The 115,343-nt window shown below is 39.1% G+C and carries 108 protein-coding genes and 1 other RNA gene (1 of these 109 running past the window's edge); 59 read left to right on the top strand and 50 right to left on the bottom strand.

Annotated elements, in window-relative coordinates:
• The 3 genes in view from ACNKXS_RS08810 to ACNKXS_RS08800 are tightly spaced (at most 1 nt apart) and all read left to right on the top strand, a layout consistent with a single transcriptional unit that may run on beyond the window.
• Positions 1–2,019: the 3' portion of a M1 family metallopeptidase gene (locus ACNKXS_RS08810; protein ID WP_417920555.1), read on the top strand. Its footprint begins 60 nt before the window's first position; only the last 2,019 of its 2,079 coding nucleotides appear in the window; its start codon lies beyond the left edge, outside the window; it ends in the stop codon at positions 2,017–2,019.
• 1 nt (position 2,020) lies between these two features.
• Positions 2,021–2,923, top strand: a complete 903-nt coding sequence (locus ACNKXS_RS08805) for a patatin-like phospholipase family protein (protein WP_298524789.1) — start codon at positions 2,021–2,023, stop codon at positions 2,921–2,923.
• The gene (locus ACNKXS_RS08800) at positions 2,923–3,846 is read left to right on the top strand and encodes a patatin-like phospholipase family protein (RefSeq protein WP_417920554.1); all 924 of its coding nucleotides are present in this window, start codon (positions 2,923–2,925) and stop codon (positions 3,844–3,846) included. The genes ACNKXS_RS08805 and ACNKXS_RS08800 overlap by 1 nt, the downstream gene beginning before the upstream one ends.
• Here ACNKXS_RS08800 and ACNKXS_RS08795 read toward each other — a convergent pair.
• The 4 genes from ACNKXS_RS08795 to ACNKXS_RS08780 are packed head-to-tail and all read right to left on the bottom strand — an operon-like array spanning position 3,830 to position 7,773.
• On the bottom strand, positions 3,830–4,351 hold the full coding sequence (locus tag ACNKXS_RS08795) for a DUF7935 family protein (RefSeq protein ID WP_417920553.1): 522 nt from the start codon (positions 4,349–4,351) through the stop codon (positions 3,830–3,832). The two genes, ACNKXS_RS08800 and ACNKXS_RS08795, sit on opposite strands and share 17 nt — an antisense overlap.
• Positions 4,352–4,356: 5 nt before the next feature.
• A complete protein-coding gene (locus tag ACNKXS_RS08790; RefSeq protein ID WP_417920552.1) occupies positions 4,357–5,952 on the bottom strand; it encodes an FMN-binding glutamate synthase family protein in 1,596 nt (531 codons plus the stop codon).
• Positions 5,952–7,226 (bottom strand): amidohydrolase, encoded by a 1,275-nt coding sequence (locus ACNKXS_RS08785; RefSeq protein ID WP_417920551.1) that lies wholly within the window; start codon positions 7,224–7,226, stop codon positions 5,952–5,954. The genes ACNKXS_RS08790 and ACNKXS_RS08785 overlap by 1 nt, the downstream gene beginning before the upstream one ends.
• 10 nt (positions 7,227–7,236) lie before the next feature.
• Positions 7,237–7,773: a DsrE family protein gene (locus ACNKXS_RS08780; RefSeq protein ID WP_417920550.1), complete on the bottom strand. Its 537-nt coding sequence runs from the start codon at positions 7,771–7,773 to the stop codon at positions 7,237–7,239.
• A gap of 153 nt (positions 7,774–7,926) precedes the next feature.
• Here ACNKXS_RS08780 and ACNKXS_RS08775 point away from each other — a divergent pair, with 153 nt between their 5' ends.
• The 4 genes from ACNKXS_RS08775 to ACNKXS_RS08760 all read left to right on the top strand — a co-directional run bounded on the left by ACNKXS_RS08775 (position 7,927) and on the right by ACNKXS_RS08760 (position 12,309).
• Complete coding sequence (locus ACNKXS_RS08775) at positions 7,927–10,248, top strand: ATP-dependent helicase (protein ID WP_417920549.1); 2,322 nt, start codon at positions 7,927–7,929, stop codon at positions 10,246–10,248.
• 233 nt (positions 10,249–10,481) lie between these two features.
• Positions 10,482–10,694 carry a hypervirulence associated TUDOR domain-containing protein gene (locus ACNKXS_RS08770; RefSeq protein WP_141877135.1) on the top strand — a complete coding sequence of 71 codons (213 nt, stop codon included), beginning with the start codon at positions 10,482–10,484 and terminating at the stop codon, positions 10,692–10,694.
• 55 nt (positions 10,695–10,749) lie between these two features.
• Positions 10,750–11,370 carry an L-threonylcarbamoyladenylate synthase gene (locus tag ACNKXS_RS08765; RefSeq protein ID WP_295179459.1) on the top strand — a complete coding sequence of 207 codons (621 nt, stop codon included), beginning with the start codon at positions 10,750–10,752 and terminating at the stop codon, positions 11,368–11,370.
• 102 nt (positions 11,371–11,472) lie between these two features.
• Positions 11,473–12,309, top strand: coding sequence for an alpha/beta fold hydrolase (locus tag ACNKXS_RS08760; protein ID WP_417920548.1), 837 nt, complete (start codon positions 11,473–11,475; stop codon positions 12,307–12,309).
• A gap of 48 nt (positions 12,310–12,357) precedes the next feature.
• On the opposite strand, the gene ACNKXS_RS08755 is transcribed toward ACNKXS_RS08760, so the two are convergent.
• The 4 genes from ACNKXS_RS08755 to ACNKXS_RS08740 form a co-directional block, all read right to left on the bottom strand.
• Positions 12,358–13,410 carry a hypothetical protein gene (locus ACNKXS_RS08755; protein ID WP_417920547.1) on the bottom strand — a complete coding sequence of 351 codons (1,053 nt, stop codon included), beginning with the start codon at positions 13,408–13,410 and terminating at the stop codon, positions 12,358–12,360.
• Between the two features lie 127 nt (positions 13,411–13,537).
• A complete protein-coding gene (locus ACNKXS_RS08750) occupies positions 13,538–14,383 on the bottom strand; it encodes an OmpA/MotB family protein (protein ID WP_141877139.1) in 846 nt (281 codons plus the stop codon).
• Positions 14,384–14,473: 90 nt separating this feature from the next.
• Positions 14,474–15,472: a glycosyltransferase family 2 protein gene (locus ACNKXS_RS08745; protein ID WP_417920546.1), complete on the bottom strand. Its 999-nt coding sequence runs from the start codon at positions 15,470–15,472 to the stop codon at positions 14,474–14,476.
• Positions 15,469–15,918: a type I restriction enzyme HsdR N-terminal domain-containing protein gene (locus ACNKXS_RS08740; protein ID WP_417920545.1), complete on the bottom strand. Its 450-nt coding sequence runs from the start codon at positions 15,916–15,918 to the stop codon at positions 15,469–15,471. Before ACNKXS_RS08740 ends, ACNKXS_RS08745 begins: the two co-directional genes overlap by 4 nt.
• Positions 15,919–16,001: 83 nt before the next feature.
• On the opposite strand from ACNKXS_RS08740, the gene holA reads away from it, so the two are divergent.
• The 8 genes from holA to ACNKXS_RS08700 all read left to right on the top strand — a co-directional run bounded on the left by holA (position 16,002) and on the right by ACNKXS_RS08700 (position 23,678).
• The gene (gene holA / locus ACNKXS_RS08735) at positions 16,002–17,006 is read left to right on the top strand and encodes a DNA polymerase III subunit delta (RefSeq protein ID WP_417920544.1); all 1,005 of its coding nucleotides are present in this window, start codon (positions 16,002–16,004) and stop codon (positions 17,004–17,006) included.
• Positions 17,007–17,909 carry a 1,4-dihydroxy-2-naphthoate octaprenyltransferase gene (gene menA / locus ACNKXS_RS08730; protein WP_417920543.1) on the top strand — a complete coding sequence of 301 codons (903 nt, stop codon included), beginning with the start codon at positions 17,007–17,009 and terminating at the stop codon, positions 17,907–17,909.
• An 87-nt stretch (positions 17,910–17,996) separates the two neighbouring features.
• Positions 17,997–18,677, top strand: coding sequence for a metal-dependent hydrolase (locus ACNKXS_RS08725; RefSeq protein WP_417920542.1), 681 nt, complete (start codon positions 17,997–17,999; stop codon positions 18,675–18,677).
• A gap of 2 nt (positions 18,678–18,679) precedes the next feature.
• Entirely contained in the window at positions 18,680–19,714 is a 1,035-nt protein-coding gene (locus ACNKXS_RS08720) for an o-succinylbenzoate synthase (protein ID WP_417920541.1), read from the top strand.
• A 7-nt stretch (positions 19,715–19,721) separates the two neighbouring features.
• Positions 19,722–20,636 carry a CPBP family intramembrane glutamic endopeptidase gene (locus ACNKXS_RS08715; protein ID WP_417920540.1) on the top strand — a complete coding sequence of 305 codons (915 nt, stop codon included), beginning with the start codon at positions 19,722–19,724 and terminating at the stop codon, positions 20,634–20,636.
• A 69-nt stretch (positions 20,637–20,705) separates the two neighbouring features.
• A complete protein-coding gene (locus ACNKXS_RS08710) occupies positions 20,706–21,800 on the top strand; it encodes an AMP-binding protein (protein ID WP_417920539.1) in 1,095 nt (364 codons plus the stop codon).
• 3 nt (positions 21,801–21,803) lie between these two features.
• The gene (locus ACNKXS_RS08705) at positions 21,804–22,334 is read left to right on the top strand and encodes a CIA30 family protein (protein ID WP_417920538.1); all 531 of its coding nucleotides are present in this window, start codon (positions 21,804–21,806) and stop codon (positions 22,332–22,334) included.
• Between the two features lie 24 nt (positions 22,335–22,358).
• Positions 22,359–23,678: a M24 family metallopeptidase gene (locus tag ACNKXS_RS08700; RefSeq protein WP_417920537.1), complete on the top strand. Its 1,320-nt coding sequence runs from the start codon at positions 22,359–22,361 to the stop codon at positions 23,676–23,678.
• Between the two features lie 28 nt (positions 23,679–23,706).
• On the opposite strand, the gene ACNKXS_RS08695 is transcribed toward ACNKXS_RS08700, so the two are convergent.
• Genes ACNKXS_RS08695 through ACNKXS_RS08685 form a run of 3 tightly spaced genes read right to left on the bottom strand, consistent with a single transcriptional unit; the run spans position 23,707 to position 27,849 of the window.
• Complete coding sequence (locus ACNKXS_RS08695; RefSeq protein WP_417920536.1) at positions 23,707–25,353, bottom strand: M1 family metallopeptidase; 1,647 nt, start codon at positions 25,351–25,353, stop codon at positions 23,707–23,709.
• A complete protein-coding gene (locus ACNKXS_RS08690; protein WP_417920535.1) occupies positions 25,343–26,215 on the bottom strand; it encodes a hypothetical protein in 873 nt (290 codons plus the stop codon). Before ACNKXS_RS08690 ends, ACNKXS_RS08695 begins: the two co-directional genes overlap by 11 nt.
• A 5-nt stretch (positions 26,216–26,220) precedes the next feature.
• Positions 26,221–27,849, bottom strand: coding sequence for an acyl-CoA carboxylase subunit beta (locus ACNKXS_RS08685; RefSeq protein ID WP_417920534.1), 1,629 nt, complete (start codon positions 27,847–27,849; stop codon positions 26,221–26,223).
• A gap of 180 nt (positions 27,850–28,029) precedes the next feature.
• On the opposite strand from ACNKXS_RS08685, the gene ACNKXS_RS08680 reads away from it, so the two are divergent.
• The 3 genes from ACNKXS_RS08680 (at position 28,030) to ettA (ending at position 30,441) form a co-directional block, all read left to right on the top strand.
• Positions 28,030–28,209, top strand: a complete 180-nt coding sequence (locus tag ACNKXS_RS08680) for a CAL67264 family membrane protein (RefSeq protein WP_141877153.1) — start codon at positions 28,030–28,032, stop codon at positions 28,207–28,209.
• 1 nt (position 28,210) lies between these two features.
• On the top strand, positions 28,211–28,687 hold the full coding sequence (locus tag ACNKXS_RS08675; protein ID WP_417920533.1) for a DinB family protein: 477 nt from the start codon (positions 28,211–28,213) through the stop codon (positions 28,685–28,687).
• Positions 28,688–28,749: 62 nt separating this feature from the next.
• Positions 28,750–30,441, top strand: a complete 1,692-nt coding sequence (ettA, locus tag ACNKXS_RS08670) for an energy-dependent translational throttle protein EttA (RefSeq protein WP_417920532.1) — start codon at positions 28,750–28,752, stop codon at positions 30,439–30,441.
• Between the two features lie 94 nt (positions 30,442–30,535).
• On the opposite strand, the gene ACNKXS_RS08665 is transcribed toward ettA, so the two are convergent.
• Positions 30,536–30,772: a DUF1456 family protein gene (locus tag ACNKXS_RS08665; RefSeq protein ID WP_295181959.1), complete on the bottom strand. Its 237-nt coding sequence runs from the start codon at positions 30,770–30,772 to the stop codon at positions 30,536–30,538.
• A gap of 2 nt (positions 30,773–30,774) precedes the next feature.
• Entirely contained in the window at positions 30,775–32,067 is a 1,293-nt protein-coding gene (locus ACNKXS_RS08660) for a DUF2254 domain-containing protein (protein ID WP_417920531.1), read from the bottom strand.
• A gap of 195 nt (positions 32,068–32,262) precedes the next feature.
• Here ACNKXS_RS08660 and ACNKXS_RS08655 point away from each other — a divergent pair, with 195 nt between their 5' ends.
• Entirely contained in the window at positions 32,263–32,706 is a 444-nt protein-coding gene (locus ACNKXS_RS08655) for an Hsp20/alpha crystallin family protein (protein ID WP_295181963.1), read from the top strand.
• A gap of 53 nt (positions 32,707–32,759) precedes the next feature.
• Here the strand turns inward: ACNKXS_RS08655 and ACNKXS_RS08650 are convergent, their stop codons facing one another.
• From ACNKXS_RS08650 to ACNKXS_RS08625, 6 genes are all read right to left on the bottom strand, one after another.
• Positions 32,760–33,980 carry a hypothetical protein gene (locus ACNKXS_RS08650; RefSeq protein WP_417920530.1) on the bottom strand — a complete coding sequence of 407 codons (1,221 nt, stop codon included), beginning with the start codon at positions 33,978–33,980 and terminating at the stop codon, positions 32,760–32,762.
• Between the two features lie 91 nt (positions 33,981–34,071).
• Positions 34,072–36,075, bottom strand: a complete 2,004-nt coding sequence (gene uvrB, locus ACNKXS_RS08645) for an excinuclease ABC subunit UvrB (protein WP_417920529.1) — start codon at positions 36,073–36,075, stop codon at positions 34,072–34,074.
• Between the two features lie 70 nt (positions 36,076–36,145).
• Positions 36,146–37,750 (bottom strand): T9SS type B sorting domain-containing protein, encoded by a 1,605-nt coding sequence (locus ACNKXS_RS08640; protein ID WP_417920528.1) that lies wholly within the window; start codon positions 37,748–37,750, stop codon positions 36,146–36,148.
• A 1-nt stretch (position 37,751) separates the two neighbouring features.
• Positions 37,752–40,508 (bottom strand): T9SS type B sorting domain-containing protein, encoded by a 2,757-nt coding sequence (locus tag ACNKXS_RS08635; protein ID WP_417920527.1) that lies wholly within the window; start codon positions 40,506–40,508, stop codon positions 37,752–37,754.
• A 25-nt stretch (positions 40,509–40,533) separates the two neighbouring features.
• Positions 40,534–41,370: an ABC transporter permease gene (locus ACNKXS_RS08630; RefSeq protein WP_417920526.1), complete on the bottom strand. Its 837-nt coding sequence runs from the start codon at positions 41,368–41,370 to the stop codon at positions 40,534–40,536.
• Positions 41,370–42,275: an ABC transporter ATP-binding protein gene (locus ACNKXS_RS08625; RefSeq protein WP_417920525.1), complete on the bottom strand. Its 906-nt coding sequence runs from the start codon at positions 42,273–42,275 to the stop codon at positions 41,370–41,372. The genes ACNKXS_RS08630 and ACNKXS_RS08625 overlap by 1 nt, the downstream gene beginning before the upstream one ends.
• 94 nt (positions 42,276–42,369) lie before the next feature.
• Here ACNKXS_RS08625 and ACNKXS_RS08620 point away from each other — a divergent pair, with 94 nt between their 5' ends.
• A complete protein-coding gene (locus tag ACNKXS_RS08620; RefSeq protein ID WP_295179662.1) occupies positions 42,370–43,434 on the top strand; it encodes a hypothetical protein in 1,065 nt (354 codons plus the stop codon).
• 47 nt (positions 43,435–43,481) lie between these two features.
• Here ACNKXS_RS08620 and ACNKXS_RS08615 read toward each other — a convergent pair whose 3' ends face one another.
• The 6 genes from ACNKXS_RS08615 to ACNKXS_RS08590 are packed head-to-tail and all read right to left on the bottom strand — an operon-like array spanning position 43,482 to position 49,287.
• The gene (locus tag ACNKXS_RS08615; RefSeq protein WP_417920524.1) at positions 43,482–44,540 is read right to left on the bottom strand and encodes a nucleoid-associated protein; all 1,059 of its coding nucleotides are present in this window, start codon (positions 44,538–44,540) and stop codon (positions 43,482–43,484) included.
• A gap of 51 nt (positions 44,541–44,591) precedes the next feature.
• Positions 44,592–45,110, bottom strand: coding sequence for an IS1096 element passenger TnpR family protein (locus ACNKXS_RS08610; protein WP_298246451.1), 519 nt, complete (start codon positions 45,108–45,110; stop codon positions 44,592–44,594).
• A 24-nt stretch (positions 45,111–45,134) separates the two neighbouring features.
• Positions 45,135–46,160, bottom strand: coding sequence for a COX15/CtaA family protein (locus ACNKXS_RS08605; RefSeq protein ID WP_417920523.1), 1,026 nt, complete (start codon positions 46,158–46,160; stop codon positions 45,135–45,137).
• Between the two features lie 19 nt (positions 46,161–46,179).
• Complete coding sequence (locus ACNKXS_RS08600) at positions 46,180–47,616, bottom strand: CCA tRNA nucleotidyltransferase (protein WP_417920522.1); 1,437 nt, start codon at positions 47,614–47,616, stop codon at positions 46,180–46,182.
• Between the two features lie 2 nt (positions 47,617–47,618).
• Positions 47,619–48,188, bottom strand: a complete 570-nt coding sequence (locus tag ACNKXS_RS08595; RefSeq protein ID WP_141877170.1) for an L-threonylcarbamoyladenylate synthase — start codon at positions 48,186–48,188, stop codon at positions 47,619–47,621.
• Positions 48,163–49,287: a glycosyltransferase family 4 protein gene (locus tag ACNKXS_RS08590; protein WP_417920521.1), complete on the bottom strand. Its 1,125-nt coding sequence runs from the start codon at positions 49,285–49,287 to the stop codon at positions 48,163–48,165. The genes ACNKXS_RS08595 and ACNKXS_RS08590 overlap by 26 nt, the downstream gene beginning before the upstream one ends.
• Positions 49,288–49,377: 90 nt before the next feature.
• Here ACNKXS_RS08590 and ACNKXS_RS08585 point away from each other — a divergent pair, with 90 nt between their 5' ends.
• From ACNKXS_RS08585 to ACNKXS_RS08575, 3 genes are read left to right on the top strand one after another with little or no spacing between them, the layout of a single operon-like run.
• Positions 49,378–50,499, top strand: coding sequence for a glycosyltransferase family 4 protein (locus tag ACNKXS_RS08585; protein ID WP_417920520.1), 1,122 nt, complete (start codon positions 49,378–49,380; stop codon positions 50,497–50,499).
• On the top strand, positions 50,496–51,293 hold the full coding sequence (locus ACNKXS_RS08580; protein ID WP_417920519.1) for a glycosyltransferase family 2 protein: 798 nt from the start codon (positions 50,496–50,498) through the stop codon (positions 51,291–51,293). The genes ACNKXS_RS08585 and ACNKXS_RS08580 overlap by 4 nt, the downstream gene beginning before the upstream one ends.
• Positions 51,290–52,045 (top strand): lipopolysaccharide kinase InaA family protein, encoded by a 756-nt coding sequence (locus ACNKXS_RS08575; protein WP_417920518.1) that lies wholly within the window; start codon positions 51,290–51,292, stop codon positions 52,043–52,045. The genes ACNKXS_RS08580 and ACNKXS_RS08575 overlap by 4 nt, the downstream gene beginning before the upstream one ends.
• On the opposite strand, the gene ACNKXS_RS08570 is transcribed toward ACNKXS_RS08575, so the two are convergent.
• From ACNKXS_RS08570 to ACNKXS_RS08560, 3 genes are read right to left on the bottom strand one after another with little or no spacing between them, the layout of a single operon-like run.
• Positions 52,042–53,112 (bottom strand): CDP-glycerol glycerophosphotransferase, encoded by a 1,071-nt coding sequence (locus tag ACNKXS_RS08570; protein ID WP_417920517.1) that lies wholly within the window; start codon positions 53,110–53,112, stop codon positions 52,042–52,044. The genes ACNKXS_RS08575 and ACNKXS_RS08570 overlap by 4 nt on opposite strands.
• Positions 53,113–53,114: 2 nt before the next feature.
• Positions 53,115–54,143 carry a glycosyltransferase family 9 protein gene (locus tag ACNKXS_RS08565; RefSeq protein ID WP_417920516.1) on the bottom strand — a complete coding sequence of 343 codons (1,029 nt, stop codon included), beginning with the start codon at positions 54,141–54,143 and terminating at the stop codon, positions 53,115–53,117.
• A gap of 35 nt (positions 54,144–54,178) precedes the next feature.
• The gene (locus tag ACNKXS_RS08560; RefSeq protein ID WP_417920515.1) at positions 54,179–54,994 is read right to left on the bottom strand and encodes a 2,3,4,5-tetrahydropyridine-2,6-dicarboxylate N-succinyltransferase; all 816 of its coding nucleotides are present in this window, start codon (positions 54,992–54,994) and stop codon (positions 54,179–54,181) included.
• An 86-nt stretch (positions 54,995–55,080) separates the two neighbouring features.
• Between ACNKXS_RS08560 and ruvX the strand changes: the two genes are divergently transcribed.
• From ruvX to ACNKXS_RS08545, 3 genes are read left to right on the top strand one after another with little or no spacing between them, the layout of a single operon-like run.
• Complete coding sequence (ruvX, locus tag ACNKXS_RS08555; protein WP_417920514.1) at positions 55,081–55,488, top strand: Holliday junction resolvase RuvX; 408 nt, start codon at positions 55,081–55,083, stop codon at positions 55,486–55,488.
• Between the two features lie 44 nt (positions 55,489–55,532).
• Entirely contained in the window at positions 55,533–56,123 is a 591-nt protein-coding gene (def, locus tag ACNKXS_RS08550) for a peptide deformylase (RefSeq protein ID WP_417920513.1), read from the top strand.
• Between the two features lie 57 nt (positions 56,124–56,180).
• A complete protein-coding gene (locus tag ACNKXS_RS08545; protein WP_295179640.1) occupies positions 56,181–56,606 on the top strand; it encodes a DUF5606 family protein in 426 nt (141 codons plus the stop codon).
• A gap of 99 nt (positions 56,607–56,705) precedes the next feature.
• Here ACNKXS_RS08545 and ACNKXS_RS08540 read toward each other — a convergent pair whose 3' ends face one another.
• Positions 56,706–59,171 (bottom strand): DUF5686 and carboxypeptidase regulatory-like domain-containing protein, encoded by a 2,466-nt coding sequence (locus ACNKXS_RS08540; protein ID WP_417920512.1) that lies wholly within the window; start codon positions 59,169–59,171, stop codon positions 56,706–56,708.
• 45 nt (positions 59,172–59,216) lie between these two features.
• Positions 59,217–59,672, bottom strand: a complete 456-nt coding sequence (gene smpB, locus ACNKXS_RS08535) for an SsrA-binding protein SmpB (protein WP_417920511.1) — start codon at positions 59,670–59,672, stop codon at positions 59,217–59,219.
• 109 nt (positions 59,673–59,781) lie between these two features.
• Between smpB and ACNKXS_RS08530 the strand changes: the two genes are divergently transcribed.
• Complete coding sequence (locus ACNKXS_RS08530; RefSeq protein ID WP_417920510.1) at positions 59,782–60,534, top strand: DUF6503 family protein; 753 nt, start codon at positions 59,782–59,784, stop codon at positions 60,532–60,534.
• On the opposite strand, the gene ACNKXS_RS08525 is transcribed toward ACNKXS_RS08530, so the two are convergent.
• Together ACNKXS_RS08525 and ACNKXS_RS08520 are read right to left on the bottom strand one after the other, a co-directional pair.
• Positions 60,527–61,051, bottom strand: coding sequence for a SixA phosphatase family protein (locus ACNKXS_RS08525; RefSeq protein ID WP_417920509.1), 525 nt, complete (start codon positions 61,049–61,051; stop codon positions 60,527–60,529). The two genes, ACNKXS_RS08530 and ACNKXS_RS08525, sit on opposite strands and share 8 nt — an antisense overlap.
• Before the next feature lie 24 nt (positions 61,052–61,075).
• Positions 61,076–62,173, bottom strand: coding sequence for an esterase-like activity of phytase family protein (locus ACNKXS_RS08520; protein WP_417920508.1), 1,098 nt, complete (start codon positions 62,171–62,173; stop codon positions 61,076–61,078).
• A 114-nt stretch (positions 62,174–62,287) separates the two neighbouring features.
• Here ACNKXS_RS08520 and ACNKXS_RS08515 point away from each other — a divergent pair, with 114 nt between their 5' ends.
• Complete coding sequence (locus ACNKXS_RS08515) at positions 62,288–62,473, top strand: CsbD family protein (RefSeq protein WP_295179629.1); 186 nt, start codon at positions 62,288–62,290, stop codon at positions 62,471–62,473.
• Positions 62,474–62,524: 51 nt separating this feature from the next.
• Here ACNKXS_RS08515 and clpB read toward each other — a convergent pair whose 3' ends face one another.
• A complete protein-coding gene (gene clpB, locus ACNKXS_RS08510) occupies positions 62,525–65,128 on the bottom strand; it encodes an ATP-dependent chaperone ClpB (RefSeq protein ID WP_417920507.1) in 2,604 nt (867 codons plus the stop codon).
• 169 nt (positions 65,129–65,297) lie between these two features.
• Here clpB and ytxJ point away from each other — a divergent pair, with 169 nt between their 5' ends.
• Positions 65,298–65,696: a bacillithiol system redox-active protein YtxJ gene (gene ytxJ, locus ACNKXS_RS08505; protein WP_298524661.1), complete on the top strand. Its 399-nt coding sequence runs from the start codon at positions 65,298–65,300 to the stop codon at positions 65,694–65,696.
• A 73-nt stretch (positions 65,697–65,769) separates the two neighbouring features.
• Here ytxJ and fahA read toward each other — a convergent pair whose 3' ends face one another.
• Positions 65,770–67,059: a fumarylacetoacetase gene (gene fahA, locus ACNKXS_RS08500; protein ID WP_405198167.1), complete on the bottom strand. Its 1,290-nt coding sequence runs from the start codon at positions 67,057–67,059 to the stop codon at positions 65,770–65,772.
• A 110-nt stretch (positions 67,060–67,169) separates the two neighbouring features.
• Here fahA and ACNKXS_RS08495 point away from each other — a divergent pair, with 110 nt between their 5' ends.
• Complete coding sequence (locus ACNKXS_RS08495) at positions 67,170–68,444, top strand: serine hydroxymethyltransferase (protein ID WP_295178816.1); 1,275 nt, start codon at positions 67,170–67,172, stop codon at positions 68,442–68,444.
• 51 nt (positions 68,445–68,495) lie between these two features.
• On the opposite strand, the gene ACNKXS_RS08490 is transcribed toward ACNKXS_RS08495, so the two are convergent.
• The 3 genes from ACNKXS_RS08490 to ACNKXS_RS08480 all read right to left on the bottom strand — a co-directional run bounded on the left by ACNKXS_RS08490 (position 68,496) and on the right by ACNKXS_RS08480 (position 70,434).
• Positions 68,496–68,876, bottom strand: a complete 381-nt coding sequence (locus ACNKXS_RS08490; RefSeq protein WP_417920506.1) for a DoxX family protein — start codon at positions 68,874–68,876, stop codon at positions 68,496–68,498.
• 92 nt (positions 68,877–68,968) lie between these two features.
• Entirely contained in the window at positions 68,969–69,370 is a 402-nt protein-coding gene (locus tag ACNKXS_RS08485; protein ID WP_417920505.1) for an acyl-CoA thioesterase, read from the bottom strand.
• A complete protein-coding gene (locus ACNKXS_RS08480) occupies positions 69,370–70,434 on the bottom strand; it encodes a glutaminyl-peptide cyclotransferase (protein ID WP_417920504.1) in 1,065 nt (354 codons plus the stop codon). Before ACNKXS_RS08480 ends, ACNKXS_RS08485 begins: the two co-directional genes overlap by 1 nt.
• Before the next feature lie 87 nt (positions 70,435–70,521).
• Between ACNKXS_RS08480 and ffs the strand changes: the two genes are divergently transcribed.
• The 3 genes from ffs (at position 70,522) to fsa (ending at position 72,192) form a co-directional block, all read left to right on the top strand.
• Positions 70,522–70,620: signal recognition particle sRNA small type (ffs, locus tag ACNKXS_RS08475), an RNA gene on the top strand.
• Positions 70,621–70,664: 44 nt separating this feature from the next.
• On the top strand, positions 70,665–71,486 hold the full coding sequence (locus ACNKXS_RS08470; protein WP_417920503.1) for an SDR family oxidoreductase: 822 nt from the start codon (positions 70,665–70,667) through the stop codon (positions 71,484–71,486).
• Positions 71,487–71,535: 49 nt separating this feature from the next.
• Positions 71,536–72,192 carry a fructose-6-phosphate aldolase gene (gene fsa, locus ACNKXS_RS08465; protein WP_295178807.1) on the top strand — a complete coding sequence of 219 codons (657 nt, stop codon included), beginning with the start codon at positions 71,536–71,538 and terminating at the stop codon, positions 72,190–72,192.
• 45 nt (positions 72,193–72,237) lie between these two features.
• On the opposite strand, the gene ACNKXS_RS08460 is transcribed toward fsa, so the two are convergent.
• Positions 72,238–73,650 carry a hypothetical protein gene (locus ACNKXS_RS08460; protein WP_417920502.1) on the bottom strand — a complete coding sequence of 471 codons (1,413 nt, stop codon included), beginning with the start codon at positions 73,648–73,650 and terminating at the stop codon, positions 72,238–72,240.
• Between the two features lie 167 nt (positions 73,651–73,817).
• On the opposite strand from ACNKXS_RS08460, the gene ACNKXS_RS08455 reads away from it, so the two are divergent.
• Positions 73,818–75,443: an ABC-F family ATP-binding cassette domain-containing protein gene (locus ACNKXS_RS08455; protein ID WP_417920501.1), complete on the top strand. Its 1,626-nt coding sequence runs from the start codon at positions 73,818–73,820 to the stop codon at positions 75,441–75,443.
• Positions 75,444–75,511: 68 nt separating this feature from the next.
• On the opposite strand, the gene ACNKXS_RS08450 is transcribed toward ACNKXS_RS08455, so the two are convergent.
• Positions 75,512–77,869, bottom strand: a complete 2,358-nt coding sequence (locus ACNKXS_RS08450) for a TonB-dependent receptor (RefSeq protein WP_417920500.1) — start codon at positions 77,867–77,869, stop codon at positions 75,512–75,514.
• Positions 77,870–78,162: 293 nt separating this feature from the next.
• Between ACNKXS_RS08450 and ACNKXS_RS08445 the strand changes: the two genes are divergently transcribed.
• Positions 78,163–78,525, top strand: a complete 363-nt coding sequence (locus tag ACNKXS_RS08445) for a CoA-binding protein (protein WP_417920499.1) — start codon at positions 78,163–78,165, stop codon at positions 78,523–78,525.
• Here the strand turns inward: ACNKXS_RS08445 and ACNKXS_RS08440 are convergent.
• Complete coding sequence (locus ACNKXS_RS08440; RefSeq protein WP_417920498.1) at positions 78,502–79,941, bottom strand: sodium:solute symporter; 1,440 nt, start codon at positions 79,939–79,941, stop codon at positions 78,502–78,504. The two genes, ACNKXS_RS08445 and ACNKXS_RS08440, sit on opposite strands and share 24 nt — an antisense overlap.
• Positions 79,942–80,018: 77 nt before the next feature.
• Here ACNKXS_RS08440 and recR point away from each other — a divergent pair, with 77 nt between their 5' ends.
• Positions 80,019–80,636 carry a recombination mediator RecR gene (recR, locus tag ACNKXS_RS08435; RefSeq protein WP_417920497.1) on the top strand — a complete coding sequence of 206 codons (618 nt, stop codon included), beginning with the start codon at positions 80,019–80,021 and terminating at the stop codon, positions 80,634–80,636.
• A gap of 216 nt (positions 80,637–80,852) precedes the next feature.
• Positions 80,853–82,181, top strand: coding sequence for a dihydrolipoamide acetyltransferase family protein (locus ACNKXS_RS08430; RefSeq protein WP_417920496.1), 1,329 nt, complete (start codon positions 80,853–80,855; stop codon positions 82,179–82,181).
• A 58-nt stretch (positions 82,182–82,239) separates the two neighbouring features.
• Here the strand turns inward: ACNKXS_RS08430 and ACNKXS_RS08425 are convergent, their stop codons facing one another.
• Positions 82,240–82,659 (bottom strand): BLUF domain-containing protein, encoded by a 420-nt coding sequence (locus ACNKXS_RS08425; RefSeq protein ID WP_417920844.1) that lies wholly within the window; start codon positions 82,657–82,659, stop codon positions 82,240–82,242.
• Between the two features lie 175 nt (positions 82,660–82,834).
• On the opposite strand from ACNKXS_RS08425, the gene ACNKXS_RS08420 reads away from it, so the two are divergent.
• The 15 genes from ACNKXS_RS08420 to ACNKXS_RS08350 all read left to right on the top strand — a co-directional run bounded on the left by ACNKXS_RS08420 (position 82,835) and on the right by ACNKXS_RS08350 (position 93,903).
• Positions 82,835–83,611: a 3'-5' exonuclease gene (locus ACNKXS_RS08420; RefSeq protein ID WP_295178789.1), complete on the top strand. Its 777-nt coding sequence runs from the start codon at positions 82,835–82,837 to the stop codon at positions 83,609–83,611.
• The gene (locus ACNKXS_RS08415) at positions 83,612–84,562 is read left to right on the top strand and encodes a carboxypeptidase-like regulatory domain-containing protein (protein ID WP_417920495.1); all 951 of its coding nucleotides are present in this window, start codon (positions 83,612–83,614) and stop codon (positions 84,560–84,562) included.
• A gap of 1 nt (position 84,563) precedes the next feature.
• Complete coding sequence (locus ACNKXS_RS08410; RefSeq protein WP_417920494.1) at positions 84,564–85,445, top strand: carboxypeptidase-like regulatory domain-containing protein; 882 nt, start codon at positions 84,564–84,566, stop codon at positions 85,443–85,445.
• A gap of 1 nt (position 85,446) precedes the next feature.
• Positions 85,447–86,061: a fumarylacetoacetate hydrolase family protein gene (locus ACNKXS_RS08405; protein WP_417920493.1), complete on the top strand. Its 615-nt coding sequence runs from the start codon at positions 85,447–85,449 to the stop codon at positions 86,059–86,061.
• A gap of 6 nt (positions 86,062–86,067) precedes the next feature.
• Complete coding sequence (locus tag ACNKXS_RS08400; protein WP_417920492.1) at positions 86,068–86,409, top strand: Hpt domain-containing protein; 342 nt, start codon at positions 86,068–86,070, stop codon at positions 86,407–86,409.
• Positions 86,406–87,665 (top strand): competence/damage-inducible protein A, encoded by a 1,260-nt coding sequence (locus tag ACNKXS_RS08395; RefSeq protein ID WP_417920491.1) that lies wholly within the window; start codon positions 86,406–86,408, stop codon positions 87,663–87,665. Before ACNKXS_RS08400 ends, ACNKXS_RS08395 begins: the two co-directional genes overlap by 4 nt.
• Before the next feature lie 227 nt (positions 87,666–87,892).
• A complete protein-coding gene (gene rpmB, locus ACNKXS_RS08390; RefSeq protein WP_026915534.1) occupies positions 87,893–88,132 on the top strand; it encodes a 50S ribosomal protein L28 in 240 nt (79 codons plus the stop codon).
• Positions 88,133–88,161: 29 nt separating this feature from the next.
• A complete protein-coding gene (gene rpmG / locus ACNKXS_RS08385; RefSeq protein WP_057480125.1) occupies positions 88,162–88,344 on the top strand; it encodes a 50S ribosomal protein L33 in 183 nt (60 codons plus the stop codon).
• Positions 88,345–88,351: 7 nt separating this feature from the next.
• Entirely contained in the window at positions 88,352–88,501 is a 150-nt protein-coding gene (locus tag ACNKXS_RS08380; RefSeq protein WP_084509775.1) for a DUF4295 domain-containing protein, read from the top strand.
• A gap of 140 nt (positions 88,502–88,641) precedes the next feature.
• Entirely contained in the window at positions 88,642–89,595 is a 954-nt protein-coding gene (gene ftsY / locus ACNKXS_RS08375; protein WP_141877210.1) for a signal recognition particle-docking protein FtsY, read from the top strand.
• Positions 89,595–91,229 carry an amidase family protein gene (locus tag ACNKXS_RS08370; protein ID WP_417920490.1) on the top strand — a complete coding sequence of 545 codons (1,635 nt, stop codon included), beginning with the start codon at positions 89,595–89,597 and terminating at the stop codon, positions 91,227–91,229. Before ftsY ends, ACNKXS_RS08370 begins: the two co-directional genes overlap by 1 nt.
• Positions 91,222–91,506, top strand: a complete 285-nt coding sequence (locus ACNKXS_RS08365) for a hypothetical protein (RefSeq protein WP_417920489.1) — start codon at positions 91,222–91,224, stop codon at positions 91,504–91,506. Before ACNKXS_RS08370 ends, ACNKXS_RS08365 begins: the two co-directional genes overlap by 8 nt.
• A 196-nt stretch (positions 91,507–91,702) precedes the next feature.
• Positions 91,703–93,055, top strand: a complete 1,353-nt coding sequence (gene rimO / locus ACNKXS_RS08360; RefSeq protein WP_417920488.1) for a 30S ribosomal protein S12 methylthiotransferase RimO — start codon at positions 91,703–91,705, stop codon at positions 93,053–93,055.
• A gap of 15 nt (positions 93,056–93,070) precedes the next feature.
• Positions 93,071–93,484, top strand: a complete 414-nt coding sequence (locus tag ACNKXS_RS08355) for a hypothetical protein (RefSeq protein WP_417920487.1) — start codon at positions 93,071–93,073, stop codon at positions 93,482–93,484.
• Positions 93,484–93,903, top strand: a complete 420-nt coding sequence (locus ACNKXS_RS08350; protein WP_417920486.1) for a hypothetical protein — start codon at positions 93,484–93,486, stop codon at positions 93,901–93,903. Before ACNKXS_RS08355 ends, ACNKXS_RS08350 begins: the two co-directional genes overlap by 1 nt.
• Before the next feature lie 252 nt (positions 93,904–94,155).
• Here the strand turns inward: ACNKXS_RS08350 and ACNKXS_RS08345 are convergent, their stop codons facing one another.
• Genes ACNKXS_RS08345 through ACNKXS_RS08335 form a run of 3 tightly spaced genes read right to left on the bottom strand, consistent with a single transcriptional unit; the run spans position 94,156 to position 100,301 of the window.
• The gene (locus ACNKXS_RS08345; RefSeq protein ID WP_417920485.1) at positions 94,156–96,969 is read right to left on the bottom strand and encodes a M16 family metallopeptidase; all 2,814 of its coding nucleotides are present in this window, start codon (positions 96,967–96,969) and stop codon (positions 94,156–94,158) included.
• Between the two features lie 7 nt (positions 96,970–96,976).
• On the bottom strand, positions 96,977–99,463 hold the full coding sequence (locus ACNKXS_RS08340; protein ID WP_417920843.1) for a M14 family metallopeptidase: 2,487 nt from the start codon (positions 99,461–99,463) through the stop codon (positions 96,977–96,979).
• Positions 99,464–99,515: 52 nt separating this feature from the next.
• Positions 99,516–100,301: a carboxylesterase family protein gene (locus ACNKXS_RS08335; RefSeq protein ID WP_417920484.1), complete on the bottom strand. Its 786-nt coding sequence runs from the start codon at positions 100,299–100,301 to the stop codon at positions 99,516–99,518.
• 141 nt (positions 100,302–100,442) lie between these two features.
• Here ACNKXS_RS08335 and bshC point away from each other — a divergent pair, with 141 nt between their 5' ends.
• Positions 100,443–102,059, top strand: coding sequence for a bacillithiol biosynthesis cysteine-adding enzyme BshC (gene bshC / locus ACNKXS_RS08330; RefSeq protein ID WP_417920483.1), 1,617 nt, complete (start codon positions 100,443–100,445; stop codon positions 102,057–102,059).
• A 1-nt stretch (position 102,060) separates the two neighbouring features.
• A complete protein-coding gene (locus tag ACNKXS_RS08325) occupies positions 102,061–103,425 on the top strand; it encodes a pyridoxal phosphate-dependent decarboxylase family protein (protein WP_417920842.1) in 1,365 nt (454 codons plus the stop codon).
• A 3-nt stretch (positions 103,426–103,428) separates the two neighbouring features.
• Here ACNKXS_RS08325 and ACNKXS_RS08320 read toward each other — a convergent pair whose 3' ends face one another.
• Positions 103,429–104,154: an SIMPL domain-containing protein gene (locus ACNKXS_RS08320; RefSeq protein ID WP_417920482.1), complete on the bottom strand. Its 726-nt coding sequence runs from the start codon at positions 104,152–104,154 to the stop codon at positions 103,429–103,431.
• 86 nt (positions 104,155–104,240) lie between these two features.
• On the opposite strand from ACNKXS_RS08320, the gene guaA reads away from it, so the two are divergent.
• From guaA to ACNKXS_RS08300, 4 genes are read left to right on the top strand one after another with little or no spacing between them, the layout of a single operon-like run.
• Positions 104,241–105,770: a glutamine-hydrolyzing GMP synthase gene (gene guaA, locus ACNKXS_RS08315; protein ID WP_417920481.1), complete on the top strand. Its 1,530-nt coding sequence runs from the start codon at positions 104,241–104,243 to the stop codon at positions 105,768–105,770.
• A 21-nt stretch (positions 105,771–105,791) separates the two neighbouring features.
• A complete protein-coding gene (locus ACNKXS_RS08310) occupies positions 105,792–107,816 on the top strand; it encodes a PBP1 and LysM peptidoglycan-binding domain-containing protein (RefSeq protein ID WP_417920480.1) in 2,025 nt (674 codons plus the stop codon).
• Positions 107,806–108,207, top strand: coding sequence for an OsmC family protein (locus ACNKXS_RS08305; RefSeq protein WP_417920479.1), 402 nt, complete (start codon positions 107,806–107,808; stop codon positions 108,205–108,207). The genes ACNKXS_RS08310 and ACNKXS_RS08305 overlap by 11 nt, the downstream gene beginning before the upstream one ends.
• Positions 108,204–108,746, top strand: coding sequence for a DUF922 domain-containing protein (locus tag ACNKXS_RS08300; RefSeq protein WP_417920478.1), 543 nt, complete (start codon positions 108,204–108,206; stop codon positions 108,744–108,746). The genes ACNKXS_RS08305 and ACNKXS_RS08300 overlap by 4 nt, the downstream gene beginning before the upstream one ends.
• On the opposite strand, the gene ACNKXS_RS08295 is transcribed toward ACNKXS_RS08300, so the two are convergent.
• The 4 genes from ACNKXS_RS08295 to ACNKXS_RS08280 all read right to left on the bottom strand — a co-directional run bounded on the left by ACNKXS_RS08295 (position 108,743) and on the right by ACNKXS_RS08280 (position 112,993).
• Positions 108,743–109,693, bottom strand: coding sequence for an NAD(P)H-dependent flavin oxidoreductase (locus tag ACNKXS_RS08295; RefSeq protein ID WP_417920477.1), 951 nt, complete (start codon positions 109,691–109,693; stop codon positions 108,743–108,745). The genes ACNKXS_RS08300 and ACNKXS_RS08295 overlap by 4 nt on opposite strands.
• Positions 109,693–111,273 (bottom strand): S8 family serine peptidase, encoded by a 1,581-nt coding sequence (locus ACNKXS_RS08290; protein ID WP_417920476.1) that lies wholly within the window; start codon positions 111,271–111,273, stop codon positions 109,693–109,695. The genes ACNKXS_RS08295 and ACNKXS_RS08290 overlap by 1 nt, the downstream gene beginning before the upstream one ends.
• A gap of 25 nt (positions 111,274–111,298) precedes the next feature.
• Positions 111,299–112,513: a tRNA 2-thiouridine(34) synthase MnmA gene (gene mnmA, locus ACNKXS_RS08285; protein ID WP_417920475.1), complete on the bottom strand. Its 1,215-nt coding sequence runs from the start codon at positions 112,511–112,513 to the stop codon at positions 111,299–111,301.
• Between the two features lie 84 nt (positions 112,514–112,597).
• Positions 112,598–112,993 carry a lipocalin family protein gene (locus ACNKXS_RS08280; protein ID WP_417920474.1) on the bottom strand — a complete coding sequence of 132 codons (396 nt, stop codon included), beginning with the start codon at positions 112,991–112,993 and terminating at the stop codon, positions 112,598–112,600.
• Positions 112,994–113,179: 186 nt separating this feature from the next.
• Here ACNKXS_RS08280 and ACNKXS_RS08275 point away from each other — a divergent pair, with 186 nt between their 5' ends.
• Positions 113,180–114,190 carry a fasciclin domain-containing protein gene (locus tag ACNKXS_RS08275; protein ID WP_417920473.1) on the top strand — a complete coding sequence of 337 codons (1,011 nt, stop codon included), beginning with the start codon at positions 113,180–113,182 and terminating at the stop codon, positions 114,188–114,190.
• Between the two features lie 72 nt (positions 114,191–114,262).
• Here ACNKXS_RS08275 and yidC read toward each other — a convergent pair.
• A partial coding sequence (yidC, locus tag ACNKXS_RS08270; RefSeq protein ID WP_417920472.1) for a membrane protein insertase YidC occupies positions 114,263–115,343 on the bottom strand: 1,081 nt, incomplete at its 5' end.

Here is a 115,343-nt window from a genome sequence, read left to right as displayed (position 1 = left end):
AAAGTGGATGCTCACCTTAAAATTGATCCATCTCGAAAAAAGATCGAAGGAAACGTACTTTATAAGATAGAGGTACTTTATCCTGATGACAGCCTGTTCATAAACGGCAATAATATGCATTTTGAAAATGTACAGCTGGATGGTAAAAGCATTGATTTTTTAGTAGATACAGAAGGAATCTATATTCTTCATGATTTCAAGGCGAATGATAGGATTTCCTTGTCCCTTAACTATGAGGTAACTCCAAAAAAAGCTGTCTATTTCATTAATTGGAATGATCCTGATATTGCTGAAGAAGAAAGGCAGGTTTGGACGCAGGGCCAGGGGAAATACACTTCCAGCTGGTTGCCAAGTATCGATGATATGAATGAGAAAGCAGAATTTGACCTTAGTTTTGAATTTCCCGTTTCTTACGAACTCATCGCTAATGGCGAAAATATTAGCAGTGAAATTATAAACGATTCCGTTAGACTGTGGAAATTTAATATGGAAGAACCCATGAGTTCTTACCTGGTTGGTTTCGCAGCAGGTAAATACAATTCCAAAACCAAAACTTCAACTTCAGGAATTGAGATCCAGAATTATTATCTCCCGCAGGATTCTTTGCTTCTGGAGCCAACTTACAGGCATTCTTCAGAAATCATGGATTTCTTTGAACAGGAAATTGGTATAGCGTATCCATGGGCTAATTATAATCAGATTCCCGTAAGAGATTTTCTGTATGCTGGTATGGAGAATACAGGAACTACTATTTTTTCTGAATCTCTTATGGTGGATTCCATTGGTTACCATGATCAAAATTATGTGAATGTAAATGCACATGAGCTAGCTCATCAATGGTTTGGAAATCTTGTTACCGAGAAAAGCGGAAAACATCACTGGTTGCATGAAGGATTTGCCACTTACTACGCATTATTAGCTGAAAAAGAGATCTTTGGAGAGGATTATTTTTACTGGAAGTTATACCAGTCGGCAGAGGTTTTAAAGGAATTAAGCGATTCAGGTAAAGGACAGAAATTATTGTCTTCAACCGGAAGTTCCAGTACTTATTATCAAAAAGGAGCCTGGGCTCTACATATTCTAAGAGAGAAAGTTGGTGAGGAAGCTTTTAGAAAGGGTATAAAGAGTTATCTCGAAACTTATGCTTTCAAGAATGTGGAAACCGATAATTTTCTTGCTGAAATGGAAGTTGCTTCGGGAATGGACCTTACTCAGTATAAAACGGATTGGCTAGAACAGTCAGCTTTTAAAGCCAACCAATCGCTGAATGCTTTAAGAGAATCAGAATTTATCAAATCTTACCTTGAGCTTGCTGCACTGCGGGAAACTCCGCTAGAATCAAAACATGAATATTTGGACAAAATCCTGGACTTCCCTGTAAATGATTATTTAGGGCAGGAAGTAGTCTATCAGCTGGCCGGCGAAAATTCAGATTTAAGCAGGAGTTTATATAAAAAGGCATTTGAATCCAACAATCTATATGTGAGACAGGCGATCGCTACCAGTATGCAAACAATTCCGCAGCAATTCCAATCCAGTTATGAAAGTTTATTAGATGATGAATCTTATCTCACCATCGAAAAGGCATTGTTCAAATTATGGGAAAGATTTCCGCAAAAAAAAGTAGATTATCTGAAGAAAACCAGGAATATCGACGGATTCTACAATAAGAACGTGCGTATGCTCTGGCTAACCTTAAGCCTGGTAACTGCCGAATTCGAGCCGGAAAAAACTTCTGAATATTTTGAGGAATTATCAAATTACACAAATCCATCAAATCCATTTGAAATCAGGGAAAATGCTTTTGGATATTTATACCAGCTAGGAGCTTTTAATGAAGCTAGTTTGGAGAGCCTGTTGATGGCAACAGATCATCATGCTTACAGGTTCCGGGATTTTGCAAGAAAGTTGCTTGATGAATTGATCGCAAATGAGGAATATCGGGAGAAATTGATAAATGTTTCTGCAGACTTAGAGGAGAAACATAGCAGGTATTTAAACTCTAAAATTTCAAGTTAGGATGAGAGCACTCGTAATTTCAGGAGGAGGAAGCAAGGGAGCTTTTGCCGGCGGAGTTGCGCAGTATCTTACTGAAGATCTCGGGCGCGATTATGATCTTTTTATAGGAACCTCTACAGGAAGTTTGCTTCTTTCCCATATGGCTCTGCATAAGGCAGAGAAAGTTAAAAAAGCTTTTACGAGCGTTAATCAATCCAGTATCTTTAGTAGCAGACCATTCCTTATTAAAAAGAAGCACGGGCAGGAAACAATCAGCATTAACCACTTTAATGTTATTCTGAATTTTCTAAAAGGAAGTAAAACCTTCGGCGATAGTTTAAATCTCAAAACCCTGCTTCAGAAGACCTTTACGAAAGAAGAGTTTAAACAACTGAAGGATAGCCATAAGGAAGTTGTGGTTACTGTTTCCAATCTCTCTCTGAACGAAGTGGAATATAAGAGTATCAAGGACTACGATTACGATGCATTTATAGACTGGATCTGGATTTCCTGCAATTACACGCCATTCATGAGCCTGGTCACCAAAAACGGATGTGAATATGCTGATGGTGGTTTGGGAAGTATGGTGCCTATTGAGGAAGCGATTAAGCGGGGTGCCACAGAGGTTGATGCGATCATCCTACAAACTGAAGTGACTTATTTCAACAGGATGCCTTCAAAGAATGTATTTTCGCTCATTACCAATCTTTTTGCATTTATGCTAGACAGGATCGAAACTCAGAACATCAGGATCGGAAAATTTTCAGCAGCGAATAAAGATTGTATTATCAATTTTTACTATACTCCAAGCGTTCTAACAACGAATTCTCTTATTTTTGATAAGGATAAAATGCGGGAATGGTGGGAGAGTGGTTATGAGTTTGCCAAATACAGAAATGAAGAAATTAACGAAATTGAACCTTAATGCGAGCACTGGTTATATCTGGAGGAGGAAGTAAAGGCGCCTTTGCCGGCGGCGTGGCCCAACATCTAATTAAGGAACAAAAAAGAAGGTATGATCTTTTTTTAGGTACCAGTACCGGCAGTTTGCTTATTCCCCACCTCGCTGCAGGAAACATCCAGAAGGTTTACGATGTCTATACCAACGTCACCCAAAGAACGATCTTTAGCGTCAACCCTTTTGTAGTGAAGAAAAAAGATGGCCGCGAGTATGTGACCATTAATTACCTCAATACGATCTGGCAATTTATAAGACAGCGCCGCACCTTTGGGGAAAGCAAAGCTTTACGTAGAAGCATTCGAAAGAATTTCTCTCAGCAGGATTTTAACGAGCTCAAATCCAATATTAAAGATGTGGTCGTCACTGTATCCAATCTATCCAAAAACAGGGTGGAATATAAATCTATCCACGATTTCGAGTATGACGACTTTTGTGACTGGATCTGGATTAGTTGTAATTATATTCCTTTTATGAGTCTCGCGACCAAAGATGGTTTTGAATATGCAGACGGTGGTCTGGGATGTGTGGTTCCTATCAGGGAGGCCATTAAACGCGGTGCTACAGAAGTGGATGCGATCATTCTGGAAGCCGAAAATATGGAATACAATAAAGTTCTAGGTAAGAATCCTTTTTCATTAATGGTTAACCTCTTCGGTTTCTTGTTGGACCAGGTCGAGTACCATGATATTGTGGAGGGGAAACTTGCAGCCATGAATAAAAAGGTCAAGCTGAATATCTACTATACCCCGACTAAGCTTACGGAAAATTCTCTTGTTTTCAACAAAAAAGATATGACCGACTGGTGGCAACAGGGTTTTGAGTATGCCGAAAAGAAAGAAATGGAGCGTAAAGCTGCTAAATCTTCCTGGTTTAAGCTAGGTTTCTAACTTCCTGTTTGATGAACCCTAATGCAGCTTCGGTTGGTAATTGTTTTTCCATCATTGCTTCAAAAATAACTTTTCTTAAATCATCTGGATTCGATACATTTTCTTTACCTGAAGCATTTCTGATCATGCTGATCATAGCATTTTTCGATGTTCTTATATAGTCCCAGCATTCGTTGCTAACATAAATTTGTTGCGCTAGATTATGCTCGAATTCCTGTTCAATATTAGCTATTAACAAACTTGTATAAGCTGAAACATCTTCAGCAACAGGCTCAACCCGAAATAGTAGCTTACCGGGAGATATTCTTTCCAGGAATAAGGTCAGTCGTTCGTATGCCTGTAGTCTAATAGGTAATGAAGTTTTTTGTTTCTCTCTGAGCAGTAAAAACCTTCTACGATTTTCCTCATTACTGGAATAGGTGTGAAAAAAGTAAAAACTTACCAAACCAACAATTACTGCCGGAAGTATTCCATAGATCAATTGAAAAACATCAAATTCGTTCATAAGTATTAATGTATAGCGTCTTCAGTTATTTGTAGCGATTTTAAATCAAGGTTACCACCTAAGTGAGGACATGTCACCAATTCTGTTACAGACTGGAAATTTACTTTATCCTTAGTATATCCAAAAGTAGATTCTAATGTATTTGAAAGATTTTTATCACTTAAGTTGATCTCGATATCATTGGTGGTGAACTGTGCGGGATGTTCATGACCACAGGCATGCGTAATTTGAAGCAGCTCTTTCCTGAATTTCACAAAGTAGAAATTAGTACGCATCGATTTATCTGCAATATCAATACCTCTTTGCAACCATTTATTCTGAGTTGCAATTCCAGTAGGGCAGGTATTGGTATGACAGCTTTGAGCCTGTATACAACCAATACTCATCATCGCTTCCCGACCAACGTTGATACAATCTGCACCCAAAGCAAATGCCATCGCAGCTTTTGCGGGGAATCCAAGTTTACCAGCCGCTACAAATACGAGCCTTTCAGTAAGCTCATATTCCTGAAAGATCTTGTAAACATCACTAAAACCGTAGATCCAAGGTACGGAAACATGATCTGCGAAACTTGGAGGCGCAGCACCGGTACCGCCTTCACCCCCGTCTATAGTGATAAAATCAGGTCCGTGATTTTTAGACTTCATGATCCCTGCAAGTGTATGCCAGTCATCAAGATTTCCAATGGCAGCTTTAATTCCTACCGGAAGACCTGTAGCCGCTGCAATTTCCTCAATAAATGTAATCATATCTTCAAGACTGCCAAATGCCGAATGGTAAGCCGGTGAAAGAACATCTTTACCCATAGGAACTCCTCGAATTTCTGAAATCTCTTTGGAAATCTTTTTCGCTGGAAGAACACCTCCTTTTCCAGGTTTCGCTCCCTGGGATAATTTAAGTTCGATCGCTCTCACTTGTGGATTTTTCTGTACCAGTCTTACTAATTTGGACATGTCGAAATTACCCTGTTCATCTCTAGTTCCAAAGTATCCGGTTCCTATCTGGAAAACAACATCTGCACCTTTTTTGTGGTAAGGAGATAATCCGCCTTCACCAGTATTATGATAAGCTCCGGAAAGTTTACAACCTTCGTTCAAAGATTCTATAGCCTTTGCTGAAAGTGAACCATAACTCATTGCCGACACGTTGATTATTGAAGCCGGTCTAAATGGTCGCTTCCGATTATTGTAGGTTCCCATTGCTTTTGCGCAAGGGATCAATCCCGAGTTTTTCTGGTTTGGATGCCCAGCAGGTAATTTAAAAGGAAGGATGGAGTTTTTGACAAAGATATAGTGCGAAGAATACATGTCCTGATCTGTACCGAAGCCCTCATAATTATTTTCATTTTTTGCTGAAGCATATATCCAGCTTCTTTCTCGCCTGTTGAAAGGCAATTCTTCTCTGTTATTGGCTACCAGATATTGCCTTATTTCCGGTCCTATACTCTCCAGGAAATAGCGTAGATGTCCAACCACCGGAAAATTGTGTTTTATAGTATGTTTCCGATTAAAAAGAACATCATTAATTGCGATGATCACTAATATGAGTAGTATCCATCCCCACCATGGGATAGATGATAAAAAGCTTAAAATTTGATCCATTAGGAATTGCTTAAAAAATCAAGAGTTAATTGTGTCATTGTTTTAACACCAAGTAAAAGTCCGCTTTCATCAATATAAAAGTCGGGAGTATGGTGTCTTGTAGGTTCAGCATCTTCAGGCATTCCACCTAAAAAGAAATAAAATCCTGGGATTTTTTCCTGAAAAAAGGAAAAATCTTCTCCACCGGTGGTCGCCTTCATTAAATTTACGTTCTCTTTTCCAGCAACATTTTCAAGAGTGGGAAGCATTTGTTGAGTCAGGGCTACATCATTAAAAGTGATCGCGGTATTATTCTGAATATCGATGGTGGCAGAACCACCGTATGCCTGGGCAATTGCCGGTACAAGTTCACGCATTCTGGATAAGATCACTTTTTTGTTTTCCGGATCTAACGTTCTAACGGTACCAATAAGTTCGGCAGTTTCAGGAATGATATTAAATCGCACACCACTGGTGATCTTTCCAACGGTTATCACTGAAGCCGACTCCGTTAAATCAGCATTTCTACTGATGATAGTTTGCAAACCATCGATGATCTTGGCAGAAATAAGTATTGGATCCACACCACTCCATGGCGCTGAACCATGCGCTTGTTTACCCTGGACATTTATTACAAATCTTTCCACTGCAGCCATGGTGCCTTCAGGTTTGTACTTGATAGTTCCCACTGGAGTAGCAGCGTTAATATGCAATCCAAAGATGGCATCTACATCAGGATTTTCAAGAACACCTTCTTTGATCATTAGGGCAGCTCCACCTTCCTCACCCGGTGGCGGTCCCTCTTCAGCAGGTTGAAAAATAAATTTCACGGTTCCATTGATTTTGTCCTTATGCTTTGAAAGAATTTCAGCAACACCCATAAGAATTGCGGTGTGAGTATCATGTCCGCAAGCATGCATCACTCCGGTTTGAGAACCTAAGAATTCAGTGGTTTTGGTTGACTTAAATTCCAGATCATTTTTTTCTGTCACCGGTAGCGCATCGATATCTGCTCTAAGAGCCAGGGTCTTGCCAGGCTTGTCACCTTTTAAAATTCCCACAACCCCGGTCTTTGCAATTTCAGTAGTAGTTTCGATACCAAGTGACTTCAGGTGTGCTGCTATCTTTTTAGCGGTTTCGAATTCACGATTGGATAATTCCGGATTTTCGTGAAGATCTCTTCGCCAATCGATCACCTTATCTTCTATATTCTGAAAATCATCTTCTGGAACATTCTGCTGCGCCTGAAGTCCAAGTGTTGCCAGAAAAATGCTCAAAGTAATTATATGTTTCATATTAGAAAGTTTAGAATTTTATCAAATGATAACCATCTGCCTGAAGTTGCACAAGTGCTGTCATTGCTGAAAGAGCATACTTTATATCTTTATGAACATTTTCAGGATCTACATTATGATGTGCTGCGCTCTGCCCGCAAACGATAAGTTCTGTTCCGGCATTTGCCAGTGCTGTAAACAGCGGTGTATTCGGATTTTCTTCAGTATCAGGATACGCCTTAGAATACGAAGCATCATCGAGAACATCTTTGGTGGCTGAACCATGAAAGACCAAAGCGAGATGCATATTTTCGGGATCTACTCCAGCTTTTTGATGCATATTTAAAAAACGGGCAGCTGTTTCTACCAGTTTATTGACTTCAGCAGGATCAAAATTCCTGTCGATATCAAATACCACTTTGTATACCAGATTGGTATCTACTTCAATTTCGGCATGAGGAACAATGATGGTTTTGCCATATTCAGGAATAACATTTCCAGGTTCAAATTTTTGAGCAAAAGATAGATTTACCCAAAGAATAGTAAATAGCAAGATCAATTTCTTCATGAAAGTAAGATGGAATAATGTTGAATTTTTAAAGATATTAAAATATCGTGCAATGCTTCAGAAGACTTCCTTAATGTTTAAAAATCGGTTGGATACGGGTTTAGTTTTTTGAGCATTTTAGTTACCTTTCAGCATTAATAAAATGGAGAAGATTTGGAAGCTTACTTAGCTGAATTAAATGATGCACAAAGGGCCCCGGTGCTGCAGAAAGACGGACCAATGATCGTTATTGCCGGTGCGGGATCTGGCAAAACAAGGGTGTTAACCTACAGGATTGCTTACCTGATGAATCAGGGAGTGGATGCGTTCAATATTCTTTCGTTAACCTTTACCAATAAGGCAGCACGAGAGATGAAACAGCGTATCGCCAAGATCGTTGGAAGTAGCGAAGCGAAGAATCTCTGGATGGGAACTTTTCACTCCGTTTTTGCTAAAATGCTCAGGTTCGAAGCCGATAAACTTGGATACCCTTCAAATTTCACTATTTACGATACTCAGGATTCTCATTCGGTGATTAGAGCGATCATAAAAGATATGCGTCTGGACAAGGATGTGTACAAATACAAACAGGTCTACAACCGGATTTCTTCTTATAAGAATAGTCTTATCACGGTAAAGGCCTATTTCCAGAATCAGGAATTACAGGAGGCCGATGCTATGTCCAAAAAGCCAAGATTGGGAGAGATCTACCAGCAATATGTAGATCGCTGTTTCAAGGCCGGCGCGATGGACTTTGATGATCTGCTTCTAAAAACGAATGAATTACTGAACAGGTTTCCGGATGTACTTCACAAGTACCAGAGTAGATTTAAATATATCCTGGTGGATGAGTATCAGGATACCAATCATTCTCAGTATTTGATCGTAAGAGCGCTTTCAGATAAATTTCAGAATATATGTGTGGTAGGTGATGATGCGCAGAGTATCTATGCATTTCGTGGTGCCAATATTAATAATATTCTGAATTTCCAGAAGGATTATGATAATGTACAGATGTACAGGCTTGAGCAGAATTACAGGTCTACCCGAAACATTGTACACGCAGCCAACTCAATTATTGATAAGAATAAGACCAAGCTGGATAAGATCGTATGGACCGCGAATGATGACGGGCCAAAGATCGTTGTGAACAGGTTACTTACAGATGGGGAAGAGGGGCGTTATGTTGCCAGTTCTATCTTTGAGAACAAGATGCAACAACAGCTTAATAATGGTGATTTCGCCATCCTTTATAGAACGAATGCGCAGAGTAGGGCGATGGAAGATGCGCTGCGGAAGAGGGATATTCCTTATAGAATTTATGGCGGACTTTCATTCTACCAGCGAAAAGAGATCAAGGATGTTCTTTCTTATTTAAGACTTATACTGAATAATAAGGATGAAGAAGCTCTGAAAAGAGTGATCAACTATCCAGCGCGAGGAATTGGACAGACCACGATGGACAGGCTTTCTGTAACCGCCAATCAGCATAACCGGTCTATTTTTGAAGTTATCGAGAATCTGGACAAACTTGATCTTAAGATCAATCGTGGAACGCAGACCAAACTGGAGAATTTTGTGAATATGATCCGGAGTTTTGCCATTTCCAATGAAACTATGGACGCCTTCCAGATCGCTGAAATGGTGACCAAGAAGACCGGGCTGGTTCAGGAACTTAAAAAAGATGGTACACCTGAAGGAATTGCCAGAATTGAAAACATAGAAGAATTGCTAAATGGTATCAGGGATTTTGTGGAGGGCCAGCGGGAGATCGCAGACGCCACTGGATCTCTATCAGAATTTCTTGAAGATGTGGCACTTGCTACAGATCTGGATAATGATACCGGGGATGATGATCGAGTTGCACTAATGACCATTCACCTGGCCAAAGGTCTTGAATTTCCTTATGTATATATTGTAGGGATGGAAGAAGATCTTTTTCCATCGGGGATGAGTATGAATACCAGAAGCGAACTTGAAGAAGAACGCCGATTGTTCTATGTAGCTATAACCAGGGCCGAAAAGCAGGCATATCTAACCTATACACTTTCCAGGTATCGCTGGGGTAAGCTTGTAGATGCCGAGCCTAGTAGATTTATTGAAGAGATCGACGAGCAATACCTTGAAACTCTGGTGCCACAGGACGATTATAAGTACAAGCCATTAATCGATACAGATATCTTTGGGGACGATGTGGATAAGAGTAAATTAAGGCAATCCAAACCCAGAACAGGAACACCACCTCCAGCACATAAACCTTCAGAAGAACAGCTGCGTAAACTTCGAAAACTAAGGCCAGCTGCAAAAGAGCCGGAGAAAGCCATGAACACTTTGAATCTTTCCGCGGGGGATGAAGTGGAGCATATGCGTTTTGGAAAAGGTAAAGTTCTTAAACTTGAGGGTGTTGGCCAGGATCGAAAAGCTGAAATCGAATTTGAACAGGGCGGTATAAAGAATCTACTCTTACGTTTTGCGAAGCTGAAAATTCTTTCCTAAGTATTTCTAGGATTACTGTAGAAAATACATATATTAGCTCAGAGTCGTTTAAATCCCTACATTTTTACAACTCCAGAAACCAAATAAAAAACAACGTTTTTATAGAGACCTGCTTTAGGTCTCTTTTTTTATGCCTCTTCGGGAATAAGTTAATCTTCTTATAAAACACTGTTAGCAATTTATTTAAATTCCTTCGGAAATTTGATCTATGAATTATCTTGAAAAAAAAAGTTATGATTAAAGAAGGAAGTAAAGTAAAATGGGAGTGGGGAAATGGAACTGCGGAAGGAAAAGTGCAAAGTACATTTACCAAGAAAGTGACCCGTACGATCGATGGAAATGAAGTGACCCGCGATGGAGAAGAAGGCAACAAAGCATTGTATATCGAACAGGAAGACGGTAGCAATGTTTTAAAACTTGAAAGCGAAGTTAAAAAGGCAGACTAAGACCTTAGATTTGCGCGGAATATCTTAATTTTAAGAAGATCAAAAACATACTAATATGGCTGAACTTCTAAGAATTTACGATGAAAACCCTGCACCAAAACATATAAATAAGGTAGTAGAAGTCCTGAAAAAAGGAGGCCTTATCATATATCCAACAGATACCATTTATGGGTTGGGATGCGATATTACCAATAATAGTGCATTAGAAAAGATTGCCAGGATCAAGAACGTAAAACTGGAAAAAGCTAATTTTTCCTTTGTTTGCGAAGATCTTAGCAATCTTTCTGATTATGTAAAACAAATCGATACTACTACCTTCAAGATTCTTAAAAGATGTTTGCCTGGACCTTACACATTTATCTTGCCGGGCGGAAATAATCTTCCAAGTGTTTTCAAAAAGAAAAAAACAGTAGGGATCAGGGTTCCGGATAATTCGATTTGTCAGGCGATAGTCAAGGCACTTGGGAACCCAATTATTTCAACCTCGATTAGGGATGAAGACGAGGTACTGGAATACAGTACAGATCCTGAATTGATTCGTGAGAAATGGGATAACCTGGTGGATCTGGTAATCGATGGTGGTTATGGTGATAATGTTGCTTCAACTGTAATCGATCTTACAACGCCAGAGCCCGAAGTAATTCGGGAAGGAAAAGGTTCCCTTGAAATCATGTAAAATTTTAAGATTTCCCACTCTTTCTAGTTAATTCGCTATTAAAGCCTTATCAAGTTTTTTTAAACTCATTATAGGATAGTAACTTAAAAGAAAAAATAAGTTATGAGTATATTAGAAACTACAACTAAAGTTAAGGGGCAACCTATTAATTTATATTATGAAGACTACGGTGAAGGTAAACCGGTAATTTTAATTCACGGCTGGCCCTTAAGTCATAGAATGTGGGAATACCAGATAGAATCTATTGTTGAGGCAGGATTCAGATGTATTGCCTACGATCGTAGAGGTTTTGGAGCAAGTGATAAGCCCTGGACTGGATATGATTATGAATCGCTGGCAAAGGATTTGAATGATCTTATCAATAAATTAGACCTTAAGGATGCTACGATCGTTGGTTTTTCTATGGGTGGAGGAGAAGTAGCCCGCTATATCGCAAACTACGGAACTTCTAAATTAAGCAAAGCGGCATTGATATCTGCAGTGCCACCATTTATGCTGAAGACTGGCGATAATCCTGATGGATTGGAAGAAGAGACATTTGAAGGTTTCAAAAAGAATCTAAGAAAGGATCGTCCCGGATTTTTATCAGAATTTGGAGACCAATTTCTCAACTTCGAAGACAATGCAGATAGAATAAGTGAAGATATGGCGCACTACTACTGGTCTATAGGATGCCAGGCATCACCAAATGCCACTTTGGAATGTGTAGACTCGTTCGGAAAAACAGATTTTAGAGAAGATCTAAAGAAATTCGATATTCCTACGCTGGTTGTTCATGGTACCGCAGATCAAGTCGTACCTATTAAAATGTCTGGAAAAAAGAGTGCTGAAATGATTGCAAATAGTGAATACCACGAGGTGATGGATGCTCCACACGGTCTTGTTCTAACTCACACTGCAGAGTTTAACAGGTTACTCGTGGATTTTCTTAAGAAGTAATCTATAATTAACTAAATGAATGAAGCCCTCTAGCGAGGGCTTTTTTTATTACATGGATTGCAAAAAAGCTGTATGTATTTCTAATGGCTTTCCTGGTTTTCCTTTCTTTTTCTCAGAGTACGCCAATGCGAAACCGCTTTGGGCAGCTTTTAGTCTTTGAGCAGGTGTTCCATGGTGACCTGGACTTTCAGTAAAACAATCTCCGGAATTATAGGTCATGTCGAAAAATGATTCGATGCGCTTCCAGTTATAAGTTGCACCTCTTTTATGCCCCAGAAAATAAGCTGCTGCAAAATCTGCCTCTAATTCTCGCAAAAGCTCAGGATTTTCTGTGTAGTCATTCTCCCATTGCAGATTGTACTCGAATTGAGCCTGATGCCACCATTCGTGTGCAAGGAGTCCGCTAAAGGCTATTTCTCCGGGAATCCCTGACTCTTCCAGTAACTGCAAAATACCATCACTTATGACCAGAAGACCATTTGATCTGGTAAATGCATCGAGGGCAAAGAAAGTGTTTTCCGGGATCTGCCTGCTTTTCTCATAAGCTTCAATGATCTGCAATGCTTTAATTCTGGCTTCTGTAGCATTGCGAATGCTACGATCAAAACTTTCGATCATATCAGCTAATTGCTTTGGATCTTCCAGGGTTGCGGTATGCTGTCCATTTAAATAGATCTGCCGGTCAAGCTGCCAGAATTTCTGAAGTTCTCGTAATCGCTTAGCTTCTAGATGATTATATTGTCCATCGCTACCGTAATAATTTGGACCTATATAATGAGTAACATATTTTCTATGCAGGTCTCTTAAATAAAAGGCTATATCAATATCAAAATATGGATCTTGAATTAAAATCTCAAAATTCTTCTGAAGTAGATTTTGAAACGAAGTGATTTCGCAGGTGCTATTCTTAACCGGAAGATATTCGATCTCAGCAAGAATTTCGTAAGAGTTGAGATCAATTCCTCTAATTTCAAACTCAGCTGAGGTAGTAATGTTACCTTTTGATTCGGTCTTAGTTTTAATAGTTTCCGAGGAGCAGGATACCTGGAACAGGGAGAGACCTAGAAAAAGTATTCCGCTACTAATTTTGAGTGCTTTCATAATTAGTGATTTAGAGAGTAGGGAATACTACTAAAATAAGATAAATTGCTGAAGATCAGATGTTAAAACTGATAAATAAAAAAGCCCCTGCAATGCAGAGGCTTTGATATATAGAAAAGGATTCTAATTAGTTGGACTGAGAACTAGCTTTCTCCATTCCATCTTCGATCATACTGTAGAATTGATCAAGTTTAGGAAGAACAACAATTCTTGTTCTACGGTTTTTAGCACGACCTTCAGCAGTTTCGTTGCTTGCAAGTGGCACATAGTAAGATCTACCTGCAGCAGTCATACGGGCTGGCTCAACACCAAACTCATCCTGAAGAACACGTACTACAGAAGTTGCACGTTTCACACTTAGATCCCAGTTATCTTCGAACATAGAAGTACTAATAGCTTTGTCATCTGTATGACCTTCAACCATGAATTCGATATTTGGCTTGTTGTTTACAACAGTAGCTACCTTACCAAGAACTTCTTTCGCACGGGATGTTACGTTGTAACGACCGCTATCGAAAAGTAATTTGTCTGAAATAGATACATAAACAACACCTTTCTCAACATTGATCTCGATATCCTCATCATTCAGGTTACCAAGAGCTCCCTTAAGACTGGTTACAAGAGCAAGAGTTACAGAATCTTTCTTGTTCATAGCATCTTGCATAGAACGAATTGCAAGGTCTTTTTCTTTAATACTTTCCAAAGAACGTTCCATGTTCTCAGCTTCTTTCTTAGAAAGCGTTGCCAAGTTCCCAACGTTGTTCAATAACGCAGCATTTGTATTATTTAAATTTGCAACCTGGCTATTTAGACGCTCTTTTTCATCCAGACAGGAGTTTAATTTTACTGTAGCAGTATTTAATTGATCCTGAGTTTCACGTTGTTTTGTTTCAAGTTCATTGTATTTTTTCTGTGAAACACATGAAGATAGCAAAAGGGCCGCGGTAGCCGACATTAGCATGATTTTTTTCATAACTAGTTTCTTAAATTTTAAATTGTTTAGAGGCCAAAAATATCAAAAAAATAGCAAGGTGGAAAGCTATTTTAACATTTCCTTTTTATATTATTTTTCCAGTTCATTATAGCGGGCCTTTTTAAGTATAAAATGTTGATACACAATAGAACGCAATTCATAATATCGCTCAATTTTAAAATGATCTGGACGCTTTTTTCTTATCTTGTTAAATGATGAATAGAAGCTGCCATGAGCTTTTAAAATTGCCGTAAAATGATCCACTTTTCCTTCGCTCAAAAACTTAATGGCAGCAACTCCGTCGAGGATCATTCTTCCAAATAATATTGGGAGTAAATCTCTTGATCGAAGGTTTTTCAGCAGTAAAAAAAGACCATTTCTAAAATTATAATAGGTTTTTTTGGGATCCATACTTGATAAGGTCGCTCCACCTACGTGGTAAACGATAGAATCTGCTGCATATTTTATGTGATATCCCATATTCTGAATTCTCCAGCAGAGATCTATTTCTTCCTGGTGAGCGAAAAAGTCTTCGTCGAGTCCGCCAGCTTCCTGGTAAACTGAATTTCTAATGGCAAAGCAGGCACCTGAAGCCCAAAAGATTTCATGGTTATTATCATACTGTCCTATATCTTCCTCCATTTTCTGAAAGATCCTTCCCCGGCAATAGGGATATCCAAATTGGTCGAGATAACCACCGGCTGCTCCGGCATATTCAAAATGATCCTTTTTCTTGTAATCCAGGATCTTTGGCTGAATTGCCGCTACATCTGCTTCTTTTTGAAAGATTTCCATTATTGGAACCAGCCAGTTCCTGGTCACCTCTACATCACTATTCAGTAGTATGATAATATCTTCAGAAACCGACTTTAGAGCCTGGTTATATCCACCGGCATAACCATTATTCGATTTATTCTGAATAATTTGTACCTGTGGGAAGCTGCTTTTTAATAATTCTACAGATTGATCTGTAGAATTATTATCAGCTACATATACTTGCGCCTCTTTAGAATTTGTAATAACCGAAGGCAGGAATTTTTTCAACAGATCTTTCCCGTTCCAGTTCAGGATAACTACAGCTATATTCATGCTCGTTGATATTCCGGTAATTCGGTTAGAAATATATAGGTTTCCTTTTCATAATCCATCTGGCAAAAGTAATGTTCAATCCCGTTAGTTACCATCAAAAAATTCGCTTTTAAGCTCAGGTTATACCTTGCGATCTGGTCAAACGTGTCCTGGGTGATCTTAATTTTCGGTGCTTTACATTCCACGATAATATGGATATTCCCTTCTGGCTCGAACACAACCACATCATACCTTTTAGTGAGACCGGCGATCTTTAATTGCTTTTCAACATTGATAAGACTTACCGGGTAATTTTTTTCTTTTTCCAGAAACTTAACGGTATGTTGACGTACCCATTCTTCAGGCGTAAGGATGATAAACTTTTTCCGTAAATCGTCAAAAACAGCTACTTTATTTTGATTATTTTTGAACCGAAATGAGTAGGATGGAAAATTCAGCTTCTGCATTTTTCAAAAGTAATGAAGATTATTAAGTGATAAAATATCGCCTTCAGTTTTCCATCAATTCATAAATCGCCGTAAACTCCTCTATGGACGAAGCCAGAAAAATTGTAAACGAGATTAAACAAGGTGATATTAAACCTATCTACTTCCTGATGGGTGAGGAAACCTTTTATATCGACGGAATTTCGAATTATATCGCAGACAATCTTCTTTCCGAAGAAGAAAAGGGTTTTAATCAAATGACCCTCTACGGAAGAGATACGAACATCGAGGAGATCGTGAGCAATGCCAAGCGGTATCCCATGATGGCCGAAAGGCAGGTAATTATCGTAAAAGAAGCTCAGGATCTTTCCAGGACTATCGAAAAACTGGCAGATTACGCTGAAAATCCTCAGCCAACCACAGTACTGGTGATGTGCTATAAATATAAGAAAATCGATAAGCGCCGGAAGCTGCATAAAACTATTGCGAAAACAGGTCTTATTTTCGAAAGCAAACGACTATATGAGAACCAGGTGGGAGATTGGATCATGAAGACAATGAAAAGTCGGGGATATTCAATTTCTCCAAAAGCTTCTCAAATGCTGGTTGAATTCCTGGGAACAGATCTAGGGAAGATTGATAATGAACTTCAAAAGCTTCAGCTTATTTGCAAGAAGGAAACGCTTATTAGTCCGGAGATCATCGAAGAAAATATCGGGATTAGCAAAGATTTCAACAATTTCGAATTGCGTAAGGCGATTGGAGAAAGAGATACTTTGAAGGCTCATAGAATAATTAATTATTTTGCTCAGAATCCTAAAGACAATCCACTGGTAGTGACCATTAGTCTGTTGTTTTCCTATTTCTCCCAGATCCTGCAGTACCATGGCCTTAATGACAAATCCAAAGGAGCTGTTTCCAAGCAACTAAGGATTAGTCCTTATTTTGTGGGTGATTATATCACTGCAGCGAGAAATTTTCCAATGAAAAAAGTAAGTAAGGTGATTAGTGATCTGCACGAAACTGATGTGAAAAGTAAAGGGGTAGGCGCTGCAAATGTTTCACAGGGAGATCTTCTAAAAGAACTTCTTGTAAAAATCATGAATTAAATGAGCAAATTTTCAACCTGGGTTGGTGCGGCAAGGCTGAGAACACTTCCATTATCCATTTCAGGGATAATTGTAGGTAGTAGTATCGCTGCGCAACAAGGACAATTCAACCTCGCAATTTTTAGTCTCGCTCTGGGAACCACACTTGGATTACAAATTTTATCAAACTTTGCAAATGACTACGGTGACGGGGTCAAAGGAACCGACAATGAGGACCGTATAGGGCCTATACGGGCCTTGCAAAGTGGTATCATCACCCAGAAGGAGATGCTTCGTGCGATGGTCATCACCGCGATTGCAACTTTTATACTTGCCGTATTACTTATCTATGCTTCTTTTGAAGACGAAAACTGGCTCGCTGCGCTGGTGTTTTTAATATTGGGAATAGGTGCTATCGTCGCTGCGATCAAATACACGGTCGGGAATTCTGCTTATGGATATCGCGGTAGAGGGGATATTTTCGTTTTTATATTTTTTGGACTCGTTGCCGTCTATGGTAGTTACTTTTTATATACTCATAATCACAACTTTGTAAGCTTCTTTCCGGCAGTAGCTATTGGTTTTTTAAGTGTCGCGGTTCTCAACCTTAATAATCTTCGGGATAGAATTTCAGATGCTAAAGCTGGTAAAAATACGCTGGTGGTGAAATTGGGAGAGCGAAAGGCGAAGAATTACCATTACCTGTTAATTATTGGAGCTTTGTTCTTTATGATGATCTATTCAGCAATGGTGTCCAGGGAACTGGATGATTATATGTATCTGGTAGGTTTTATTCCTCTCATTTTTCATTTAATACGCGTAGGTAAAAATGAGAACCCTAAAGATCTGGATCCAGAGCTAAAGATTGTAGCGCTTTCCACCTTTGGGATCTCCATTCTATTTGCGATAGGACTTGTGCTCTAAGGTTTAAGTTTAACAAAACTATATAGTCAGCTAATTATAGGAATTTAGCTGAATCCTTATTTTTATAAAAACCGAAAAACTTTTTTTATGAAAATTACATTTTACGGGCAGAATACCCTCGCTTTGGAAATTGGAGATAAGAACATTCTGGTAGATCCTTTTATTACCGGGAACGATCTATCCAAGGATAAAGTAGACATTAAAGAATTAAAAGCTGATTATATTTTGCTTACCCATGCACATGAAGATCATGTGCTGGATGCTGAAGCAATCGCTAAAAATACGGGCGCCAAGATCGTTAGTAATTACGAGATCGCCAATCATTATGGAGATAAAGGCTTTGAGGTACATCCAATGAATCACGGAGGTAGCTGGGATTTTGACTTTGGAAAAGTGAAATACGTGAATGCTCTGCATACCAGTTCATTTCCAGATGGCAAATATGGAGGACAACCCGGCGGTTTTGTGATCGAAACTGATAGCGGGAATATTTATATCGCCGGTGACACAGCTTTGACGCTCGATATGAAATTGATACCCATGAGAACTAAAATTGATCTCGCGGTTCTACCAATTGGCGATAATTTTACAATGGGTGTGGAAGATGCGATCATCGCCAGTGATTTCATCGAATGTGATCGCATCCTTGGATGTCACTATGATACCTTTGGTTTTATAGAAATCGACCATGATGATGCTAAAAAGAAATTTGCAGCCAAGGGTAAAGATCTTTTACTGCTAGATATTGGTGAATCTGTTGAAGTATAATTATGAAAGCTTCTTACAAACGATACCTTTTAGAATTCAAACGCCCCAGTGGAACTTCCCGGGGCGTTCTTACTGAAAAAGAAACGTGGTTCCTGAAGATAGAGGATAATAATCGCTACGGGTTAGGTGAATGCGGAATTTTAAGATCATTAAGTTATGATGATCGACCAAATTACGAAGATAAGCTACATTGGGTGTGTGAGAATATCAACCTGGGAAAGGAAATGCTGTGGGAAGAATTACGTGAATTTCCCAGTATCCAGTTCGGAGTTGAAATGGCCTTTCAAAGCCTTGAATCAAACACTCCTTTTGAATTATTTCCTTCGGAATTTACTCAGGGAAAGGATCATATTGCAATAAACGGACTCATTTGGATGGGGGACAGGGAGTTCATGAAAAAACAAATTTCAGAAAAGATCGAGCAGGGTTTTCGTTGTATTAAACTGAAAATTGGAGCAATAGATTTTGAAACTGAACTTGAATTGCTGAAATCTATTCGGGAAAATTTTTCCGCAGAATCCATGGAGTTAAGAGTAGATGCAAATGGAGCTTTTCATCCAACAGAAGCATTGCAAAAACTAGAACGGCTTTCAAAATTCGAAATTCATAGCATTGAACAGCCAATTAAGCAAGGGCAAATAACAGAGATGAGTCAGTTATGCTCAAAGACGCCAATTCCGATTGCACTCGATGAAGAATTGATAGGAATTACAGATGTAACAGAAAAGGCCAAACTGATACAAACTATACAACCACAATATGCCATATACAAACCAAGTTTGATCGGTGGGATGAAAGGTACCCAGGAATGGATCGATATCTGTGAATCTAACCAGGTGAAATGGTGGATCACCAGCGCACTGGAAAGCAATGTAGGGCTAAATGCAATTGCGCAGTGGACTTACACGCTGGATACAGATCTTCCCCAAGGTTTGGGAACTGGTGGTTTGTATACAAATAACTTTACCAGTCCGTTGCTGGTGCAGGTTGGTAAAATTCAATATGATCCTCAGGTAAACTGGGATTTTAAATTTTAATAAAATTATGTTTATAGCGCAGGCGTTCAAATACGAACATTCTTTCTGGAGATATCTTGTGATTCCAATTCTGTTTTTTGGCCTAATGTCTCTCAATTATGTAGCGGTCGAAATGCTGGATCTGGATGTGAATGAAATGATGCGACAACAAATTGAAAGTAAAGGTTCCAATAGGGTGCTTTTCGAGAATTTGCTGTCATTTCTTGTATTTCTTGCCGGGCTCTTGCTTTGGGTCAAATATGTGCATAAGCAACCAATTAAAACTCTAACCACCAGTCGGGAAAAAGTAGATTGGAGTAGATTCTGGTTTGCGTTTACCCTGGTGGCGGTGTTCAATATTGGGATTACTGTTCTGGACTATTATTCGAATCCGCAGGATTATGTCTTTAATTTTCAATGGGAACCCTTTCTATACTTGCTGTTGATCTCAGTTTTTCTGATTCCCATTCAAACGAGTTTTGAGGAATATTTCTTCAGAGGTTATTTGATGCAGGGGATAGGTGTGCTTGCTAAAAACAGGTGGATCCCTTTGGTGCTTACTTCTGTGATTTTTGGGGGTTTACATTATTTTAATCCTGAAGTTACCAAACTGGGTAACATCATCATGATCTATTATATTGGAACTGGTTTTATGCTTGGGATCATGACCCTGATGGATGAGGGAATGGAGCTTGCTTTAGGATTTCATGCTGCTAATAATCTAATTACAGCCTTACTTGTTACTGCAGACTGGACTGCCTTCCAGACCAATTCTATCTTAAAGGATGTCTCAGAACCTTCTGCAGGATGGGATGTATTAATTCCCGTTTTAATCATTTACCCTATCTTCCTTTTCATCTTTGCAAGGAAATATAAATGGAATAACTGGTCTGAAAAGCTCTTCGGAAGAGTGAAAAGACCTGAAAATGTAACAATTACTTAGGATATTCAGGAATTTAATTGCAAATTCTTAACTTTAAGTATTCGGTGAATGTCCAATTTAGCTTGAAGTATGAATAATAATTACAAGATTCCTGAAACTCACCCTGACTTTAGGTTGAACAAACGGCACTTCACAAATGCCGAGTTGAAGCATATCGCTTATAGTTATATCAAGGAAGGTGAGCCATTTGAACAGCAAATTGGTAATTTCCTGCTGGACTGGTTAAAACCAACAGATTTTATTGAAGTACATACTTCGGGATCTACCGGGAAGCCCAAAAAGATCAGGCTTACCAAGGAGCACATGATCAACTCTGCGCTGGCGACTTCAAAATTCTTTAAACTTCCTAACCATACCAAAGCATTATTATGCCTTCCTGTAGATTATATAGCAGGAAAAATGATGCTGGTAAGAGCCATGTTTTTAGGTTGGGATCTCGATTCGGTTCCACCGTCTTCAAGTCCATTCGATCAATTGTTCAAGGTTTATGATTTTTCAGCAATGACCCCGTTCCAGCTGGACAACTCGATAGGCAGGCTGCACCTGGTCAAAAAGCTGATCATTGGTGGTGGAGCAGTTTCACCGAGATTGCGAAAAATGCTGGTAGACGTGGATACGAGAATTTACGAAACCTATGGGATGACCGAAACCTGTAGTCATATCGCTGCAAAACGTTTAAATCCTACGAAGAAGAAAGTATCAAAAGCCTTCAAATTATTACCAAATGTAAGTATTACTAAGGACGACCGCGATTGTCTTGTGATCAAAGCTCCAAAAGTGCTGGATGATGAAATCGTTACCAACGATGTTGTAGAGATCATAACCTATAAAAAATTCATCTGGAAAGGGAGATATGATAATGTGATCAATTCCGGAGGAATAAAGATATTTCCTGAAGAAATAGAACGTAAGATCAATAAGAAACTCGATCATCGATTCTTCATCACTTCTATGCCAGATGATGCTCTGGGTGAAAAAGTAGTCATGTTTGTGGAAGATGATTTTTCCGAAGAAAGACTAACGGAGCTTAGGGAAATGGTTGGGAATATGAAATCGCTTGGGAAATATGAGAAACCAAGAAAGATCTATTTAATTGCTAAATTCGAAGAAACTCCAAACGGCAAGATTCACCGTGAAAATACTGCGAAAAGCAAAGTGTCCTAAATCATGATTAGAACTGCTCTTATCATTATAATCCTGTTAAATGTGAATGAAAAATTAATTTTCGATTTTAATTCCGATACCAAAATTAGTGAGTGGGTGGTAGTGGAAGATCGCGTTATGGGTGGTAGATCCAGTGCAGAGATCAGTCTTACAGAAGCAGGACATGCCAGATTTAGCGGTAATGTTTCTCTTGAAAACAATGGAGGTTTTGCTTCAGTTCGATATCGATTAAATGTAGAAGGCGTAAAGAAGTTCAGCAAAGCAGTGATAAGGCTTAAAGGGGATGGTAAGAATTATCAATTCCGATTCAAGAATAAATTGAACGATCGTCACTCCTACATACAGGAATTCTCTACTAATGGAGAATGGCAGGAAATTGAGTTGGATCTGGCAAAAATGTACCCTGGATTTCGAGGCAGAAAATTAGATATTCCCAACTGGGACCACGATATCATACAGGAAATCACCTTTCTTATTGGCAATAAAAAAAATGAAGAATTCAGTTTATTAATAGACTATATTCGGCTGAAATAAATCCATTCCCATCATCTTATACTTATGCGTTATTTACTAGGTTTTATACTTTGTATGCTCACTCTTAGTGCTCATACCCAAATACTTTCAGAAAAAGATCGTGCCTCTGTTCGCGATGAAATACTTGCAGAGCGATTTAATAAACTTCTACCAGTCTTGATGGATCGAGCTGAAATTGATATGTGGGTGATCATTTCAAGAGAATATAATGAAGACCCTGTGATGAAAACCATGCTGCCTTCCACCTGGCTAAATGCGAGAAGGCGAACCATGCTGGTGTTTTTCAGAAAAGGAGATTCTATAGAAAAGCTTGCGGTTGCCCGTTATGATATTGGCGATGCTATCAAGTCTACCTGGGACAAGGAGAAGCAGCCTAATCAATGGAAGGCTCTCGCAGATATCATTAGCTCTCGCAATCCAGAAAAAATCGGGATCAATATTTCTGAGAATTATGGTCTTGCAGACGGATTGGTTAAAACCGATTATGAGGAACTTCTAAAAAGTTTGCCGCAAGAATATCATTCAAGGTTGATCTCTGCGGAAGATCTTGCCGTAGGATGGATAGAAACCCGAACCCTCAAAGAGATGCTGCTATTTAGTTCATTGGTGGAACTAACACATGAGGTCATTCAAGAAGCCTTTAGCACTCAAGTGATAGAGCCGGGAGTAACTACTACAGATGATGTGGTCTGGTGGTTACGACAAAAAGTGACCGATCTGGGACTGGAAACCTGGTTTCATCCTACCGTGGATATTCAGAGGAGTAACGAGCAACTTGTAGATCATATCACTGCATTCTCTAATGAAAATGGAAGCGATATTATTCTGAAAGGAGATCTGCTTCATTGTGACTTCGGAATTTCATATTTAGGTTTAAATACAGATTGCCAGCAAATGGCTTATATTCTTCAGAATACCGAAACCGAAGCTCCACAATTCTTACAGAAAGCCCTGGCAAAAGGAAACAGGTTGCAGGATATTCTTACTGAAAATTTTAAAACTGGCAGAACAGGAAATGAAATTCTGGCTGCGAGTCTGGAAAAGGCAAAAGCTGAAGGTTTAAAACCTTCGATCTATACCCATCCACTTGGGCTTTACGGGCATTCTGCAGGACCAACCATTGGAATGTGGGATCAACAGGGCGGAGTTCCCGGGACTGGGGACTACCCACTTTATGAGGACACGGCCTATGCAATTGAATTAAATACTGAAGTGAACATTCCGGAATGGGATAAGGATATAAGAATTATGCTGGAAGAGGCAGGGTTCTGGGGAAAAGAAGGCTTTCGATACGTAAATAAGAGACAGACATCTTTAATACTTATCGATCCTTCTGCGGAATAAAAAAAAGCAGCTGAAAAGCTGCTTTTTTTTATTTAATTTTATATACCCGAACATAGAATTCCAAATCATTTAGTATGACTTCATCCAGTTCTTCACCGGTTTCCATACGTTGCCAATCTGAAGTGGCATCGAGTCTTATCTCCTCTTCATCTATAAAAACATCTACAGGCATGCTAAAATTAATGACATCTGCTTTCCATCGATACTGGAAGTGATCATCGCCTTGCTTTAGTTGTAATATCGGTAATGCTGAATGTCGTAAATATTGATCGAAGACCGGTTTTAAATCCACATTGGTAGCTTTATCGAAAAAGGCCTCTGTATCTTCTGTAGTAATGGTTTTATGTCTGTAAGTGCTCGTATAGTCTCTCAGAGTATTCCACCATAGTTCGTCATCATTATAAATACCTCTGATGGTATTCAGAAGATTTGCTCCTTTAAAATACATGTCTCCGGAACCTTCAGAATTAACGCCGTAATCTCCAATGATTGTGTTGTTATTACTAATACCTCTTCTTGTCCCTTTCAAGTATTCCTGAGCTTTTTCTTTACCCCAACGGCATTCTACATAAATAGATTCAGTATAACTGGTAAATCCTTCCTGTATCCACATATCTGCAATATCCTTAGCGGTGATGCTATTCCCATACCACTCGTGACCAGATTCGTGGATGATGATGTAATCCCAAAGCAATCCAATTCCGGTTCCGGAAAGATCATTTCCAAGGTAACCTTTCATATACTTATTCCCATAGGCCACAGCCGATTGGTGCTCCATTCCTAAATAAGGTGTTTCTACGAGTTTAAATCCATCTTCCTCAAAAGGATAGGGACCCATTTTTTCATAAAAACAAGCCATCATATCCTGAACTTCTTCGAACTGTTCTTTTGCTTTTTCAAGGTTGTATGGTAATACGTAATAATCCAAGTCAAGATCTTTAAATTTATCAGAGAAATGAGTATAATTCCCAATATTGATCATGATATTGTAGTTGTTAATGGGGCTCTTTACTGCCCATTTCCACTTCGTGTATCCATCTTTCAATTCTTCTTTACCTGTAAATCTACCATTGGAAACATTGATGAGTCCGTTTGGGACCGCAATATCAATTTGAGCAGCATCCGGTTCATCGCTTTGATGATCCTTGTTAGGATACCAGAGACTTGCGCCGGTTCCCTGTACTGCAACTCCTACCCATGGGTTTCCGTCTTCATCGGTATCCCAGACAAAACCTCCATCCCAGGGCGCGTTCTTAGCTACAACAGGATTTCCGTGGTAATAGAATTTAATAGAGTCTGAAGTTTTCTCTTTTAAAGCTTCTTCAAAATTTACAAATACCGCATTGTACTTACGGGTGTACTCCAGATTTGCGTTTTGATATACAATAGAGTCTATTTGCATATTTTCGAATAGATCCAATTGCATCACTGGCAGAGAGCCAAGAACTTTAAAATGTATGGTATTACTACCGGCAATTGACCGTGCTTCCGGGTTCACTTTAAGATCAAGGTGATATTTTGTAACATCATAATTGGATCTTTCAGGGCGTAACGAACCCCTTAAAGTATCAGCTTCAGTATAAGTAGTATGATTTGAGCCAACTACCTGAGCTTCCAGGTTCACTGATAGGAACAATGAGACCAGCAAGCCGACAAATAATAATTTATTCTGCATGGATAACAAATAATTGAGCATTAGGATCCTCCTTCAGTTTCTCCTGCATGCTATTGGTTAATTGGGTAAAACTTTTTAAAGACTGACCTTTACAAACACCATATGAGTAATGATACTTCAATAGTTCCAGATCTTCATCAGATAATCTTCTATAAGAATTACAGGCAGATAAGATACTTTCACAATGAAGATCCTTACTGGAAGCGAAATATCCCAGGGACTTGAAAAAATGGTATTTCAATAGATTTTCTCTCAGTAAATTATTGGTAACCACCGCGGTATTCACTTTCAATGAAGCTTTATAGATCTGGCTTTTGCCATTCCAGCTTACATAATAACCACTTTTATTGCCAATTCGAGGTTCATGTTCTGTCTTGTGATCTTCGTTCAAATAATAGACAATATAATTACTCTTCTCCCTAATAAAATTCCGACTAATTTTGAGAGAGTCAACTTCGCTGGATAGTTTTTCCGCAAAATTCATGAGAAATCTTGCATCGTCTTCAGGAACACTTTTATCAAAGTAAATACGAAGCTCATCTTTCCAGTAACGCATGAATCTAGAAGAATCAACCTTGTTTTCCGTATCGTATACCACCGCTTTGTAGGTGTTGAGAAAAGTCGAATCTTTAGGTTCGTAGCGTACCTTTTTCTTACCGCGAAAAGGATCATAATCCATTGGCACCTGGACCATAGAATCGCCGTTTATGTAACGAACATCCACAGTATCAGGAATAGATTTGAACTGTGCGAGATAAGCCGTTTTTGGAATGTATTTCCTTGAACGTCTTAGACCAATCGTATCCTGAGCATATCCCTGGCAGGCCATCATTATGATTAAAAGAATTATCAGTTTCTTCATAGAAATCAGGTCTGGATAACACCCATATTGAAATCCTTTTCAATCGGGGCGTGGTCTGCAGCTTCAATACCCATTGAGATCCATTTCCTAGTATCTTTAGGTTCTATCACTGCATCTGTCCAAAGTCTGGCTGCAGCATAATATGCTGAGGTTTGTTCGTCATACTTCGCTTTAAGTTTCTCGAAAACTTCTTTTTCCTTTGCTTCATCTACCTTTTCACCTTTCTTCGCCATGGAAGCAGTTTCGATTTGTGCCAGTACCTTTGCAGCCTGAGTTCCTCCCATCACAGCAAGCTCTGCACTTGGCCAGGCAGCGATCAATCTTGGGTCATAAGCTTTTCCACACATCGCGTAATTTCCAGCGCCATAGGAATTCCCCAGAATGATAGTGAATTTTGGTACTACCGAATTACTTACGGCACTTACCATTTTTGCTCCATCTTTTATGATCCCGCCATGTTCACTCTTACTTCCTACCATAAAACCTGTCACATCCTGTAGAAAGACCAGTGGAATTTTCTTTTGGTTACAATTGGCGATAAAGCGTGTCGCCTTGTCTGCTGAATCTGAATAGATCACTCCGCCAAACTGCATTTCTCCTTTTTTTGTCTTTACGATCTTACGCTGATTCGCTACGATACCAACAGCCCATCCGTCAATACGCGCGTAACCGGTAATGATCGTCTGGCCATAGCCTTCTTTATATTCTTCAAATTCAGAATTATCAACCAGTCTTTCTATGATCTTACGCATATCGTATTGATCACTTCTTTTCTTCGGAAGAATTCCGTAGATATCATCTGGATCTTCTTTAGGTTTTACAGACTTTTTGCGGCTAAACCCGGCTCTGTCAAAATCTCCGATCTTATCCATGATATTCTGAATCTTGGTAAGAGCATCTTTATCATCTTTCGCCTTGTAATCTGTTACTCCGCTTATTTCTGAATGAGTTGTAGCTCCTCCAAGAGTTTCATTATCGATACTTTCACCAATGGCAGCTTTTACGAGATAACTTCCGGCAAGAAAGATACTTCCTGTTTTTTCAACGATAATCGCCTCATCACTCATAATTGGAAGATAAGCTCCGCCAGCTACACAGCTACCCATGACGGCAGCGATCTGGGTAATTCCCATACTGCTCATTACCGCATTGTTTCTGAAGATCCTTCCGAAGTGTTCTTTATCAGGGAATATTTCATCCTGCATTGGTAGAAAAACTCCTGCACTATCCACCAGGTAGATAATTGGAAGTCGGTTTTCAATAGCGATTTCCTGTGCTCTAAGATTCTTTTTTCCGGTAATAGGAAACCATGCACCGGCTTTTACAGTAGCATCGTTTGCTACCACGATACATTGCTTTCCTGAAACATGACCAATCTTCACCACGACACCACCTCCAGGGCAACCACCGTGTTCTTCGTACATTCCTTCTCCGGCAAAAGCACCGATTTCTATAGCTTTTTCAGCATCATCAAGTAGGAAATTAATGCGCTCTCTCGCAGTCATTTTGCCCTTTGCATGATGTTTTTCTATTCTTTTCTCTCCACCACCTAATTTTACCTTGGCAAGTTTCTGTCTTAATGTGGAAACCAGTAACTTGTTATGATCTTCATTCTTATTGAAGTTGATATCCATTATTTTGAATTTATTACAGGAATTTGATTATTTTAATGTGATTAATTCGAAATTAATCTATTTTCTGAATAATTTTTAAGAATTTTCACTCAGAAATGGCTTTTGCTAAAATACAAAAAGACAGCAATTCTTTAGATTAATTGCGCTAATTATAATTACAAGGACACTTAAATCGCATCTATGGCAATGAACAAAAACACCATTTTCGCATGGGCCTCTTTTCTCACCTTTTTAGTTGGTGCAGCATTAGTATTATTAGGAGTATTAAAATATAAGGAATATGCCATCGGGTTTTCGGTTACCGGGATAGGATTTTTCTTTATTTCCTGGGTGTTCAATGCATTAAAAGGCCGTATATAATATGAATGTAGATGTTATAAAGAAGCAAATCGCGATACATCTGGATGGCGGAAAAGCATTTATGCCAATTCAGAATTTGATCGCCGAAATCTCTTTTGATAAAATAGGAATGCGACCTCACAATCTGCCTTACTCTATATATGAGTTGTTCTATCATATAGTATATGCACAAAAGGACATTCTGGAATATTCTATTAGTGAAGAGTATTCAGCAGCGAACTGGCCTAAGGATTACTGGCCAGAAAAGCAAAAACCAGATAATGAAGAGGAATGGAAAGATCTAAAAGCTCAATTCTTTCAGGATAGAGAGAGCTTAAAAACCTTTTTTACTTCCGAAGAAAATGCGCTGGATGATGTAGTCCTGAATTCAACAGAACATACAATTATAAGACAGGTTATGCTGGTAATTGAACATAATGCTTACCATACAGGTCAAATACTTCTTTTATGCAGATTATTGGAAATCCATCATAATTGATTTCTCTGAAAATTTCAGGATATTTGCACTCGCAAACAATTGAAAATTAATTATACAAAAATATGTCAGACGATAAAAAAGTGATCTTTTCGATGTCTGGTGTGACCAAAACCTTTCCGAAGGCAAACACACCGGTATTGAAAAATATCTATTTAAGTTTCTTTTATGGCGCTAAGATCGGGATCCTTGGTCTTAACGGTTCAGGTAAATCTACTTTGATGAATATTATTGCCGGGAAGGACACAAACTTCCAGGGTGATGTGGTGTTCTCTCCTAACTATACGGTTGGAATGCTGGAACAGGAACCGGAACTTGATGATGAAAAAACGGTCCTGGAAGTGGTAAAAGAAGGAGCTGCTGAAACCGTAGCGATCCTTGATGAGTACAACAAGATCAATGATATGTTCGGGTTGCCGGAAGTTTATGAGGATGCAGATAAAATGCAGAAACTCATGGACAAGCAGGCGGAACTTCAGGATAAGATTGACGCCAGCAACGCCTGGGAACTTGATACGAAACTGGAAATCGCAATGGACGCTTTAAGAACTCCAGAGCCAGATAAAAAGATCGGAGTACTTTCTGGAGGGGAAAGAAGAAGAGTTGCTTTATGTAGATTGTTACTTCAGGAACCAGATGTTCTTTTACTTGATGAGCCTACCAACCACCTTGATGCAGAATCGGTACACTGGCTGGAGCATCACCTGCAACAATATAAGGGTACTGTGATCGCGGTAACTCACGATAGATATTTCCTTGATAATGTAGCGGGATGGATTCTGGAACTGGACAGGGGAGAAGGTATTCCTTGGAAAGGAAATTACTCTTCCTGGTTAGATCAAAAATCAAAGCGTCTTGCTCAGGAGCAGAAACAAGCAAGTAAAAGACAGAAAACCCTTGAGCGAGAGCTTGAATGGTCAAGAATGAGCCCGAAAGGAAGACAGTCCAAGCAGAAGGCAAGATTAAAGAATTACGATAAACTTCTTAGTCAGGATCAAAAGCAAATGGATGAAAAACTGGAAATCTACATCCCAAACGGACCACGATTGGGAACAAATGTGATCGAGGCTGAGGGTGTAAGTAAGGCTTTTGGAGATAAACTTCTTTATGAAGACCTGAACTTCCAGTTACCACAAGCAGGAATCGTTGGGATTATAGGGCCAAACGGTGCAGGAAAGACCACTATCTTTAAAATGATAATGGGAGAGGAAGCTCCAGATAAAGGATCTTTTAAGGTAGGTGAAACTGCCCAGATCGCTTATGTGGATCAAAGCCATTCCAATATAGACCCAGAAAAAACTATCTGGCAAAATTTTAGCGATGAACAGGAATTGATCATGATGGGTGGTCGCCAGGTGAATTCGCGAGCTTATTTAAGCAGGTTTAACTTTAGCGGTAGCGAACAGAATAAGAAAGTGAACATGCTTTCGGGTGGAGAAAGAAACAGATTGCACCTTGCTATGACTCTAAAAGAAGAAGGAAACGTTTTGCTTCTGGATGAGCCTACCAACGACCTTGATGTAAACACGCTTCGAGCTCTGGAAGAAGGTCTGGATAATTTTGCAGGATGTGCTGTAGTGATCTCTCACGACCGTTGGTTCCTGGACAGAATCTGTACCCATATTTTAGCATTCGAAGGAGATTCACAGGTGTATTTCTTTGAAGGTAGCTTCTCAGATTATGAAGAGAACAAGAAAAAACGATTGGGCGGAGATTTGATGCCTAAACGAATCAAATACAAAAAACTGACTCGCTAAAAATTAGTTTTTTCAGAAATAAAAAGAGGAGTTGAAACTATTTTCAACTCCTCTTTTTTATTTTTGTCTAAAGTCTAAAGTCTAAAGCCTAAAGCTACTTCTTCTTCGGCATTGGTCCGCGTAAGTGAATGATCAGGCCATCTAGAAAATTCCGAAGGAATTGATCTCCACATTCAACGTATTTATCATGATCTTCTCTTCTGAAGATCGCGCCCAGTTCACTTTTACTCACCTTGAAATCCACGAGTTCGCAAATCTTAACGATATCATCATTAGTTAGTTTATGAGCAACTCTTAGTTTCTTAAAAATATCATTGTTAGTTAGCGCCATGCTTATGTTGTTTGTAGATTAAAACGTTTAACTAGATTAGTAATAGTGTTAATATCCACTTCATTTTCAATAGAACCTCTGGCGTCTATCAAAAGATTTTCAGCCTCTTTTCTTAGGCATTGCGAATATTCATCATTATGTTTTACCTGCTTTTCAAGATAATAAAACATAAGAAGTAACTTTTGCACCAAAGTTATATCATGTTTACAATATGTGCGAATAGAGGCCATAATATTATACAAGAGATCTTCAAAATCAATGGTATTCAGTTTAATATAAGCTTCCTCATCCCTGAAAATATAGCTGGTATCTCTTTTTTGCATTCTCAACGCCAGTAATTCCGTTAAATAATCGATGCCATTAATAGCCGTTCCAGGATCATTGATCCCGGGAGACATTGCTTTCACAATAATTTCTGTTATTTGTTTAAAGGCAAGGGTGTAGTTGTCTGCCACCAGTTCTTCCCTGGAAAAGTTGAAGTTGGACAGGATCATTTTGGCAACATCTTCATTTACTTCTTTACTTACTTTAAATAATGGAATCCCACTGAGTACAAAAATTCCTTTAATAGGGAGTATATGAATCTTGACATCATGTTCCTTACAAATATCAACTAAGTTGGTGAAAGAGATATTTTGAAGATATCCACTCTGTTCACTATGATAATCTGTCCAGTCTTCTGTCTTCGGAAATTCAACCTCCTTGAACTTTTGTTTGTCTACAAGCTTCTGCAGCCGGTCTTTAGCTTCCTGAAAAATGTTCTGAAGAATATTGCTAATCTGAATACTTTGTGAAATGTTATGAATAAAATAGATGAACGCATAGATACTAATGACCGTCTGGATAATTCCCAGTAAAACCGCCAGAGCTGGAATTTGGTATTTTTCCCCATCTGGCTGAATGGAAAACAGTATGAAGATGCAGTATAGAATTGTACATAGATAGATCCCCAAAATAACCTGGTGTCTCCTGTCACTTATAAGTCCCGGAAGCAGCCTCGGTGAAAAGTTGCTACTGGCCTGGCTCAATAGCAGCATTACCATGGAAAAGCTAAAAACAACCACAGAGATCAAACCTGAAATGAGTGAACTAAGGATAGTCATCGCCGTATCCCCGTTATCAATTACGAGCTGTGGAACATGTTCAATCAAATACTTGGAAATACCTTTGTTTTCAAGATATAACATGAAAAAGGCAAAATTGAAACCAAAAAATGCCAGTAGTGTAGGGTAAAAGGCAATCTTACTCTCAATAATATTAAAAAAAGAGAGACCGCGATTGTAAAGTTGTTTCATATGATAGTAGTTGCTCCTAAAATTACGTAAACAGCCCCGATTTGAAAGTTTTTAATATTTATTTAGTCATTTAAGACAAAATGACATCCAATTTATCAAGAAACACGTCAAAAAGACATGTTTTTTTTGATGGTATCGGAATTGCTATTCCTTCTACAAAATCAATAATGATTATTAATTTAAAAACATAAAACTATGAGTCTTATTAAGCGAAATGAAACAGGTTGGTTACCATCAGTGATTGATGATATGTTCAAAAATGACTGGCTTGGTGGAACTACAAACGTGAATAGTATTGGAACCAGTATTCCAGCAGTAAATATTAGAGAAACTGAGGACAGTTTTTCTGTTGAAGTTGCTGCTCCCGGAAAGGGAAAAGAAGATTTTAATATTGAACTCGATAATGATGTTCTAACTATTTCTTCGGAAGCTAAAAAAGAGGTTGAGAAAACTGAAGAGCAGGGTAGATTCACCAGAAGAGAATTTAGCTACAGTAATTTTAGAAGAGCTTTTAGCTTGCCAGATTCTGTAGATAGCGGTAAAATATCTGCAACCTATAAGAATGGTGTTCTGGAGATAGCCCTTCCAAAAAAGGAAGAAGCAAAAGTACAGGCCAAAAGGTTGATCGATATTTCGTAAACAAAGGTAGTTTGATTAGTTAAGGTTGAAGAGCGCTCTACGGAGCGCTTTTTTTATTGACTTAAAAGTATCCACCTGTTCCCGGCACTCTGAATTGTAAAGATCTGTCCAGACTTGATGCTAAGAACTTTGGTGTTTGTCCTTGGATCGAACAGATCATCGCCACCTGCAAATTGGAAAAACTTCTCAGAATTTCCAGGCCAGTTGATAAGGCGTAATATTCGTCCTTTATTAGAAGCAGACGCAGGCATGATCAAACCAGTTACCTGGTTGTTAATTCTTAGGGTTCCAACTTCATCTCCTATTGTATAGTCTGCCACGACGCTGGTTGTAGAACTGTAATTTTCAAAGCCAGCATTGGTCCAGCTTACCTGTCCGCTCGCATTGAGAGACATTACCTGACCTTCGGTGCCACGATTTAAAGGGAGTACATATTCCGTTTCCGGGCTGGTTCCTATTCCTATTCTTCCATTAAAGTAGCCGGCATAAACATTGCTGTTAGCATCTCCGGTAGCAATACTGTAAATCCCGAAAATATTTCCAACTCCCTGAATGGATCCAATTTCAGAATAGATTCCGTAGTTATTACTTCTCGCTCCAAAAGTTCTACCTACACGATTGTATATTCCGTAGATATCATTCGTGCCGGTATTCTGGTAGGTTTCGTTGAATATCCCGTAATGAATCCCAAGACCAACCCCACCAACATTATTTTTGATTCCGTATTTGTTACCGTTGGTAGCGCTTCTATTATCGCTGATAATTCCGTAAGTGGTAAGATTATCTGTAGCGGAGTTGGCATTATCTACCTCAAGGCCTTTCTTGAGCCCGGTATCTTTCCCCGAAGCGATGGCAACCTGTAATCTTGAAGAGATCTGATCTGTACCAAGACCCATACTGGCTTCGCGAAAAATAGGATCTGTAATATTATTCGGAGAGACCGTTGTTCCGGTTTTATAGAAGTTTGCAGTATTGGCTTCTGCAGCGATCGCTTTCCATTTCTTTTCCGAGCCATTCCAGAAATAGAACCCTTCCGGAAAACCGCTAACGCTCTTACTTAAAAAAACCAGCATTCCATGTTGATCTTCCGAAGGTGCAACAACTGGAAATTTCGTAATTCTAGGTATGAGAATACCGTCAATGCTCGCAGGATCTGCAGTGTTAGTCGCTACAATATCTAACTGTGCTTTAGGTTCTGAGGTTCCAATCCCTACCTGTGCCTCTAGTTGAGACATTATCATACCCATCAAAAACAGGCACATAATTTTTTTCATGAACAAACATTTTAGCTTGCCATAGAAGTCGATCTAGGACGAATTGGGTGATCCAAATATAGACGAATAATTAACATGGCAACTATTTATTTTAGTCGCTATCGTTAATTTTTCCCTGAAGTATTTTGATCTCATCTCTCAACTTCGCGGCCTGCATAAAATCAAGTTCTTTGGCGGCTGTCTCCATAGCTTTCCGCTTCTCGCGAACTTTCTTTTCCATCTGTGGCTTGGTGAGATATTCGGCTTCAGCTTCCGCAGCTTTTAAGTCGGTACGCTCCTCGTCATCATAAATATCCAGCTTTTCTTTTACCAGGGCGCTATCAAATTTCTTATTAAGCTTAGTAGGAGTGATGTTGTGTTTCGTATTATAATCCATCTGTTTCTGGCGACGATACTCAGTCTGGTCGATCGTTTTCTGCATACTATCTGTGATTTTATCTGCATACAGAATAGCTCGTCCATCCACATGTCGGGCAGCTCTACCGATGGTCTGAGTCAGAGATCGGTTGCTTCTTAAAAAACCTTCTTTATCGGCATCGATGATCGCAACCAGAGAAACTTCTGGCAAATCCAGTCCTTCACGCAGCAAGTTTACACCAATAAGAACATCAAATATTCCGCGTCGAAGATCCTGCATGATCTCCACGCGTTCTAAAGTGTCTACATCTGAATGTATATAACGACAGCGCACATCGATACGCGTCAGATATTTCGCCAGCTCTTCTGCCATTCTTTTGGTAAGCGTAGTAACCAGCGTTCTTTCATCTCTTTCTACCCGAACATGAATTTCTTCAATTAGATCATCGATCTGGTTCAAACTTGGACGAACTTCCACAATTGGATCCAGCAGGCCTGTAGGTCTAATAACCTGCTCCACATAAACTCCTTCACTTTTCTGAAGTTCATAATCGGCTGGAGTTGCGCTTACATAAATCACCTGGTTTTGCAAGGCTTCAAATTCCTCAAATTTCAATGGCCGGTTGTCCATCGCAGCCGGGAGTCGGAAGCCGTAATCAACCAAGGTCTCTTTTCTAGAGCGGTCACCACCATACATGGCATGAACCTGCGGAATGGTCACGTGACTTTCGTCTACGATCATCAAGTAATCATCTGGAAAATAATCCAGCAAACAGAAAGGTCTTGTCCCGGGAAGACGGCCATCCAGGTAACGGGAGTAGTTCTCAATACCCGAGCAGTATCCCAGTTCCCGTATCATTTCAAGATCGAAATTCGTTCTTTCATCAAGCCTTTTTGCTTCAAGAGTTTTACCAATATCAGAAAAGTAATCAACCTGTTTTACCAGGTCATCCTGAATTTGATGGATCGCACCTTTTAAAACATCAGGTGAGGTCACGAACATATTCGCAGGATAAATATTCAGTCTTTGATATTTCTCGATAACATCATTAGTTCCAGGATCAAAGGCTTCGATCTCTTCAATTTCATCTCCAAAAAAATGAATTCTGAAAGCATTATCGGCATAACTTGGAAACACGTCTACCGTATCACCTTTTATTCTGAAATTTCCATGGGAAAACTCAGCTTCTGTCCTGGAATACAGGGACTGTACCAAGCTATGCAAAAATTTGGTTCTGCTAATTTCCATATCACGTTCAATGGAAACCACGTTCTTTTTAAATTCTACAGGATTACCAATCCCGTAAAGACACGAAACTGAAGCAACCACGATCACATCCCGTCTTCCGCTTAGAAGAGAAGAAGTGGTGCTTAAACGCAACTTTTCGATCTCCTCATTGATCGAAAGATCCTTTTCAATATAAGTTCCGGAAGTTGGTATAAATGCTTCTGGCTGGTAATAATCATAATAACTTACAAAATACTCCACAGCATTCTCAGGGAAGAACTGCTTGAATTCTGAATATAACTGGGCGGCAAGAGTTTTATTATGTGCCAGCACCAGCGTTGGCCTTTGCACCTCTTCAATAACATTGGCGACCGTAAAGGTTTTACCAGAACCGGTTACTCCCAGTAACGTCTGGAATTGTTCGTTTTTATTGATCCCGCTAACGAGTTGTTTGATGGCATTGGGCTGATCTCCCGTAGGTTTATAATCAGATTTTATATCGAATTTCATGAGGCAGTCTTCCTTTTTCCTAGCCCGACGAAATTAAACAATTACAGAGCTTTATTCAAGTTTTTGGCATTTACCTAACAAGTGAGAAATGACCTTTAAATTCCTGTCCAGTTTGTAGCAAGACTCGAAACCAGTAGTCATCTGCCGGCATTGGCTGACCATCAAATGTGCCGTCCCATCCTTTGTCTGCCGCAGTTAGTTTTGATATTAATTTTCCGTAGCGGTCAAATATGCTAATCTTATTGGAGGCAGCCGTTTCGCTGCCAATACCATTTAATTGCCAGAAATCATTGATTCCGTCCTGATTGGGAGTAAAAAAGTTATCATACCCAATGATGGCAATTTGTGTTTTGATAATAGCACATTGCTTTAGATCACGGATGTAAAGATCCTGAAAACCGGAAGTAACATTCTCAAAAGTAGTACTCGTTTGAAAAGGACCATCTTCGTTTCCTATAGAATATTCATATGCTTCTGTGTTCGGAAAACTTATTTCAATAGTATTACTATTTGAATTAATAGCAGGCTGAACGAGAGAAATAGCTTCAACATTGGGAGGTTCATTCAGAATAAGTTCGATTCTCGTGATATTGAAGCAATCTGGATTCCCTGCTTCGGAAGTTCTTGCAAACAGGCTTTCTGCTCCTGCTGAAGTATACAAACTTGAAACAGGATTCGAATTTTCCCGGGCGGCATTTTCCGAAGTGAAAAAAGCGATATCGTGAGCTCCATTGATCCCATTCAGAATTTCATTATAGAGATCGCTTAATTCGTAGTCAGCGAGATTATTTTTGTCCAGATCGCATTGCTCAAATTCTAAATTTTGAGCCACCACAGGTCCATCATTGATGGTAAGGGTAAAATCTGTGATCTTTGAACAACCGGTAAGATCATTTTCAATTCGGGCAAAAATTGGTTTACTTGGGACGTCACTGGTATAAATATCGCTCAAGGCGTTGATACCGTCAGTAGCATCGGCAATAGTTTCATGGTAAGTAAGAGTAGTGCTATTCTGGATATTGATAATAGGTGTATTCTGGCTAAGATCGAAAATCGCGCTCCCGTTCGCATTGCAGGTTTCCAGGTCCATGCCTTCATTGTATTGTGGTCCATCTGGGAAAGGAAAGCCGCCGGTAGTAGCTGTTCCTGTCCACTCTAGTTCAAACGGACTGTTTCCCACAGGTCTGTCTATCACGATAAAATAGGTTTCCCCAGGCTTTACATCGAGATTTGCGACAAAGCTATCACCATCTGGCCCAGGTCCTTCACTCGTTTCTGTCGATCTGGCATTTAAACCGGTGAAATTGGATGCTAAACCGGCGGCATTAGGATTCGTCGTAGAACAACGAATAGCGTTTCCCAGGTTGTTACAGCTGGCATTTGGACCAAAAATAAAGAAATCATAATCTACGTTGATATCATTACTGGTAGGTTTTAAATTAAACCCTAGTGATCCCGCTTTGGTAATTTCGATCTCCAGCCAAAGGGAGTTAGTCTCCTGGCTTGCACAATTGTTGGTGCCATTGAGTTCCTGGGTACCTATGCCATCTGCATTGCTGGAAATCCTGCCATCGCCACAAATTTTAATCGCTCCACCACAATCACTTGCAGGATTCTGAGCCCAGGAAAGTGCAGGGAACGTAAGGAAAAGAATTAAAATTCTTAAGTATTTCATTTTATTCTCTAATAAGGGAGAAATGTCCTTTAAAAATTTTACCATTTTCGAGGCTGACTTCAAACCAGTAATCATTTGCTGGCATAGGTCTGCCATTAAAGTTACCATCCCAACCCTTAGTTTCTTTAGGAAGCATGGCTATGATTTTACCATACCGATCAAAAATTATAATTTTCTGAAAATCAAATCCCGGTTCAGAAATATCGTAGGGTCTCCAAAGATCATTAGAGCCATCATTGTTTGGAGTGAAAAACGGCGGATGACCATATAAAGAAACCTGCATTTCGCCAATCGAACATCCCATACTATTCTTTATATACACTGTATGTTGTCCTCCGGGAACTCCTCGAAATTCCGGATTGGATTGATAGGGTCCGTTGATATTATCCAGTGCGTAAACCGTATTTTCATCGGTTGAATTGGTGAAAATTAAGAGATCATTTTCACTGCCATTATTAGAAATCTCTATTTCAGAAATTTCAGGAGCTTCAAATTTTTCGACATTAAAATCTATAGATCTTCCGCAGCCAGACTCCTTTAATGTAAGGCTTAATGAATAGTTGCCAGAATCGTTAACCTCGATGGTTCTACCAGTTTCGCCGGTACTCCATGTATAATCGAATTCATCAGGATTAGGAAGAGCCAGATCATTACCAAGAATTACCGGGAAATCTGCTGCGCAACCATTCAGGCTCATCAAAGATTGAACTGCCGGAATACCGGTCATTTCCAATTCTACACTTCCAAATCCATAGCAAATATTATCTGCATCTGCCCGAATATATAAGGTTTTTGGACTCGTAACATAATTTTCAGGCAGTGCATTAGTGCCAAGAATCGCATCATCTTCTGAAGTGTGGAAGCTCAGTTGAACGTTAAAATTTAAGCCAAGATCGTTTCTGGCATTTTCAGCAATAGTACCCAGATTATATTCAGCCGTACCATCTCCCAGATCACAACCTGTAGCTGTTTCCAGTGATAGATCCACACTTTCGGTAGTTTGAAGCCTGAAGCTTTCTATATCGTAACAATCACTTCCGAAGCCACTAATTTTTACAAAAACCTCTTCATTAGGAGCGTTGTTCCGGTAGATGTTATTTAGGGTAAGTTCGTTGTTCACATCGGCAATGGCATCTGCCTCACTTCCGTAGAAAAAAAGCTGAATACCCGATTGACCCTGTGATAACTCTTCCTTGGCAAGCTGAAGATTAAAAGTCGCAATTCCATCGGTTGGATCTGAATCCTGAACATCACATTGTTTCAGAACAAAATCTGAAGGTACATTGGGAATTTCAAAAATGGTCACCTCTTCGCAAACCGGGTCCTGAGGAATTCCATTGATGATCCCGGTAAGACTCACTGTATAAGTGCCTGCTGCACTGTAGGTATGCATAGGTGCTGCGGCAGTGGAGGTGGCACCATCTCCAAATTCCCACATAAAAGCATCATATTTCGAAGCATCTCCTGCGGTAAATTCTGTAGTCTGCCCCAGACAGATATTCTTATATTCAAAATTATTATTGAAAAGAGACTGTACAAACGGCGGCAGGCCAAGCCTAACGACTTTAGGAGAAATATCTAAACTGTTGTGTCGGTAATTTACGTTTGCAGCGTCTTCTTCAGGTTCATTGATCACAGACATCAGGTTCCATCTTACGAAGCCCCCATCAGTAGAGTAACCAGCGCGATATATTTTGCCGTTAGGGGCTAATTGTAAAGCTCCAGCAACATTTCTGGAGGAATTTATCAAAGTGGCTGAAGTAGCAATATTGGTAGCTTCGAGATCAAATTGATATAACTCACCATTTTGTAAGACATCTTCTGTATTGTAATTATTGGAAGTTGCGTACAGTTTAGTGGATTCTGGAGAAAATTCTATGCCGTAAGGATAGGCATTGGCCAGTAGCAATTTTTCATTGGAAACTCTACCGCTAAGATCATTAAAATCGTAGAGAAATACTTTTCCGGTTTTCTTAGCACCTCCAGAACGCGGACTCCCAATACTGGTTCCACTATAAGCCGCAGCCAGGTAATTTCCATCTGGAGAGATTTTCATATAGCCCGGAGCTGTAACGTTTAAGTCCTGTTCGTTGATCCTGGGAGGAAAATTGTTATTGATAGTGGAAATGACTGCGCTCGTATTTACTCCTGCGGAACTTACTCTAAATGAGTAGAATTTATTAGTAAACTGAGTGACCACCCAGTATGAAACACAATCTCCCGCGATCACTGCGGAAATCTTTTCAGAACTTTTGAATTCTTTTTCCACGGGATCTGAAGGATCATAGGTAACCAGGTGAGTATTCTTGGTGCTCGCAATAATGCCACCATTTCCATTATCAAGACTCATATCTACTTCAGAAAAATGAACACCTTCAATAGGATCATTGGATATGCGGAAATAGTCTGGCTTGTCTACCGTGAAAATATAATAGAACCCGGGATTTGCAGGCTTCGGAACAATGATTGCCGATTGTGTGCTCGAAACATTTCCTTTTAGATCACTTCCATTTAGCATTACCTGATGATTACGATTGTAAACCGTTGAACCATCTGTATAAAAAAGCAAATTTCCGTTTCTATCTGAAATACTAGCAGAACCTTCGATAGTGTTCAATACTCCATTGGTAAGCGGAACCGCTTCGCCTGAAGTAAATGATAATCCAGCGCCTACACCAAAATACCAGTTTGCTGCTTCCTGCTGGCCGTACATGAGTGTCGGCAGCAGGAATATGGCAAGGATCACTTTCAACTTCATACTAACGTAAAGCTATAAAATAAGTCTACAAATCACGCTTCTTCAGTAGAAATAATGAAAGGTATACAAATATGAAAACCCAGGCGATCACTATGAGTAACTGGTACCAATGGATCCCGTAATCTTTATCCAACTCTCCACCAATCTGGTTGGCTGCAGCCTGTACCGCATTTAGTCTTGAAAATGGCTCTACCACAAGATTACTCATTGACTCCAGAGGGAAAAACTGCATAATATTGGTTGCAGTATCTGTCCCTTTAAATACTTTGAAATTTAAAATACCATAAAGAATGCTTTCAAAAATAGCCCATACTACCAGGAATCCCAGGGCGAAAGCAGATCTTTTGATAAGAATACCAAGAAACATACAAAAAGCAAAGAATCCGGTTAGTTTAACAAAATAGGCCAGCAGATATTCCAGGTCTGAAACTACTATAGAAAATTCAGTAAAATCTGAAAAGGAATAGCCAAGGATCATAGTGACGATAAAAAGAAAGATCGTAGATATTCCAGAAAACACCAGTACTGTGAGAAATTTGGAAAGAATAAATTCCTTTTTACTCAATCCATCAATTAAATTCTGTTTGATCGTACGGTTGCTGTATTCGTTCGACATCATGGAAACGATGACGATTGCAAGAAAGATCTTCAGTAGTGCAGCGATATAACTATTGAAATGCCATATGTAAGGAAAATTAAAAATTCCCTGGTCTGCAACTCTAAACTGTATCTGGCCGATATTAAATTCAATAGAGGCGATAAGCGCAATAAATGTGATGAGTATAAAATAAGTGATAATCAGGATCCTGGCAGATCTGCTATATCGTAATTTATTGTATTCTATTTCGAGTAAACGTAACATTATGCTTCGGCGGTTTGGTTGGTTAATTGAAGGAATTGCTCTTCCAGGCTTTCTTTACGCTTTATCAAAAATGATAAAGACAATCCCTGGTCAAATAAATACCGGTTGATATCTTCTGCTTCCATTGGTTCATCAAGGAAAGCGGTAAGAGTTCCTTCTTTGTCGGTGATCTTGCCAATTTTAGGATGCTTTTCCAGCAATTCCTGAAGTTTTATCATGTTGCCGGCTTTCAGTTCAAAGAATCCGTGACTGCTAACGATTTCGTCAACGGGACCACTATATAGTTTTACGCCTTTCCGAATAATAACTACATGAGAACAGACCTTTTCTACTTCATCCAATAAATGTGATGCCAGCAAAATGGTGGTTCCACCAGAAGCGATCTTTCTTATGATCTCCCTAATCTGGTGAATTCCCTGAGGATCGAGTCCGTTTGTAGGTTCATCCAGAATTAAGATTTCAGGATCGTTAAGCAGGGCAGATGCGATAGCCAGACGTTGTTTCATACCAAGCGAAAAGGTTTTGAACTTACTGTCCTTTCGATCCAGCAAGCCAACGATCTCCAGTTTTTCCTGAACCTTTGCTTTGTTCGTGCCCTTAATCTTGCAAACCAGGGCCAGATTTTGTGCCGCAGTCATATAGGGGTAAAAGTTAGGATGCTCGATAATGGCACCCACCTTTTTTAAAGCATTATGTGTAGAGGTGTTGCCATCGAACCAGCGAAAATTGCCTGATGTTTTGTTCACGACATTAAGAACCATTCCAAGCGTAGTGGATTTACCGCTCCCGTTAGGCCCAAGTATACCGTAAACGTTCCCTTTCTCAATGCTGAAACTCAGGTTGTCCACGGCGGTCATTCCGCCAAATTTTTTGGTGAGATTGTTTAATGTTAGTATTGTTTCCAAGATTGATGAATTGTTTGATATGTGTTGACGAAGTTAGACTTTTGTTACAAGTTTTAGCATATTAAGCTTATTTTTGAGCAAAACGAGGGATTTTATGGAAGAAAAACTGATGTCACAAAAGAAGCCGGCGTTCCCCGTGAACGAACGCTTTAACCGTTATCTTCAGAAATATAACCGTAATACTAAGATTCCAGTTTTTTATGATGATCTACTCAGGTTTTCAGGTTCTGTGGTAGTGTACGACCAGCATGATGAGGATACGTTCTGGGTGCGTTGTTATTATCCTGAATTTGAGCGAGTAGAGATCGATAACAGTCTTAAAAAGGTATATACTATCCTACACTCCGATGGTAGTGATGATTCTCTCAATTATCTAAATGTGGATGCGATCGATTATTGCACCTTCGGAAATTCAAAACCCTTCAGAATAAAAGTCCGGAATATTCTGAATGATAGTTTTACCTATTTCTATGTAAAAAAAGCTGATGCCTCCAGGCTATATGGTCTGGAATTCGAACATCTTCTTTCTCCGCACAGGATCAACTTTCTGGTTTACAAAGATACCCTGATTGAAGAGCATATTGCAGGAATTCCAGGCGATGTATTTATTGAAGACCACTTACCAAAATGTGATCTTCGGGCACAAACCCAGATCGCCAAGCAGTTCGTAAAGTTCAATGAACGCTGTACTGTACGATTATTAGGTGATATGAGATCTTATAATTACGTGGTGATCCCAACTCATGATTTCGATCATGTAGAGTATCAGATTCGGGCGATCGATTTTGATCAGCAGTGTTTCGAGGGAAATTTAAAAGTTTACCGTCCACAATTCTTCAAGGAAAACTTCCAGATGGTGCAACTGGTTTCAGATAAGCTGGAAAACTCATCTATAGAACAATATAGAAAAGAAGAGCGATCCTTGCTGGCTAAGAGAATGATCAATACGCAGAGCAGGTATAAAGAGCTCATTCGATGTATGATCAATGACCATGTATCTACTAAGGATAATGTCAAAATGCTTAGAAATCAACTATATGCGTTTTCTAAAGATATGAAATTCAAAAGGGCTAGTACCATGGGACAGATTCTGCGAACTGCGCTGGATTTCGTGAGAAGAAATTACGAAAATGTGAATACTCAACGTATGCTGGATTAAAAAAAAGCGGTGAATAATTCACCGCTTTTTTTTAAGTCTATACTTTTCTATTTCTTTTCCTCTTTGTTGAAGTAGACAAGATAGTAATACATCTGTTTATCTTCATCCCATCCTTTTTCCACAAATTTTTCAGCCGACTCTGCACTAACAAAATCCATCTTGATCTGGATGTTCGTGTCTAAGGTGATCACGTTTTTGATCTTCTTACGTGCATCTGTCACCGCTTTGTTTGCGATGGGGAAACTGGTGAGATCTTCAACTTTATATTTCGGAGCTTTTTCAGTTTTATAATTCTGAAATTCGGGGATAAGATCTGGATTATCGATCACAGAATTGATATAGTTTGACTCCTCGAAGTCATCGTTCTTAGCGAAGTAATCCATACTTCGGTTCATGAACATCACTTCCTGTTTTTTATCTTCCGCAGGCAGTACTACATCCTTCGCAAAATTCTTAGCAAAGTTCAGGTAGTTCTTAGTGAAATAATTCTCATCTGCAAGTACATCCACTCCAAGAAAGTTTTCCAGCCAGTATTTCGTGTCATAGCGGTTAGAATCCACAGAAAGAATTTTAAAACCTTCTGCCTGGTTGCTATTGAAGATAATCGCGCCTTTATCCAGTTTCTGCAAATTCACTCCCTGCTGCACGACCATTTCCAAGTTGCTCTGGCTTTGTTCAAACTGCAGGAAATCATGCTTTAATTCAGATTTAAAAATGCCAATAGCCGGAACTTTGATGTTATCCAGTTGCATTCCTTCAAAGTAAACTACATAAACTTCTCCACTTTTGATATGTGGGTGAGTAGACTGCTCATACAATAAAGTTGCTATCCTCTTGGAATATTCGTGGATGTTATATGGATCGTCAAAGATCTTATTAGAAAGATTGTACAGCTCGTTGAACTCAATATCGGTTTCATGATGAAAACGATAATATGATTCCTCTTTTTCGCGGAAAGGCTTCAGGAAATATTCCTTGATAAGAGGTTTGATCTCATCATCAAGTTTGAAGGTAGAAGCGGAAAGAAAGATGTTTTCACCGCGATTCTTATTTCCAACCCTGTGGATAGATAGCGATTCTATCTGCGCATTAAAAAGATTGATCATATATTTCTGAAGTTATTTTAAAAGTTAGTATTCATTCTGAAGTAGTGCTACTTAATTCCAGTTCTCATCGAACTCAAAATCATCGTAACCATCGGTTCCGTAGCTATCATCAAAACCATCGTCATCTGGTGAGCCATCTTCATTTTCACCTGTAAATTCCTTTTCCGGAGCGTCATCAGGAATCTGTCCATGAACATACATCAGGTTTGGATAATCTGTTCCTTCTTCAGCTTCTGCAATTTGAGCAAGTTCCACAAAGAAAGTCCACATTTTCAGAAAATCGTACACGTAGATAAGCTTTGTTTCTTTTTCAGAAAGAACACTATCCAACGTTGTCTCATTCATCAACTTGATAGAAGTATCATTTCCACTCATATCGAACTGGTGGATTTCTTCACCCTGGTTCCATTCCTCATCACTAATGTAAAAGGAAGCCATTTCGGTTCCGTCGAATCCAAAAGACTGAACAATAGTGTTATGGAGATCTTCCAATGTGCTGTCATGCAACATTTCGATATCTCTGAAAACATCTTCCTTGGCATCTAAAATTACACGAAATCTATATATCATATCTCAAAAAATTGGAGGGCAAAGTTACATTTTTTTAATCTTTTCAGGCGCATAAATAGTCTCCATTAACAGGTAGAATTGAACACCAAAAAGGAGGGAGGCAATCACCAGGTGAAGTGGTTGCGATAAAAAGGGGAAGTCGAAATTATACATGGCGACTCCAGTTCCAACCTCCAGTAAGATAAAGGCGATTACCCAATTCACCCGTGACTGGAATAAGTTATTCTGGCGATTATTCCACCACAGGAATACATTCAATAAAAGCACTATGATAGAGAAGGATCTGTGAATATAAAAATTAAGATTCGGGTCGGCCAGCCATAATTCTTCAGCGTTATATCCATAATTTCGAACCTGCTCATCTACAAATTGTCGAACCTGTGTGCCCATTACCACCTGTACGAGCGTAAGAATCACAGCAAAAATCAAAAGATTCTGAAAAGTAATGGTTTTAAATTTTCCTGAAGCGTGCTCCCGGCTTATATATAACAGGTATAGCAGGACTGCAACGATCACCAGTGCCATCACCATATGAATAGTGATCTTGGCCGGAGCAAGCACCGAATACACCACGGTAGCTCCAAGCCATGCCTGGAATCCCATCATAAGTACGCTCAGCCAGGATAGGATCGTGATCCTTTTACTTTTTCTGAATTTTTTAAACGACAGTATTGCCATGATCAGGACGGCAATTCCTGCAAGAGCTCCTACAAGCCGATTGATATATTCTACCCATGTATGAGTTGGATTGAAAATGGCGTAATCATGCTTTTCGTAACTTTTCCAGTTATTCGGATTATAGCGTTCTGCTGAAGTAAAATCTGAAGCAGCAACCTTTAAGGTTTCATCTACGATGATCACCTGTCCTTCTTTATAAGCTCTGTTCGGCTGAAATTTAATTTCTGAAACTTCAGAAGGAGGGATGTAGTATCCAAAGCATTTTGGCCAGTCAGGACAGCCCATGCCTGAGCCGGTCATTCTAACCACGGCGCCGGCAACTATTACAAGATAAACCAGGATTAACGAGATTTTGACCCAATTTCTATACATAGCAATATTTATTTAAAGCCTAACTTTTTTCCGCAACGCTCAATCCGAGTTTGTTACCCATATTCAGCATAAAATCCATGGCAGCGTCACGCTCATTCGGAATTTCACCTTCAAGGATCGCCTCTTTAATGGCATCCTTGATTTGTCCAACTTCACGACTAGGAGTGATCCCAAATGTGCTCATAATTTCTTCGCCACTTACTGGTGGCTGGAAATTCCTCACATGATCTCGTTCTTCCACTTCTTCGATCTTTTGCCGAACCAGTTGAAAGTTGTTATGATATTTTCTGAAGCGTTTGGGATTTTTGGTCGTGATATCGGCCTCACAAAGGGTCATAAGGTCTTCTATGTGATCACCGGCATCAAAGATAAGTCGGCGCACGGCAGAATCGGTCACATGATCATCTGCTACCGCAATAGGTCTAGAACTCATCAACACCATTTTCTGCACGAACTTCATTTTCTCATTTAAGGGAAGTCGCAACCGCTTAAATAATTTGAAGACCATTTTCGCGCCCACAAATTCGTGACCATGAAAGGTCCATCCAATTTTCTTATGAAATTTCTTGGTTGGAGCTTTTCCAATATCATGTAGTAATGCGGCCCAGCGCAACCATAGATCATCGGTATTCTTTGCAATATTGTCTACAACTTCCAGAGTATGCCAGAAATTGTCTTTATGGGTCTGTCCTTCTACTTCATCAATCCCCTGTAAAGCGGTAAGCTCAGGTAAGATCTTAGCCAGAAGGTCAGCTTTAAATAAGAGTGATAGACCTTTGGAAGGTTTTTTACTCAACAGGATCTTATTAAGCTCATCCATGATGCGCTCTTTTGAAATGATCTTGATCCTTTTATTATTTCTTTTAATTGCTGAAAGTGATTCTGCCTCGATCATAAAATTAAGCTGCGAAGCGAATCTAATGGCGCGATACATTCGAAGTGGATCGTCTGAATACGTGATATCAGGATCTAAAGGTGTTCTAATGATCCTGTCCTGTAGATCTTTATAACCATTAAAAGGATCGAGCAGGTCTCCAAAGCCATTTGCATTCAGTTTTAAAGCCAGTGCGTTGATGGTAAAATCACGCCTGTTCTGATCATCTTCCAGGGTTCCGTTTTCTACGATTGGTTTGCGACTATCCTTGCGATAACTTTCTTTCCTCGCACCCACGAATTCAATCTCCATATCATTAGCTCGAAGCATGGCCGTGCCAAAATTCTGAAAAACCTGAACCTTGGGCTTGTTTGGTAATAAATCTGAAACCTTTTGTGCAAGTTCAATCCCGCTGCCAACTGCTACGATATCAATATCTTTAGGTTCACCGCGCTCAAGAATATGATCACGTACAAATCCACCAATCACATAGGCGTCGACTCCAAGCTCATCTGCAGCCTGGGAAATAACAGAAAAAATTTTATGATTTAAAGCTTTGCTGTAATTATGGTATTTCGGCATCTTTATTTGCGTATCACACTCACCTGCCCATCGTTACTTAACTTGATAATTGCTGATGGTTTTAGCGATTTTTTTGAACGCTGCAAATTTACTACATAGTCTACACCTTTTAAAATTTGAGGTGTGATTTGATCAAAGGATTGTGGTGTAGGCTGGCCGCTAACATTCGCCGAGGTAGATACCAATGGTCGTTTTAATTTTTTAATAAGGTCTGAGCAAAAGGTATCTCTTACTACACGAATTCCAAGAGATTCATCATCGCTTACCAGGTTTTCTGCAATATGTACTGGCTTGTCATAAATGATAGTCGTAGGTTTCTTTGCATACTTCAAAATATCGTAGGCAGTTTCAGGCACATCTTCCACATATTGTTCCAGCATTTTGAAATTTGAAACCAGGCAAATTAGTGCTTTAGATTCTTCTCTTTTCTTGAGCTGAAATATCTTATCCACTGCATTCGCATTCGTAGCATCACAACCTATTCCCCAAACTGTATCGGTTGGATAAAGTATGATACCACCTTTTTTTAAAACATCTATGCAATTTCTAACTTCCTGTTCCATTTTTTCCATAAAGCACTTCTTTATATTGAGCCAGTGTATTGGCCGCCATTCTTTCGGTTGTATAATTTTCAAGGAGTCGCTGGTATGAAATCTTTGTAAACTTTTGTTGTAACGACCTATCCTGGGACAAAAGTACTAATTTATTGGCCAGGCTCACCCCGTCATGCGGTCTACTTAGAAAACCATTTTCTCCATTCGTAATTATTTCTGGAATGCCACCAACTTCCGTAGCGACCACAGGAACCTTATAATAGAAGCTTTCATAAATAAATTGCGGAATACCTTCACTTTGGGAGGTCATCAAAGAAATATCGAATTGAGGAATGAGCACAGAAGCATCGGGTATAAATCCTGAAAATTGACAATATTTCTCGAGTCCTTTTTCTTTTATTCTTTTCAGGTAATTCGCAGTACGATCGGTTTTGCTACCAATAACGAGGAAATGATAATTAGTGTGTCCCATTTTATTGACAATATGATCTATTGTATTTACCCAGGTTTCAAGGTTTTTTGCTCGAATATGATTAGCGATAGTTCCTACCAGTATCGCATTCTGCGGAATATCATATTTCGGCCTTAATAAGATCTCGCTTTTGTTTTCCTTCGTAACGCTTGTCCCGTGATAGACCGTAACCAGTTTTTCCTGATTCGTCACCTTCTCTGAAGTGATCTGCCGGGTAATATCAGACACGCACAGAATTTTTTTGATCTGGGCATGGTTATATTTATACAGCGTTCTTTTCCGATCCTTTATAGGAAACGATGTTTTTTTACTAAGGATATAGGGTGGTAGACTTGCTGAAAGATATGTCGCCATGATCGAAAGAGTAAGTGCTGTAGTATCGTGAATATGTATCAGGTCGATCTTATGTTTTTTGCAAAGCAATATGATTTTCCAAACGAATCGCAGGTCTACTTTCGTGGATAGCGGGGCAGGACAGACTTCAATACTTTCCCGTTTTAAACGCTTGAGAAGTTCTGATCCTCTACAGCATAAAACTAAATGATTTACCGAATCCATTTCCTTGCAAAGATTCAGAATATGATTTTCTCCACCTCCCCATCGGCTGGCGGTTGAAATGTGCAGTATTCTGGGCTCTTTTCTCAAGTAGGCGAAGTTAGCAACAACAAACTTAAAAAGTATGATAATTTTGGCCTTAAGCAGCAATAATTATCTTTGCGTTAAATGTTCAAGTAAATGAGGGTACTACATGTTTCGGGTGCAAGATCCTGGGGAGGTAACGAGCAACAGCTTATGTATCTTATGGATGAGCTTCCAGGCTTCAACGTAACTCAAAAGCTATTCTGTTTTAAGAATACACGATTAGAGGAAGAAGCATCTAAAAAGGATGTAGAGATACTATCTGTACCGTACTGTAAGCCCTATTCTTCGGAATATAGGAATGAACTAAACAGGATTGTTGAGGAAAACAAGATCGATATCATTCATTTACATACCAGTGATGCAGTCACCGGATACGTGGTAACAGATCTTCTGAAGAAGTTAAAGACCAGAACCTTATTTGCCCGTAAAGGTATTCGAGGTAAGAAAACCAGCTTACTTAGTAAGTACAAATACAATTACCGGAATATCGATACCATATCATGTATCTCTGAATATGTGAAAACTCACTTCGGAAAGATCTTAAGCGATCGAAACAAAGAAAAGTTAGTAGTCGTTTATAACGGGATTAAAGTACAGGATTCCAGACCGGAACCAGATTTTCAGCTTAGGGAAAAATATAAGATTCCAGATGATGTATTTTTGCTGGGGAGTATAGCGAATCATACTGCTGCCAAAGATCTGGGTATTCTCATAGAAACCATTAACAAGATCGTCCATGAGCACGGCATCAAAGATATCCGACTTGTACAAATGGGTGATTTTTCCAAACTAACTCCCGGTTTTAAATCGATGATTGCTGAGAAGAAACTGGAAGATTATATCATAATGACCGACTTTCAAAAGAATGCTTTTTCGTTTTTACCGCAATTCGATACGTTCGTAGTCACTTCAGAGCGAGAAGGAGGGCCATCATCTCTAGTAGAAGCGCTCTATTATAAAGCACCTATTGTAAGCACTAGAGTTGGAGTGGTAGATGAGGTTATTGAAGATGGTGTGAATGGATTCTCAGTGCCTATCAAAAATCCTGGATTCCTGGCTGAAAAGATCCTTGAAATTAAAAGCAGACCAGAGTTAAAAAAGCAATTTACCGACCGATCATACGAGATATTTCTTCAGAAGTTTACAGCAAAACGTTACGGGGAGGCTACCTTTGCGGTCTATAAAGATATGATGCAAAAAGAACTACGTCGATGAAAACAGCCCTGCTTGTTTCAACATATAACTGGCCTGAAGCCCTCTCGCTTATTTTTAAAAGTATTGAAAACCAATCGGTTGCTCCAGATGAGGTTCTTATTGCAGATGATGGTTCTGCTGAAGAAACTACAAAATTGATCAACGAATTTAGAAAGCAGAATAACTTAAAAATACATCACTTCTGGCATGAAGACAGAGGCTTTCGAAGATCAGAAATTTTGAACAAAGCTATTGCAGGTAGTAAATCAGATTATATCGTACAGATAGATGGTGATTGCATCATGCATCCTGATTTCATTAAAGATCACCTTGCGATCGCTGAGAAGAAGGTGTTTTTATTTGGATCCAGAGTTAACATTACGAATGATTTGAAACCAAAAGTATTTGAGGATAAGATCATAGAATTTAATTTCTTAAGTGCTGGTATCAAAAAAAGAGGGCGCACGATCAGAATTCCCTATTTAAGAAACAGGAATGTGAAAAGCCTTGATTTCAGCAACAAGGTCCGTGGTTGCAACTTATCATTCTGGCGTGCCGATTTTCTCGAAGTCAATGGGTATAACGAAGATATCTCTGGCTGGGGAAGAGAGGACTCAGAACTTGTTTTAAGAATGCTCAATGCAGGAATAGCTGGGAAAAGATTGAAATATGGAGGAATTATATATCATATTTACCATCCTGAAGCATCTAAAGATCAATTGGGATCTAATAATGAAATTCAGCAGGCGACCATTAGTCAGAAAAAAGAAAAGTGCGAAAATGGAGTTTCAAAATATTTAATTTCTTCAGAATGAAAGCTGTTTTCTCCAAAAGCTACCAGCAACAATCTGGTTTTATAAAGCAATGCATTGAGAACTTTAATTCTACAGGTAAGGTTCTGGCTGAAGGGCGTAATGAAATACGGATCTTTGAAAAGGATGCTCAGCAATTCAATATCAAATCCTTCAGAATCCCCAATACTGTAAACAAGATCGCTTATAAGTTTTTTAGAAAGTCAAAGGCACAACGATCATTCGAGTATGCCAGTATTCTTGAACAAAAAGGAATAGGAACGCCGGCTCCGGTGGCTTATTTTGAAAATCCTACGTCTATATTCTTTCGCGAAAGTTTTTATGTATGCAAGCATTTGCAAGCGCATCTTACCTTCAGAGAACTGGTGACCGATCCCGGTTTCCCAGATCACGAAAATATCCTGAGAGCTTTTACCAGGTTCACTTATGATCTGCATCAAAAGAATATTCAATTCCTGGATCATTCGCCTGGCAACACATTGATTATTAAGACTGGAACATCTTACGAATTTTTCCTGGTGGATCTTAATCGCATGAATTTTAAAAAGTTGGATTTTGAAGAAAGAATGCAGAATTTTTCGCGTTTAACTCCTAAGGAGGAGATGGTAAAGATTATGGCTGATGAATATTCAAAATTGATCAGAATTCCAAAAGCTGAAGTTTTTGAAAGAATGTGGTTTTATACGGAGCAGTTTCAGCATAAATTTCAAAGAAAAAAGGCACTGAAGAAGAAATTAAAATTCTGGAAGCGCTAATCTTTTGGTGTGTATGGCATTTCGCGATAGGATCTTAGACTAAAATAATGAAGCTGTCTTCTAATCTTGAAGCGTCTAACGAGATTTAATGGCTTCAATTTAAATTTCTTTTTGTCTTCATGTAGAAAATTGATGCAGGCATCAATTACTCTGCCGCTTGACTCTCCATCGAAATATGGGTGCGTAAAGTTTACATAATTTTCAATTGCCTTGGCTAGAATCTCTGATGGATTAAAAGCATGTTCGATGGCACTTTTGATGCCAGAAGCATCGGTAATATCAATAAGGTGTGATGATGGTTTATTGTTTCTAAAGGTTACTACCGGCTTTTTTTGCAGCATAAATTCGGTAATGGCAGAGGTGGTATCAGAAAACATTATATCTGCCTGGCGAAACAGTGGTATGATATCTGGAGTTTCTATATACTCAAAATCTGTATGCTGTATAGATTTAATTTTTGCAATTTTATCTGCTGCCATCTTTGGATGTAAGACAACCAGAAATTTGTACTTCCCGGTTTTTGATATTCTTTCCAATTCATTAATTACAGACTCATGATACGTCCAGCTATATTTAGGCGAAAAAGTAGAAGAAACGAGAATAGTTGGCTTTCGGCGTGGCTGTTCAGGTATTTGAAATAATGGATCGACCTTGGACCAGCCAGTTTCCTGAACCTGGAAATGAGGTTTAGTTTTCTGAATTTCCTTGAAAATACTGGTTGTTGAAGGTCCCTGTGTACAGTACAGGTCGAAAAATCCGCGAATTCTGAAATGGCCTTTTTTAAAACTGTGTTTATTGGCCAAAAATCCATGAAAAATTTGAACTTTTAAACCGGGAATAAAATCGGCCACAACATCTGTAATAGTTAAAACAATATGAGGTTCGTAGGATATCACTTTCCTGATATCCAAAAGAAGATCACCAGCTTCCGGAAAAAACTTTTTTGGTTCCTCCAATTCTGAAAACCATTTTACTTCAAAACCTCTTTTTCTAATTTCATTTTGTAGCGGTTCACCGATGGGTAGAGCGTACGTGTGACTTATATAGATAAGGAAGCGATATCTCATGTTTAATTGAATTTAATAAAAACCTTCAATTTAGACAATACAAAATCTGGCTTGAATTCTTTATAAAGAATGGAAGATTCTTTGTTTATTGTTTTGGAAGCTTTTCCAGCGAAGAGCTTAGGTCTAAAATCGCGTAAATGAACGCTATAATTACGGTCACTTTCAAAACTAGACCAGGCTTCTTTGGAAACTTGTGGTGAGAAAATTGCGAAGGTTGGAATTTTAAGCGCTTTCGCCATATTTACTGCTCCACCTTCATTACCAATTAGTGCAGTGCATTGTGAGCACAATGCAAGAAATTCCCTTAAACTTTTACCGAAAATATCTGGTCTGGAGACTTCTTTTGCTTTTTCTGAAAGTATGTTTATAAGGTTATCTACCTGCGGTCTTTGTGAAGGAATGTAGTTGTATAATAGCGTACAATCTTTTTCAGATGCAATAAAATTCAATACTTCCGCCATATACTTTTCAGGATATGTCTTAATATTACTACTTCCCAGAATAGAGATCATATAAATTGGCCTGGTCATATCAACTTTTTGGGTTGATAAATAATTCTGCGCCCAATTGATTTCTTCAGTAGTGAGATAGACTTTAGGTTTAATAGGAGACAAATTCTTTATACCTAAAGGATGCAATAACTTTAATCTATTTTCTATGGCTAAGCCTGCTGAAGATTGAGGTCTGGAATCATATTTTATAACGTGAAGCAATAGAGGTTTAGTGTACCATTTTTCGATGCCGATTCTGATTTTTGCACCGGTCGCATATGCAAGCAAAGCTGAATAAGGTTTGGAATACAGGTCAATTACAATATTATAATTTGACTTCCGAAGTTTTTGACCATAAGTAATTAATCCCTTTAGGCCTTTATCCTGTTTGGGATCGAAATTTATAATATTTGAGATATCAGGATTGTTCTCTACAACGGGTGTGGTATGCTTGTAAATTAGATAATCCAGCTGAGCGGTCGGGTACTCTTTCCGAAGTGCTTCAAATAAGATTGAGGACGTAAGTACGTCCCCAATCATTTTCATCTGTATTACAAGTATCTTCAAACCTATTGCTAAACTGCCACGTTATACTCACGTAGTGCATCATTCAATGATGTTTTCTTGTTCGTGGATTCTTTTCGTTTCCCAATAATAAGGGCGCACGGTACCTGGTATTCACCTGCAGGGAATTTTTTGGTATAACTTCCAGGGATCACTACAGATCTCGCCGGAACATAGCCTTTAAATTCTTTTGGTTCATCGCCGGTTACATCAATGATCTTGGTAGATGCTGTAAGTACCACATTTGCACCAAGTACTGCTTCTTTTTCCACACGAATTCCTTCTACCACAATGCTTCGGGATCCAAGGAATGCATTATCCTCTATGATTACTGGCGCTGCCTGAAGTGGTTCCAGAACTCCGCCAATACCAACACCACCACTTAAATGAACATTCCTACCAATTTGAGCACAGCTTCCAACGGTCGCCCAGGTATCTACCATGGTACCTTCATCCACATAAGAACCGATATTTACATAACTTGGCATTAGAATAACGCCAGATGAAATGTAAGCACCATGTCTTGCTACAGCATTAGGTACAACTCTAATTCCTTTTTCTTTATATCCTTTTTTCAAAGGCATTTTATCATGATATTCAAATATACCGGCTTCCAGAGTTTCCATTTTCTGGATCGGGAAGTAAAGTACCACTGCTTTTTTAACCCATTCATTCACCTGCCAGCCACCTGTTACCGGTTCAGCAGTTCTAAGCTCTCCCTTGTCTAGAAGGTCGATCACCTTTCGGATAGCATCTGTAGTTTCAGTATCTTTTAGAAGGTCACGGTTTTCCCATGCCTTTTCAATTGTAGCTTTCAACTGGTCCATTTTCTATTTTTTTTCAAATATAACAGCTATCAGCCAATATTTATGGACAAACCAATATAAACCTTACCTTTGCCTAAATTTTGAAGATGGGCAGAATTTTAGCGCTTGATTATGGTACTAAACGAACGGGAGTCGCCGTTACAGATGAATTGAAAATGATCGCATCTGGTCTTAAGACGGTAGAAACACTCGAGTTGCTGAATTTTCTTAATACCTATTTTCAGGACGAGAATGTAGAAAGAGTTTTAGTAGGGGAACCAAAGCGAATGAATGATATGCCTTCTGAAAGTGAAGTTCATATCCAGGAGTTCCTGAAGAAGTTTTCTGAAATGTTTCCAGAGATGCCATTGGAGCGGGTTGACGAAAGATTCACCAGTAAGATGGCGGTGCAAACCATGATCGATAGCGGACTGAAAAAGAAAAAGCGCAGGGATAAAGCACTCGTGGATGAAATTAGTGCCACGATCATTCTTCAAACCTGGCTTTATAAGTAGAACAATGACGGCTTTTAAACTAGCAAAGTCGAAAAATATATAGAATGATTTTACCAATTGTAGCTTACGGGGATCCCGTTCTAAAGAAAAAAGCTAAGAATATTGACAAGGATTATCCAAACCTGGATGCCTTGATCGACAATATGTGGGATACCATGTACAATGCTTATGGTGTTGGACTCGCAGCTCCTCAAGTAGGTCTTCCTGTTCGAATCTTTATGATCGATCCAGCTCCTTTTGCCGAGGATGACGACTTGAGTGATTCTGAAAAAGAGGAACTTAAAGATCTTCGTAAAGTTTTTATCAACCCCAAGATCACAGAAGAAAGTGGTGAAGAATGGGCTTTTAGCGAAGGCTGCCTGAGTATTCCAGATGTTCGGGAGGACGTTTTTCGTCAACCAGATATTACTATTGAATATTATGATGAAAACTGGGAAAAACATGTCGAGCAGTATAGCGGTTTAGCAGCAAGGGTCATTCAGCATGAGTACGATCATATTGAAGGTGTGTTGTTTACAGATAAGCTTTCAAGTTTAAAGAAAAGATTGATTAAGAGTAAATTAGGCAATATTTCGAAGGGAAAGATCAACGTAGATTACAAAATGCGATTTCCGAATGCGAAAAAAGCCCGCTAAAGGCTTTGATAATTAAGTCTGGGACTTGATATTTGCCAACCTAAATTTAAAAAGACTATGGGATTAGATAAAATTCTTGCTATTTCGGGAAAACCGGGACTTTATGAGCTTACCGCGCAAACAAGAGGCGGCTTTGTTGCTAAATCTATGTTAGACGGAAAGAAAATTGCCGTAAACATGCGTCACAACGTAAGTATTCTAAGCGAGATCGCAATCTATACCTACACAGAAGAGATTCCGTTAGGTGAGGTTTTTCAAAAGATTAGTGAAAAAGAGAATGGAGAAAAGACAATAAATCACAAGGTTTCCAAAAATGAAATGGAAGCATTCTTTTCTGAAATTCTTCCTGATTATGATGAAGATCGTGTTTACGCGAGTGATATGAAAAAGATCATCCAATGGTATAATCTTTTAGTGGAGAATGGAATGACCAGCTTTACGAAAGAAAATAAAGCTGAAAAAAATACAGACGAAGAGGAATAGTTTCTTCTGAATTGAAAATTAAAAATGGCTGAGATCATCGATTTCAGCCTTTTTTTTGTTTAGAAATACCTCTGAAGTATAATCATCCAAAGCTTCAGTTTAGAACTTCAAACCAAAGATAAAAGCGCCATCTCTTTGACCGTTAAAATCTGAAACCACATAGTCAAGTCTTAAGAATCGGTATTTTCCGAAGCCAATATTATCGAGACCTATGAAATATTCAGAATAAGGAGCTCTGTTGTCTGTCGTTAAGCGATGTGCACCCAGAATAAGATTATAATTTAATTTATTGATAAGCGGAATTTTGCCCAGGAACCAACCCTGGAAATCATGTTCCGCATGAAATTCAGCATAATTCTCATTAGTGCTGAAGTTATAGTAAGGCATCAGGTTAAACGCTCCCACGTAACTGCCGAAACCAATTCGGGTCTGGTTCGCATTAAAATGCTGGTAATCTACCAGGCTAATACCTTCGCCATTACTAAATAGTCCGCCGTTCGCCATATATTGAAAAGTTCCTTTATTTCCAATTTTGACGCTTTGTTCTACCCGGGCCTTAAACTGATTATAGTTGAACTGCTCCTCACTTGCTCCAAATCCGCTTTCCCATGAGATATTCAATTTTGGATACTTGTTCTCATATACATTGTAACGCCCATTAGGATAGCTCATATATTTCTGACCAAAGCGTATTCCAAAATCCAACCTGGATTTAAAGAGATGATGATCCTCGAATAAACTCGTTCCAAAGCTGTTCGGCTGTAGAGGATTGTTAGAAGTATATTCCCGATCTTCCCAGTCGATGATCACATGATCTGTAGAATTTGTTAGAGCTGTCCTTTCTTCCCAGCCCAATTCGCCAAAGATTTTTAAACCTGGAAAAATATCCCTGCCATATGCAGCTTTAGCAAAGCTTCTCTCAAAAAGCTTCATATAGTTTCTTTCAAAAAATATCGTTGTAATGCTATTCAGTAATGGGGAAATAGGTTCGTTTGCATTGATCTGTGCGCTTTCCACACCTCCGGAAAGTCTGAAGAAATCCTTGCTGTAATTATTGAATTTTTTTTCAAAACCACCGTTCAAGCGCAATCTGTCTTCGCTAAGCCCATAGTCTATATCTGTAAAGACTCTCCAGTAATTCTCCTGATCTTCGCCGGTACGTTGTGTGTAATTTACTGTAATATCGGTATTCCAGCCCTGTACCGTATTAAAACCAATGCCAGATACTGGAGCACTAATACTGAAAGATCTGTTCTTCCAGCTATTTCTGTAACTATATCCAAAAAGCACATCTGTTATTCCAAATTGATTTCTTTCGGTATCTACGGAATCCCGATATTTTTTAGTGCTGCGAACTTCCTGTATGCTGTCTTTCTTTACATAATCATTAATTTCTTCTGAAGTTAGAGGCACAGGACGCACTTTTTCCCAGAAAACCGAATCCTTTTCATTTGCATTCTGTGAATAGCTCAAGATCTCTTTTCCGAAGCTGCTTTTAGAGAAACCAGGATCGAAATCATAATCGCTGTAGACTGCGGTAAACCTTCCATTCCCGCCAAACCCAAAGATCTTAAAACTGAAATCCACGCTTTGAGAGATCTGGATAAAGAGCTTATTTTCTTCAGAATATTTAAAATTCTGCTTGAATACTATTGCTTCGATTGGTGCAACCTGTATGGCCGTTCCAGTAGTAGTAAGATCTATCCCATAAATTTGCCAGAGGTCTTCTACGATATATACAAAACCAGAAAATACTCGGTCTTGTTTACGCTTTGGAGTGACCTCGATCTTATTGATAAGATTACCCCGGTCATCAAAAAAAGTACCTGCCAGCTTGTACCGATAATAGTTAAATCCATAATCTGCCAGCGGAGAAACCATTTCGCTGTTTAGATTAATAGTATTCTCGTAAAAGGAATAATAAGCTTCCTGTGCCGAATTCAGGCTAAAACCGTTGTCATCCCCAGAAACCTTTGAAGCAATGATATTTTCCTTAAAATCATCTGGTTTCTGGAATGAGATCTTGGAAATAGTTTCACTTAAATAAACGATTCCGCTTCTGGTAGAGTCAAGGCCGCCGCCAAGATCGCCAATTTCCTGCCCCATAATTTTCTCTGGAGCATTTTCAATTCTCCATAACCCCCGGGAATAAAAATCGGCCGTAAAACTCTCCAGTCGGTTCGAGTTTTGCTTTCTATTTTCGATCGCCAGTCGCATGATCCTGTTGGCTGGATTCTCATCATTTTGAATGGTCACTTCATCCAGGCTGGTGCTTTCAGAGCTCAACTGGACGTTGAGTTCGTAAGGAAATTGGGTGATATTGACCTTCTTCTTCTGAGTTTTAAAGCCAAGGAACTGAAATACGATCACGTATTCACCAGTTTCCTTCAGTTTGAGTTCATACAGGCCTTCATTGTTGGAAGTCGTTCCAATATTACCAGATTCTGTATAGATATTCACATAAGGTAGAGGCTCATCATCTTCCGAAGAAATTTTACCGGTAATTTGAGCAGAAAGGGTGGAAAATGCCAGAAAAAGGCAGAATCCAAGTAGTTGTTTTAGCATGAGGTAGTTTTCAGATGCTAAATAAACGCAAAAAGTTGCAGTAAATTATTTGTAGTCCTTCTGAATTCGATCCAGACGTCTTTTATTGTCACGATCTTTAATCGTGTCCCGCTTATCATAAAGCTTTTTACCCTTTGCAAGGGCGATCTGCAGCTTAGCCAACCCGCGATCGTTAATGAACATTTTTAGAGGTATGATAGTTAATCCCGAATTGGTCACTTCTTTTTCCAGTTTACGTAACTCTCTCTTTTGCAATAAAAGTTTACGTTCACTTTTTGGGTTATGATTAAAATGAGTAGCATGAGAATATTCCTCCACATGCATATTGATCACAAATAATTCTTGATTACTGAATTCACAAAAACTTTCAGCGATGTTCGCTTTACCTTCACGAATTGCCTTGATTTCGGTACCCGCAAGTTTGATCCCGGCGGTATACTTATCCAGAAATTCATAATTGAACTTCGCTTTTCGATTCTTGATGCTTACAGAATTCTTCATAGGTCACAAAAATACAAGCTTTAAGCTAAAAACATACTAAAGCAATTTTAAAATTAGCGGTGAGGAAGCTGATCAAAGTTTATTATTTTTGCGAACTCAAAATTCTACTATGAAACGTTTGCTTCCAGCCTTAATTTCTCTTCTTATAATTAGCTGTGCAGAAAAAGAAAATACATTGTCGGCAGATGAGATCGTTCAAAATGCTATAGAGAGATCTGGTGGTAAATTATACGAAATGGCGATGATCGACTATACTTTTCGTGGCAGAGAATACAAGAGCTATAGAAAAGGCGGGAAATTTCGCTATACGCGAATCATGACCGATACCTCAGGAAATAGACTTGTGGATGTTCTAAATAATGAAGGGCTGAATCGATCGATCAATGATAGTAATGTTGTCATCCAGGATTCTTTGTTGCTACCAATTGGCAATTCTATTAACTCGGTCAACTATTTTGTGCATTTACCGTACGGACTCATGGCTGAAGCCGCCAACAGGCAATTGATTGGAAAAGATACTATCGCAGGAAGGGAATATTATGAGATCAAAGTTACTTTTTCAGAAAATGGGGGAGGAACAGATCATGAAGACGAATACCTTTACTGGATCGATACTCAAAATTTTGAAGTAGACTATCTCGCCTATAATTTTGAAGTGAATGATGGTGGCGTAAGATTCCGGAAAGCTTTTAACCACAGGGTTATCGAAGGAATTAGCTTTGTAGATTACGAGAACTATGAATATAAAGATAAAGAAGTTGAGCTAACCAAACTGGATAGTCTTTACCAGGAACGCGAGCTGGATCTCCTGTCTATTATAGAGACAAAAAATATTCGGGTAAAACTGGACAGCATTAATTAATATAGAGTACCTGGTCTAGAATTTCATTATTCGGAAGTATCTGCACGATAAATAACGCTCCGTTCTCGGTATCATCAATATCTGCATATTTATCCTCGCCCAGAATCTTATTGACGAATTGCGGAGTCGTGTTACTATGTCCTACCACCAAAACGCGCTTTCCGCTAGTTCTTTTCCTGAATTCATCGTTATATCCATTGCCTGCATTATAGTTTTCCATAGATAATTGCTTTCTGCCTGCAATTGGAGCACCTGTTTGTAGGGTGCGTTTGTAATTGGTGCTCAAAACCATATCCAGAGGTATATCCTTTAAAACTTCAGCCCAGATTTGTGCTCTTTTTAAACCTTCAGCGGTTAGGTTTGGATCTTTTTCAGATTTATCGCTGCGATCTTTTTCCGCATGCCTTATGAAGTAATAAGTAGTTGTTTCCTGAACAATGTTGTTTTGAATATTGTCTTCGGAAGAGATTCCAAAAAGAAAAATGAACGGAAGTACTATTTTGAGAATTGCAGACATGAGAAAGATTTTTAGGATCGTAAATTACTCTGAAATATTTATTTCCATGAGAATAAATTGATTTAACTGCCTAACAAAAGAATTGAAATTATTGTCGGCAACCAGGATCAAGCTGCGGTTTCCGTTTTCCAGTTCCGGTCCAAAGCACATTCCTTCGATATTATCAACGATCCCATCGGTTAGCTGACCATCGACAGATTTAAAGTTGAAAATTAGCTTCTTTTTTGCCGTTTGATACTTTGCCTTTCGAAGCAAATTCTCGTTTAAGGTATTGGTAGCTTTGCTTGCATCAACATCAAAGATCTTCACCGTGTTCCCGTGGGAACCGTAACCGGCAGAGTAGGAGCGTTCCATCACCAGAAATCGATTTTCAGCATACTCAAGGATCTCTGTGATTCCGTTCAGGGCAAAATAATTAATGGGCAGCTTCGCGATTCCTTCAAGTGGATAGATAAATTGAGAAACCGGATTTCCGGTTTCAGTATCAAATCTGGTGATTCTGGAGTGCGAACGTGAAGGGAAGATCTTTGGTTTGGAAGAGTCTTTTTCTAATGGTAATTCTGTAGCAACCCAAACTCCAGCTCCATCAACACTCTTAGTGATTCCTTCAAAAACTCCGTTATTCCGCGGTTTTTGCTCGTTTTTAGATTGAAAATATTCTGGGATACTATAAGAGCGGAGTATTTCCCCTTCAGTATTTGTTTCATAAATTCCGGGATCTCGTCTATCTGAGATCAAACCTTCGCTAACTACGAGAAAGCCGTTAGTATTGGAATCGTAACGTACACCTTCTAGATCCAATACAACTTTCGAATATTCTTCAGGTCTGCTAATCTCTATAAGATCATTGATTTCAATATTTTGGATTCTGGAGTCGGCTATTTTAATATCTGCCTGGTAAATTCTTGGATTCGAAGCCTGATCGCTGACCAGGTAAAATTTTCCGCTTGCGTAGTCTATTCCCGAGAGTCCACCAATCTTTGTGTTTTCAAATTCCAGGCTTTCATCTATTACAAATTCATCCAGGTAATTCAGGCTAACATGATCATCCTCTATTCTGGACGTGACGGCGCAGCTGCTAAAAATAAAAATTGAAAAGAGTGAAAGTAATCGAAGTTTCATAGCGAGTTTTGAAGAAATCAAAAATAACAAATCCTTAAGACAAAAATAGGACTTCCTTGGGACGCTTAGGCCTATGCTATGAATACATTTATATATTAACCAAAATCAATAGTTATGAATGAGGATCAAAGAGAAGGAAAATGGAAACAGATCAAAGGACAATTCAAACAGAAGTATGGTGATCTAACCGATGACGATACCACTCATGCTGAAGGAAAATTTGATGAGATGTTAGGTCGTATGCAGGAAAAGACTGGAAAGACTAAGGAAGAATTGAAAAATGAAATTGATAAGTGGTAGATTGAGTAGTTGAAAAAAAAAGGCGGTAGAAATACCGCCTTTTTTTAATGATCAATTTTCTGAAAGTTCTTCCTGATTTCTAAATACCAGTTCTTCATTGAATTCATCCAGAAGAATGATACTGTCTGTGCTAATATTGCCAGACAGGATTTCCTTGGAGAGCTTATTTAGCACTTCTCTTTGCACTACTCTTTTCACGGGTCTGGCTCCAAATTGTGGATCGAAACCTTTCGCAGCAAGATAATCAAGTGCTTCATCTGTAGCATCCAGCACTATATGCTGTTTCGCGAGCATTTTCTTAACACCCTTCAATTGCAAGCCTACAATTTGCCTGATGTCTTTTCGAGTAAGCGGACTAAACATTACTATATCGTCGATCCTGTTCAAAAATTCTGGTCTTACCGTTTGCTTTAGCAATCCAAGTACATCCACTTTCGCAGATTCCATCGCTGCATCTACATCCTTGATCGCCTCAAATCTCTCCTGTATGATCTGGCTTCCCATATTGGATGTCATTACAATGATGGTGTTTTTAAAATCTGCAACACGACCTTTGTTGTCTGTAAGTCTACCTTCATCTAGAACTTGAAGTAGAATGTTGAAAGTATCCGGATGAGCTTTTTCGATCTCATCAAGTAAGACTACAGAATATGGTTTTCTTCGCACCGCTTCAGTAAGTTGGCCACCTTCATCATATCCTACATATCCAGGAGGTGCTCCAACTAATCTACTAACCGAGTGTCTTTCCTGGTATTCACTCATGTCGATCCTGGTCATCGCAGATTCGTCGTCGAACAAATATTCTGCAAGCGCCTTGGCTAGCTCTGTTTTCCCAACTCCGGTTGTTCCCAGGAACAGGAATGATCCAATGGGTCTATTTTGATCCTGAAGTCCGGCACGACTACGACGAACTGCATCACTAACGGCGATGATCGCTTCATCCTGTCCAACCACACGTTTGTGCAGATCATCTTCTAATTTGAGTAATTTTTCACGATCGCTTTGAAGCATTTTAGTCACCGGAATCCCTGTCCATTTAGCAACCACTTCCGCAATATCTTCATTGGTAACTTCTTCCTGGATTAATGATTTTTCATTCTGGTTCTCGGCAACGTTCTGTTGTAGCTTTTCGAGCTTCTCCTGCGCTTCCTTGATCTTTCCGTAACGAATTTCAGCTACTTTACCGTAATCACCTTCGCGCTCAGCTTTTTCAGCTTCCAGCTTGAAATTTTCAATATCAGATTTTAGTGTTTGAATATTGTCCACTACATCTTTCTCGCTCATCCATCTGGCGTGAAGATCATTTCTTTCTTCTTTAAGATTCGCGAGATCTGCTCGCAGCGTTTTGAGTTTTACTTCATCTTTCTCACGCTTAATTGCCTCGATCTCGATCTCCAGCTGCATGATCTTTCTATCCAGCACATCAAGTTCTTCCGGCTTGGAGTTGATCTCCATACGTAATTTAGAAGCAGCTTCATCCATCAGGTCGATAGCCTTGTCTGGAAGAAACCTGTTCGTGATATAACGCTGTGATAATTCCACTGCAGCGATGATCGCTTCATCCTTGATTCGTACTTTATGATGTGTCTCGTATTTTTCCTTGATCCCACGTAATATGGAAATCGCACTTTCAATATCCGGCTCTTCTACGTATACCTTTTGAAATCTTCGTTCCAGCGCTTTGTCTTTCTCGAAGTATTTCTGGTATTCATCAAGTGTAGTAGCACCAATTGCTCTTAACTCACCTCGAGCAAGAGCCGGTTTAAGAATGTTGGCAGCATCCATGGCGCCCTGACCACCACCGGCACCAACGAGCGTATGAATTTCATCAATGAATAACACTATGTTACCATCGCTGGAAGTCACTTCTTTTATAACCGCTTTAAGTCGTTCCTCAAATTCACCCTTGTATTTTGCACCAGCAATAAGAGCTCCCATATCAAGGGAGTAAATGAGTTTGTTTTTAAGGTTTTCTGGGACATCTCCATCTACGATTCTATGCGCAAGACCTTCCGCTATTGCAGTTTTTCCAGTTCCAGGTTCCCCAACCAGCATAGGATTATTCTTGGTTCTTCGAGATAGGATCTGTAGAATTCTACGAATTTCCTCGTCCCGACCAATCACAGGATCCAACTTTCCTTCTTCAGCAAGCTTGTTGAGGTTTCGTGCGTACTTATCTAAAGATCGATAGGTTTCTTCAGCACTTTGAGAGGTTACTTTGTCGCCCTGTCTTAGTTCAGCGATTGCAGCTTTCAAGCCTTTCTCGGTTGCTCCCTGGTCTTTCAGCATTTGAGCAACTTTACTGGAAGATTTGAAGATAGCAAGGATCAAATGCTCAATAGAGACATATTCATCTTCCATTTTCTTCGCAATGCTGGTAGCTTCATTCACAGTCTTTCCAGCATCTCTGGATAGCATGATGTCTCCGTCACTTACCTTCGGAAAGCTCTCCAGACTCTTATCCAGTATCTGCCCGAAAAGAGAAATATTAATATTTAATTTTTTCAGTAAAAAAGGAGTCACATTTTCGTCGACCATAGTGATCGCTTTAAAAATGTGCTCATTTTCTATCTGTTGGTGGCCCATTTCCTGAGCAAGCTGCTGAGCTTGCTGGATAGCCTCTTGTGATTTTATAGTAAAATTATTGAAGTTCATCTTAAATGTTTTTCAGAGTAGGTCAATCAATATACCAAATTCAAAAACCGACATTAAGGCAGTTTAAATGAGAATATTAACGACAAAAAGGCAGTTTTACTGAAGTAAAATTAACCTGAATTTGATTTTATTAAATTTAGATAGATTTACTTTTGTAAAAAAGAAGATTATGGGATTATTCGATAAAGTATTTGGCGGAGAAAAAGGTACTTCTGAAAAGAAAGAAAACAAGGTACCATGGAATCCTCTTACCGAAATTTCTCAACTGGATGAGTTAGAAAAACTATCAGAAGGTAAAACGGTTGCTATTTTCAAGCATTCTACAACTTGCGGGATTAGCAGGATGGTATTAAAGAACTTTGAAGCAGACTATGAGCAACAATTAAATGACTCTGTGGATCTTTATTTTCTTGACTTGAAAGCTCACCGGGATATTTCTAATGGAATCGCAGATAAATTTTCTGTTAGACATGAGAGTCCTCAAATGGTGGTATTAAAGAACAGGGAAGTTGTACATCATTCTTCTCACCAGGCAATATCAGCAGATAAATTAAAAGAACTGGCTTAGTAGCGAGTTGCTTTAAAAATAAAAAAGCCCGAAGATAATTCTTCGGGCTTTTCTTATGATATAAAACTTTATCCTATTTTTTCTTTGGTTCGTAAACCGGCAATAGTTTACTGCGAACTTCGCCAAAACCAATTCTGGAGGTTTCGTTCTGGCAATATCCTCGCATGATCACTGTATCATAATCTTCTACAAATTTACGTTCTGAACCATCTTTTAGTTTGATAGGTTTACTACCACTCCAGGAAAGTTCCAGCATAGAACCGAAAGAATCTTCAGAAGCTCCGGAAATAGTTCCGGAAGCCATCATATCACCAGAATTCACGGGGCATCCATTTACGGTGTGATGCGCCAGTTGCTGACTCATATTCCAGTATAAATACTTAAAGTTTGATTTTGACAGAGAATTCTCCTCGCCTCCTTCAGGTTGCAGGGAAACTTCAAGATTAATATCGAAACTCTTTTCTCCGGAGTATTTTAAATATGGTAATAATTCTTTTTCAGGTTCAGGACTCGCCGTTCTAAATGGCTCCAAAGCGTCCATGGTAACGATCCATGGTGAAATGGAAGATGCAAAGTTCTTGGCTAGAAACGGTCCTAGTGGAACATATTCCCACTTCTGGATGTCTCTGGCGCTCCAGTCGTTGAATAGTACCATCCCAAAGATATATTCTTCAGCCTCATCCACAGGAATTGGTTCTCCCAGGTGATTCGCATCTGTTGTAATAAAAGCCATTTCCAATTCGAAATCCACTCGTTGTGATGGACCAAATACAGGTTCGTCTGAATCTGCTGGTTTTGTTTGTCCCTGTGGTCTGTGTACAGGAATTTCCGAAGGAATAATAGAAGAACTTCTTCCATGATATCCAACGGGAATATGCAGCCAGTTTGGAAGCAATGCATTATCAGGATCGCGAAACATGGTGCCAATATTGGTCGCATGTTCTTTAGAGCTGTAGAAATCGGTATAATCACCTACCTGTACAGGCATCTGCATTTCAATTTCATCCAGTGTGAATAGAACAGTATTTCTGTGGTCCTGGTTATCCTTCAGCTTAGCATTCTCAGCGTCGAAAATATCAGCAATTCGGTTTCTAACCAGTCTCCAGGTTTTCTTTCCGTCAGAAATAAAATCGTTTAGAGTATCCTGCAGGAATATATCGTCTGTCAACGGTATACCTTCAAAATATCCCAGTTGATGCAGAGCACCAAGGTCTATAGCGTAATCACCAATTCTGGTTCCAATGGTGATGATATCATCACGAGTAAGGAACACTCCAAACGGAATATTTTGAATAGGGAAATCGGTATCGCCAGGAATATCCAACCAGGTTTTTCTATTTGGATCATTAGCGGTAATTGACATAAAAAATGTTGGTTTTTTGTTAAAATCTAGTTGTCTCAAATATATTATTTTCCTGTAATTAACCGAATGTATTTCTTACTTTTACCGAATATTTAACTTAAAAATTTGTGATGCAAAAAGACACCCAGATATTTGATTTAATTGCGAAAGAAAAGGATCGCCAGTTGAATGGTTTGGAACTAATTGCGAGTGAAAATTTTGTAAGTGACGCCGTGCTGGAAGCAGCAGGATCTGTACTTACAAATAAGTATGCTGAAGGCTATCCGGGCAAGAGATATTATGGCGGCTGTGAAATCGTAGATCAGGTAGAGCAACTTGCTATCGACAGATTAAAAGAATTGTTCAATGCTGAATATGCCAACGTACAACCGCATTCTGGTTCCCAGGCAAATACAGCAGTGTTCCATGCCTGTCTAAAACCCGGAGATAAGTTTCTTGGTTTTGACCTTTCACATGGTGGGCATTTAACGCATGGTTCTCCGGTTAATTTCTCGGGAAAATTATATGATCCTGTTTTCTACGGGGTTGATAAGGAAACCGGGTTGATCGATTATGATGCAGTTGCTGAAATTGCAAAGAAGGAGAAGCCAAAAATGATCATTGCCGGAGCATCTGCTTACAGTCGTGAAATAGATTATAAGAGATTCAGGGAAATAGCTGATAGTGTTGACGCAATTCTACTTGCTGATATCGCGCATCCGGCAGGATTAATCGCCAAAGGTTTGATCTCAGATCCTATAGAGCATTGTCATATTGTGACTTCAACTACACATAAGACGCTTCGTGGTCCCCGTGGTGGAATCATCATGATGGGGAAGGATTTCGATAATCCTTTTGGAGAGAAGCTTAAAAATGGAAATCTAAAGAAAATGTCGGCTTTACTGAATTCGGGGATCTTTCCCGGAAATCAGGGTGGGCCTTTAGAGCATATCATTGCTGCAAAAGCGATCGCTTTTGGAGAAGCTCTTACAGATGAATTTCTTCATTATACAGTGCAGGTAAAGAAAAATGCAAAAGAGCTGGCTAAAGCCTTCGTGGATAAGGATTACCAGGTAATTTCTGGAGGGACAGATAATCATATGATGCTAATCGATCTTAGAAATAAAGGCGTAAGTGGTAAGGAAGCGGAAGAAGCGCTTAGTAAAGCAGATATTACCGTGAATAAGAACATGGTGCCTTTCGATGATAAATCACCTTTTGTAACTTCAGGAATTCGAATTGGAACTCCGGCAGTGACCACACGTGGTCTTGTAGAGCAGGATATGCTAAAGATCGTTGAGTTTATTGATAGAGTCATCACTAATATTGAGAGTGATGAAGAATTGGCTAAAGTTAAAAGCGAAGTGAATACAATGATGAAAGATCTTCCATTATTTAAAATGTAAGACCTTTTGGATTTAGATAATAAAAGCCATTCGAAAGAATGGCTTTTTAATTTATAGAAAATATATAGCGATACACATTAGCAGTACAATGATCGCAGGTATATTTTTACTGAAAGGATCGTTTATCTTAAGGTGCATTATGATTGCGCCAAGCATCATTACAGCTAGCCCAATTGCTGCAGGATCCACTAGGTATTCCAACCAGATTCCGGCGAGTAGGGCAATGGCCAGAGCTACTTTGATAAAGCCTACGATGTAAACCATTATTTCGGGCAGGCCATATGCCTGAAATTCTTCCTTCATATTACCGGCGTTACCCCCTCTGTAGCTCGTTTTACTATTAAATCGAAGTAACCAGACATTAAGAATTCCAAGTCCAACGATTACCTGTAAAATTATTTTGACGATCTCCATGATATTATTTTTCAGCAATATAGAGATGTTTATTAATAAACAGAAAAGATTAGACAAAGTTTAAGAAGTTTGAAAGTCAAATGAAAAGAAAATTAACCTTTTCATAGTGTTTACTGGAATATCTCCTTGAGCTCATCAGAAATGCGCTGCGGTTTCTTTGATTTTTGATCTAGTAAGCACCAGGTAGTTTTAGCCTTCGCCAGCAGTTTCCCGGAATTATTATTCTTGATCACCACTTCCCGCACTGATGTCACGTGCGTAGTATCGATAATCCTTGTCTCTAGCAGGATTTCATCATTTAGAAGAGCTTCCATTTTGTAATCGATCTCATGTCTTACTACGACCCATGCTAAGCCTGCCTTCTGTTCTTCGGAAGCACGGAACTCCCAATGCTCCTGTGCTACATCCTGAATCCATTGCACATAACGCACGTTATTGACATGCTGCTGATCGTCCAGATCATCTTCTGAAACAGTAATGTATTTTTGATATACTTCGGAGTTTGCAGACATTATTTCTCCATGATTTTCACCTCAAATAGTGTGTCCCATTTTTTACCGGTTACATAAAGTTTTCCGGTAGCAGCGTTGTAGGCAATCCCGTTAAGCACATCGTTATTTGGATCTAAAGAATCTTTGTTACCCAGTTTATCCTGTAGTCCTTTAAAATTGATAATTCCTTCAATGGTGCCATTTTCAGGATTGATCATCGCAACACTGGGAAATTGATAAGTGTTTGCGTAGATAAGTCCATCAACCCATTCCAGCTCATTAAATTTTGATTTAATAGCAGTATTGGTAGTTGGCTGTATAAAGCTTTTTTCAGCCAAAGTTTCAGGATCAAGGATCCAGATCTTCTCAGACCCATCACTTTTATATATTTTCTCCATGTTGTTACATAAACCCCATCCTTCCTTACTGGAATTGTACGCAAATGTGCCTTGCCTTTCAAAAGTGTTTGGATCATAGATAAATCCCTGACCTTCTTGCCAGGTTAATAGTAATAAACGGTCGTCCAAAATTGTGATTCCTTCAGCGAAATATTCATCTTCCAGGCTTATCTCTTTGTACACTTCACCAGTTTCCAATTCGGTTTTGCGCAATTTTGATTTGCCGTATTGTCCAATGCTTTCGTAGAGAGTATCGTTATGAAACTCAAGTCCTTGAGTGTATGCATCAGTTTGATGTGGATATGTATTAACTATCTCGTAGGTATAAACTTTTGGAGCTTTTGCACTCATAATTTTTATCGACTTCTGAAGAGTGTCCTTTGTGGAATCATAATATACCACTGCAATAAGTTCCTGGTTTCCCAGTAAAACTGAGTTTAGTTCAAAGGACAGATCTGCAGTGATGCCAGACGCAAGACGCTTTGTACCTATAAAATAAGCGACCGAATCAAAATTCTTGTTTTCCTTACTAGATATACTAGCTTTCAGAATTTCGTTCTGGCTGAATTCCTTCTTCTTTTCAGAAATATTCAGAGAAAAATCAGATTTTTTATTTCCATTATTGCTTCCGCAGGAAAAAATTAATATGCTTAAAATAAAGAGTAACAGGAAGTTAAATTTTTTCATATCAAAATAGGCTTGAATACTGAGCTAAATTAACCAATTCGGGATAAAAAAAGCTTGCGAAAAGTTACAAAGATTGTATATTTGCACCGGCAAGTCCCACACAACCAGCTCCTGCTGAATCCCCCAGGGCGGGAACGCAGCAAGGGTAGGCGGTCGTAGCGGTGTGATGTGGGTCGCTTGCCATTTTTTGTTTCTACAAAGTCCTAAAATTTATTGCATATTTTTGCGGTATGAAAAAGGGGAATTCTTCAGAAAAAATCGTACTTATCACCGGCGCTTCCTCAGGAATTGGTAAGTCGATAGCAAATTATCTTAGTCGGCACCATTTTAAAGTTTATGGAACTTCACGTTCGCCTCAGAAGTCTGCGGTTGAACTCTTTACATTTTTACAGTTAGACGTAACCAGGGAAGATACTATTAAGCTGGCTGTTGAAGATATTATCGCCAGAGAAGGTAGGTTGGATATTTTGATCAATAATGCAGGAGTCGGTATTACCGGTCCTTTGGAAGAAACTCCGGAAGAAGAGATCAAGAAGGCTTTTGAGACCAATTACTACGGTCCGCTTAGAATGATTAAAAACGTGTTGCCTTATATGCGTGATCGCAAATCTGGTCTTATCATTAATATCACCAGTATTGCAGGTTATATGGGCTTGCCATATCGTGGAATATATTCTGCAACTAAAGGTGCTCTGGAAATTACTGCTGAAGCTTACCGTATGGAAATCGCTCAGTTCGGAATTACAATGACCAATGTAGCTCCTGGTGATTTTGCTACTAATATCGCTTCTGGAAGATACCATGCTCCCGTTTTACCAACTTCACCTTATAAGAAAGTATATGGCGAAACACTGGATCTTATGAATCAACATGTTAGTGCAGGGCAGGATCCGGAACTAATGGCAAAGGCTATCTTAAAAATCATTAAGGATCCAGAGCCAAAAGTGCACTATCGGGTAGGAGAAATGTTGCAAAAAGTATCTATTATGCTAAAGGCGTTACTGCCAGACAAACTCTACGAGAAAATGCTTATGAAGCATTATAAATTGTAATTTTGAGGAGCTTTTAAAAATTAAACAACACAATTAATTCTATACAACTATGAAATTTTTTATTGATACAGCGAATCTGGATCAAATCAAAGAAGCGCAGGCTTTAGGTGTGCTGGATGGTGTAACTACCAATCCTTCGCTTATGGCTAAGGAAGGCATTACCGGGAAGGATAATATTATCGAGCATTACAAAAAGATCTGTGAGCTAGTAGATGGTGATGTAAGTGCAGAAGTAATTTCAACCGATCTTGATGGAATGATCAGGGAAGGTGAGGAGTTGGCGAAACTGCACGACCAAATCGTGGTTAAGATTCCAATGATCAAAGAAGGTGTAAAAGCATTGAAATACTTTAGTGACCAGGGAATTAAGACAAATTGTACGCTAGTATTTTCAGCTGGGCAGGCACTTTTAGCTGCAAAAGCTGGAGCTACCTACGTTTCACCTTTTATTGGAAGACTTGATGATATCTCAACAGATGGGTTGAACCTTATAGCAGACATCAGACTTATATATGATAATTATGGATTTGAAACACAGATCCTGGCAGCTTCAGTGAGACATACAATGCATGTACTGGAATGTGCGAAAATTGGAGCAGATGTAATGACTGGACCAATTTCTTCTATTGAAGGTTTATTAAAGCATCCTTTGACCGACATTGGTCTTGAGAAATTTCTTGCAGATTATAACAAGGGAAATAAGTAAGACTAAATAAAATCTTACAAAAGGCTACCGTGAGGTGGCCTTTTTTTATTTGGCAATGAATTTTTCTAATTCCTCTTCAAAATCGGTATTGCCAAACTGAATATCGCCTTTAACAATGATAGCATCTTTATTCACTAAGAATAGTTTATTTAGATATCTACGATAGGAATCTTTGGTAATCTGTCTCCGCGCTATCTGATATTCAAACGATTTATCGTATCCGAAAGTCTCCAGTGTTCTAAGCCATTCTTCCCGCTCATTGATGTCTACATTAACACCTATAAAGTCCACCTGAGGATACTTATCTCTTAGCGAACTAATAATATTATGTTGCCAGCGATGATGCGCAGGAGCATAGAGAGACCATGCATAGGTGACCGTTGGTCTGTTGATGATTTCACCATATTTTAATTCTTTTCCTGAAGTGTTCATGGCCCAAAGATCAGCAAGAGATTGACCATTTAAATAAACTTTTTGAATTTCAGCAAGGTCACGAGCTTCGTCTATATGCGTGTACTCGATATCCTGTAATAACTGTAATATGGAATCTATTCTGCTAACTTTTTCAGCATTCACGATTGCGAGGGTGGCAAGTCTGTCTAAAAATTCATTTTTAAGTGATTCAATATTAGAAAGTGAATCAATCAAGATCATTCTTCTTTCAATATTCTTATAGGAATTGATATTATAGCAATCTTTGTGCTCATTATGCGATCTGGTGCAGTATTCGATCGCTTTGGATCTCAGGTAATCATCAATAAAATTTGTATACACGTAATAGTCCTGAAGTTCGCGATTATTGAAATCTATCTCCTTACGGTAATTATTAAAATCTTCTGGAATCTGATCTCTAAAATCTTTGCGGTATTTATTAATAAGAAACGTGTATCGTTCTCTTAGATCAAAATATTCGTAATCTATACTTGCTCGAGCCACTTCAAGAAATTCTTCTGAAAATTCCCTGTCTTCTGAAAGTGTATTCAGCTTATTAATTCTTTGCTGCTTGATGGAATCAGTAATTCGGGCAAATTCTGAAGGTGCTATCTTATAATAAGTAAGAATAAGGTCATTATTCTGCTCATTTTTAAGAAACATGTCGAGAAGAAAATTGCTTTTTTCAGCGCCGGCACCGCTAAAATTCAAAGACTCATCAAATGAAAGTGTATTCAGGTAGATAAGAATACTGTCGCCAGGCTCCATATACATGATCTGGCTTTCAGGCGGGTGGTTAAAAGTGTAAATTCCAGCTTCCAGTTTAGGGTAATTCTTTCCAAACTGATTCTTCGCATCCAGGAATAAGGTATCAATGATCTCATTCTCTTTTGAGATCACTACAAAATCAGTTTCCGGATTGTTAATCTGGCCTCCTAGGTAGATCGTACCTTCCCCCTTGGAGTCGCCTGTACATCCACTGAAAATGAGCGCGCAACAAAGTGAAAGAAAATAACAGTATTTCATTCTGGGTATTGGTATGAAGCTTTTCGGTCACTTCATTTTTTAACAAATATATCCTGTGCACCTGCGGAGCGGTGTTAAGTGTGCGTTAAAACGTATTTTTAAAACGTTAATCTTTCTTAGTAAGCATCATAATAGCTACTTTTGCAAAAAATTAATTTTTATAGTTTATGCTTTCAGTATCAAACCTTTCTGTACAGTTTGGAAAAAGAGTTTTGTTTGACGAGGTGAATACTACTTTCACTCAGGGAAACTGCTACGGAATCATTGGTGCCAACGGTGCCGGTAAATCTACTTTCTTAAAGATATTATCTGGTAAATCTGAACCTACTTCCGGTCATGTTCATCTTGAACCAGGAAAGAGAATGTCTGTTCTGGAACAAAATCATAACATATACGATGATTACCCGGTGCTGGAAACAGTAATGCGTGGTAATAAACCTCTATTTGCAGTGAAAACTGAAATGGACGCCTTATATGCCGATTATTCTGATGAAAATGCAGATAGAATTGGTGAATTACAGGTTTCTTTTGAAGAAATGGATGGATGGAACGCTGAAAGTAATGCGGCTTCCATGCTTTCAAATCTTGGGATCAAGACAGAGATGCATTATGCGCAAATGAAGGATCTTGATGGAACACAAAAGGTACGCGTATTGTTAGCACAGGCACTTTTTGGAAGTCCTGATGTATTGATCATGGATGAGCCGACTAACGATCTGGATTACGAAACGATCACATGGTTGGAAAATTTTCTTGCGAATTACGATAACACGGTGATCGTGGTTTCTCACGACCGTCACTTCCTTGATTCGGTTTGCACGCATATTTCTGATATTGACTTCGGAAAGATCAATCACTTCTCAGGAAACTATACATTCTGGTACGAGTCTTCTCAACTTGCTGCAAGACAGAGAGCACAGCAGAATAAAAAGTCTGAAGAAAAGAAAAAAGAACTTCAGGAGTTTATCCAGCGATTTTCTGCCAACGTGGCGAAGAGTAAGCAGGCGACTTCCAGAAAGAAAATGATCGACAAGCTTAATATCGATGAGATCAAACCTTCCAGTAGAAGATATCCTGCTATCATTTTCGAAAGAGAGCGTGAAGCTGGAGATCAAATTCTGAATATTGAGGGTTTGGAAGCTAGTCTTGAAGGAGAAACTCTTTTCAAAAATATTAATATCAACCTTGCCAAAGGAGATAAAGTGGTAGTGTACTCTAAAGACTCCAGAGCCACTTCAGCTTTCTATGAGATCATCAACGGCAAACAGGATGCTGTTGCAGGGAAATTTCAATGGGGTGTGACCACTTCTCAAAGTTATTTGCCAGCAGATAACTCAGAGTATTTTGAGTCAGATCTAACATTGGTAGACTGGTTGAGACAATGGGTGAAAACAGAAGAAGAGCGTGAAGAGGTTTACATTCGTGGATTCCTTGGAAAAATGTTATTTAGTGGTGAAGAAGCCCTGAAAACCTGTAAAGTTCTTTCCGGTGGAGAAAAAGTAAGATGTATGCTAAGTAGGATGATGATGATAAGAGCAAATGTTCTAATGCTGGATGAACCTACTAACCACCTTGACCTGGAATCTATTACTGCTTTTAATAACTCGCTTAAGAACTTTAAAGGTACAGTGATGTTTACAACACACGATCACGAATTTGCCCAAACGCTGGCCAACCGTGTGATCGAACTGACTCCTGGAGGAGTGATAGACAGGTATCTTAGTTTTGATGAATATATGAACGACAAAACTATCAAAGAACAACGAGAGAAAATGTATGCGGTAAAAGCCTAGTACATTCGAATAAATAGAAAAAAGCCTGAAGAAATCCTTCAGGCTTTTTTATTTGGGCTAAAACAAAATTAAAACATTCCGCCATTGTCATTATCCTTATCCCGGTCCTTACGCTGGAGACTACGGTTCTTTCCACCGCCAAACCTATAAGAAACTCCAAGGTATACGGTTTGAGTTTCTCCTTTAAATCGTCCAACCTGATCAAAAGGTCTGCCGGCCAGGATATTGAATTCCTGAGTGTCAAAAACATCATTGAAATTGAGACTTACAGTAGCACGGTTATCATCGAGGAAGCTATAACGGGCTCCAAGGTTCATAAAATACATATGATCAATGTCGTATTGGAGTGATTTCATTTTGCTTCTGTAAAAACCAAAAGCAGAGAAAGAAAGAGCCTCTGTGGCTTTAAAGTTATGGCTGGTTCTAAAAGTAAAGGCAGTATTATCTATTTCAGTAAATACAGCACCTACCAGTCCGCTAAAGGTTTGTTCATAAATCTCAAAACCGGAGTTGGTACTCCACCATTTTGTGAATTTGTAGTTACTTGAGAATTCTAAGCCATACATATCTGCATCTCCAGAATTCTGAAATGTTAGAAACAGCGAGCCAGGTTCATTATCAAGTTCCGTAAAAATCTGATTAATTTCATCTACGGTTCTTCGGAAGAAAACACCTGCGCTAAGGCTTCCCTTGCGTTCAAATTTTCGAGTATAATTAAACTCGAATGAATTGGTGAATTGTGGATCCAGCTCAGGATTTCCGGCAACGATAAGTCTTGGAGACGACACTTCCCGAATCGGGTTGATCTGGCTGAAACCTGGTCTGTCAACTCTCCTGCTATAACTTAAATTGTAGGTATTCTTTTCGTTTGGAGTAAAGTTTAGAAAACCTGTAGGGTAGACCGTAAGATAGTCATCTTCATAGACTCGTTCACCCTGGAAATCTGCTGTCACCTGGTAGCTCTCCAGCCTGGCACCAACCTGGTAGCTCCATTTTTCAAAATTCTGACCGAAAGTCGAATATAAACTCAGGATATCACGATCATAGATATAGTCGGCATTTGTAAATTGCGGATTGGTAGTATTATAATCATTTTCAGTTTTTAGTAACCTGGCTTCTGCACCAAGTTCCAGCCGGGAAACATCATTTAATGGATTGGTATAGTCGATGTTGGAAATAAAATTTCTTCGGTCTTCAAATACCCGATCGATATAAGGGATTAACTGAAGATCATTTTCCGCAAAGTCAATATCTGCAATTTCATCTCCGTTATAATCATTGAAATCTGCCTCGAACTGAATCTCATGACCATCTTTTTTAAAATCGTGATCAAATAGAAAGTTATAGCTGGCATTACTGTTATCGTAATTTACATCCAGAAACTGGCGAAAGTTTCGTGAAGCTTCATCAAAATCTGTAAAACTTAGAGCGCCAATTGGCCCGCCATCATAAAGGTTCTGATTGGTATATATACTGAAGGTATTATTGTCATCGAGGTAGAAGTCAACACCAATTTTGTATAAATAGGAATTATTTCGGTTTTCAACTTTAAACTCCTGTAGACTTTGAGATACGGGAAGAAATATAGTTCCGCCGTTTTCCCGATCGCCAAAGTTGCTTCCCAGGTTTCCGAAGAAATTGAATTTGCCCTTACGATAATTCATGTCGAGCGAACCATTAAATCTCAGGTTTTCACCGTAGGTAAGACCGGTATTTAGATTACCGTTAAAGCCATCACTTGCATTTTTATGCAGTACAATATTAATGATTCCACTCATTCCTTCGGGATTGTATTTTGCTGAAGGATTGGTGATAAGCTCTATACTTTTGATGGAGGTGGAAGGAATTTGCTTTAGAAGTTGTGCAGGATCCATGTTGGTAGGCTTGCCGTCCACCAGAATTCGTACATTGGAATTCCCACGAAGAGAAATATTTCCATCCTGGTCTACATTTACAGATGGTATATTTACCATAATTTCTGAAGCACTGGCGCCGGTTGTCATAAGATCTTTCCCGATATTGATGACTTTGCGATCCACTCGCTGTTCGATGGTAGTCCTTTCAGCAACCACAAGAGTTTCATCGAGCATAGCTACATCGGGTTCAAGGTAAAGAGTCCCAATTTCAATATTGGTTCTTCGCTGTTCGATTACAATGTCTCTACGGAAAGTCTTGTAGCCTATGAATTGCACCTTTAATTCATAGGTTCCGGGCTTCAGATTTTCTACAATAAAGCTACCGTCTTCAGCTGAAGTGATACCAGTAACAAGTTCACCTTCAGTGTTATTGATGATGATCGTGGCATAGGGGATCGCTTCCTGGAGTTCAGCATCCATGATGGTTCCGGAAACATTTCCATTGGGATCGGTTTTAGCATTTGCAAATGATAAAAAGCTTAAAAATAAGCATAGAATAAACTGTTTCATTTTTTGATTGATTAGATGATTAATTATAACATATTACCTTGCAATACATAATAGATGAAGCCATGGATTGCAAAATGTGATGATACTACCTATAAGACGACCAAAAAATTATCTTGTTACAAATTTTTAAAAATAACCTGCGCTCATCGAGAAGATCAACGCAGGTTTGTGATATCATAGTCATTAACACTAACCATCATAATTAATTCGATGATACCACAAAGGGCCGGTCCTCAATTTAAAGACTGATCTATCTGGAGATTGTTACAGTAAAATTTATTTACTTTACTATTATGAAGAAGAAAACACTGGTTATGGGTGCTTCCTTGAAACCCAATAGATATTCCCATCTTGCTATTAATAAGCTCGTAAGATTTAAACAACCCACTGTGGCAATTGGTCTTAGAGAAGGGACGGTGGATGGTGTAAAGATCCATACAGAAATGGAAGATTTTGAAGATATAGATACCGTTACCTTATATCTTAATGCGAAAAGGCAGGAACAATATTACGATTATATCATTTCGCTGAATCCAAAGAGAGTGATCTTCAACCCTGGAACTGAAAACCCTGAGCTATACACCTTGCTTCGGAAGAATAATATTTACTTCGAAAATGCCTGTACGCTGGTACTACTTTCTTCTCAGCAATATTAATCCTAAGAAAGTTAGAAAACCATTCAGAATCAGGATAAAGAATCCAAATTCGAATCCAAGCCAGGCAAGACTGTTTACGCTGATGATATAAGAAAGGACCGGAGCAAGAATCGCAATTATCGGCACTAGTTTATCTTTTACCTGCCACTTCGTAAAAAGTCCAAAGGCATACAAACCAAGCAAGGGCCCGTAGGTGTACCCAGCAAACTGAAACAATTTGTTGATCACACTTTTATCTGCGATCGCATATTTAAAGACCAGCATTACCAGAATCAAAAGAACGGAGATCGCAATATGAATTTGCTTCCTGATCCTGATCTGTTTCTTCTCATCATATTTTTTTTCAATATCAAGGATATCGATACTGAAAGAGGTTGTCAAACTTGTAAGAGCGCTGTCTGCACTGGAATAAGCGGCAGCAATAAGTCCCAGAATAAAGAAAACTGCCACGGCAAAACCTAGATTACCGCTGGCGGCAATGGCAGGAAATAATTCATCTTTCGTTTCGGTAATACCATTCAAATCGGCATAGTCGGTTAAGAGTACTCCTAAAGCCAGAAATAAGAAGTTTACGAAAACGAGAACGATGGTAAACCAGAACATATTTTTTTGGGCATCCTTCAGGCTTCTACAGGTAAGGTTTTTTTGCATCATATCCTGATCCAGACCGGTCATGACGATAGCGATAAATGCTCCTGAAAGGAACTGTTTTACAAAGTGATCTTTGCTTTTCCAATCATCGAAGAAGAAGATCTGGGAATGCTCATTTTTAGCTAAATATTTCATGAGATTTGCTACAGAGAACCCGAGATCTTCAGAAATAAAATAGATGGTGATCCCCAATGCAAGCAGCATAAAGAATGTTTGCAGGGTATCTGTCCAGACGATGGTCTTTATTCCGCTTTTAAAGGTATACAACCAGATAAGCAGGATGGTGATAGAAACCGTAATATAGTATGGAACACCTAAAGCATCAAATACGATAAGCTGTAGCACATTTGCCACCAGGAATAGCCTGAAACTTGCACCAACAACCCGGCTTAGAAGAAAAAAAGAAGCACCTGTTTTATACGAAGCATTCCCAAATCGAGTATCTAGATAAGTATATATGGAGGTAAGATTAAGCTTATAATAGAGTGGAAGTAAAACCTGCCCGATCACTGCGTATCCAACTGTGTATCCAAGTACGACCTGGAAGTAACTAAAAGAATCGGTTTCAACGGTGCCGGGGATAGAAATAAAGGTGATCCCACTCAGTGAGGCACCAATCATTCCGAAAGCTACCAGATACCAGGGAGCCTGTTTATTCGCTTTGAAAAATTCAGCATTACTGCCTCCTCTTCCAGTGCCGTAGGAAATAAGAATAAGTACTGCAAAATAGGCGGCGATTAGAATTAGTACCTGGTATGGCTGCATAATTTTTCTTTAAAGCGGGCAATTTACAAATTAAGCTGAAGCTAATTTCATGCAACAAAAAAATCCTAAATTCGCGTATGGATTTTTCATCAAAATTACTGGAGCGGGCAGTAGACGAAATGTCTCAGTTGCCGGGAATAGGAAAGCGAACAGCGTTAAGACTGGTGCTTCACTTATTGAAGCAACCGGAGGAGCAGACCTCAAGGCTTTCAAAATCCCTGCTCGATCTTCGCGAGAATATAAAGCTTTGTAGTAATTGCTTCAATATTAGCGATACCGAGCTTTGTGAGATCTGTGCAAATCCCAATCGTGTTTCAGAAATTGTATGTGTGGTCGAAGATATTCGGGACGTGATGGCTATTGAAAATACCGGGCAGTATAGGGGGCATTATCATGTGCTTGGAGGAAAGATAAGTCCTATGGATGGGGTTGGACCTTCACAGTTAACGATCAAAGCTTTGACTGAAAAGGTTAGGGAAGGGAAGATCGAGGAGATCATATTTGCCTTGAGCAGCACACTGGAAGGCGATACAACGAACTTCTATATTTTCAAACAACTGGAAGGAACCGGAATCAAAACCTCTACGATCGCCAGAGGAATTTCTGTAGGAGATGAACTGGAATATGCAGATGAGGTGACCTTAGGAAGAAGTATTACTAATAGAATTCCTTTTGAAAACAGTCTTAAAAGCTAGAACTGGCCTAGAAACTAATTATATTAAGTAGCTAAAATTATCTGAATCTTTTTCAATTGCGTTGTTGAAATTGTAATTTTAGCGGGAGTTTGACAAACATGCTTGTTTGAAAGAATATCAGTATAATTCAATTTTATTGATTTTTTAATATTTAATAAGTGTTAATTTGATTAAATTCGCAACCTGAATAATAAAAATCGCATCTGATTTAACGATATGGCAAAATTTGAATTGAAGTTACCTAAAATGGGTGAAAGTGTTGCAGAGGCAACCATAACAAGCTGGCTTAAGGAAGTTGGAGATACTATTGAGATGGATGAGCCGGTACTTGAGATCGCTACAGACAAAGTTGATAGTGAAGTCCCTTCAGAAGTTGACGGGACCCTTGTGGAAAAACTTTTCGAAGCTGATGATGTGGTAAAAGTAGGTCAGGTGATCGCTATTATTGAAACCAATGGTGATGAAGATTCTTCTTCGGAAGAACAGGAGGAAGAAGCAGCTCCTGCTGAAGCAGCCGAAGTTTCAAAATCTGTTGAAACCGCCAAAGAAACTGCTTCCGCAGAAACTAGCGAAGATTATTCAGATTCTGATAAATTCTATTCTCCACTAGTAAAAAATATCGCGAAGGAAGAGGGAATTTCACTTTCTGAACTTGATTCTATAAATGGAACCGGGAAAGATTCACGGGTTACCAAAAATGATATTTTAGAGTACGTAGAGAACAGGAAAAAAGGCGGAAATACTGCAGCGGCGGAGTCAGCACCAAAAGCTGTTGAATCTAAAGGTATGGAGAAAAAAGTATCCAGTCAGCCAGAACCTGTAGTTAGCGGGGAAGATGAGATCATCGAGATGAGCAGAATGGGTAAAATGATCGCACATCATATGGTGGACAGCGTTCAGAAATCTGCTCATGTACAGTCATTTATTGAAGTAGATGTTACAAATATCTGGAACTGGAGAAATAAACATAAAAATGAATTTCAGAAGAAAGAAGGAGAGAAGCTAACTTTTACTCCAATTTTTATGGAAGCTGTGGCGAAAGCAATTCGTGATTTCCCGTTGGTGAATATTTCGGTAAATGAAGATGCTTCTAAAATTATCAAGAAGAAAAATATTAACCTTGGAATGGCTGCGGCACTTCCAGATGGTAATTTGATCGTTCCAGTGATAAAAAATGCAGACAGGCTGAATCTTGTTGGAATGGCGAAGGCGGTGAATGACCTGGCTAATCGCGCAAGACAGAATAAATTGAAACCGGACGATATCCAGGGAGGTACTTATACGGTAACCAACGTGGGGACTTTTGGAAGTATCATGGGTACTCCTATTATCAATCAGCCACAAGTAGGTATTCTTGCTCTTGGTGCAATTCGTAAAATGCCAGCGGTGATCGAAACTCCTGATGGCGATTTTATTGGAATACGATATAAGATGATCCTTTCTCACAGTTATGATCACCGTGTGGTGAACGGCGCCCTTGGAGGACAGTTCGTACAGCGTGTGGCTCAGTACCTGGAAGGATTTGACAAGGATCGCGAGATCTAGCTGTCCAGGATTATAATAACTATAGAAAGCTGTGAAGATAAACTTCGCAGCTTTTTTTTTACTGAAGATTATTTAAAAAAGAATCGAGCAATTTTAAAGCAGGATGTTTGCCATGCATTTTATCACTTTCCAAAATGGCATTTCTGTCCAAGTCTCTGTGACCTAAGATTGCTTCCGCCTTTTTACTACTAAGTTTACGAAAAGCCATAGACCAGTTTCTAAATTGGCGGTACTCAAGGAAATCGGAAGAAATTTCTACAACTGAATGGTGTCTCGGGTCCTTTTTAATTCTTTGAAAGAGATTGTCTACTGTTGAGGCTTCTCCTTCTATATATTGGATGAAAAGTCCCTGATATGAAATTAGTAAACCAGTAATATCACTCGCAGCATTATTTTTTCTGCTACTGTTGAGTAATGTTTCCATATCTGCATCTTTAAGTATATGCGATTGCTGGCTTATATAGGAGATGTATTTCAAAATGTATTGAGACTTGTAAGGGTTCAAATATAAAAAAGGTATTTTCAAAAACCAACTCCTCGATTTCGTTCAAAATCCCTTGCATTTGTATAGATTTTTTGCGTCTCGAAACCTCTTGCTGAATTTAATAGCGGCTCATAATTATAGTATATTTGCTACAAATAAATCATTTCTCATGGAGCTTAAACTTACCAGACCTATTTGCTTTTTTGACCTTGAAACTACGGGAACCAATATTTCCAAAGACCGTATTGTGGAAATGGCAGTGCTCAAAGTCTACCCAAACGGTAATAAAGAAAGCTATACCTGGCTGGTAAATCCCGAGTGTGAAATTCCTAAAGAGGTGATCGCAATTCATGGCATTGATAATGAAAAGGTAGCGAATGAGCCAACCTTCCAACAACTGGCAACGAAAGTTCATGATCTTATCAAAGGCTGTGATCTTGCCGGCTATAACTCCAATAGATTCGATATTCCATTACTCGCTGAGGAATTGCTTCGTGCGGGAATTGATTTTGAGATGAAGAATGTCGTTGCAGTAGATGTTCAAACGATCTTTCATAAAAAAGAACAGCGTACATTATCTGCGGCGTACCAGTTTTACTGCGGAAAAGAACTTGAAGGTGCACATGGAGCAGAAGCAGATACCGAAGCGACTTACGAAGTTTTAAAATCACAACTGGATCGATACAATGATCTTGAAAACGATATGAAGTGGCTGGCAGACTTTAGCTCTCGAAAGAAATTTGCAGATTTCGCCGGATTCATAAGTTTTGATAAAAAGGGAAGAGAAGTGTTTTCTTTTGGGAAGTATCGCGGAAAGCAGGTAGAACAGGTGCTTGAGGATGAACCTGGATATTTTGGCTGGATGCAAAATGCAGATTTCCCACTTTACACTAAGAAAGTACTTACTGCCATTAAATTGAGAAAGCTAAACACCAAACTATCCTGATTGAAAGCCTCCGTTTTCCTCTTAATCCTTTTCTTTACTACCGCTTTTAGTGTAGCTCAAAATTCCAGGATAACTGGAAGAGTAATCGATAGAGCTACTAATAAGGCCTTGCCATACGCTCATATCATGTTTCAGGATTACAGGCTTGGCACCAGCACAGATGAACAGGGTATGTTTGCATTCAATGTTGCAGACAGCCTGAAAAGTGATGTGCTCATATTTACCCATGTTGGTTATGAGCCGGAATTACTGAAAATCTCTGATTTGGAAAAACAGAGGTTAGTACCCATGAATGCACTTACCGAAGGTTTGGGTGAGGTAATGATCACACCTGTTAGGCATAATAGATCGTTTACTTACAGGCCTGATTGGCGCTTTGAAGCCGTTGGGATAGGAAATATGAACGCAGCGCTTTATCCTTCCACCATAGCGCGTTACTACCCGAAACCTGATAAGTTTGAGGCAGCCGCTTTTTTGAAAGAGATCACTGTTTATTTTTATGCTACGGAAGAACAAAAAGGCTTAAATCCGAAATTCCGTATTCATTTGTATAATGTAGACGAAAACGGACTTCCTGGGAAGGATATTACTCAGGACATCGTTGTTACCAAACCAATAGGTAAGAATAAAGTCGATGTGGAGTTAATTGACAAGAAAATTCAAATTCCTGAAGAAGGTTTTTACATAGGTCTTGAGCATATATTCATTGCGGAGAATGAATATTTCGAAGTCAAAGACTATTACATTAATAATGAACTTGTAGCTGAAGATTATAGAAACAAGCGTTATGGACCAGTTTATAAAGGAGTTTTCGCTCCTGAAGAATCCAACTTCCAAGTATATTTTTTCGAACCCGGAGGCTGGGTGGATATTAGAACCTGGGACATCACTTATAATAACAGGGAAGGGAAATATGTAATGCCCGAATTTAAAATCAAAATCACTGATTAGTATGAGGAGATTTTACAGTTTAATGGTTTTGCTGATGATAGCTATTTCTTCAAATGCTCAAAGTGAGATGATTGAAGGAGTAGTGGCCGATTCTGTTACCAAAGAACCTCTGTCGTTTGTCAATATCTATGTATTAAATACCAGTCAGGAGACCACTAGCAATAAAAATGGATATTTTCAGCTTAAGGAACCTAATCCAGGTCAAAATCTTCGGTTTGGGTATGTGGGTTACGATTCAAAAGATATCACCTATGCTAAGAAACAGATGGATACTATTTTTCTCTCCCAAAATAAGGAACAGCTAAACGAAGTAATTGTTCAGGCTCCTTTACAGGATAAAACCATTAAAATAAAAGCCTCAAAATCTAAAGATAGGTTAGGAATTTCAAATTCAGGAGACGATGAAGGAGCTCGTATATTCTTGTGCTTTTTTCCAAAGCCTTCAGAATTAAAAGATGAAGCTGCTTATCTCAAATCCGCAGAAATTTTTCTTTTTAAAGGTATAGGTAGTGTCAAGCGTGATTATATTTTCCGGATCCGGATCTTGAGTCTTACTGAAGATGCAGAACCAGGTTATGATCTCATTGATAATATTACTGTTACAGGGAGACCTGGGTCAAAGGTTCGTGTAGATCTAGAGGATGAAAGAATTCTTATTCCTGAGAATGGATTTCTGATAGGGGTGGAAGGCTTGCAGATTGACCAGAATTATATAAGAACCGCTAAGTTGCTTCTTGAAAATGGTAAGTATATGGATTTAAAAAAGTACGGTCCTACATTCAAAGCTGTGGAATCAAAAGTTCCGGTTTACTACCTAAGTAGAGGAGAATGGAAAAAAATGAAAATGCCGGTACCGGCAATGAACCTTGTAATCACCAATTAATATGAAAATTATTTGTGTAGGCAGAAATTATACAGATCATATTTCAGAATTGAAAAATGAGAAGCCGGAGGAACCTGTGCTATTTCAAAAGCCTGATACTTCGATCTTATTGAAAAAACAACCATTTTTCATCCCAGATTTTTCTAATGATATCCACTACGAAGTAGAGGTTTTAGTGAAGATCAAAAAAATAGGGAAACATATTCAGGAGAAATTTGCGAATAAATATTATGACGAAATAGGACTGGGAATTGACTTCACGGCAAGGGATCTTCAGAATAAACTTAAAGAAAAAGGGCTGCCCTGGGAGAAATCCAAAGCTTTCGATGGTGCTGCTGTGATATCAGACAAGTGGTTACAAAAAGAGCAACTACCTGCGGTAGATGAACTCAATTTCAGGCTCGAAAAAAATGAAGCTCTAGTACAATCTTCCTCAACCGCACATATGCTTTGGAAAATTGATGAATTAATTGCTTATATTTCGTCGTATTTCACCCTGAAAATTGGTGATATCATCTTTACGGGAACACCTGCCGGAGTAGGAAAAGTCGCTACAGACGACAGATTAACGGGTTACCTGGAAGATCAACAAATGTTTTCTATCAAAGTAAAATAATTTTGAATGAGTAATTACAATCTTGACGACGTTAAGGAAATGGCTGGCGGCGATGAAGAATTTTTGTTAGTAGTAGTCCAGACTTTTCTTGAAGAAATTCCGCCAGACGTTGCTGCGATGAATGAAGCCATTGATAATGATAATCCTTCACTGGCTTACCAGTACGCTCATAAAATGAAACCGAACCTTCAGATGTTTGGTCTAAACCTGATGGAGCAGATAAAAGTTATTGAAGCCTGGTCTAAGCATGGTCAAAGAAAGGATGAGGTACCGCAAGCTTCAGAAATTATCACTAAAAAGGTGGATGTTGCTTCAGAAGCTCTAAAAAGAGACTTTAATCTAGGATGAAAGCTGAAATCGTAACCATTGGTGATGAGATCCTTATTGGACAGATCGTGGATACAAACTCGGTTTTTATTTCCAAGGAACTTAATAAAATTGGCGTAAGCGTTCACCAGATCACTTCTATTCAGGATGATCGTGAACATATATTGCAAACCTTGGGAGAGGCTTCTTCCCGGGCAGATATCATCATTATAACGGGAGGTTTGGGACCTACTAAAGACGATATTACCAAGAAATGTCTTTGTGAATTCTTCGATGATACCCTTGTAAAAAATGATAAGGTTCTCCATCATATTGAAGAGCTTTTCAAAAAATATATAGACACGCCAATTTCAGACCTTAACCGGGAGCAGGCGATGTTGCCATCCAAGGCTGTTGCACTACATAACGAATATGGAACCGCTGCAGGAATGTGGTTTAAGAAAGGAAATCAGGTCTTTGTATCCATGCCGGGCGTGCCATATGAAATGCGCGGACTCATGGAGCACGAGATCATCCCTCGAATAATGACTGAATTTTCCAGACCGGTTATTCTACATAAAACGGTTATTACCCTTGGGCTTGGAGAAAGCGCGATCGCCGAACGTATAGAAGCCTGGGAGGATCAATTACCTGCGCATATCAAGCTTGCTTATTTACCTAATCTTGGCAGAGTAAGACTCAGACTTAGTGCACGAGGGACAGATCACAAGGAGCTGGAAGATGCCATAGATGAACAGATCATTGAGTTGCGAAAGCTCATTGGGGACATCATGTATGGTTTTGAAGATGATGATCCAGTAGAAATGGTCATTGCCAGGCTACTTGAAAAAAATAAATGGACGCTTTCTACTGCGGAAAGTTGTACAGGAGGTCGACTGGCTTCCAGGTTTACAGAGGCGCCAGGTTCCTCTAAGACTTTCAAAGGAAGCGTGGTATGTTATGCAACCCAATCTAAAATTGATCTGCTGGAGGTTCCCGAAAATCTAATAAAAGAAAAGTCTGTAGTAAGTGCTGAAGTTGCTAGAGCTATGGCAGAAGGAGCCCGTAAAAAGTTTAATACAGATTTTGCTCTATCTACTACCGGTAATGCCGGACCTGAAAAAGGTGATAGCGAAGCAGAAGTTGGTACCGTTTTTATGGGACTGGCTACTCCCGGGGAAACACTTGCGTTTGAATTTATGTTTAGCAATCACCGGGAGAAGGTGATAGGTAAAACAGTGAATAAAAGCCTGCAGATCTTACTGGAACAATTACTAAAACTTCAGTCTACAGATTGAGACTCAATCTAATATCTTAAACTTTTTTAAAAATTGGTATTTGATCCTTTGATCATTATCATTAAAAAAATGTATTTTTGCATCCGCTCAGGCTTAATGGCGGTACTTAACGGCGATTCGAGAAGAATATTTTCAGAGTAAAATATTTTTTTTCATTTTGTTGTCTGTTAGGTAAAAAAATCGTTAATTTGCAGCCTGTTTTGAAATAACGAGAAAAGTATAGAGCAATGTCAAGAGTTTGTGAACTTACCGGGAAAAAAGCAATGGTTGGGAATAATGTTTCTCACGCCATGAACAAGACTAAACGTAAATTTAACGCCAATCTGGTTAAAAAACGTTTTTTCCTTCCTGAAGAAGATAGATGGATCACTTTAAAAGTGTGTACATCTGCATTAAAAGATATCAATAAAAAAGGCATTTCTGCCGTAATTAAGGAAGCTAAAGCAAAAGGATTTCTTCAGAAATAATCCCAAGCAGCACCTAAAAATATTTCACAATGGCAAAGAAAGGTAACAGAGTTCAGGTAATTCTAGAGTGTACAGAGCATAAAGCAACTGGACAACCAGGTACTTCAAGATATATTACTACAAAAAATAAGAAGAATACACCGGATAGAATGGAGTTGAAGAAATTCAATCCTATTCTTAAGAAAATGACGGTTCATAAAGAAATTAAATAATTGAGTCATGGCAAAGAAATCAGTAGCATCTATTCAAACAGGATCTAAAAGATTAACCAAAGCAATAAAAATGGTTAAATCTGAGAAAACCGGTGCCTACACATTTGTAGAACAAATCATGGCTCCGGAAGACGTTAACGACTTCTTGAAGAAGTAAGTATCGTTCACAAACGATTTTAGATAATCATAAAAAGCCGTCCTGGATTTATTCTGGACGGCTTTTTCTTTTTATGTATCTTTATTGCCGTAAAAAAGGGGCCGAATGGCTTCTTTTACATATTAACCTGCCAGAATAAAATGAGTTTATTTAAAAAGATATTTTCTAAAGAGAAAAAAGAAAACCTTGACAAGGGACTGGAAAAATCCAAAGCCAGTTTTTTTGATAAAATGAGCAAGGCAGTTGCCGGAAAAACCAAAGTTGATGAAGAGGTTTTGGATGATCTGGAAAACGTACTTGTAAGTAGCGATGTGGGAGTTGCTACCACCATTAAGATCATTAATAGAATTGAAGAACGCGTTGCCAGGGATAAATACCTCGGTACAGATGAGCTAAATAAAATTCTACGGGAAGAGATTGCGGCATTACTATCTGAAACCAATAAGGGTGAAGGTTCAGACATTAGCCTTCCTGAAGGGAAAAAGCCTTACGTCATAATGGTGGTTGGTGTAAACGGTGTTGGTAAGACCACCACGATCGGGAAACTTGCCAATCAGTTTAAAAATTCAGGTAAAAAGGTAGTACTAGGTGCGGCAGATACTTTTCGAGCCGCTGCGATTGATCAGTTACAAATCTGGGCTGATCGTACAGATGTACCAATCATTAAGCAGAAAATGGGAAGCGATCCCGCTTCTGTTGCTTTTGATACGGTGCAAAGTGCTGTGAAGCTAGGTGCAGATGTGGTTCTTATTGATACTGCCGGAAGATTGCACAACAAGGTGAACCTGATGAAGGAACTTACCAAGATCAAAAGAGTAATGCAAAAAACCATTCCAGAAGCACCTCATGAAGTGATGCTGGTGTTGGATGGTTCTACCGGGCAGAATGCTTTTGAGCAGGCTAAGCAGTTTACTGCGGCCACAGAAGTAACTTCGCTTGCTGTTACCAAACTGGACGGTACGGCAAAAGGTGGTGTGGTGATTGGGATTAGTGATCAATTTCAGATTCCTGTAAAATATATTGGCGTAGGGGAAAGAGTAGAGGATTTACAGGTTTTTAATAAATATGAATTCGTAGACTCATTCTTTAAATAATGAAACAATTTTTTCTTCTTTTCGTACTGGCAATTCTGCTGACTTCCTGTAAAAATGATCCAGAAAATTCAGAAGAATTTCAAACTGAACAAGATTCTACTTCGGTTTCTTCGGAAGAGCGGGAATTTAAAGTACTGGATTCAGAATATATTACGGCAGACAGTTTATGGGTGCCATTTGAGAAAGATTTAGATGAATTTACTTCCGAAGTTTATGAGGAAGTAAAAGCTTTGGTTTTCGAAAAGTCCATTCCGGAAATTCAGGAATCTATCGCCTCCGGAAAACTTACTTACGAAGAGCTATCATTATTTTACTTAACCAGAATCAGAGAATATGACCGCGAAAACGAGCTTTCTCTTAATTCGGTGATTTCTCTGAATCCTGATCTTATTGCTGAAGCAAGAAAAAAAGATGAGCAACTAAAGAACTCAACCAACAATCATCCTATTTACGGCATTCCGGTACTGCTGAAGGATAATATCAATACCAAGGCTATGCCAACTACAGCCGGTGCTGAAGCCTTAAAAGGAAATCAAACAGGTGATGCATTCATAGTAGAGCGACTTAAAAAGAAAGGTGCTCTTATTCTTGGCAAAGCCAATCTAAGTGAATGGGCTTATTTCTTTTGTGGTGAATGTCCAAGTGGATATTCGGCAGTTGGAGGACAAACTCTGAATCCTTATGGTAGAAAAATCCATGATACCGGCGGATCGAGTTCAGGAAGCGGAGTAGCCGTAGCGGCGAATCTTGCATCTGTCGCAGTAGGCTCTGAAACATCAGGTTCCATCCTGTCTCCATCAAGTTCAAATTCCATTGTGGGATTAAAGCCAACGATAGGTTTGCTAAGTCGCGGTGGGATTGTACCTATTTCAAGTACTCTAGACACTCCTGGTCCTATGACCAGATCTGTGATTGATAACGCGATCCTGCTTTCTGCGATGACCGGTGTTGATTCAGAAGATCCTGCTTCTTCCGTAGCAAAACAGCCTGCAAACCTTTATAAGGATCTTAAAAACTCCAGTCTTAAAGGAAAACGATTTGGAGTGATCAAAAGTTTAAAATCAGATTCTTTATACGTTAGGGCAGTGGCTGACCTTGAGAAAGCCGGCGCGACTATTATTGAGTATGAAGCGGAAGAGATTGATCTTCCAAATTTCTTAAGATTACTGAACCTGGATATGCAAAAGGATCTTCCAGAATATTTTAAAAAATATGGTGGAGAAGTTGATTTCCAGAATGTTCAGGATGTCGTAGATTATAATGCTATGGATTCAGTAAAAAGAGCTCCTTACGGACAGGCTTTATTCCTGGGAATTTTGAAGGATTCAGCCAGTACTGAGGAATTTGCAGCGATCAAGGATACTTTGAAAACCAACGGTACACGATTTCTAAGTAAACCTATGAAAGAGCATGATCTAGATGCGATCATCTCTATCAATAATTATCATGCTGGATATGCCGCGGTAGCAAAATATCCTGCGATCACGGTTCCTATGGGGTATACTTCAGAGAATCAACCTATGGGATTAACTTTTATAAGTGAACCTTTTTCTGAAAAGCAATTGCTGGAATTTGCATACGCATTTGAAAAGACTTCCAAACGTAGAAAAACACCAAAGGATTATAATGAGTGAAAAAGCAGACAGATATCTGGTCCTGATTTCTAAAATAATATTTTTTTACAGCATCTTTTTCGTTGTGATGAAAGTCATTTCAATGTTTCAGGGTGCATGGGTGATCCCGAATTTAATTCTGTCTCTACCATATCTAGTTTTTGGACTGGTTGGCGGTTATATGGTAAAATCTAATAGGTATCACTGGGCATATGTGATCGCTGGGGTTATCTTGATAAGTATCGTTCGGTATTATGAAGTAGAGTGGATGCTGCAGCTGCAGGAACACTTTTCATAACTAATGCACTAGAGACTTTTTTCTACTTGAAATCTTTACAGAAAGTTTAGGTTACCAATCGCGACCTATACAAACCTGAATTAATACCAATTAGTTTATTCAGCTTAAAATTAGGTGTATAAATTTTACACCTTATCTTTGCACCCGCTTAGATTTTTGGATTCAGAATTCTTAAGCATTTAGAAAGCAATATATTATGAGGACGAAATCGCTTAAAAAGAATAGAATTAATGTAGTAACTCTGGGTTGTAGCAAGAATGTTTACGATTCAGAAGTTTTGATGGGGCAGCTTCAGGCGAATGATAAAGATGTGGTTCATGAAGGCGAAGGTAATATTGTAGTGATCAATACCTGTGGTTTTATTGATAACGCAAAGGAACAGTCGGTTAATACAATTCTTGAATTCGTTGAGAAAAAGCAGGAAGGCTCTGTAGATAAAGTGTTTGTAACCGGTTGTTTAAGTGAGCGTTACAAACCAGATCTTCAAAAGGAAATTCCAGATGTGGATCAATATTTTGGAACTACTGAACTACCAGGATTGCTTTCAGCTCTGGAAGCCGATTATAAGCATGAATTAATTGGTGAACGTCTAACAACTACGCCAAAAAATTACGCATACCTAAAGATTGCTGAAGGTTGTGACAGACCATGTTCTTTTTGTGCTATTCCATTAATGCGTGGTGGACATAAGTCGACACCAATCGAAAACCTCGTGATAGAGGCGGAGAAACTTGCTGCGAACGGAGTCAAGGAACTCATTTTGATCGCGCAGGATCTTACCTATTACGGTCTGGATCTATATAAGAAAAGAAACCTCGCAGAATTGCTGGAAAATCTGGTTAAGGTAGAAGGTATTGAATGGATTCGTTTGCATTATGCTTTTCCTACGGGATTCCCAATGGACGTTCTCGATGTAATGAACAGAGAACCCAAGGTTTGTAATTATCTTGATATTCCTCTACAACATATTAATGATGATCTTCTGAAGTCCATGCGACGAGGAACCACTCATGAAAAAACCACTAATTTGCTTAAGAAGTTCAGAGCAACTGTTCCAGAAATGGCGATTAGAACTACTCTTATTGTTGGTTATCCAGGTGAGACGGAAGCGAACTTCCAGGAATTGAAAGAATGGGTTCAGGAAATGCGCTTTGAAAGACTTGGATGTTTTACTTATTCTCACGAAGAAAATACACATGCATTTAATCTTGTAGATGATGTTCCACAGGAAGTAAAGCAGGAACGTGCAAACCAGATCATGGAAATTCAGTCTCAGATCTCCTGGGAACTGAATCAGCAAAAGATCGGGAAGATTGTTAATGTCATTATAGACAGAAAAGAAGGTAATTACTTTATTGGTAGAACTGAAGCAGATTCACCAGATGTTGACAATGAGGTTTTGATCGATGCCACGACAGTTTATCTAAAGACCGGTGATTTTTACGAAGTTGAAATTACAGATGCTGCCGACTTTGATCTTTACGGTAAGCCTATCAACGTAGAAACCAGGAAGCCTGTTCGTAAAGAACTTAAGATCCGCACAGTCTAATTTAAAAACCTAGATTTGAATAAAATAGAGAAAACTCCACATTTTCTTAGAGGGAATATGCCATATTTTCTTGGTGGTTTCTATGTCCTTATGGGTATCGTAGCATACTTCAGTATAGGTGATTCATTCTATCTTTCTTATTTACCATTAGGAATTATAGCCGTTGTAGTTGGTTATTTCCGAAGAGAGAATAGGAAAGAATTTATAAAGTGGGACAGCAAGAAGATCGTGCTTCAGGACCAAATCAATGGAAAGAAATCATATCCATGGACAGCGGTGGATGACTTCATAATTAGTGCAGAAAACCTGCTCATTAAGTCTGGGCCTGCGGATGGTATTTATTTTGAGATTAGAGAATTTTCACAATCCGATATAGCGAAATTAAGATTTGCCTATCCCGAGTTTGCTAATCTTAAACACTCTGCCTGATGCAGCGTATAACCAGGAATCTAAGTTTTTTTAGAAGGAACCAGTATTTATTATTTGGTGTTTTCTGGACTTTAATGGGCATTTTTTACCTGCTCTCTCAAATTTTAGTAGAGGAAGACGGTACTTTCAATTATTTTATGAGTTTTGGATATCTCATCATTGGGTTGCTCTATTTTTATCAAAACTACCGTGGTGGACATAAAAAGGGAGAGTTTATAGAGTGGAACGATACTGTGTTGAATTACCAGCAAAACTTCGGAAAATTTTATTCTTTTAAGTTAACCAGCCTTGTTAATGTCACAGTAACCCAAAGAAATTTTATCATCAAAGCTCAAAATGCGCAAGGCACGATGGCTTCGCTCAAAGGTTATTCTGAAGAAGATATAGCGAAGCTAAAAGCAAGATTTGATAAAATGTAGCCGGTTTTCTTATCTGTGAATTTAAAACTGAATCAGACAATTAAGGATCATTTTCGGCATAAAGAAGCAGAGGACTTTATACTTAATTATCTCTTCGATCTGAAAGCAAGGAAGAACTAAAGACCATCGGCAGATGCTTCGCTATCGAACTCTATGTTTGATATTCAAAAGTATTTACTCCTAAAAATTAATATAAAGAAGGCAGGAACTTTTGTTCCTGCCTTTGCTAAAATATCGTTAGACTTTTTACTATTAGTCCTTGTTAAGCAATACTGGGTCACCATACCCAAGATCCTTCAATTTTTCTAACTGCGTTTCAGCATCACCAACAATAAGGAAATACATTTTATCAGGATCAATATATTTCTTCGCCAGCTCCTGAATATCCATCACCGTCATTTCCTCTACCTGCTGCTGCTGTTCTGCAACATAATCATCGTTATAACCATAATCGCTAATTTCTTTAAGCATATTTAGTTTTGCGCCCAGAGTTTCAAATTTCCTGGTGCTGCTTTTAGTCATAAAACTCTTGGTGACCTCAAGATCATCCTGAGTAAAAGTATCGGCATAATCTTTAAGAATGTCTCGAACCAATTCAGTAGCCTCATAAGTTATATTGGATCGAACACCGCTGGAAATAAGAAATGGCCCAATGTAGGATCTATCCTCGAACCTGGAACGAATTCCATAGGTGTAACCTTTTCCTTCTCTAAGTTCCTGGGTAAGCCTGGATGCGAAACTTCCACCCCCAAGTCTGTAATTCATCACCTCTGCTGCATAAAAGTCTTTATCACTAGCGCTTAAAGCTGGAGCACCGAACGTAAGAACAGATTGTTTTGCACCCGGCACATCATAAAAATATATCTGAGATTTTTCTGGTGCTTCGAATTCTGGCATCTCCGGAAAATCTACAGTTTTAGGAGGCCAGGAAGCTGAAATTGCTTTTAAAGAATTTTTAGCCTTTTCAAGATTTAGATCACCTACAACTAGATAGGTAGCATTAAGAGGTGAAAGATTTTCAGAATAATAAGCTTTAAGATCGCTCAGCGTGATATTCTCCACACTTTCTGTAGTTCCCATTTCATTCATGGAAAGAATATTGTTTTCACCATACACCAATTTTCGAAATTCATTCGAAGCAATATTGTTAGGATCTCCTTCCTGCTGTTTGATCCTGCTAAGGGTCTGTTGTTTAATAAGTTCGAACTCTGACTCATCCCAACGTGGTTGAAGCACCATCTCATCCACAAGTTTCATCGTCTCGGCATAATTCTTTGCCAGTGTATTTCCGGTGATACTAATTTTTTCTTCCGAAGAACTTACATAAATACGCGCTCCCAATAGTTCCATTGCTTCCTCTAGCTCTGCCGGAGTTTTTTTAGCGGTACCACGATTCATCAAGTTGGCCAGTAGATTTGCTACTCCTGCTTTTTCTTTTGTTTCCAGTAACTGTCCGCTTTTAATTTCAAGACTAAATTGAACAAGTGGTACTTCTTTATTCGTAATACCCATCACTTTTAGTCCGCTTGGCATCGTAGTTTTCCAAATCTCCGGAATTTCCAGTTCAGGTTTTGCTGAATATGGAGGTTCAATGCTGCGATCAAAACTGGAGGCTGTTTTTGGATAATCTACTGCCTGTTTTGCGTCAAAATCTTCTTCAGCTCCTTCTACAATTTTTTCTTCTACGACTTCCGCTTTTTCTGAATTTTCCAGCGCAAGTTCCAATTGATCTTTTGGAACAAAACTGGTGGCAACATAATGCTGATCATTTATATATTTTCTAAAGACTCTCATGACATCTTCCGAAGAAACCGCCAGCAATTTTTCGATCTCTTTGTTGATGAAATTGGGATCATTCGCAAAGATATCATACTGTGCTAATTGAAAACCTTTGCCAAGAACACTTGAAATGGAGTTATAGAAATTTGTCTCTAAACCGGCTTTAATTCTCTTAAGGTCTTTCTGCGGAATACCATTCCTGTCAAATTCGGCAAGTCCCCCCTGGATCACAGCATGAACAGAATCAAGATCCTTTCCATCATAAGCCCGAACCTGAAGCATTAACTGCCCCGAAAGTTCAGAAGTGTAGTTAAACATGCTCACATTGCCAGAAAGTTTGGCATCTTCCACAATTTTCTTGTACAAAGGAGCATTTTTACCATCAGCCAGGTAGCTGGTCAATATCTCCAATGCAAAGCTATCAGGATGGTAAGAGTATACCGAAGGCCAGGCGAGGGTAAGCTCAGGCAGTTTGGCAAAATTGTCTTCGTGGTAGACTTTTTTAGTTTTTTTGAGACTAACAAGCTGCTTTTCCTGTTCTTCGATCTTCTCTCCACTTGGGATCTCATCAAAGTATTTGTGCACCCATTCCCTGGCCTGATCTTTATCAAAATCGCCTGCGATGGTTAGGGTTACATTATTGGGAGTATACCACTTGTTGTAAAAATCCTTTACATCCTGCAGAGTGGCGTTTTGCAGATCATCAAGACTTCCTATCACCTGCCAGTTGTAGGGATGTTCTTCGGGATAGAGGTTTTTGTCGATCACATAAAAAGTATGTCCATAAGGCCGGTTGTCCACTCCCTGGCGCTTTTCATTTTTAACTACCTGCTTTTCCTTGGCAAGAACTGGTTCTGTAACTGTATTGATAAAGTATCCCAGTTTATCTGCTTCTGCCCAGATCATTTTTTCCAAAGCATCTTTTGGTACGGTCTGGAAATAATTGGTGCGATCACGACTTGTAGAACCATTGGCACCGCTACCACCAATTCTTGCAGAGAGCTTATCCAGTCCACCTTTTCCAAGGTTTTCAGATTCGAGAAACAGGAGATGTTCAAATAAGTGTGCAAATCCTGTTCTGCCTTCTTTTTCCCTGGCACTACCCACGTGAGCGGTAAGCGCTACTGCTACGACAGGGTCAGATTTATCTTCGTGGAGTATCACCTTTAGTCCGTTTTCAAGGGTAAATGTTTCGAAGTCCACCGAAAACTGATTCGTTCCTTCCTGGGCAAAACCAATGGTATTTGCTATCAGAAACAAGCATAAAGCAGATAAAAAATTTCTCATATTCATATTAGTAATCATATCCTCTATTATTTGTTAGGAATAATGCATTGGTAAAAAATAACTTTCCGTTCTCCCAGAAAGCTCTGAATAGTGGATTGTCCACCATATAAATAATACTACCTCTACCTATATTTTCTTCGCCAAAAATAAGGGAGTTTTCAAGATTTTTCTGAGCTTCGCTACCAGCAAATCCAGAAACGATCTCTGGTTGCTGAATGTAAGCCACGTTATAACCTGACTCCAGAAGCTCATAGCTGTCACCGCTGAGTTTTAAGCTGAAATAAGTATCGTCATATCCAAATGCCAATGGGTGACTTGAATCTACCGAAGTTTTTACGATACTACCGGTGATCATATTCTTTACATATTCTCTTTCTCGCTGAGAATAGGGAACAAGCTTGTCGGCAGTTTTTAGTGAATCTTTCTTAGAATCTTTTTCTTTAATCCCAAAATTATCTTTTCCTGCAAATGCTGAAACAGCATTCCCGATGGCAATCACCTTTCCACCGCCACGAATCCAGTTCTCAAGCATTTTAAAATTATTTTCATCAAGAAAACCGGAGTAATTCCCTGAAGGCATCACCAGCACGTTGAGTTCACTCAGTACACTAGCAGAAAGATTACTAGTTTCCAATGGAATTACCGGATACTTCAAATCCTGTTCGAAAAAGTACCAGATCTCTCCAAAATTAAGCGAAGAAACCTGCTCACCTCTTAGGAGTCCGATTTTTTGCTTATTAATGATCTTTATAGTACCTGAACCAAAATCGGGTCCCTTATCTGAAAATCCTGTGTTAGTGGCTACAAGTTTTCGCTGCATGTTATTGGCGATATCCACCACTTTCTGCTGGAAATTTTCAATTGATGAATTATCACTTTTAGAAATGATCAGGCTACCAGCATTAAAATCTTCACCGGAATTTTGAAATTGTTTTTCACTAAAACGAACCTTGATGTCATTTTTGATAAGTTTAGCCAGGAATCTCGCATCCTCCATGCTATTCCATTTTGAAAGGAATGCCGTAGCTTTAGCGTTCGCTGTATTTTGCTTGAAGGTTTCAGGATTATTTGGTTTACCATCGACGATTTTCGAACTGGCAACTGTTTCCAAACCGTAGGCATAAGGAAGGCTCCAGGCGGTAATATCATACGTAAGTGAATCTACAAGTTTGGCTTTAGGTTCGAAAAGCACTTTGATCATTTTCGATTTTGGCTGATTCCCAGATACCAACAACGTTTCTTTAGAAGACTCAAGATTTCCACTTTTAGAATCCTGATAAGAATAACCTTTGATGTTACCTGAATTAGCAAAAGTATATTTGATCTCATGCCTTTCCAGTAGATCAGTTAAAGCGTCGATCTTATCCTTTTCGCCATTCATTGCATAGGTTTTAAATTCTGAATCACTTCCAGAGAAGAAATCTGTGAATTCTGAAACCAGTTCAGTGGCATTTTCTGAAGCCATTTCCACCGTGGAAATTCCTGTAGTAAAATGATGTTCTATGCGATCTTTCAAGGTCAATATATAACCTTCGTTGGTTTGAACCCCTAAACCAGCACGGCCATGACCAGCCTGTTCGTAGGTCATCCCGATAGCGCCCATATAGGTTGGATACGTATCCCCGTAGCTTGGGTAAAGCAGGTCAAATTGCTCCCCTGTAAAATATAACCAGCCATTATCGTCAAAATATTTCGCATGATTTTTTCCAATTCTGTTCTGGAAATCACGCTGAAAGTCGGTAATGATCTCATGAAATGGTTCAGCAGCAGGAGCGAAATAATAAGGATCGTTGATATCCTGTTCGTGGAAATCTACATGGATATGTGGCATCCATTCATTATAAATTTTTAAACGTTGTCTTGTTTCTACCTGCGTTGCCCAGGCCCAGTCACGATTTAAATCAAAAAGATAATGATTAGGTCTTCCACCCGGCCATGGCTCATCATGCTCGGCAGAAAACTGACTTATATTAAAGGGAGTTGCTTTTACCTGGTTGTACCAATTTGCATAACGGTCACGACCATCTGGATTGACACAAGGGTCAATAATTACCACTGTATTTTCAAGAAGTTCTCTCTTTCCGGTAACCAGTTCATATATAGTTTCCATTGCAGCCTCGGTACTGGAGGCTTCGTTACCATGCACATTGTAGCTTAACCATACGATCGCTTTTTCAGAAGTTTCATTAGCATCGGTTAACCCGGCACTCGCAAAATGCTTCTGCTTGATGGACTCAACATTCTGTATATTTTCTTCCGAAGAAACAATGGCATAAGTAAGTGGTCGACGTTCGTTGGTAAGACCGTACTGCTGGTAATTTACCAGATCAGAATTTTCAGCTACATGTTCAAAATAGTTCACGACATCTGCATGCCTGCTAAACTGAGAGCCTAATTCGTAACCAAGAAACTGAGACGGACTTTGAACCTCCTGTCCAGATAATGTTGTAGTAATTACAATGAGAAAGGATAAAAAGAATCTGATTTTCAAAATTTTAGATTTTCAAAAGTGAATGCATCCAAAATTAAGTAAAAAAATTCGCGATTTAGTCCCAAACTTCATCCTGTAGCCAACTCGCAGCATTTTGCAGATATGGAGAATAATTACATGACTCATAATGCGTTAAACCAGGAGCTACTTCCAGAGTCACATTCGTGCCGGCATCTCTTGTTGCGGCAACCCATTCCTGAGTTTCAGCAAGCGGGAATAATTCGTCGTTCTCCCCATGAATTACATAAAGTGGAGTCTCTATGGTTCTAACACTCCCGTTAGAGCTAAAAGTACTGTAACTGCTGGCCATGGGAATTGATGCAGTAAATATTTCAGGGTAAATTTCAGCGTAGAACCAGCTGCCATTTCCACCATTACTGTAACCTGTTACCACGGTTCTGTCTCTATCTACATTTAAATATTTCTGAGTTAGATACATTAGGCCAATAACGAGATCCTGATTAAAAGCACTATTCCAAAGCTGGGTTCCTCCGTTGGGACTTACAATAATTGGATCCAAAGCTGCAAAACCAGGCTCTGCATAACAGGCAGTGTTTTTATGGGCATCTACATCCCCGCCAGCTGCGCCATGAAGTGTTAGGACAAGAGGTCTCTCAGTAGATGAAGCACTTTCCGGGATGATCACTCTAAAATTCCAGGAACTTCCGTTAAGGTTTTCAAGTGTTACATCGTTAATCCCTTGTTGCAGGTTCAAGGCTTGAAAATCTGTTTCTAGATCTTCAATGCTTCTGCGATCTGGCGTTGAAGCGTCATCATCACTTGTACAGGATGTAAATGAGAATATGATTAAGAGTGCGAAAATTAGTCGTTTTAAGATCATGAACTAATGGTTTTTGATTGATAACCGGAATTTAAGAATTTTATAGATGTTAAGTTAATCGTAAAGAATAAATATGCGGCTGGTCTCGATTTAGTTTCCTTCCTAAAAGGTTTTATCTTTACAGCAATTATAAACAGGTTGATGTCTACAGATCATATAGCTTATTCCGATACTAATTATTTTACTCCACTAATCCTGGATTATCTTTCAGAAAAAGAAAGTCTGGAACATTTATATCATCGTTTTCCTAAAATTGAAAATTTCAGGGCTCAGATCGATGAAAAATCCCAGTCTTATAACAATTTCGTTCGTAAGGATCTGGTTGAAGTTCTAAAAGAGCAGTATGCAGATCTTAAAGTTTCTGAGGCTACCTCCGGTAACATCGATCTTTTATCCTCAGATAAGACATTTACAGTGGTTACGGGGCATCAGCTCAATCTTTTTACGGGTCCGCTTTATTTTCTTTATAAGATAGTTTCCACAATTAATCTTACCAGGAAGTTAAAAGAAGAACATCCAGAGAATGATTTTGTACCGGTATATTGGATGGCTACAGAGGATCATGATTTTGAAGAGATCAATTTTTTTAATCTCCACGGAAAAAAATTCAAATGGAATAATGCTGAAAAGCGGGCAGGAGCGACTGCTGTTGGTAAACTTTCTACGGAAGGGCTTGAGGAAGTTTTTAAGCTTTTTTCTTCCGAGATTGGTGGAGGAACTAATGCTGAAGAATTGAAGGAGATGTTCCAGAAAGCATATTTGGAGCATAATAACTTGACCGATGCCACGCGCTATCTGGCGAACAGGTTATTTGGCAAAGAAGGCCTTGTTATCGTCGCAGCTGGAGATTCCCGTTTGAAAAAGCATTTTTCTATCCATATAAAGAACGAATTATTAAATGAGTCTTCTTCAAATGCGTCTCAGGCAGCTATAGATTCCCTGCAAGAACAGGACTATAAAGTACAGGTGAATCCGCGGGATATCAATTTATTTTATCTTAATGATGAGATTCGGGAACGTATCGTCAAAAAAGATGCTCAGTATTTTGTTCATGAAACAGAGATAAGCTGGAGCAAAGAGGAAATACTTGCAGAAGTGGATGCGCATCCGGAACGTTTTAGTCCAAATGTCATGATGCGACCGCTTTACCAGGAAGTGCTGCTTCCAAATCTTTGCTATATAGGTGGAGGTGGAGAACTTGCTTACTGGTTGCAGCTAAAGAATTATTTCGAAGCCGAAACTGTGGTTTTTCCAATGTTGTTACTTCGGAATTCAGCATTACTGCAAACTGCTAAACAGGATGCCAAACGCAGGAAACTCGATATTTCACTGAAGGAATTATTTCTGAAACAACATGAGCTGATCAATCGAAAGGTTCGGAAAATCAGCAATATCAATATTGATTTTTCAGAACAGAAAGAGCATTTGATTCAGCAATTTCAGCAAATGTATGAGCTGGCTGAGAAAACCGATAAATCATTTATTGGTGCAGTAAAAGCTCAGGAAGTAAAGCAGCTTAAAGGTCTCGACAATCTCGAAAATCGACTCCTGCAAGCACAAAAAAGAAAATTAAAGGATGAAGTAGAGCGAATCGCCGCATTACAGAATGATCTATTTCCAAACAGGAGTCTGCAGGAGCGGCAAACAAATTTCTCTGAATATTACGATGAATACGGTCAAGGGCTTATCGAGCGCCTTTTAAAAGAATTAGATCCTTTAGACGCAAACTTTAAAATTATCACTTTTGGAAAAGAATAGAATGCATACCATAGATATGGATCTGGTTGAGATGACGCTGGACGTGATGAAGTATGCTATCGATCGTATATCTAATGTAACGCCAGAACTTGGTGCACCAAAGAAGGAAGAAGAACTGTTGAGACTTGTTGGAGAAACTATAACTCCCGAAGGTATTGGAGGTGAAAGTGCATTCCAGTTATTTAAGAACGTACTGGTTAAAGCAACGGTACCTATTGATCATCCAAGACACCTGGCATTTGTTCCCGCTGCACCAACCAGGGCCGCGATCATGTTCGACCTGGTAACTTCAGCTTCCAGTATTCATGGTTCTTACTGGATGGAAGGAGCCGGAGGGATATTTTGTGAAAACCAGGCGATGAAATGGCTGGTAAGTTTAACCGGTCTACCGGAAACTGCTTTTGGTGTATTTACAAGTGGTGGTACAGCTGCAAATCTTTCAGCATTAGTTACCGCAAGAGAGGAGTGGCGAGAACAAAAGCCAGCTCACGCCAGAGATAGAGCACTTTTGATCACTTCAACAGGTGCACATTCTTCAATAAAATCCATGGCAAAAGTAATGGATGCAGATGTTCACCTGGTAAATTCAGAAGAAGAATTTTTATCCGGAACTGCACTTCAGCAGGAATTAGAAAATTTAAGTGAACAGGATAGAAACAGACTTTTCGCTGTGGTAGCAACGGGTGGAACAACCAATGCCGGGATTATAGATGATCTGGAAGGAGTGGCAAATGTTTGTGCAAGGGAAAATATCTGGCTGCATGTAGATTGTGCTTATGGAGGTGGAGCGCTGGCTGCAGATTCTGTAAGACATTTGTTTAACGGCATCGAGCAGGCAGACAGTATTACTATTGATCCTCATAAATGGCTGTTTTCACCATACGATTGTGGCGCGGTTATCTACAAAAACCTGGAACTTGCGAAAAAAGCACATTCTCAAAAAGGTGCTTATCTTGAGATATTCAAGGACGAAGGGGCACAAGGATTTAATCCTGCAGATTACCAGATCCAGCTTACCCGTAGATTACGAGGGATGCCATTATGGTTTTCACTGGCGATGCATGGAACTAACAAGTATAAAGAAGCTATTGAACGAGGGATAGAACTTGCAAATATTGCCGCTTCCAAAGTGGAGCAGAATGATTTGCTTGAACTGGTAAGACCGGCAAGTTTATCTGTAGTCTTATTTAAGAGAAAAGGATGGTCTGCGGAAGATTACCGTGACTGGACCTACAAGAATCATAATTCAGGATTTGCACTGGTCACCCCATCCCTGTGGAAGGATGAAAGCGTGGTTAGATTCTGCTTTATTAATCCAGATACTACTGAAGATGATATTGAGCAGATACTGGCTACTTTAGACTAATAGCTAATCTATTTCATATTCCAGCCGCATTGTTATGGATGCGGTTTTATTTTTATCTGCCGTATTGTATGCGCCACTCCAGCTATAATCCTCGCCGCTATTCTGGCCGGTGATTTGAAACACGCCCATATTCGCACTTTTAAGATCACCCAGATCTTCTCCGCTGTTCGCTGCGATTTTCTCTGCACGTAATCTGGCATCCTCTGTAGCTTTGGATATCATTTCAATTTTGAGATCTGCTATTTTGGTGTAGTAATATCTGGGAGGAGAAGAATTAAACTGGACGCCTTTATTCAATAATTCCGTGATCTCACGTGACACATTTTCGATAAGTTCTACATTATTGCTTTCGATTTTTACAGGTTGCGTTAGTTCGTAACCCTTGAAAATACTACCCACATAATTCCCGTTTTGATACTGATTCTCTTGCTGTTCATTAGTTTGAACTGAATTAAAAACAATGTTCTCATCTTTAATCCCTTTTCCAATAAGATAGGATCTTACAATATTTTTATCCTGATCAAGTTGATTATATGCGGCTTCCAGATTAGGAGAATTTCTACTGAATCTACCTTCCCACACAATTAGATCTGAAATAAAATTTTCACTACCTGAACCGGTCACCGAAATGACACCATCGGGATTGGCTCTGGAAACATAAGCATCACCCAGAAAATAGGCTGCAGTCATGATCGCGATGGCAAAAATTATAGCACTTAAATATTTCATAATGGACAAAGTCTTAATGCATTCTAAATATAGAAAATTTCCACCTTCCTTTGCCGGCTTTTTTACCTAAATTCCTATTTTTGCGCATGCAAAACAACGTACTCATCCTAGACTTTGGTTCGCAGTATACACAGCTTATTGCAAGGCGTGTTAGAGAACTAAACATTTATTGCGAGATCTATCCATACTCGAAAATTCCAGAAGATTTATCAGGTTTTAAAGCGGTTATCCTTTCAGGAAGTCCATTTTCTGTAAGAGCCGAAGATGCCCCGCACCCAGATCTGTCACAGATAAGAGGTAAATTGCCTATGCTGGCAGTTTGCTATGGTGCTCAATATCTTGCCCACTTTTTCGGTGGAAAAGTTGAACCTTCAGATACAAGGGAATTTGGAAGAGCGAATCTTTCGGTGATCAAGGATGCAGAATTGTTGTTTGAAGATATAAAGGAGAATTCACAAGTTTGGATGAGTCACAGTGATTCTATTATAAACCTTCCTGAAAATGCGGTAAGACTGGCGAGTACTTCAGATGTGCTGAATGCAGCTTACAGAATTGAAGGTGAAGAGACTTACGCAATCCAGTTTCATCCGGAAGTTTATCATTCAACCGATGGTAAGCAATTATTAGAGAACTTTCTTGTAAAGATCGCGGGTACAGAGCAAAGCTGGACTCCTGGAGCCTTTGTGGATCTAACGGTTTCAGAATTACAGGAAAAGATAGGAGATGACAAGGTAGTTCTGGGTCTTAGTGGAGGTGTGGATTCTACGGTTGCTGCCGTTCTATTACACCAGGCCATCGGCAAAAACCTGTACTGTATTTTCGTTAATAATGGTCTTCTTCGGAAGAATGAATTCGAAAGTGTACTGGACCAATACAAAGATATGGGGCTTAATGTAAAGGGAGTGAATGCTTCGGCACGATTTCTGGATGCGTTAAAAGGTCTTTCAGATCCTGAAGAAAAGAGAAAAGCGATCGGGAATACTTTTATTGAAGTTTTCGATGATGAAGCTCACGAGATCAAGGATGTTGTTTACCTGGCGCAGGGTACTATCTATCCAGATGTGATCGAGTCGGTTTCTGTTAATGGGCCTTCAGTAACGATCAAGTCTCATCACAATGTGGGTGGATTACCTGATTTCATGAAGCTGAAAGTGGTAGAGCCGCTAAGAATGCTATTTAAAGATGAAGTAAGAAGAGTAGGAAAGGAGCTTGGAATCGACAAGGTATTATTAGGTAGACATCCATTTCCAGGACCGGGACTGGCGATTAGGATTCTTGGTGATATAACGGCAGAAAAAGTGCGAATACTTCAAGAAGTAGATCATATCTTTATACAGGGATTAAGAGACTGGATGTTATATGACAAAGTATGGCAGGCCGGAGCGATCTTACTACCTATACAGTCGGTAGGAGTTATGGGTGATGAAAGAACTTATGAGCAGGTGGTAGCATTGAGAGCTGTGGAATCCACAGATGGTATGACTGCAGACTGGGTGAATTTACCATACGAGTTCCTGCAAAAGACCTCGAATACAATAATCAACCGGGTGAAAGGCGTTAATAGAGTAGTCTATGATATTAGCTCCAAACCACCGGCAACAATAGAGTGGGAATAAAATCTCAAAAAAGATAAAAGAATGAAGTACCTATTTGTGTTATGTTTTCTTTTCCAGGTGATAAGTATGTCTGCAAACGCGCAGTCGTACAAATATCATACTGTGAAAAAAGGTGAAACTGTGTTTAGTATCTCCCAGTCTTACAGTATTGATGAGGAGGATATCTATAAATACAACCCGGAAGCAAAGAACGGAATAGGGATCGATGAAAAACTCGTTATTCCAATTTCTGAAAATAAAACTGAAGTGTCTTTAAATACAGAAACTTCAGCTAAATCTGTGTCTTTCAAAGAACACGAGGTAAAGAAAAAGGAGACGCTTTATAGTCTTTCTAAGGAATACGGTGTTAGTATCGATAATATTAAAAGGTATAATAAGCAATTATATTCCAAGGAGCTCCAAATAGGAGAAACCATTCAAATTCCCGTTGGAAATATTCCTGCGGAAAATGTGGTGGTAACAAATAGTCCACAACCGGAATTAACATATCAGTCAAACGAAGCTCCGGCAGAGAAACCTGTAAATTCTAAAGCTTCCAGTAGTTCTCAAAATTACAAGACCAGGGAACATATTGTGCTTCCGCAGGAAACCAAATACGGGATTGCAAGAAAGTATGGAATGACGCTGAAGGAGTTGGACGAGATGAATCCAAAAGTAGAAATCTTACAGCCCGGAATGATGATTCGCGTTGGCACTGCAGTTCTTGACGAGGAACCAGTGATTATAACAGATGATCGTTTTCGATTTTACGAAGTGAAACCACAGGAAACGCTATACAGACTATCTAAAAAGTTTGCAGTATCTCAGGATTCTTTGATCAGGTTAAATCCTGCATTGACAGAAGGATTGAAATTCGGGATGGTGCTAAAGGTTCCAAAAAAGGATGGAAGTTCTGAAAACGTTGAAGAGGAGAGGTACACCGGTATGGGATCAGGTTCGCAGTCTAAAGTAGATCTCAAATCTTTTATAGATAATCGCGATACCAAGGAGATCGCTTTGATGCTGCCGTTCCATCTCGATAAGGTGGATGCCGATTCAATTCCTACCTATCGTAACGCTATTCTAAATGAAAGAGTAATACGAATTTCTCTTGATTTCCATAGTGGTGTTCTAATGGCTGTGGAGAAAGCGAAAAGCATGGGGATTTCTACAAAGCTTAAGGTGTATGATACCAGAAGAAGTACTGGGGAAGTCTCAAACATTTTAAGAACGAATAACTTTGATCATGTAGATGCGGTTATAGGTCCGTTAATTCAGGATGTAACAGAAACTGTAGCTGGAGCGTTGGAGAACAGGAACATTCCTGTGATCAATCCACTTAGTAATCGAAGTATGAAAGGCTACGGAAACTTATTCCAGTCCCGACCAAGTGAAGAATTTCTAAGATCGAAAATGGTTGACTATATCGCCAGAAATGCGAGTGGAAAAAATGTGATTGTTATTGCCGACTCAAAATCTTTTGCCATCAAAAATGAATTGATGAGTGCGTTACCTTCAGCGAGAACGGTAAATCCTTCAGATAATTTTGTTTCCGAAGCAAAACTGGCGGAAGTAATGTCTTCCGGCGAAAACTGGGTGATTCTTGAGTCTGAAAATATGAACCTTATTAGTAGTGTTGCTGCTGCTTTGAACAGGTTAACAAGAAATAACAAGATCACGCTGCTTACTACCAATAAGAATAATGGATACGAAAGTGATGTGATCTCCAACAATCATCTGGGAAAATTGAAACTTCATTACCCTTCAGTAGACAAGGAATTCGATACCCAGCAAGATGATGAATTCGTAAAAGAGTATGCTAAGAAATTTAAAGTTCAGCCTAACCAGTATGCAATGCGTGGTTACGATCTTACAATGGATGTATTGTTAAGACTGGCTTCTGCGGAAGATCTATACGAAAGCTTTGAAAAATACCCTGGCTATACTGAATATTACGAGAGCAAATTTCATTATTTGATGAAGCCTGAAGGTGGATATACTAATGATGCGATCTATATTTTAAACCTGAATGAAGATCTAACTATAACTGAAGCGAATGACCTCTAAAGTTACATACCTCGGAAATTTAAGAACAGAAGCTGAACATTTGCAAAGTGGATCGAAGATGATCACCGATGCTCCTGTGGACAATCATGGTAAAGGGGAAGCTTTTTCACCAACAGATACGGTGGCAACGGCACTTGCTTCATGCATGCTTACGATCATGGGCATTAAGGCCAATGATCATCAAATGGAAATTGAGGGTACTTTCGCTGAGGTTACTAAGGTGATGACAGATAAGCCTCGAAGGATTTCGAAAATTGAGATCAACATATCTGTAAAAGGAAGCTTTGAGGAGAAGGAAAAGAAGATCCTGGAGAATGCGGCACTTACCTGCCCGGTCTATCATAGTCTGCACACAGATATTGAAAAGCTGGTAAATTTCACCTATTCGTGAGAAAAGTATTTCTCGTTTTATTTCTCTTAGGGATTGTCCATATTGGCGGTGCACAGGAAAAAAGAAAAATTGCCTGGGCTGATATAGATCGTCTTAGCTGGCAAAATTTTGAAGCTGCGCCAGATTATAATATAGATTTTTCAGCAAACACAAATTCCGGGATGAGCTATTTCTGGAACTATAGTACGAGCACAGGAAAGCCTGAGCTTACCCATGAAGTGAAAAGTAATTTTTATCCGGATCTAAGCTGGGTAAAGGACGTGAACAATCCCGAATATTTACTGGCTCATGAGCAATTGCATTTTGATATAACTGAATTGCATGCAAGGAAACTGAGAAAGCGGCTTGCTGAATATGAACCTGGCAGAAGGATCCGACAGGATTTAAAAAGACTTTATAACATTACTGAAACTGAAAGAGTCGCTATGCAGAATCGTTTTGATAAAGAAACTTCACATAGTGAAAATAAAGAAGCAGAGTTACGTTGGAGAAAATTTGTGGCTTCTAAATTGGCTGAGTACGAAGATTACGCGCTTTAAAATTGTTGGCAAGCGATTTTAGTTTCTTCAAATTCAGAAATCATTTCCTTTACAATTTCAGCAGCAGGTTTGATCTCATTGATCAATCCGGAAATCTGGCCTATTTCAAGTTCGCCTTCTTCCAGATCACCTTCATACATCCCTTTCTTTGCTCTGGCTCTTCCGAGTAAAGAAGTAAGATCTTCTTTGCTTGGAGATTTGGTATAAAGTTCCTGAACATCTTCAAAAAACTTATTTTTCAGTAGTCTGACAGGTGCGAGTTCTTTCAGGGTAAGTACAGTGTCACCTTCTCTTGCTTTTACTACCATATCCTTGAAATTCTGGTGAGAACTTGCCTCGGGTGTTGCTACGAACCTGCTTCCAACCTGCACAGCATCAGCGCCAAGTACCATCGCTGCAAACATTCCTTTTCCATTGCCAATCCCTCCAGCTGCTATTAGCGGAATATCGATCTTTTCACGAACCATAGGAATCAAGGTAAAAGTGGTAGTTTCATCACGACCATTATGACCACCTGCTTCAAATCCTTCAGCAACAATAGCATCTACACCGGCTTCCTGAGATTTTACAGCAAATTTTACACTGCTTACTACGTGTACCACTTTGATCCCATGACTTTGTAGGTGGGATGTCCAGGTCTTAGGATTCCCGGCAGAAGTAAATACGATCTTAACACCCTCATCAATAATAATGTCCATGATCTTCTCAATATCGGGATAGAGCATCGGCACGTTAACCGCAAAAGGTTGCGAGGTAGCTTTTTTACATTTTTGAATATGTTCCTTAAGGATCTCAGGGTACATGGAACCTGCCCCAATAATTCCAAGACCTCCGGCATTAGAGACCGCACTGGCTAATTTCCAGCCGCTTGCCCAGATCATTCCCGCCTGTATTAAAGGATATTCAATATTGAAAAGTTCAGTGATTCTATTGTGCTTAAAACTCATTACTTTTTGATGATAAGAAATTTTTCAGTCCTGTTTTCAGATTCAAACATAGCAATATAAATACCACGAGAAAAGCCGGAAAGATTAATTTCTGAAGAAACGCTGCGTTCGCTTAAGACCATTTTTCCTGCGGTATTGAAAATCCGGATATTATAATCGGTTGCTGGTCCGGCAAATTTCAGAAATTCTTCTACTGGATTTTGATATAAAATTAATTCCGAAGAATTAGGAGCTACGGGATTAGCGGGAGTTGAAAAGTCCGGAATGCCATACCCCAGGAAATTATTAGTGGAATTGCCAAGATGCCCCAGATCTCTAACCAATTGCATCACCTCGAAATTAGTCCATTCCGGGTTTAATTGCCAGAAGCATGCAATGGCTCCTGCCATGATCGGGCTGGAGAATGATGTGCCATTCACCCCAACAAGCCTGTCATTTTCGTTGATAGCTGCGACCTCGATAGCCTGAGCCACCACATCAGGTTTAATTCTCCCATCTGCGCTGGGTCCAATAGAACTAAATGGTGCATAATTACCTGAAGGATCAACTCCGCCAATGGCAAGCACATTAGCATCAGCAGGAGCACTTATAATATTGAAATAACCCTCGTCTCCACGATTTCCCGCTGAAGTTACCACAAGCATCCCCTTCTGCATAGCCATATTGGCTCCTCTGGAAATAAAACTTGTCTTCCCATCCATATCTTCCGGAGTATAACTATATGCCGGCTTATCGTATAAGGTGTATCCAAGTGAAGTATTGATGATATCGGCGCCCAGACTATCAGCTCTCTCGGCTGCTTCCACCCAATAGGCTTCCTCAACTGGAGTTTCGGTAGCCGAAACTTCGGTAACAAAAAGATAATAGGCAGCATCTGGCGCAGTGCCTACATAAAGATTCTCTCTAAAAGCAGCCATGGTGGAAAGTACCAATGTACCATGATTATCCAGGGTGCTTGCGGAATAATCCTCTGATCGATTCGTGAAATCATAGCCTCCCAGTAAATTGTCATTGTTCCTTAGATTCTCAAATGACACCAGAGAATTAACATTTGGAAAACCAGAGTCCATCACGGCGATGATCATTCTGTTTCCTGTGAGATCCTGTTCGTGTAAATTCTGAAGATTAAGCATTCTGACCTGATTGGAAGTAGATGCATAATTGAAATCTATTTCTGTTTCAAGCTTTTTCTCGATGCTTTTCTGCGGAATGCTTTGACTTCTGTTAGAAAGTTCTTCGAGGAACTGGACATTGGCAACATGCTCCAGACTTTCTAAAATCTCAATTGCATTTCGTTCACCTATTACGTAAACGCAATTGAACCATTTGGATTTAGCCTTTATTTCGAAACCAGATCTTGCTTTAAGATCGCTAATAAAAGGTTCATGAACCGGAACATCAAGAAAATCAATGGTTGTTCCTCTCAATAATTTACGCTCGTAAGCTCTTTCAGAAAAAAGATTTGCGGGAGTTTCGAGTGCTTCAACGGCATTAGGTTTGTTTGTAAAATAAACCAAAGCATGATCCTGCGCGAAAGCACAACTGGAGATAAAAAAGACAAGTAGGAATATTCTTTTCATAGCAAACTGCCGGCAGGCAAGTAAGTTACGAAATTACTCCAGAACCCAGCAGTTCATCTTTACTATACCATGCTACAAACTGACCTTCGGTAATAGAAGCTTGAGGATTTTCAAAAACCACATACATTCCATTTTGAGTTTGATGTAAGACTGCTTCCTGCAAAGGCTGGCGGTAACGAATTCGAGCTTTAACTTTCATCTCTTTACCAATTCCTAAAGCCAAATCCTGGCGAACCCAATGTACTTCGTCATTTGAAATGAACAAAGCCTGCCTGTAGATCCCGGGATGGTTTTTGCCCTGTCCAGTATAGATCACATTTTCTTTAACATCGGTATCAATCACGAATAAAGGTTCCGGAGTACCACCCACAGCGAGACCTTTTCTTTGTCCTTTTGTGAAATAATGCGCACCTTGATGATTTCCTACAACCTTGCCCTGATCTTTGTGATAATTGTATTTTTTAGAAAGAAATTGCAGTTCCTCTTTTTTAGTTGAAAAGCTCAATTCTTCCTCGTTATAAATACTGTCTTCGGAAGAGACCTCTACAATAACCCCTTCTTTGGGTTTTAATTTTTGCTGAAGAAAATCCGGAAGTCTTACTTTACCAATAAAACAAAGTCCCTGAGAATCTTTTTTATCAGCAGTTACCAGATCCTGTTCTGAAGCGATCTTTCTTACTTCAGATTTCTGAAGGTCTCCAATAGGGAAGAGGGTTTTAGAAAGCTGATCCTGGGTTAACTGACAAAGAAAATAAGACTGATCTTTATTCGAATCCATTCCAGACATAAGCTGGTAAATGGTTTCTCCATCCTTTTTAAATTCATATTTGCGACAATAATGACCGGTAGCGACGTAGTCTGCACCCAGAGAAAGAGCGATCTTCATAAAAACATCGAACTTAATTTCTCGATTACAAAGAACATCTGGATTTGGAGTTCTACCTTTTTCATATTCGTTGAACATATAGTCAACGATACGTTCCTTGTATTGTTCGCTTAGGTCTACAGTTTGAAATGGGATCCCCAGTTTTTCTGCCACTAGCATCGCGTCATTGCTATCATCCAACCAAGGGCATTCATCTGAAATGGTTACCGTATCATCATGCCAGTTCTTCATAAAAAGACCTATCACTTCATATCCCTGTTCTTTCAACAGGTATGCTGAAACACTGGAATCTACACCTCCAGACAAACCAACCACTACTTTTTTCATAGGTATCTTAACTTTTCTTTGACTCACATAAGAGTCGGATAAGAAGCTGCAAAATTACGAAATAAAAAAGGGTAGCGAAAGCTACCCTTTTCAATAAAAATTTGGTGCGGATTATTTTTCGAAAGTAAGCGATGAAGTAGGAAGATCATTTGGGGTAAAAGTAAAACGATTACCATCGAAAGATACATTACCAGTAAGTTCTCCAAATCCCGGTACCGTGAAGGTATACTGGGAGCCGGAGGAATTACTCCAGTCTCCGCTAGAAGATTCAGATTCACATTCGCCACTAACATTCGTAAAAAATTCTGAGTCAGCAGTGTTATCGGCCATGAAGCTAAGATATGACTGGCTGGAACATTCATTAATCGAAAAACCAGGCACATTATTAGCTTCAACAAGAAACCATGTTCCCAGGATCGATCCTTCATTATCTACTCCTGCATCATCGTCATCACTACAGGAAGCAAGGATTCCTGTAAATAGTAATAATATTAAAATCTTCTTCATAAATAGGTGTTTAGGTTTCTCAAATATAAACAAAGTTAATTCGAATTCATGGATTGATTCAATCTGTAAAGGATTGAATATCTTAAAACTAACTGTTTAATGAAATTTAACAAAGATTAAACAGAGTTCTGAAAAATTCAGTAGTAGATTTATGTGATCAAAAATTTTAACTAAAATTCAAATGATATGAATTCAATTCTCAAAAACTCAAAAATTAGTATTCTATTGCTGGCAATCTGCTTCAGTTTTACAGCATGTGATGAAGACGATGACTTCATGACTTCAGATGATTTCATGGAAACTCCAGACCCAACAGATGATGTAGTAGAATCCAACACTATTGCAGATTTTGTGGTTGCTAACGAAAATTATTCATCACTTTTAGCCGCTTTAGAGGCTACTGGTTTGACCTCTACTTTTACAGGAGACGATGTTTATACAGTTTTTGCTCCAGATAATGATGCTTTTGCTGCTTTCCTTGATGAAAATGGATTTGATGCCCTGGAAGATGTGCCAACAGATGTTCTTACGCAGGTTCTTTTAAACCATGTACAAATGGGGGAGATCATGTCTTCAGATCTTTCTACTGGCTACATAGAAAGTATGTCTACAGCTGGACCTGATGGTGAAAAACTAAGCATGTATATCAATACTGAAAATGGGGTGGTTATTAATGGTGTAAGTACTGTTGAAACTGCAGATGTTGAGGTGGATAATGGTGTGATTCACGCTGTAAGCAATGTGATTGGATTACCTACTGTGGTAACTTTTGCACTTGCAGATCCTACTTTTGACACTTTAGTTGCTGCATTGACCAGAGAAGATTCCTATACTTTTGTATCCACTCTACAAGCTTCTGATTCTCCAGCGCCTTTTACTGTTTTTGCCCCTACAAATTCAGCTTTTGGAGATCTTTTAACTGAACTTGAACTTGAGGAACTTGGAGATCTTGATGCTGATACGCTGGCCACAGTGCTTAGCTACCATGTGCTAATAGATATGAATGTAACTTCAGATGAACTTGAAGATGGTATTGTAGTAACCTCGCTTCAGGGTGAGGATTTCACCATAAATCTTGGTGATACAGCAACAATTACTGATGCAAACGGAAGAACTTCAACAATCATCGCTACAGATGTTCAGGCTACAAATGGAGTGATCCATGCAATTGACACTGTTATTTTACCTACGCTATAATCGAAACTAAAAACAAAGAAAAAAGCCTCCGCATTTGCGGAGGCTTTCTCATTAATTATATTTCAGAAAAAATTATTTACCCTTTTGTTTTTTTTGCTGCTCTTCAGCCTGCTCCATCATTTCCTGGAACTTTCGGGTGAACTTATTCTGTTTCTTAGGTTTTTTCTTGTTTTCCTGGATCTTCGCGTGAATCTTATCTTCGTCTACGATCACGTATTTGATCACCAACATGATTCCAATCGTAATTAGATTCGAAGTAAAGTAATACAAGGAAAGTCCACTCGCATAGTTGTTGAAGAACACCAACATAAATAATGGAGACAGGTACATCAGGAACTTCATATTAGGCATTCCTGGTTGTTGATTCGCCTGCATGCTTTGCCCGGTAGTCATCATCATATATATAAAGATAGCTACAGAAGCAAGTATCGGGAACAAACTCACATGATCTCCATAGAACGGGATATGGAAAGGAAGTTCTGCGATTACATCATAACTGGAAAGATCATCTGCCCATAAGAAACTTTTCTGTCTAAGCTGAAATGCACTCGGGAAGAACTGGAATAACGCGTAGAACACTGGTATTTGCATAAGCGCTGGCAAACATCCACTCATAGGACTGGCGCCTGCTTTGCTATACAGCTTCATGGTTTCCTGCTGCTTTTTCATCGCATTATCCTTGTACTTCTCATTCAGCTCATTGATCTCAGGTCTTAAGATCTTCATTTTAGCCTGTGATAAATAAGATTTGTAAGTCACCGGAGAAAGAACAATTCTAACCACGATCGTCATGGCAATAATCGCCAGACCGTAACTTGGAAGAACGCCTCCTAAAAATGCAAAGAATGGGATGAATAGATATTTATTGATCCATCCAAAGATTCCCCAACCTAGCGGAATAATTTCATCCAGGTTTCTATCATAATCATTCAGGATCTTGTAATCTGAAGGACCATAATACCAGTTCATGTTGTAGTTAAGTTCCCCAGCCTTTAGTTCCAAAGGAATGCTGGAAGCGAAGGTCTTGGTATAAACGGTGTCGATCTCTTCGTCTTCAACAAGATTCTCAACTTCGAAACTTGCAGTTGCAAATGGTGTATCCGTAAGTAAAATAGAGGAGAAGAAATGTTGCCTGTAAGCGATATAACTTATG

It is taken from the genome of Christiangramia marina (assembly GCF_048285865.1).
GTDB classification, from domain to species: domain Bacteria; phylum Bacteroidota; class Bacteroidia; order Flavobacteriales; family Flavobacteriaceae; genus Christiangramia; species Christiangramia marina.
The sequence above is the reverse complement of the archived record's forward strand: the minus strand, read 5'-3'. Positions and strand labels throughout refer to the sequence as shown.

What these genes read in the sequence shown, in the direction of transcription:
- ACNKXS_RS08805 (WP_298524789.1), top strand. Translation starts at nt 2,021, where the DNA reads ATGAGAGCACTCGTAATTTCAGGAGGAGGAAGCAAGGGAGCTTTTGCC.
- ACNKXS_RS08800 (WP_417920554.1), top strand. Translation starts at nt 2,923, where the DNA reads ATGCGAGCACTGGTTATATCTGGAGGAGGAAGTAAAGGCGCCTTTGCC.
- ACNKXS_RS08795 (WP_417920553.1), bottom strand. Translation starts at nt 4,351, where the DNA reads ATGAACGAATTTGATGTTTTTCAATTGATCTATGGAATACTTCCGGCA.
- ACNKXS_RS08790 (WP_417920552.1), bottom strand. Translation starts at nt 5,952, where the DNA reads ATGGATCAAATTTTAAGCTTTTTATCATCTATCCCATGGTGGGGATGG.
- ACNKXS_RS08785 (WP_417920551.1), bottom strand. Translation starts at nt 7,226, where the DNA reads ATGAAACATATAATTACTTTGAGCATTTTTCTGGCAACACTTGGACTT.
- ACNKXS_RS08780 (WP_417920550.1), bottom strand. Translation starts at nt 7,773, where the DNA reads ATGAAGAAATTGATCTTGCTATTTACTATTCTTTGGGTAAATCTATCT.
- ACNKXS_RS08770 (WP_141877135.1), top strand. Translation starts at nt 10,482, where the DNA reads ATGATTAAAGAAGGAAGTAAAGTAAAATGGGAGTGGGGAAATGGAACT.
- ACNKXS_RS08765 (WP_295179459.1), top strand. Translation starts at nt 10,750, where the DNA reads ATGGCTGAACTTCTAAGAATTTACGATGAAAACCCTGCACCAAAACAT.
- ACNKXS_RS08760 (WP_417920548.1), top strand. Translation starts at nt 11,473, where the DNA reads ATGAGTATATTAGAAACTACAACTAAAGTTAAGGGGCAACCTATTAAT.
- ACNKXS_RS08755 (WP_417920547.1), bottom strand. Translation starts at nt 13,410, where the DNA reads ATGAAAGCACTCAAAATTAGTAGCGGAATACTTTTTCTAGGTCTCTCC.
- ACNKXS_RS08750 (WP_141877139.1), bottom strand. Translation starts at nt 14,383, where the DNA reads ATGAAAAAAATCATGCTAATGTCGGCTACCGCGGCCCTTTTGCTATCT.
- ACNKXS_RS08745 (WP_417920546.1), bottom strand. Translation starts at nt 15,472, where the DNA reads ATGAATATAGCTGTAGTTATCCTGAACTGGAACGGGAAAGATCTGTTG.
- ACNKXS_RS08740 (WP_417920545.1), bottom strand. Translation starts at nt 15,918, where the DNA reads ATGCAGAAGCTGAATTTTCCATCCTACTCATTTCGGTTCAAAAATAAT.
- holA (WP_417920544.1), top strand. Translation starts at nt 16,002, where the DNA reads ATGGACGAAGCCAGAAAAATTGTAAACGAGATTAAACAAGGTGATATT.
- menA (WP_417920543.1), top strand. Translation starts at nt 17,007, where the DNA reads ATGAGCAAATTTTCAACCTGGGTTGGTGCGGCAAGGCTGAGAACACTT.
- ACNKXS_RS08725 (WP_417920542.1), top strand. Translation starts at nt 17,997, where the DNA reads ATGAAAATTACATTTTACGGGCAGAATACCCTCGCTTTGGAAATTGGA.
- ACNKXS_RS08720 (WP_417920541.1), top strand. Translation starts at nt 18,680, where the DNA reads ATGAAAGCTTCTTACAAACGATACCTTTTAGAATTCAAACGCCCCAGT.
- ACNKXS_RS08715 (WP_417920540.1), top strand. Translation starts at nt 19,722, where the DNA reads ATGTTTATAGCGCAGGCGTTCAAATACGAACATTCTTTCTGGAGATAT.
- ACNKXS_RS08710 (WP_417920539.1), top strand. Translation starts at nt 20,706, where the DNA reads ATGAATAATAATTACAAGATTCCTGAAACTCACCCTGACTTTAGGTTG.
- ACNKXS_RS08705 (WP_417920538.1), top strand. Translation starts at nt 21,804, where the DNA reads ATGATTAGAACTGCTCTTATCATTATAATCCTGTTAAATGTGAATGAA.
- ACNKXS_RS08700 (WP_417920537.1), top strand. Translation starts at nt 22,359, where the DNA reads ATGCGTTATTTACTAGGTTTTATACTTTGTATGCTCACTCTTAGTGCT.
- ACNKXS_RS08695 (WP_417920536.1), bottom strand. Translation starts at nt 25,353, where the DNA reads ATGCAGAATAAATTATTATTTGTCGGCTTGCTGGTCTCATTGTTCCTA.
- ACNKXS_RS08690 (WP_417920535.1), bottom strand. Translation starts at nt 26,215, where the DNA reads ATGAAGAAACTGATAATTCTTTTAATCATAATGATGGCCTGCCAGGGA.
- ACNKXS_RS08685 (WP_417920534.1), bottom strand. Translation starts at nt 27,849, where the DNA reads ATGGATATCAACTTCAATAAGAATGAAGATCATAACAAGTTACTGGTT.
- ACNKXS_RS08680 (WP_141877153.1), top strand. Translation starts at nt 28,030, where the DNA reads ATGGCAATGAACAAAAACACCATTTTCGCATGGGCCTCTTTTCTCACC.
- ACNKXS_RS08675 (WP_417920533.1), top strand. Translation starts at nt 28,211, where the DNA reads ATGAATGTAGATGTTATAAAGAAGCAAATCGCGATACATCTGGATGGC.
- ettA (WP_417920532.1), top strand. Translation starts at nt 28,750, where the DNA reads ATGTCAGACGATAAAAAAGTGATCTTTTCGATGTCTGGTGTGACCAAA.
- ACNKXS_RS08665 (WP_295181959.1), bottom strand. Translation starts at nt 30,772, where the DNA reads ATGGCGCTAACTAACAATGATATTTTTAAGAAACTAAGAGTTGCTCAT.
- ACNKXS_RS08660 (WP_417920531.1), bottom strand. Translation starts at nt 32,067, where the DNA reads ATGAAACAACTTTACAATCGCGGTCTCTCTTTTTTTAATATTATTGAG.
- ACNKXS_RS08655 (WP_295181963.1), top strand. Translation starts at nt 32,263, where the DNA reads ATGAGTCTTATTAAGCGAAATGAAACAGGTTGGTTACCATCAGTGATT.
- ACNKXS_RS08650 (WP_417920530.1), bottom strand. Translation starts at nt 33,980, where the DNA reads ATGAAAAAAATTATGTGCCTGTTTTTGATGGGTATGATAATGTCTCAA.
- uvrB (WP_417920529.1), bottom strand. Translation starts at nt 36,075, where the DNA reads ATGAAATTCGATATAAAATCTGATTATAAACCTACGGGAGATCAGCCC.
- ACNKXS_RS08640 (WP_417920528.1), bottom strand. Translation starts at nt 37,750, where the DNA reads ATGAAATACTTAAGAATTTTAATTCTTTTCCTTACGTTCCCTGCACTT.
- ACNKXS_RS08635 (WP_417920527.1), bottom strand. Translation starts at nt 40,508, where the DNA reads ATGAAGTTGAAAGTGATCCTTGCCATATTCCTGCTGCCGACACTCATG.
- ACNKXS_RS08630 (WP_417920526.1), bottom strand. Translation starts at nt 41,370, where the DNA reads ATGTTACGTTTACTCGAAATAGAATACAATAAATTACGATATAGCAGA.
- ACNKXS_RS08620 (WP_295179662.1), top strand. Translation starts at nt 42,370, where the DNA reads ATGGAAGAAAAACTGATGTCACAAAAGAAGCCGGCGTTCCCCGTGAAC.
- ACNKXS_RS08615 (WP_417920524.1), bottom strand. Translation starts at nt 44,540, where the DNA reads ATGATCAATCTTTTTAATGCGCAGATAGAATCGCTATCTATCCACAGG.
- ACNKXS_RS08610 (WP_298246451.1), bottom strand. Translation starts at nt 45,110, where the DNA reads ATGATATATAGATTTCGTGTAATTTTAGATGCCAAGGAAGATGTTTTC.
- ACNKXS_RS08605 (WP_417920523.1), bottom strand. Translation starts at nt 46,160, where the DNA reads ATGTATAGAAATTGGGTCAAAATCTCGTTAATCCTGGTTTATCTTGTA.
- ACNKXS_RS08600 (WP_417920522.1), bottom strand. Translation starts at nt 47,616, where the DNA reads ATGCCGAAATACCATAATTACAGCAAAGCTTTAAATCATAAAATTTTT.
- ACNKXS_RS08595 (WP_141877170.1), bottom strand. Translation starts at nt 48,188, where the DNA reads ATGGAAAAAATGGAACAGGAAGTTAGAAATTGCATAGATGTTTTAAAA.
- ACNKXS_RS08585 (WP_417920520.1), top strand. Translation starts at nt 49,378, where the DNA reads ATGAGGGTACTACATGTTTCGGGTGCAAGATCCTGGGGAGGTAACGAG.
- ACNKXS_RS08580 (WP_417920519.1), top strand. Translation starts at nt 50,496, where the DNA reads ATGAAAACAGCCCTGCTTGTTTCAACATATAACTGGCCTGAAGCCCTC.
- ACNKXS_RS08575 (WP_417920518.1), top strand. Translation starts at nt 51,290, where the DNA reads ATGAAAGCTGTTTTCTCCAAAAGCTACCAGCAACAATCTGGTTTTATA.
- ACNKXS_RS08570 (WP_417920517.1), bottom strand. Translation starts at nt 53,112, where the DNA reads ATGAGATATCGCTTCCTTATCTATATAAGTCACACGTACGCTCTACCC.
- ACNKXS_RS08565 (WP_417920516.1), bottom strand. Translation starts at nt 54,143, where the DNA reads ATGATTGGGGACGTACTTACGTCCTCAATCTTATTTGAAGCACTTCGG.
- ACNKXS_RS08560 (WP_417920515.1), bottom strand. Translation starts at nt 54,994, where the DNA reads ATGGACCAGTTGAAAGCTACAATTGAAAAGGCATGGGAAAACCGTGAC.
- ruvX (WP_417920514.1), top strand. Translation starts at nt 55,081, where the DNA reads ATGGGCAGAATTTTAGCGCTTGATTATGGTACTAAACGAACGGGAGTC.
- def (WP_417920513.1), top strand. Translation starts at nt 55,533, where the DNA reads ATGATTTTACCAATTGTAGCTTACGGGGATCCCGTTCTAAAGAAAAAA.
- ACNKXS_RS08545 (WP_295179640.1), top strand. Translation starts at nt 56,181, where the DNA reads ATGGGATTAGATAAAATTCTTGCTATTTCGGGAAAACCGGGACTTTAT.
- ACNKXS_RS08540 (WP_417920512.1), bottom strand. Translation starts at nt 59,171, where the DNA reads ATGCTAAAACAACTACTTGGATTCTGCCTTTTTCTGGCATTTTCCACC.
- smpB (WP_417920511.1), bottom strand. Translation starts at nt 59,672, where the DNA reads ATGAAGAATTCTGTAAGCATCAAGAATCGAAAAGCGAAGTTCAATTAT.
- ACNKXS_RS08530 (WP_417920510.1), top strand. Translation starts at nt 59,782, where the DNA reads ATGAAACGTTTGCTTCCAGCCTTAATTTCTCTTCTTATAATTAGCTGT.
- ACNKXS_RS08525 (WP_417920509.1), bottom strand. Translation starts at nt 61,051, where the DNA reads ATGTCTGCAATTCTCAAAATAGTACTTCCGTTCATTTTTCTTTTTGGA.
- ACNKXS_RS08520 (WP_417920508.1), bottom strand. Translation starts at nt 62,173, where the DNA reads ATGAAACTTCGATTACTTTCACTCTTTTCAATTTTTATTTTTAGCAGC.
- ACNKXS_RS08515 (WP_295179629.1), top strand. Translation starts at nt 62,288, where the DNA reads ATGAATGAGGATCAAAGAGAAGGAAAATGGAAACAGATCAAAGGACAA.
- clpB (WP_417920507.1), bottom strand. Translation starts at nt 65,128, where the DNA reads ATGAACTTCAATAATTTTACTATAAAATCACAAGAGGCTATCCAGCAA.
- ytxJ (WP_298524661.1), top strand. Translation starts at nt 65,298, where the DNA reads ATGGGATTATTCGATAAAGTATTTGGCGGAGAAAAAGGTACTTCTGAA.
- fahA (WP_405198167.1), bottom strand. Translation starts at nt 67,059, where the DNA reads ATGTCAATTACCGCTAATGATCCAAATAGAAAAACCTGGTTGGATATT.
- ACNKXS_RS08495 (WP_295178816.1), top strand. Translation starts at nt 67,170, where the DNA reads ATGCAAAAAGACACCCAGATATTTGATTTAATTGCGAAAGAAAAGGAT.
- ACNKXS_RS08485 (WP_417920505.1), bottom strand. Translation starts at nt 69,370, where the DNA reads ATGTCTGCAAACTCCGAAGTATATCAAAAATACATTACTGTTTCAGAA.
- ACNKXS_RS08480 (WP_417920504.1), bottom strand. Translation starts at nt 70,434, where the DNA reads ATGAAAAAATTTAACTTCCTGTTACTCTTTATTTTAAGCATATTAATT.
- ACNKXS_RS08470 (WP_417920503.1), top strand. Translation starts at nt 70,665, where the DNA reads ATGAAAAAGGGGAATTCTTCAGAAAAAATCGTACTTATCACCGGCGCT.
- fsa (WP_295178807.1), top strand. Translation starts at nt 71,536, where the DNA reads ATGAAATTTTTTATTGATACAGCGAATCTGGATCAAATCAAAGAAGCG.
- ACNKXS_RS08460 (WP_417920502.1), bottom strand. Translation starts at nt 73,650, where the DNA reads ATGAAATACTGTTATTTTCTTTCACTTTGTTGCGCGCTCATTTTCAGT.
- ACNKXS_RS08455 (WP_417920501.1), top strand. Translation starts at nt 73,818, where the DNA reads ATGCTTTCAGTATCAAACCTTTCTGTACAGTTTGGAAAAAGAGTTTTG.
- ACNKXS_RS08450 (WP_417920500.1), bottom strand. Translation starts at nt 77,869, where the DNA reads ATGAAACAGTTTATTCTATGCTTATTTTTAAGCTTTTTATCATTTGCA.
- ACNKXS_RS08445 (WP_417920499.1), top strand. Translation starts at nt 78,163, where the DNA reads ATGAAGAAGAAAACACTGGTTATGGGTGCTTCCTTGAAACCCAATAGA.
- ACNKXS_RS08440 (WP_417920498.1), bottom strand. Translation starts at nt 79,941, where the DNA reads ATGCAGCCATACCAGGTACTAATTCTAATCGCCGCCTATTTTGCAGTA.
- recR (WP_417920497.1), top strand. Translation starts at nt 80,019, where the DNA reads ATGGATTTTTCATCAAAATTACTGGAGCGGGCAGTAGACGAAATGTCT.
- ACNKXS_RS08430 (WP_417920496.1), top strand. Translation starts at nt 80,853, where the DNA reads ATGGCAAAATTTGAATTGAAGTTACCTAAAATGGGTGAAAGTGTTGCA.
- ACNKXS_RS08420 (WP_295178789.1), top strand. Translation starts at nt 82,835, where the DNA reads ATGGAGCTTAAACTTACCAGACCTATTTGCTTTTTTGACCTTGAAACT.
- ACNKXS_RS08410 (WP_417920494.1), top strand. Translation starts at nt 84,564, where the DNA reads ATGAGGAGATTTTACAGTTTAATGGTTTTGCTGATGATAGCTATTTCT.
- ACNKXS_RS08405 (WP_417920493.1), top strand. Translation starts at nt 85,447, where the DNA reads ATGAAAATTATTTGTGTAGGCAGAAATTATACAGATCATATTTCAGAA.
- ACNKXS_RS08400 (WP_417920492.1), top strand. Translation starts at nt 86,068, where the DNA reads ATGAGTAATTACAATCTTGACGACGTTAAGGAAATGGCTGGCGGCGAT.
- ACNKXS_RS08395 (WP_417920491.1), top strand. Translation starts at nt 86,406, where the DNA reads ATGAAAGCTGAAATCGTAACCATTGGTGATGAGATCCTTATTGGACAG.
- rpmB (WP_026915534.1), top strand. Translation starts at nt 87,893, where the DNA reads ATGTCAAGAGTTTGTGAACTTACCGGGAAAAAAGCAATGGTTGGGAAT.
- rpmG (WP_057480125.1), top strand. Translation starts at nt 88,162, where the DNA reads ATGGCAAAGAAAGGTAACAGAGTTCAGGTAATTCTAGAGTGTACAGAG.
- ACNKXS_RS08380 (WP_084509775.1), top strand. Translation starts at nt 88,352, where the DNA reads ATGGCAAAGAAATCAGTAGCATCTATTCAAACAGGATCTAAAAGATTA.
- ftsY (WP_141877210.1), top strand. Translation starts at nt 88,642, where the DNA reads ATGAGTTTATTTAAAAAGATATTTTCTAAAGAGAAAAAAGAAAACCTT.
- ACNKXS_RS08370 (WP_417920490.1), top strand. Translation starts at nt 89,595, where the DNA reads ATGAAACAATTTTTTCTTCTTTTCGTACTGGCAATTCTGCTGACTTCC.
- ACNKXS_RS08365 (WP_417920489.1), top strand. Translation starts at nt 91,222, where the DNA reads ATGAGTGAAAAAGCAGACAGATATCTGGTCCTGATTTCTAAAATAATA.
- rimO (WP_417920488.1), top strand. Translation starts at nt 91,703, where the DNA reads ATGAGGACGAAATCGCTTAAAAAGAATAGAATTAATGTAGTAACTCTG.
- ACNKXS_RS08350 (WP_417920486.1), top strand. Translation starts at nt 93,484, where the DNA reads ATGCAGCGTATAACCAGGAATCTAAGTTTTTTTAGAAGGAACCAGTAT.
- ACNKXS_RS08345 (WP_417920485.1), bottom strand. Translation starts at nt 96,969, where the DNA reads ATGAGAAATTTTTTATCTGCTTTATGCTTGTTTCTGATAGCAAATACC.
- ACNKXS_RS08335 (WP_417920484.1), bottom strand. Translation starts at nt 100,301, where the DNA reads ATGATCTTAAAACGACTAATTTTCGCACTCTTAATCATATTCTCATTT.
- bshC (WP_417920483.1), top strand. Translation starts at nt 100,443, where the DNA reads ATGTCTACAGATCATATAGCTTATTCCGATACTAATTATTTTACTCCA.
- ACNKXS_RS08325 (WP_417920842.1), top strand. Translation starts at nt 102,061, where the DNA reads ATGCATACCATAGATATGGATCTGGTTGAGATGACGCTGGACGTGATG.
- ACNKXS_RS08320 (WP_417920482.1), bottom strand. Translation starts at nt 104,154, where the DNA reads ATGAAATATTTAAGTGCTATAATTTTTGCCATCGCGATCATGACTGCA.
- guaA (WP_417920481.1), top strand. Translation starts at nt 104,241, where the DNA reads ATGCAAAACAACGTACTCATCCTAGACTTTGGTTCGCAGTATACACAG.
- ACNKXS_RS08310 (WP_417920480.1), top strand. Translation starts at nt 105,792, where the DNA reads ATGAAGTACCTATTTGTGTTATGTTTTCTTTTCCAGGTGATAAGTATG.
- ACNKXS_RS08305 (WP_417920479.1), top strand. Translation starts at nt 107,806, where the DNA reads ATGACCTCTAAAGTTACATACCTCGGAAATTTAAGAACAGAAGCTGAA.
- ACNKXS_RS08295 (WP_417920477.1), bottom strand. Translation starts at nt 109,693, where the DNA reads ATGAGTTTTAAGCACAATAGAATCACTGAACTTTTCAATATTGAATAT.
- ACNKXS_RS08290 (WP_417920476.1), bottom strand. Translation starts at nt 111,273, where the DNA reads ATGAAAAGAATATTCCTACTTGTCTTTTTTATCTCCAGTTGTGCTTTC.
- ACNKXS_RS08280 (WP_417920474.1), bottom strand. Translation starts at nt 112,993, where the DNA reads ATGAAGAAGATTTTAATATTATTACTATTTACAGGAATCCTTGCTTCC.
- ACNKXS_RS08275 (WP_417920473.1), top strand. Translation starts at nt 113,180, where the DNA reads ATGAATTCAATTCTCAAAAACTCAAAAATTAGTATTCTATTGCTGGCA.